The sequence below is a fragment of the Sphaerothrix gracilis Ecp01 genome, from assembly GCF_030405905.1.
Taxonomy (GTDB): domain Bacteria; phylum Cyanobacteriota; class Cyanobacteriia; order Phormidesmidales; family Phormidesmidaceae; genus Sphaerothrix; species Sphaerothrix gracilis.
The window spans coordinates 1-84,144 of sequence record NZ_JASATW010000026.1; the positions used below are offsets into that span (position 1 = coordinate 1).

General features: G+C 54.1%; 74 protein-coding genes, 3 tRNA genes and 1 pseudogene. 34 read left to right on the top strand and 44 right to left on the bottom strand.

From position 1 onward, the window contains the following. Both QJQ48_RS22125 and QJQ48_RS22130 read right to left on the bottom strand, forming a co-directional pair. A partial coding sequence (locus QJQ48_RS22125; protein ID WP_428843079.1) for an NACHT domain-containing protein occupies nt 1-835 on the bottom strand: 835 nt, incomplete at its 3' end. Nucleotides 836-885: 50 nt separating this feature from the next. Beyond that, nucleotides 886-1,386 (bottom strand): hypothetical protein, encoded by a 501-nt coding sequence (locus QJQ48_RS22130; RefSeq protein WP_346293424.1) that lies wholly within the window; start codon nt 1,384-1,386, stop codon nt 886-888. 302 nt (nt 1,387-1,688) lie between these two features. On the opposite strand from QJQ48_RS22130, the gene prfC reads away from it, so the two are divergent. Beyond that, nucleotides 1,689-3,326: a peptide chain release factor 3 gene (gene prfC, locus QJQ48_RS22135; protein ID WP_346293425.1), complete on the top strand. Its 1,638-nt coding sequence runs from the start codon at nt 1,689-1,691 to the stop codon at nt 3,324-3,326. A gap of 225 nt (nt 3,327-3,551) precedes the next feature. Here the strand turns inward: prfC and QJQ48_RS22140 are convergent. Continuing rightward, nucleotides 3,552-3,640 (bottom strand) — tRNA-Ser (locus QJQ48_RS22140). A gap of 234 nt (nt 3,641-3,874) precedes the next feature. On the opposite strand from QJQ48_RS22140, the gene QJQ48_RS22145 reads away from it, so the two are divergent. Genes QJQ48_RS22145 through QJQ48_RS22155 form a run of 3 tightly spaced genes read left to right on the top strand, consistent with a single transcriptional unit; the run spans nt 3,875 to nt 10,999 of the window. Then, nucleotides 3,875-6,376, top strand: coding sequence for a two-partner secretion domain-containing protein (locus tag QJQ48_RS22145; protein ID WP_346293426.1), 2,502 nt, complete (start codon nt 3,875-3,877; stop codon nt 6,374-6,376). Next, nucleotides 6,351-8,198: a ShlB/FhaC/HecB family hemolysin secretion/activation protein gene (locus QJQ48_RS22150; RefSeq protein WP_346293427.1), complete on the top strand. Its 1,848-nt coding sequence runs from the start codon at nt 6,351-6,353 to the stop codon at nt 8,196-8,198. Before QJQ48_RS22145 ends, QJQ48_RS22150 begins: the two co-directional genes overlap by 26 nt. A 14-nt stretch (nt 8,199-8,212) precedes the next feature. After that, the gene (locus QJQ48_RS22155) at nt 8,213-10,999 is read left to right on the top strand and encodes a CHAT domain-containing protein (RefSeq protein ID WP_346293428.1); all 2,787 of its coding nucleotides are present in this window, start codon (nt 8,213-8,215) and stop codon (nt 10,997-10,999) included. A 45-nt stretch (nt 11,000-11,044) separates the two neighbouring features. Here the strand turns inward: QJQ48_RS22155 and alr are convergent, their stop codons facing one another. Beyond that, nucleotides 11,045-12,253 (bottom strand): alanine racemase, encoded by a 1,209-nt coding sequence (gene alr / locus QJQ48_RS22160; protein WP_346293429.1) that lies wholly within the window; start codon nt 12,251-12,253, stop codon nt 11,045-11,047. Between the two features lie 149 nt (nt 12,254-12,402). Here alr and QJQ48_RS22165 point away from each other — a divergent pair, with 149 nt between their 5' ends. From QJQ48_RS22165 to QJQ48_RS22175, 3 genes are all read left to right on the top strand, one after another. Further along, the gene (locus QJQ48_RS22165) at nt 12,403-12,900 is read left to right on the top strand and encodes an HNH endonuclease (protein ID WP_346293430.1); all 498 of its coding nucleotides are present in this window, start codon (nt 12,403-12,405) and stop codon (nt 12,898-12,900) included. 231 nt (nt 12,901-13,131) lie between these two features. Then, nucleotides 13,132-14,307, top strand: a complete 1,176-nt coding sequence (locus QJQ48_RS22170) for a DHH family phosphoesterase (RefSeq protein WP_346293431.1) — start codon at nt 13,132-13,134, stop codon at nt 14,305-14,307. 425 nt (nt 14,308-14,732) lie between these two features. After that, nucleotides 14,733-15,920, top strand: a complete 1,188-nt coding sequence (locus QJQ48_RS22175) for a citrate synthase (RefSeq protein WP_346293432.1) — start codon at nt 14,733-14,735, stop codon at nt 15,918-15,920. A 137-nt stretch (nt 15,921-16,057) separates the two neighbouring features. Here the strand turns inward: QJQ48_RS22175 and QJQ48_RS22180 are convergent, their stop codons facing one another. Then, nucleotides 16,058-17,041: a 2-hydroxyacid dehydrogenase gene (locus QJQ48_RS22180; RefSeq protein ID WP_346293433.1), complete on the bottom strand. Its 984-nt coding sequence runs from the start codon at nt 17,039-17,041 to the stop codon at nt 16,058-16,060. A gap of 246 nt (nt 17,042-17,287) precedes the next feature. Here QJQ48_RS22180 and QJQ48_RS22185 point away from each other — a divergent pair, with 246 nt between their 5' ends. Then, entirely contained in the window at nt 17,288-18,181 is an 894-nt protein-coding gene (locus tag QJQ48_RS22185) for a PEP-CTERM sorting domain-containing protein (protein WP_346293434.1), read from the top strand. 222 nt (nt 18,182-18,403) lie between these two features. On the opposite strand, the gene QJQ48_RS22190 is transcribed toward QJQ48_RS22185, so the two are convergent. Together QJQ48_RS22190 and QJQ48_RS22195 are read right to left on the bottom strand one after the other, a co-directional pair. Continuing rightward, on the bottom strand, nt 18,404-18,751 hold the full coding sequence (locus tag QJQ48_RS22190; protein WP_346293435.1) for a HepT-like ribonuclease domain-containing protein: 348 nt from the start codon (nt 18,749-18,751) through the stop codon (nt 18,404-18,406). Beyond that, nucleotides 18,735-19,061 carry a nucleotidyltransferase family protein gene (locus QJQ48_RS22195; RefSeq protein WP_346293436.1) on the bottom strand — a complete coding sequence of 109 codons (327 nt, stop codon included), beginning with the start codon at nt 19,059-19,061 and terminating at the stop codon, nt 18,735-18,737. The genes QJQ48_RS22190 and QJQ48_RS22195 overlap by 17 nt, the downstream gene beginning before the upstream one ends. Before the next feature lie 163 nt (nt 19,062-19,224). On the opposite strand from QJQ48_RS22195, the gene QJQ48_RS22200 reads away from it, so the two are divergent. After that, nucleotides 19,225-20,535 carry a GTPase family protein gene (locus tag QJQ48_RS22200; protein WP_346293495.1) on the top strand — a complete coding sequence of 437 codons (1,311 nt, stop codon included), beginning with the start codon at nt 19,225-19,227 and terminating at the stop codon, nt 20,533-20,535. An 86-nt stretch (nt 20,536-20,621) separates the two neighbouring features. Here QJQ48_RS22200 and QJQ48_RS22205 read toward each other — a convergent pair whose 3' ends face one another. Next, on the bottom strand, nt 20,622-21,257 hold the full coding sequence (locus QJQ48_RS22205) for a glutathione S-transferase family protein (protein WP_346293437.1): 636 nt from the start codon (nt 21,255-21,257) through the stop codon (nt 20,622-20,624). A gap of 122 nt (nt 21,258-21,379) precedes the next feature. Between QJQ48_RS22205 and QJQ48_RS22210 the strand changes: the two genes are divergently transcribed. Next, nucleotides 21,380-21,991 carry a DUF421 domain-containing protein gene (locus QJQ48_RS22210; RefSeq protein WP_346293438.1) on the top strand — a complete coding sequence of 204 codons (612 nt, stop codon included), beginning with the start codon at nt 21,380-21,382 and terminating at the stop codon, nt 21,989-21,991. 31 nt (nt 21,992-22,022) lie between these two features. Here QJQ48_RS22210 and QJQ48_RS22215 read toward each other — a convergent pair whose 3' ends face one another. Then, complete coding sequence (locus QJQ48_RS22215; protein WP_346293439.1) at nt 22,023-22,208, bottom strand: hypothetical protein; 186 nt, start codon at nt 22,206-22,208, stop codon at nt 22,023-22,025. Nucleotides 22,209-22,221: 13 nt separating this feature from the next. Between QJQ48_RS22215 and QJQ48_RS22220 the strand changes: the two genes are divergently transcribed. Continuing rightward, the gene (locus tag QJQ48_RS22220; RefSeq protein ID WP_346293440.1) at nt 22,222-23,409 is read left to right on the top strand and encodes a family 10 glycosylhydrolase; all 1,188 of its coding nucleotides are present in this window, start codon (nt 22,222-22,224) and stop codon (nt 23,407-23,409) included. Between the two features lie 46 nt (nt 23,410-23,455). On the opposite strand, the gene QJQ48_RS22225 is transcribed toward QJQ48_RS22220, so the two are convergent. Further along, nucleotides 23,456-25,597 carry a substrate-binding domain-containing protein gene (locus QJQ48_RS22225; RefSeq protein ID WP_346293441.1) on the bottom strand — a complete coding sequence of 714 codons (2,142 nt, stop codon included), beginning with the start codon at nt 25,595-25,597 and terminating at the stop codon, nt 23,456-23,458. Between the two features lie 207 nt (nt 25,598-25,804). On the opposite strand from QJQ48_RS22225, the gene QJQ48_RS22230 reads away from it, so the two are divergent. Further along, nucleotides 25,805-26,014, top strand: coding sequence for a Nif11-like leader peptide family natural product precursor (locus tag QJQ48_RS22230; protein ID WP_346293442.1), 210 nt, complete (start codon nt 25,805-25,807; stop codon nt 26,012-26,014). Between the two features lie 32 nt (nt 26,015-26,046). On the opposite strand, the gene QJQ48_RS22235 is transcribed toward QJQ48_RS22230, so the two are convergent. Next, entirely contained in the window at nt 26,047-26,715 is a 669-nt protein-coding gene (locus tag QJQ48_RS22235; RefSeq protein ID WP_346293443.1) for a hypothetical protein, read from the bottom strand. A 175-nt stretch (nt 26,716-26,890) separates the two neighbouring features. On the opposite strand from QJQ48_RS22235, the gene QJQ48_RS22240 reads away from it, so the two are divergent. From QJQ48_RS22240 to QJQ48_RS22255, 4 genes are read left to right on the top strand one after another with little or no spacing between them, the layout of a single operon-like run. Continuing rightward, nucleotides 26,891-28,372, top strand: a complete 1,482-nt coding sequence (locus tag QJQ48_RS22240; protein ID WP_346293444.1) for a hypothetical protein — start codon at nt 26,891-26,893, stop codon at nt 28,370-28,372. After that, the gene (locus QJQ48_RS22245) at nt 28,369-29,691 is read left to right on the top strand and encodes a DUF1822 family protein (protein ID WP_346293445.1); all 1,323 of its coding nucleotides are present in this window, start codon (nt 28,369-28,371) and stop codon (nt 29,689-29,691) included. The genes QJQ48_RS22240 and QJQ48_RS22245 overlap by 4 nt, the downstream gene beginning before the upstream one ends. 15 nt (nt 29,692-29,706) lie before the next feature. Beyond that, nucleotides 29,707-32,100, top strand: a complete 2,394-nt coding sequence (locus tag QJQ48_RS22250) for a CHASE2 domain-containing protein (protein WP_346293446.1) — start codon at nt 29,707-29,709, stop codon at nt 32,098-32,100. 4 nt (nt 32,101-32,104) lie between these two features. Further along, complete coding sequence (locus QJQ48_RS22255; RefSeq protein ID WP_346293447.1) at nt 32,105-32,794, top strand: hypothetical protein; 690 nt, start codon at nt 32,105-32,107, stop codon at nt 32,792-32,794. Here QJQ48_RS22255 and gntK read toward each other — a convergent pair. Then, nucleotides 32,766-34,313 carry a gluconokinase gene (gntK, locus tag QJQ48_RS22260; RefSeq protein ID WP_346293448.1) on the bottom strand — a complete coding sequence of 516 codons (1,548 nt, stop codon included), beginning with the start codon at nt 34,311-34,313 and terminating at the stop codon, nt 32,766-32,768. The genes QJQ48_RS22255 and gntK overlap by 29 nt on opposite strands. Nucleotides 34,314-34,503: 190 nt before the next feature. Between gntK and QJQ48_RS22265 the strand changes: the two genes are divergently transcribed. Continuing rightward, entirely contained in the window at nt 34,504-35,682 is a 1,179-nt protein-coding gene (locus QJQ48_RS22265) for a tetratricopeptide repeat protein (protein WP_346293449.1), read from the top strand. Nucleotides 35,683-35,688: 6 nt separating this feature from the next. On the opposite strand, the gene leuC is transcribed toward QJQ48_RS22265, so the two are convergent. The 4 genes from leuC to QJQ48_RS22285 form a co-directional block, all read right to left on the bottom strand. Then, a complete protein-coding gene (leuC, locus tag QJQ48_RS22270) occupies nt 35,689-37,092 on the bottom strand; it encodes a 3-isopropylmalate dehydratase large subunit (protein ID WP_346293450.1) in 1,404 nt (467 codons plus the stop codon). 95 nt (nt 37,093-37,187) lie between these two features. Then, the gene (locus QJQ48_RS22275) at nt 37,188-37,760 is read right to left on the bottom strand and encodes an HD domain-containing protein (protein ID WP_346293451.1); all 573 of its coding nucleotides are present in this window, start codon (nt 37,758-37,760) and stop codon (nt 37,188-37,190) included. Between the two features lie 3 nt (nt 37,761-37,763). Then, nucleotides 37,764-38,210 carry a hypothetical protein gene (locus QJQ48_RS22280; protein ID WP_346293452.1) on the bottom strand — a complete coding sequence of 149 codons (447 nt, stop codon included), beginning with the start codon at nt 38,208-38,210 and terminating at the stop codon, nt 37,764-37,766. Nucleotides 38,211-38,318: 108 nt separating this feature from the next. Continuing rightward, nucleotides 38,319-38,837, bottom strand: coding sequence for a hypothetical protein (locus tag QJQ48_RS22285; RefSeq protein ID WP_346293453.1), 519 nt, complete (start codon nt 38,835-38,837; stop codon nt 38,319-38,321). Between the two features lie 602 nt (nt 38,838-39,439). Between QJQ48_RS22285 and QJQ48_RS22290 the strand changes: the two genes are divergently transcribed. Beyond that, entirely contained in the window at nt 39,440-40,603 is a 1,164-nt protein-coding gene (locus tag QJQ48_RS22290; RefSeq protein WP_346293454.1) for a histidine kinase, read from the top strand. On the opposite strand, the gene QJQ48_RS22295 is transcribed toward QJQ48_RS22290, so the two are convergent. Together QJQ48_RS22295 and QJQ48_RS22300 are read right to left on the bottom strand one after the other, a co-directional pair. After that, on the bottom strand, nt 40,591-41,304 hold the full coding sequence (locus QJQ48_RS22295) for a PspA/IM30 family protein (protein WP_346293455.1): 714 nt from the start codon (nt 41,302-41,304) through the stop codon (nt 40,591-40,593). The two genes, QJQ48_RS22290 and QJQ48_RS22295, sit on opposite strands and share 13 nt — an antisense overlap. Before the next feature lie 80 nt (nt 41,305-41,384). Further along, nucleotides 41,385-42,686, bottom strand: a complete 1,302-nt coding sequence (locus QJQ48_RS22300; protein WP_346293456.1) for an SPOR domain-containing protein — start codon at nt 42,684-42,686, stop codon at nt 41,385-41,387. Between the two features lie 224 nt (nt 42,687-42,910). On the opposite strand from QJQ48_RS22300, the gene QJQ48_RS22305 reads away from it, so the two are divergent. Further along, on the top strand, nt 42,911-43,465 hold the full coding sequence (locus tag QJQ48_RS22305; RefSeq protein ID WP_346293457.1) for a DciA family protein: 555 nt from the start codon (nt 42,911-42,913) through the stop codon (nt 43,463-43,465). 88 nt (nt 43,466-43,553) lie between these two features. Here QJQ48_RS22305 and cobN read toward each other — a convergent pair whose 3' ends face one another. Then, the gene (gene cobN / locus QJQ48_RS22310) at nt 43,554-47,510 is read right to left on the bottom strand and encodes a cobaltochelatase subunit CobN (protein ID WP_346293458.1); all 3,957 of its coding nucleotides are present in this window, start codon (nt 47,508-47,510) and stop codon (nt 43,554-43,556) included. A 283-nt stretch (nt 47,511-47,793) separates the two neighbouring features. Here cobN and QJQ48_RS22315 point away from each other — a divergent pair, with 283 nt between their 5' ends. Then, nucleotides 47,794-50,115, top strand: a complete 2,322-nt coding sequence (locus QJQ48_RS22315; protein WP_346293459.1) for a hybrid sensor histidine kinase/response regulator — start codon at nt 47,794-47,796, stop codon at nt 50,113-50,115. A gap of 108 nt (nt 50,116-50,223) precedes the next feature. Here QJQ48_RS22315 and QJQ48_RS22320 read toward each other — a convergent pair. The 6 genes from QJQ48_RS22320 to psbN form a co-directional block, all read right to left on the bottom strand. Next, nucleotides 50,224-50,295, bottom strand: a tRNA-Thr gene (locus QJQ48_RS22320). A 6-nt stretch (nt 50,296-50,301) separates the two neighbouring features. Beyond that, nucleotides 50,302-50,386, bottom strand: a tRNA-Tyr gene (locus tag QJQ48_RS22325). Nucleotides 50,387-50,499: 113 nt separating this feature from the next. Beyond that, complete coding sequence (locus QJQ48_RS22330; RefSeq protein WP_346293460.1) at nt 50,500-51,453, bottom strand: PhoH family protein; 954 nt, start codon at nt 51,451-51,453, stop codon at nt 50,500-50,502. 111 nt (nt 51,454-51,564) lie between these two features. Beyond that, nucleotides 51,565-51,951 carry a KH domain-containing protein gene (locus QJQ48_RS22335; RefSeq protein ID WP_346293461.1) on the bottom strand — a complete coding sequence of 129 codons (387 nt, stop codon included), beginning with the start codon at nt 51,949-51,951 and terminating at the stop codon, nt 51,565-51,567. Beyond that, nucleotides 51,926-52,174, bottom strand: a complete 249-nt coding sequence (gene rpsP / locus QJQ48_RS22340) for a 30S ribosomal protein S16 (RefSeq protein WP_346293462.1) — start codon at nt 52,172-52,174, stop codon at nt 51,926-51,928. Before rpsP ends, QJQ48_RS22335 begins: the two co-directional genes overlap by 26 nt. A 181-nt stretch (nt 52,175-52,355) precedes the next feature. Then, nucleotides 52,356-52,487 (bottom strand): photosystem II reaction center protein PsbN, encoded by a 132-nt coding sequence (psbN, locus tag QJQ48_RS22345; RefSeq protein WP_346293463.1) that lies wholly within the window; start codon nt 52,485-52,487, stop codon nt 52,356-52,358. Nucleotides 52,488-52,563: 76 nt separating this feature from the next. On the opposite strand from psbN, the gene psbH reads away from it, so the two are divergent. From psbH to pth, 3 genes are all read left to right on the top strand, one after another. Further along, nucleotides 52,564-52,767, top strand: a complete 204-nt coding sequence (gene psbH, locus QJQ48_RS22350; RefSeq protein WP_346293464.1) for a photosystem II reaction center phosphoprotein PsbH — start codon at nt 52,564-52,566, stop codon at nt 52,765-52,767. 230 nt (nt 52,768-52,997) lie between these two features. After that, complete coding sequence (locus tag QJQ48_RS22355) at nt 52,998-53,330, top strand: TatA/E family twin arginine-targeting protein translocase (RefSeq protein ID WP_346293465.1); 333 nt, start codon at nt 52,998-53,000, stop codon at nt 53,328-53,330. Between the two features lie 14 nt (nt 53,331-53,344). Next, nucleotides 53,345-53,983 (top strand): aminoacyl-tRNA hydrolase, encoded by a 639-nt coding sequence (gene pth, locus QJQ48_RS22360; protein WP_346293466.1) that lies wholly within the window; start codon nt 53,345-53,347, stop codon nt 53,981-53,983. Nucleotides 53,984-53,987: 4 nt separating this feature from the next. On the opposite strand, the gene QJQ48_RS22365 is transcribed toward pth, so the two are convergent. The 11 genes from QJQ48_RS22365 to QJQ48_RS22415 all read right to left on the bottom strand — a co-directional run bounded on the left by QJQ48_RS22365 (nt 53,988) and on the right by QJQ48_RS22415 (nt 63,475). Next, on the bottom strand, nt 53,988-56,639 hold the full coding sequence (locus QJQ48_RS22365) for a DEAD/DEAH box helicase (protein WP_346293467.1): 2,652 nt from the start codon (nt 56,637-56,639) through the stop codon (nt 53,988-53,990). A 168-nt stretch (nt 56,640-56,807) separates the two neighbouring features. Next, the gene (locus QJQ48_RS22370) at nt 56,808-56,972 is read right to left on the bottom strand and encodes a hypothetical protein (protein WP_346293468.1); all 165 of its coding nucleotides are present in this window, start codon (nt 56,970-56,972) and stop codon (nt 56,808-56,810) included. Nucleotides 56,973-57,116: 144 nt separating this feature from the next. Next, on the bottom strand, nt 57,117-57,605 hold the full coding sequence (locus QJQ48_RS22375) for an SH3 domain-containing protein (protein ID WP_346293469.1): 489 nt from the start codon (nt 57,603-57,605) through the stop codon (nt 57,117-57,119). Nucleotides 57,606-57,729: 124 nt separating this feature from the next. Continuing rightward, nucleotides 57,730-59,256, bottom strand: a complete 1,527-nt coding sequence (locus QJQ48_RS22380; RefSeq protein ID WP_346293470.1) for an AAA family ATPase — start codon at nt 59,254-59,256, stop codon at nt 57,730-57,732. A gap of 34 nt (nt 59,257-59,290) precedes the next feature. Beyond that, nucleotides 59,291-59,803, bottom strand: a complete 513-nt coding sequence (locus tag QJQ48_RS22385) for a YceD family protein (protein ID WP_346293471.1) — start codon at nt 59,801-59,803, stop codon at nt 59,291-59,293. Nucleotides 59,804-59,868: 65 nt separating this feature from the next. Next, on the bottom strand, nt 59,869-60,369 hold the full coding sequence (locus QJQ48_RS22390; protein ID WP_346293472.1) for a Jag family protein: 501 nt from the start codon (nt 60,367-60,369) through the stop codon (nt 59,869-59,871). A 16-nt stretch (nt 60,370-60,385) separates the two neighbouring features. Continuing rightward, on the bottom strand, nt 60,386-61,537 hold the full coding sequence (gene yidC / locus QJQ48_RS22395; RefSeq protein WP_346293473.1) for a membrane protein insertase YidC: 1,152 nt from the start codon (nt 61,535-61,537) through the stop codon (nt 60,386-60,388). A gap of 228 nt (nt 61,538-61,765) precedes the next feature. Continuing rightward, nucleotides 61,766-62,158: a PH domain-containing protein gene (locus tag QJQ48_RS22400; RefSeq protein ID WP_346293474.1), complete on the bottom strand. Its 393-nt coding sequence runs from the start codon at nt 62,156-62,158 to the stop codon at nt 61,766-61,768. Continuing rightward, nucleotides 62,158-62,517: a ribonuclease P protein component gene (rnpA, locus tag QJQ48_RS22405; protein WP_346293496.1), complete on the bottom strand. Its 360-nt coding sequence runs from the start codon at nt 62,515-62,517 to the stop codon at nt 62,158-62,160. The genes QJQ48_RS22400 and rnpA overlap by 1 nt, the downstream gene beginning before the upstream one ends. Before the next feature lie 171 nt (nt 62,518-62,688). Next, the gene (gene rpmH, locus QJQ48_RS22410) at nt 62,689-62,826 is read right to left on the bottom strand and encodes a 50S ribosomal protein L34 (protein WP_346293475.1); all 138 of its coding nucleotides are present in this window, start codon (nt 62,824-62,826) and stop codon (nt 62,689-62,691) included. A 40-nt stretch (nt 62,827-62,866) separates the two neighbouring features. Then, the gene (locus tag QJQ48_RS22415) at nt 62,867-63,475 is read right to left on the bottom strand and encodes a DUF2808 domain-containing protein (RefSeq protein WP_346293476.1); all 609 of its coding nucleotides are present in this window, start codon (nt 63,473-63,475) and stop codon (nt 62,867-62,869) included. Nucleotides 63,476-64,336: 861 nt separating this feature from the next. On the opposite strand from QJQ48_RS22415, the gene pntA reads away from it, so the two are divergent. Continuing rightward, the gene (pntA, locus tag QJQ48_RS22420) at nt 64,337-65,947 is read left to right on the top strand and encodes a Re/Si-specific NAD(P)(+) transhydrogenase subunit alpha (protein WP_346293477.1); all 1,611 of its coding nucleotides are present in this window, start codon (nt 64,337-64,339) and stop codon (nt 65,945-65,947) included. A gap of 60 nt (nt 65,948-66,007) precedes the next feature. Beyond that, nucleotides 66,008-67,444: a Re/Si-specific NAD(P)(+) transhydrogenase subunit beta gene (pntB, locus tag QJQ48_RS22425; protein ID WP_346293478.1), complete on the top strand. Its 1,437-nt coding sequence runs from the start codon at nt 66,008-66,010 to the stop codon at nt 67,442-67,444. A gap of 48 nt (nt 67,445-67,492) precedes the next feature. On the opposite strand, the gene QJQ48_RS22430 is transcribed toward pntB, so the two are convergent. Beyond that, complete coding sequence (locus QJQ48_RS22430; RefSeq protein ID WP_346293479.1) at nt 67,493-68,260, bottom strand: SDR family NAD(P)-dependent oxidoreductase; 768 nt, start codon at nt 68,258-68,260, stop codon at nt 67,493-67,495. Between the two features lie 89 nt (nt 68,261-68,349). Continuing rightward, nucleotides 68,350-70,509 (bottom strand): ATP-binding protein, encoded by a 2,160-nt coding sequence (locus QJQ48_RS22435; protein WP_346293480.1) that lies wholly within the window; start codon nt 70,507-70,509, stop codon nt 68,350-68,352. A gap of 425 nt (nt 70,510-70,934) precedes the next feature. Here QJQ48_RS22435 and QJQ48_RS22440 point away from each other — a divergent pair, with 425 nt between their 5' ends. Next, nucleotides 70,935-71,510, top strand: a complete 576-nt coding sequence (locus tag QJQ48_RS22440; protein ID WP_346293481.1) for a DUF3038 domain-containing protein — start codon at nt 70,935-70,937, stop codon at nt 71,508-71,510. A 13-nt stretch (nt 71,511-71,523) separates the two neighbouring features. Next, nucleotides 71,524-72,753, top strand: a complete 1,230-nt coding sequence (locus QJQ48_RS22445) for a DUF4335 domain-containing protein (RefSeq protein ID WP_346293482.1) — start codon at nt 71,524-71,526, stop codon at nt 72,751-72,753. Between the two features lie 87 nt (nt 72,754-72,840). On the opposite strand, the gene QJQ48_RS22450 is transcribed toward QJQ48_RS22445, so the two are convergent. The 3 genes from QJQ48_RS22450 to QJQ48_RS22460 are packed head-to-tail and all read right to left on the bottom strand — an operon-like array spanning nt 72,841 to nt 73,985. After that, on the bottom strand, nt 72,841-73,290 hold the full coding sequence (locus QJQ48_RS22450) for a ferredoxin (RefSeq protein ID WP_346293483.1): 450 nt from the start codon (nt 73,288-73,290) through the stop codon (nt 72,841-72,843). A 34-nt stretch (nt 73,291-73,324) separates the two neighbouring features. Beyond that, nucleotides 73,325-73,717: a DUF1257 domain-containing protein gene (locus tag QJQ48_RS22455; RefSeq protein ID WP_346293484.1), complete on the bottom strand. Its 393-nt coding sequence runs from the start codon at nt 73,715-73,717 to the stop codon at nt 73,325-73,327. Between the two features lie 52 nt (nt 73,718-73,769). After that, nucleotides 73,770-73,985, bottom strand: coding sequence for a DUF2997 domain-containing protein (locus tag QJQ48_RS22460; protein ID WP_346293485.1), 216 nt, complete (start codon nt 73,983-73,985; stop codon nt 73,770-73,772). A 523-nt stretch (nt 73,986-74,508) separates the two neighbouring features. Here QJQ48_RS22460 and QJQ48_RS22465 point away from each other — a divergent pair. Then, nucleotides 74,509-74,973 carry a nitrate reductase associated protein gene (locus QJQ48_RS22465; RefSeq protein ID WP_346293486.1) on the top strand — a complete coding sequence of 155 codons (465 nt, stop codon included), beginning with the start codon at nt 74,509-74,511 and terminating at the stop codon, nt 74,971-74,973. Between the two features lie 15 nt (nt 74,974-74,988). Here QJQ48_RS22465 and QJQ48_RS22470 read toward each other — a convergent pair whose 3' ends face one another. Further along, nucleotides 74,989-76,266, bottom strand: coding sequence for a cyclic nucleotide-binding domain-containing protein (locus QJQ48_RS22470; RefSeq protein ID WP_346293487.1), 1,278 nt, complete (start codon nt 76,264-76,266; stop codon nt 74,989-74,991). A 119-nt stretch (nt 76,267-76,385) separates the two neighbouring features. Between QJQ48_RS22470 and QJQ48_RS22475 the strand changes: the two genes are divergently transcribed. The 4 genes from QJQ48_RS22475 (at nt 76,386) to QJQ48_RS22490 (ending at nt 79,150) form a co-directional block, all read left to right on the top strand. Next, nucleotides 76,386-76,934, top strand: coding sequence for a hypothetical protein (locus QJQ48_RS22475; protein ID WP_346293488.1), 549 nt, complete (start codon nt 76,386-76,388; stop codon nt 76,932-76,934). 93 nt (nt 76,935-77,027) lie between these two features. Continuing rightward, nucleotides 77,028-77,816 (top strand): EI24 domain-containing protein, encoded by a 789-nt coding sequence (locus QJQ48_RS22480; protein WP_346293489.1) that lies wholly within the window; start codon nt 77,028-77,030, stop codon nt 77,814-77,816. A 74-nt stretch (nt 77,817-77,890) separates the two neighbouring features. Continuing rightward, entirely contained in the window at nt 77,891-78,661 is a 771-nt protein-coding gene (gene hisF / locus QJQ48_RS22485) for an imidazole glycerol phosphate synthase subunit HisF (protein ID WP_346293490.1), read from the top strand. A 207-nt stretch (nt 78,662-78,868) separates the two neighbouring features. Then, nucleotides 78,869-79,150, top strand: a complete 282-nt coding sequence (locus QJQ48_RS22490; RefSeq protein WP_346293491.1) for a hypothetical protein — start codon at nt 78,869-78,871, stop codon at nt 79,148-79,150. A gap of 53 nt (nt 79,151-79,203) precedes the next feature. Here QJQ48_RS22490 and QJQ48_RS22495 read toward each other — a convergent pair whose 3' ends face one another. Then, complete coding sequence (locus tag QJQ48_RS22495; protein ID WP_346293492.1) at nt 79,204-80,034, bottom strand: peptidoglycan-binding protein; 831 nt, start codon at nt 80,032-80,034, stop codon at nt 79,204-79,206. A 157-nt stretch (nt 80,035-80,191) separates the two neighbouring features. Between QJQ48_RS22495 and QJQ48_RS22500 the strand changes: the two genes are divergently transcribed. Together QJQ48_RS22500 and QJQ48_RS22505 are read left to right on the top strand one after the other, a co-directional pair. After that, complete coding sequence (locus tag QJQ48_RS22500; protein ID WP_346293493.1) at nt 80,192-81,085, top strand: ADP-ribosylglycohydrolase family protein; 894 nt, start codon at nt 80,192-80,194, stop codon at nt 81,083-81,085. A 261-nt stretch (nt 81,086-81,346) separates the two neighbouring features. After that, nucleotides 81,347-83,905, top strand: coding sequence for an HD family phosphohydrolase (locus tag QJQ48_RS22505; protein WP_346293494.1), 2,559 nt, complete (start codon nt 81,347-81,349; stop codon nt 83,903-83,905). Nucleotides 83,906-83,999: 94 nt separating this feature from the next. On the opposite strand, the pseudogene QJQ48_RS22510 reads toward QJQ48_RS22505, so the two are convergent. Then, nucleotides 84,000-84,144, bottom strand: a pseudogene (locus QJQ48_RS22510) (IS701 family transposase); the annotation flags it as partial.

The window sequence follows — 84,144 nt, forward strand, 5'->3', positions numbered from 1 at the left end:
CGCCTAAATTATTCGGCAGCGCCGCCGAGGTAAAAATAGAACACAGCATTGCTAACAGCAGCGGCGTCTGCCCCAGTTCCCGCAGCCGATCCTTAAGCTGCCCCAGCAGTTGCTCCCCCCGTTCCGGCCCTAAATAATTGCCCACAAACTGCCGCATCTGCGCCTCAGTTAGCGGCTGCATCTCCAGCTTCTTCTCTAGCCCCAGCTCACCCCCCAAACTCAGCTCGCGAGTGGTGAAAATCATCGGTGCATTGGCAAAATCCTTCTCAAACCGAGCTACATCCCGCCGCGCCTCCTCCGACGGCAGCTCATTCAAGCCATCCAGCAGCAGCAAAAATCGCCCCCGCCGCAGCCACCCCTTCAGCGTCTCCTCATCCAACACCAAGTCCGGATCATGCCGCTGCAGAAACGCCCCAACCCGCTCCACCACCGACCCCTGCCAGTAGCGCAGCTCCACCAACACCGGAATCCTCTCTATTTCCCCTCTCCCAAGGTTGGGAGAGAGGCTAGGGGAGAGGGTTGCCTCCTCCAGCAGCAGCCGAATCAGCGCCGTCGATTTCCCCGACCCTGGACGCCCTATCAGCAGCACATGGTTCTCCGCATACTTGCGAATTCCCGCCAGCACCGGCAATCGCTCCGTTTTTTCCTGTCGTTCCTGCCGCTCAATTGCGCCTGAGTCCGACTCCGGTTTTTCAGGTACCGTCTGCACCATCAGCCCAAAATCAAACGGCTGGCGATCGCCCCCCGCAATCTTCTTAACTGCCTGCTGCCCGATCGCCTCCGTCAGCGTGTACCGCTGCCACCACTCCTGATACGTTGCAGAGAGCGATCGCAAATAATTGCCAAAATCAATTGCCCCTGACTCCGTCTCAGAACCAAGGGCCGCTACTTTTTTGGATTACCAGGAGCCAGCGATCGCAGCCCCTCATACGCCTTTAAAAAAGTGGGAAACAGCCGCTTAATAACGCCTTCCGTATCCCCCTCTAGCTCATAACTCACCACATTCGGAATCAACGGAATCGCCACCTTCAGCTTGGCCGAGGCCGGCAGTTCCGGCTTTTGCAACTCCGCTAAGATTTGCTGCAGTAAGTCTTTGACCTCATCACGGCGCTCCTGCAGCGTCAGCACCTCCAGCTCATCCACCAGCTCCGCCGTCACCGTTTCCGCTACTGCTTCCGGCATCGCCTGCCGCCGAACTTGCTGACTTAGAGCGATCGTGTACTCCTGCTCTCGCTCATGAATTCTTTGACGAGTTAAGCGAACTTTCTGCTGAATCCGCGTCTTTTCAGCCTCTTCCGCCAGATCAAGCGCTCGTTCCTCACCTGCCAATTGTTCATAGAGCCGATCTAAACCATCTTGAACAGTTGCAAGGCGATCGAGTGTCATAGCCGCGTTGCTCCAGCCGCTAAGTTAAAAATTTCTCCTAAAGTCTAACACCGCCATCTATAAGGATTCCGGATAGTTTGAGGGATGTTCCGTAAGGTGGGCATTGCCCACCCTACCGATGGTGCTTGCTCGTGCCGTAATTCACTCGTGCTCTGATTCACAGCCAAAAACATACCCCACCCGCCCTCACCCTAACGCCCAGCGGTTATCTTTACCTGCCAAAGGCTATAATCAACCTCTACAATTTGAGGAGAGCTTGACTTCGTCACAGCCACCCCGCCGACCCCGACTTCTACGACCTTATGGTGACCTCCACTTCCCTATCCCAGGCTGAACTTGAAACCGCCGTTGAACAGCGGCGCAACTTCGCCATCATCTCCCACCCCGACGCCGGTAAAACCACCCTCACCGAAAAGCTCCTACTCTACGGCGGAGCCATTCACGAAGCCGGAGCCGTCAAAGCCCGCCGCGCCCAGCGTCACGCCACCTCAGACTGGATGGAAATGGAACAGCAGCGGGGTATCTCCATCACCTCCACCGTCCTCCAGTTCGACTATCAGGGCTGCCAGGTAAATTTGCTAGACACCCCCGGTCACCAAGACTTCAGCGAAGACACCTACCGCACCCTCGCCGCCGCCGACAACGCCGTCATGCTGGAAGACTCGGCCAAAGGCTTAGAGCCCCAGACCCGCAAGCTGTTTGAAGTCTGCCGCATGCGATCGCTGCCCATCTTCACCTTCTTCAACAAGATGGATCGGCCCGGACGCGAACCGCTGGAGCTGATGGATGAGATTGAGCAAGAGCTGGGACTGCAAACCTACGCCGTCAACTGGCCGATTGGGGCGGGCGATCGCTTTCGCGGCGTTTTTGATCGGCGCAAGCGTCAGTTTCACCTGTTTGAGCGGACGGCTCACGGCAGCCGGGAGGCCAAAGATACGGTGCTGGATCTGAGCGATCCGCGCATTGAAGAAGTGCTAGAGCAGGACCTCTACTACCAGTTCAAAGAAGAACTGGAGATGATTGAGGAGCTAGGCCCGCAGCTCGACCTAGAGAAAATCCACGCCGGCCAGATGACCCCCGTTTTCTTCGGCAGCGCCATGACCAACTTTGGCGTCCATCTGTTCTTAGAAGCCTTCATGGACTATGCCCTGCGGCCCAGTCCCCGCAACAGCAGCGAAGGAGAAATTCCGCCGACACACGAAGACTTTTCCGGCTTTGTCTTTAAGCTGCAGGCCAATATGGATCCGAAACACCGCGATCGCGTCGCCTTTATTCGGGTCTGTTCGGGTAAGTTTGAAAAAGACATGGTGGTGAATCATGCGCGGCTAGATAAAACCGTGCGCCTGTCCCACCCACAAAAGCTGTTTGCCCAGGGGCGGCAGTCTCTGGAAGAAGCCTATCCCGGCGACGTGATTGGCCTCAATAACCCCGGCGTCTTTGCCATTGGCGATACGATTTATCAGGGCAAGCGCCTAGAGTATGACGGTATTCCCTGCTTCTCACCAGAGCTGTTTGCCTACCTGAAGAATCCCAACCCCTCCAAGTTCAAGCAGTTTCGCAAGGGTGTGACTGAGCTGCGGGAAGAGGGGGCGGTGCAGATTATGTACTCAGCCGATGAGGCCAAGCGCGATCCGATTTTGGCGGCGGTGGGTCAGCTCCAGTTTGAGGTGGTGCAGTTCCGGCTGAAGAATGAGTACAACGTGGAGACGCTGCTGGAGCCGCTGGGCTTTAGTCTGGCTCGTTGGGTAGACGGCGGCTGGGAAGCGCTGGAAAAAGTGGGTCGTCTGTTCAACACGGCGACGGTGAAAGATAGCTGGGGTCGCCCGGTGCTGCTGTTCCGCAATGAGTGGAACTGTCAGCAGGTGGAAGGGGAGCACCCGGAGCTGAAGCTGAGCAAAACTGCTCCTGTAGTAGCCGGACAGCAGCCAGAAGAGATCTAGCTGTTTAGCGGCTAAAAGCGGCGGGACTAAAGAGCATCAGCGATCGCCAGTAGATCCGCGCATCGTCTCAGGTGGCTTATCCAGGCCGCGCTGCGATCGCTGATGCCGCTTAGAAATCTTGATGAAAGCATAACGGCAGCTATGTCGTCGCTTAGCGACTCAATTAATCGTGAAGACTTGCCTTGGGAAGCTCAAACGACCCTGTCGCAAGACTCAGCTAAAGAACGGAGAGGGAGGGATTCGAACCCTCGGTACGGTCTTAACCGTACAACAGATTAGCAATCTGCCGCTTTCGACCACTCAGCCACCTCTCCAAGTGACTCGATGAATAATCATAGCAGATTTTTTGCCGTAGATTGCAGGGCTGATGCCCCCAAAAAGCTTTTTGAATAAGAAATTAGAAAATGTTCGCGTAAGAACGCCGAGATTTCTAATAGTCAAGCTAGAATTTGCGGAAAACAGTCAGTGTTTTTGCTGAGACTAGGGGCGATCGCCGCATTGCCTCTTTCGTCTTGTCCCACTATCTGCACCGTGCATCTACTACTCTCATGCCCAACTATCCCTTTGCCTCTCTCTGGGTCAGCGTTTTGGCTGGCAGCGCGATCGCGCTGCTCTATCCCTTCAAAGCAATTGCTCAGGTTACGGCAGATAATAGTCTTGGAAACAACCGCAGCTTGACCAATGGTACCAGCAACCTTGTGATCGACGGTGGCCGTCCCATTGGTTCTAATACCTGGCTTCACAGTTTTAGTGAATTTTCGATTACTGGTCCCGTTACTTCAGTCACATTCTCCGATCCGGGAGTAGACAGTATCATTACTCGTGTAACAGGAAGCAATAGTTCAATAATAGATGGCTTATTAGCAGTCCAAGGCGATGCAGATTTTTTCCTAATCAATCCAAACGGAGTCACGTTTTTAAACGATGCTCGACTTGAGCTAAATGGTTCTTTTACAGCTTCAACCGCAGATCGTGTTCAATTTGAAAGTGGAACATTTGTGGATGCTTTAGTCGACTCGAATCAGATTGATGAAACGCTGCTCTCCATTGTGGGTGATCCGACTGGCTTTGCCTATACCCAAACTCCTAGGTCGATTCAGATGCTAGGAGCTGACGACTTTGCTACTGACAATACCAATAATCCTAGCGACATCACCCCTTTTTCAGGTCAAGGTGTGTTTTTTGTAGGCGGCAACGTTACTATCTCGCAAAGCAACCTAACAATTCCAGGAGGCCGAGTTGAAATAGTAGGATTATCTGAACCTGGTGAAATTCCATTTGATAAAAATGAAGCTGGAATGTTTGATGGCTTTGTAATTTTAGCTGACAACTTTCAAGGCTCAAATATAAATATTAGCGACTCTAGACTCTTTCTAACTTCGATTTCTCAAAATCCTGGCGAATTTTTTATTCAAGGAAGCAATGTTGTTATCAGCAGTGGAATTTTAGAGTCGGGAACCATTTCTGGCGATGCGAATGGAGTGTTTATTCAAGCAGATTTCCTTTCGATATTAAACAACTCCGCTATCAGCAGCAGTACTCTTAATGGAAGTGGCAATGCAGGAGAAATATTGTTTTTTGTTGATGATTTGCTAATTAGAGATTCTTCAGTCTTTACCATAATCAATTCGGGCGCGGAAGGGATTGCCGGTAATATTTTTATTCAAGCGACTGGCTTCGTAGAATTAGATAATGCAGTTGTTTCTACTGACATTGAAGCAGGTGGACGAAGCAATAATCAGACTCAGTTTAGTGGCGGACTCGCAGATGCAATACTTGGGCGAGATGTGGAGGTAAATGGCTCAGTTATAGTTTTTGCGGATAGCTTAAGACTTCAGAATAGTTCTGTTCTAGATGCAAATACTTTTGGTACTGGTAATGCTGGTGGTGTTCTTGTCTTGGCCCGCTATGTCAGTATTGAAAGTGGCTCTGCCGTGCGCAGTGGTGTAGCTAGCAGCGCTGTTGGGAATGCAGGTGGAGTCTATATGGTCGTTCTTGATGATTTGCGCATTTCAGGTAGTCAAACAGGAATTACAACTGAGACAGAAGGGCAAGGAGATGCTGGCCTTGTTGTTGTTGTTGCAAACGGTGATGTAGTTGTAGAGGGTTCTGGCAGCGGTATTTTTAGTATTGTAGATGGAGATGTTTCTGGACAAGGTGGTGTCATTTCGATCAATGCTGGGCGAGTAGGAGTTAGGAATGGAGCGGAGATTAGTGTCTCCCATCAAGGTACGGGTATTGCAGGTGCTATTGAAATAGAAGCTGGCTTGATCGCTGTTGATAATGGAAGTGCAATTTCTGCTGAAACTCGATCTGGTCAAAGAGGAGACATTACCTTAATAGGTAATTTTTTGTCTTTATCTAATAGCAGTAATGTGACAGCAAGCGCAGATACAGCAGCAACAACTGGGCAAGAAGATGCCAGTATTTTCTTAGATATTTCGGATATTGTTTTTGCTTTCCCATCCGCTGATAGCAACGTAACAGCTACAGCAAGATTAGGAAATGGAGGCAATATTAGTTTGCGTTCAGAGTCTTTCCTTAACGATATTGCAGTTCGTGATGAGGATTTTCCTGAGTCAAATGATATTACTGCTAATTCGTTATTTGGCGAGTCTGGAACTATTAGCGGTAATACGGTTGATATCAACCCGGTCCGTGAAACTATAGAGTTACCACTCGACTTGATAGACTCCGCCCGGCTGATTGCTCAGGGCTGTGCGGCGGGCAATCTGACCGCTGCTAGAGAAATTGGGGAGTTAACAATCACCGGGCGAGGCGGCCTAGATCCAACTCCCAGCGAACAAATTGGGGAAGCTTCTCTGGCCACTGACATTGGTGAACTACCCGGCGAACCCACCGCGATCGCCCCACATCCAACGCCTCCTCCGCCTCCCGTTACCGCTGCGGCTCCCGTCATAGAAGCGCAAAGCTGGCAGTACGGCCCCGATGGAGAAGTGATCCTCACCGCCGATGCCAGCAGCGTCCTGCCCTATTCACCCGCATTTACCACCCCCACCTGCAATGACTGGCAAACCTCCCGTTCTTAAAGCGTTGGGGCTGCTGCTGCTGTTGCCGCAGGTTGCTTACGGGGCCGTCCCCGTTGAGGCTGAGCTAGGCATTGAGAATATTGAGGATGAGGCTGTTTGGCCTGGGGAAGGTGAGGGCGATAGGAAAGCTGGGGAAGACAAAGACGAGCAAAGAGATGCCGGTTTGATGGCGCAGGTGCCGCCAGATCGGACAATTGTGCCGCTGGAGGATCTGCCGTCTGAGGAGGAGCCGGAGTTTGAGCGCCCGGAGCCCCTACCTGCACCGGAAGAGCTGCTGCCCTTTACGCAGCCTATCCCCGAAACGCCAACGCCCGTACCCGATCGCGTGCCGGAAAACATTGTGGTAGAGCGTTTTGAGTTTGTGGGTAATACGGCATTTACGGCTGAAGAACTGCAGGCAGTCACCGAGCCGTTTACGAATCGTCCCCTCGGCTTTAACGAGCTGTTTCAGGTACGTTCGGCTATTACTGAGCTATACGCCCGTGAAGGCTATGTCACCTCAGCCGCTATCATTCCGCCGCAGGTGCTTAGCGCAGGCGTCGTTACTATACAAGTTGTAGAAGGCACGCTGGAAAATATCCGCATTGCAGGCAACGATCGCCTCAAGCCCAGCTATGTGCGCAGCCGCATCGAGCAATACACCACGCCGCCGCTGGATGTCGATCGCCTGCTGGAAGGGCTGCAACTGCTGCAGCTTGATCCGCTAATCCGGCGAGTCTCGGCAGAGCTAGCTGCAGGCACTCAGCCGGGTACGAGCCTGCTGACACTGACCATAGATGAAGCCGATCCGCGAGTCTTGAACTTCGAGCTGAATAATCAGCGATCGCCTAGCGTCGGTAGCTTCCAGCAGATTCTAGAATTTGCCGACAACAACTTTACCGGACTGGGCGATCGCGCTCAATTGCGGCTGAGCCATAGTGAGGGCAGTCGTGCTCTCCGTCTGGGCTACCGCAGCTTCATCAATCCTCAGAACGGCACGCTAGATTTCAATGCCGGGATATCAGTGGGGAAAGTGGTAGAGGGCCGCTTTGAGCTGCTAGACATCAACTCGCGCGCCTTTTTCATAGAAACCACCTGGCGACAGCCCTTGCTGCGTACCCCCACCGAAGAATTTGCCGTTGGTCTGACCTTCAGCCGTCAGCAGACCGAGAGCGTCTTTCTGGGTAGCCTGTTCGGCGATTCTATTCCCTTTCCCGCCGTAGGGTCTAATGATGCTGGCATTACGGCGGTTTCAGCCCTGCGCTTTTTCCAAGAGTGGAACCAGCAGGGCGATCGCGAGGTGCTGGCCCTGCGATCGCAGTTCAACTGGGGCTTAGACGTGTTTGGGGCTACGGTTTCGGAGCGCGAACCCGATGCCAGCTTTCTCTCCTGGCAGGGACAGGCCCAGTGGGTGCGGCTAGTCGCACCGGAAACGCTGCTGTTGTTGAAAGCGGATGTCCAGCTTGCCACAGAATCGCTGGTGCCCTTGGAGCAGTTCGGCCTGGGGGGGCAGCTCAGCGTCCGGGGCTACCGTCAAGACTACCTGCTGACCGACAACGGCATACTGGCCTCGGCAGAGCTACGGCTACCGCTCTACCGCACTCCCACCAATGACCGTCTCTTGCAGATCGTGCCCTTTCTCGATTTGGGCTTGGGCTGGAACTCCGCTCAAGATACTCCGAGTTCTAACGTCTTGGCCTCCACTGGGGTGGGGCTGCTGTGGCAGCAAGCCAATCTGTTTGCCCGCTTAGATGTTGGCTTACCTCTGATTTCGCTGCCGTCTCTGGGCGATTCGCTGCAGGACGAAGGCATTTATTTTTCCATTCGCTATGACCTGTTTTGAGGCAGTTGCAGACAATGAAACCACGGTCAGACTCTCCGGCATTTTCCCAAAAACGACAGTGGCGACGCTGGCGGCGGCATCCTCTAGCTCTAGCCAGTTTGCTGCTGCTAACTTTGATCTTCAGCGTGAGCGGATTGCCAACAGCAGGGCTGCTAGGTTTAACCCAGGTGCCAGCGGCGATCGCCCAAACGCCTCAAACCGCCCAGCAGCTTGAACAGCAGGCCAAAACTGCCTACAGCGCCGGAGACTTTGCCACGGCGGCGGCGCAGTTTCAGCAGGCCGCGATCGCCTATGGTCAGAGCGGCAATCTGCCCCATCAAATGATGGCCCTCAGTAATGCTTCTTTGGCCTATCAGCAGCTTGGTGACTGGCCAGCCGCTACCCAGAGCGTTCAGCAGGCAGTAGCTCTGGTAGAGAGCTTGCCTGGCGATCGCCAAACCGTAGACTGGCTAGCAGCCGCGCAGACCTCCAATGCCCAGGGACGGCTGGCTTTTTCACGCGGACAGGCAGCTGAGGCAGCGGCGGCGTGGGAGCAGGCGGTGAGTGCTTATGAGCAGGCGGACGAGCTGGCCCTAGTGCGTCAAAGTCAGCTTAATCAAGCCCAGGCATTACAAACGGGTGGCTTTTACCTCCGGGCGGTTGAAATTCTGACTCAGCTAGTCGAGGCTACCTCCACGCCTGATCGAACTCAGCTCTTGGCCCTACGCAGTTTAGGCGATGCCCTGCGGCTCACAGGTGAACTCGATCAGAGCCGTGAGACGCTGCAGCAGGCTTTGGCCCTGACTCAGCAGCTAGCTCTGCCGGATGAAACTAGCGCTATTCATCTCAGTCTGGGCAACCTAACCCGTCTCAGCTCTGATGCTGCTGCTGCCACTGAGCAGATAGACGCCAGCTATCAGCAAGCCTGGGCGATCGCTCAGGCACCGCTCTCGCAGCTACAGGTGCGGCTGGCCCAGGTGGGCTGGCTAATCGATCAGGAGCAGTGGTATCAGGCGTATACGCTCTGGCCAGAAATGTGGGCGCTACAGGAGGCGCTATCGCCTGGTCGGGCCGCTCTTTATGCCCGCATCGATCTGAGCCGTCACCTTAATGAACTGCGGCGGATCACGATGCTGACGCTGAGCACTGACCCTGAGCCAGCCCCTTTTTGGGCTGTTCTCGACGAAGAACTGCCCGCCCCGCGCCAGATTGCGGATCTGCTGCGCGAAGCCTATCAGATGGCGCGATCGCTGTCAGATCCTGCCGCAGAAGCCTATGTTTTGGGCACCCTGGCTGAGGTCTATGAGCAAACTGAGCAGTGGGCATTTGCCGCCGATCTGACCCAGCAGGCACTGGCGATCGCCCAAAGCCATAACATTGGCGGCATTACCTATCGCCTCCAGGCGCAGCTAGGGCGAATTCAGCTCAATCAGGATGATAAATCGGGGGCGATCGCTGCTTTGAGTGCGGCGGTAGAGACTTTGCAGTCTGTACGCGGTGATTTGGTCGCAGTCAGTTCTGAGGCCCAGTTCTCTTTTCAAAAAAGCGTGGAGCCAATCTACCGCGACCTGGTTAAGCTGCTGCTGACGGCGGAAACCCCAGCCAACGGCGAAAAAGATAATCTGAAGCAGGCACGAAAAGTGCTGGAGTATTTGCAATTGGCTGAACTGGATAATTTCTTTCGTGAAGCCTGCCTGAATGCGGAATCAGTCGAAATTGATCAGCTTGATCCGAAAGCCGCAGTGATTTACTCGGTACTGCTAGACGATCGGATTGCGACAATTGTCAGCTTTCCAGACGGTCGCTTTCAAACCTATTCTGAAATGGTGGAGCGCTCTGGGGTTCAGGCGACCCTGGATGAGCTGTATGCAGCCATTAAAAACAAATTTTCTAAACAGCCGGAGGGGACGAGGGGCAACAATCGCGGGGATATAGACGTGATTGGCCCCAATTCCGGGGCAGCAGCGGCATCAGAGCGGGAAATTGGGCCTGCGGCGCAGCAGCTTTACCAGTGGATGATTAAGCCCCTAGAGGCAGATCTAGAGGCTAGCGATACGCAGACGCTCGTATTTGTTCTAGACGGTGAGCTACAGCAGGTGCCGATGTCGGTGCTTTATGACGAGGCGAATCAGAAATATCTAATTGAAAAATACGCGATCGCCCTCACTCCCGGTCTTAACCTTTTGGAATCGAAACCGATTGAGCATAAAGCCGCTAGCGTGATTGTGGCGGGGCTGACCCAGGAAAGACCCATTTTTCCTGAGTTTCCGGCTCTACCTTTTGTGGGTGATGAGGTGGAGGCGATTCAGAAACAGCTCCCCAGCCAGGTTTTGCTGGACGAAGACTTTAATATCAGCCGCTTTGAAACGGCAGTGGGCACCTCGCCCTCGCCGATTATTCATCTAGCTACTCACGGGCAGTTTGGCTCTAGTGCCGAAGACACCTTTATCCTCACCTGGGACGACAAGCTCAACGTCAATCGCTTCAGCAATCTGCTGCTCACCAGTGAACTCAGCCGCGAAGGGAGCATCGATCTGCTGGTGCTGAGCGCCTGTCAAACAGCGGCGGGAGATGCTAGAGCCACTTTAGGGTTAGCAGGCGTCGCCATGCGATCGGGCGCTCGCAGTACGCTGGCCACGCTTTGGCAGATTGATGATGAGGCTACGTCTGAGTTGATGACGAATTTTTATCAAACCCTGGGAGAAGCAGAATTGAGCAAAGCCGAAACCCTCAGGCAGGCTCAACTTAAGATGTTAGAGCGATCTGAGCGCGCCCATCCCTATTACTGGGCTCCCTTCGTCCTCATTGGCAACTGGCTTTAGAGTTGGACGTAAAGCTGCAGTACGTTTTAGCCTTGGGCAGAAGGCTTAAGAATCTTGGCGGCTAGCAGTGGGTTCAATTTCGCAGGCAGATTCCACCAAAATGCGGGGTAGACGATGTTTGAAGCTACAGAGGATTTCCCAAGAGATAGTGCCCAAGGTATTGGCCCAGTCTTCGGCAGTGATTTGTTCTTGGCGATCGCGCCCCAGCAGCGTCACAATATCGCCCTCCTGTAGATCCGGCAGATGGGTCACATCTAGCATGAGCTGATCCATCGTGATTGCTCCCACCTGCCGCACCGTTTTTCCTCGAATCAGAGCAGTTAAGCGATTTGAGAGCAGGCGCGGCACTCCATCTGCGTAGCCAATGCCGACCACGGCGATGCGCATGGGGCGATCGGCCACAAACTGATGGCCGTAGCTTACCCCAGTGCCAGGTTCGATCTGCTTTAGGTGAGTGATGCGGGCCTTCACCTGCATGACCGGCTGCAACGGCAAGACAGACTGCAAGTGGGGGGCAGGATAGAGTCCGTACAGGGCCAGTCCTACCCGCACCATGTCGTAATGCAGCGACTGGTCGGTCAGCGTGGCAGCGGCATTAGCCAGATGCAGGCGGGGCGGCTGGAACCCGTGGGAGTGCAGCTGGGCGATCGCCGCTTCAAAGCGCTGCTGCTGGGTTTGCATAAAAGTTGGATCGGGGTCGTCAGCAGTGGCGAGGTGAGAGTAGACGCTGGCAATTTGTAGCTGGGGGAGCTGCTGCACAAAGCGATAGAAATCAGCCGCCTGCTGCCAGGGATAGCCCAGCCGTGACATGCCCGTGTCTAGCTTGAGGTGAACCGGGAGGGGCGATCGCAGCTTGGGGTTACTGCCTAGAATATCTGAAAAGATCAGTGCCTGCTTAGGCGTAACGATGGTGGGCTGGAGCTGCCAGCGGGCCATCACCCGCACTTCTTCCGGTGTATTGACCGCCCCCATGACCAAAATCGGCGCTTTTAAGTTGGCCTGTCTCAGCTCAATGCCCTCCGGCACCGTCGCCACGCCTAGCCAGCTAGCCCCCGCCTGCAGCGCCGTTTTCGCCACCGTCACCGCGCCGTGTCCGTAGGCATCCGCCTTAACCACAGCCATCAAATCGGTTTTTGCCGAGAGACTGGCCTTGAGCTGCCGGACATTGTATTTCAGGGCTGCTAGGTCTATCTCTACCCAAGCCCGACAGTGCCGCATCGAAGCAATACTTGAAGTTGTTTCCCAGCTCAACATATGCAATTCCTCCTCACGCCAGGTTGCAGGTAGAGCCACGGCATGACCCTACTGCCCGCCACAATTTAAGAGATAGTCTAGCAGGGGTTATCAGACAGACAATAGATTAACTGTGCTAATATCGGGAAACACTCTGTTGACTAATCTCGATGAGCAAGGTTCTGGTACTCAACGCCTCCTATGAACCCCTCAACATCACCAGTTGGCGACGAGCGGTGGTCTTGATTATCAAAGGCAAGGCAGAGCGTATTGAACACAATGGCAAGCTGATTTACGCTGACCTGCCGCTGCCAACAGTCATTCGTCTCAGGCACTATGTGCGCGTACCCTATAAAGAAATTCCGCTAACCCGCCGCAACCTGCTGCATCGAGACGCCCATACCTGTCAGTACTGCGGCTACGCTGGCGACGGTCTGACGCTAGATCACGTGCTGCCGCGATCGCGCGGTGGCGGTGACACCTGGGAAAATATGGTAGCAGCCTGCGTACGCTGCAATGTCCGCAAGGGCAGCCGTACGCCGAAGGAAGCCAACATGCCGCTCCAAAATCCGCCCCGTCGGCCCTACAGTAGCCTCTACTTTGAAGTTACTCGTCAGGTCAAAAGTGGTATTCATCAAGAGTGGCGCAAATACGTCATTGGCACTTAGGCCGATCTGAACATACGCCCAGCGCGCTCGCTTCCGTCTATCTTTCGTTATAGATTTGCCAAAAGTCAGGATTTCCCCCTGGCAAATTTCGGTATGCACTGGATAATCAAAGTATAGAAGTACTAGCTGAAAGTCTAAGCATTCCAGGTTTTTCATCGCTCGCAACCGATACGGCCCAGGCCGCGATCGCTCTATACAAAATACTTAGCCGCTAACAATCACTTTTTATACATGGCAAATAATCAACTCATGGCCGATTCTCCCAAGACCGAAGCTGGGCTCTTGGAGCGACGCAGCAGCGAACAGCCGACACGGGCAATTGAGCGCATGTTGGAAGCTCATGCGGGCGATCGCCAAGTGATCTTGCTGCAGGACTTTCCCGATCCAGACGCGCTGTCTTCGGCTTGGGCTTATGAACTCATTGCCAAAGACTATGACATCACCTGCGACATTTTCTATGCCGGGATGCTTAGCCACCAGGAAAATGTGGCGCTGGTCAAACTGACGGGTCTGCCCGCCCGCCGCTGGAATCTGCAGAGCAACGATAATCCTGACTTTGGTAAATATCAGGGCTGCGTCCTGATTGACAATCAGGGCACTACCAGTCAGCTCACGCCCTTGGTGAAATCAGCAGGTGTTCCCGTCGTGCTGGTCGTCGATCACCATGCCCATCAGTCTAAGCTAGAGGCTGAAGTCCTAGATATTCGGCCCCATATTCGCGCCACGGCCACCATTCTGACCCAGTATTTACAGACTGGACTGCTCGAACTTGATCGCAGCAATAGCCGTCATGTGAAATGTGCCACCGCTCTCATGCACGGTCTGCGCTCTGACACTAACCACCTGATGCACGCCGCCGAAGACGACTTTTTAGCCGCAGCCTACCTCAGCCGCTACTATGACGCCCAGCTTTTAAGCGCCGTTCTGCAGGCGTCGCGCTCAAAGCGAGTGATGGACGTGATTGAGCGATCGCTGCGCAACCGCAAGATCGAAAACAGCGTTTCCATTGCAGGCGTGGGCTATCTGCGCTACGAAGATCGAGACGCCATTCCCCAAGCGGCTGACTTCTTAGTGACTGAGGAAAACGTGCATACTGCAGTGGTCTACGGCATTGTCCACGACGAGGATGAGGAGCGGGAAGTGGTGATCGGCTCTCTGCGTACCAGCAAAATTACCCTCGATCCGGACGAGTTTATCAAGGAAGCCTTTGGCCAAGACAACCAGGGCCGCTTCTTCGGGGGCGGGCGATCGATGGCGGGCGGCTTTGAAATTCCCATCGGCTTTTTATCTGGCTTTTACGAAAACAGCGACTACAATCGCCTCAAGTGGGAAGTCTTTGATACCCAAGTGAAGCAAAAGCTGCTGCGCCTGATCAATCCTGAAGATGGCGTTCTTAATACGGATTAAAGCTAGCGGTAGAATTATAGAATGACCGCCTAAATCAGAGCGTAACGGAGCGATCGCCAATGTCTGCCCGCTTCACTGCTTTTGGCAGCCGGATTTGGCTCCAGCTTTTTTAATCTGTCAGGGGCGGCTCTAGTCCAGCGCAGAGGTTTTTGGTAGGTTGGGTAAAACGCAGTGAAACCCAACGTCCGTAAGCTTTGGCTGGATTGACGCTAGCGCCTGATTCAGTCCATGTTTCCGCCGCCTTAGACGGCGTGTGCTGCTAAGCTCAAGGTTTTCAGGAGCAAGCACCTGACTCAGTTTTCTGAGAAACTAAGTGGGCCTAGCACTGCTAGCAAGGCGTTCTTATCAAGCATCTGTTGCAAAGGCCACAGATGTTTGATCGTCATTCACGGTGAATAAACTTAGCGCGTAGCAACGGTGAGATCATGACGGTATGTGACTATCGGCCCGGACTTGAGGGAATTCCGGCAACTCAGTCCAGCATCAGCCACGTTGATGGACAAAACGGCATCTTGGAATACCGGGGTATCCGAATTGAAGAACTGGCTCAAAAAAGCTCGTTTTTAGAAACGGCCTATTTGCTCATTTGGGGCGGCTTGCCTACTAAGCAAGAGCTGGAAACTTTTGAGCATGAAATTCAGTACCACCGCCGACTCAAGTTTCGGATTCGAGACATGATGAAGTGTTTTCCTGAAAGCGGTCACCCGATGGATGCGCTGCAGGCTTGTGCCGCAGCCTTAGGGCTGTTTTACTCCCGGCGGGCCTTAGACGATCCGGCCTATATTCAAGCCGCCGCCGTGCGTTTGTTAGCCAAAATTCCGACGATGGTGGCGGCTTTTCAACTTATTCGCAAAGGCAACGATCCGGTACAGCCCCGCGATGACCTAGACTATGCCGCCAACTTTCTCTACATGCTGAGCGAGCGCGAGCCAGATCCGCTAGCAGCCCGTATTTTTGATATTTGCCTAACGCTTCATGCTGAGCACACCATCAATGCTTCTACTTTCTCAGCGATGGTAACCGCGTCAACTCTGACCGATCCCTATGCGGTGGTAGCCTCTGCCGTAGGTACGCTGGCAGGCCCTCTACACGGCGGTGCTAATGAGGAAGTGATCGCCATGCTGGAGGAAATCGGCTCTATTGATAAGGTGCGGCCCTACATTGAAGATAGAATTCAGCGCAAAGCTAAAATTATGGGCTTTGGCCACCGGGTCTATAAGGTTAAAGACCCTAGAGCAATCATTCTGCAGCGCCTAGCAGAGCAGCTATTTGAGAAGTTTGGCCGCGATGAATACTACGACATTGCCTTGGAACTGGAGGCCGTTGTCACCGAGCGCTTAGGCGCCAAGGGGGTCTATCCCAATGTCGATTTTTATTCAGGGCTGGTCTATCGCAAGCTGGGTATTCCTACTGACCTGTTTACACCCCTATTTGCGATCGCCCGGACGGCGGGCTGGCTAGCCCACTGGAAAGAACAGCTCGGAGAAAACCGCATTTTCCGGCCCACCCAGCTTTACAACGGTCCTCACAACCAGCCCTATATCCCCGTCTCAGAGCGTCCCCATCTCTGGGATAAAAAGTCGATGACTCACAACGGACTGGTTCAGGGATAGCACTGATGGGCTAGACCCCTCTTCCCAATCCGTGAAATTCCCGGCATCATACGTCCAGTGACGATTTTCAGGAACTCCAGCCCCTCCAAACTTCGATTTGGAGGGCTTTTATTTGGAGCTGTCATCTTGCTTCAGATTTAATACACGTCAAGATTGACACAGTGGGGTAGGCGATCGCCCTTAAGCCCAGCCATCAGGTTAGCGATCGCCATATCCGCCATTTTTCGCCGCGTGGCCCGACTGGCACTGCCCAAATGGGGGGCAATCGTCAGATTGTCGAGCTGTAGCAAGGGGCTATCGGCTGCAATCGGCTCCGGCTCGGTCACGTCTAGGGCTGCTGCCGCAATCTCGCCGCTGGTCAATGCCTGATAGAGCGCTGCCGGATCGACAACGGCTCCCCGTGCCGTATTGATCAAAATCGCGGTAGATTTCATCTGCTGTAGCTCCGCTGTCCCAATCAGATGATGGGTGGCGGGGGTTAGCGGCGTGTGAATAGAGACGAAATCTGATTTTGCCAGCAGCTCTGACAGTTCCACATAGGTGGCATTGAGCGCAGTTTCAATCGCGGGTTCGCAGCGATGGCGACCCGTATAGAGCACCGACATGTCAAACCCCTGCGATCGCTTGGCAACCGCCTGACCAATGCGCCCCAGGCCGACAATGCCCAGCGTAGCCCCGGCGATATCTGGCCCTAGCAGCAAATCCGGTTCCCAAGTTTGCCACTGGCCCCGGCGCACAAAGCGATCGCTCTCGACGACCCGCCGCGCCGCCGCCATCAGCAGCGCCCAGGTAAAATCAGCCGTGGCATCCGTCAGCACCCCCGGCGTATTGCCCACCGGAATGCCCCGCGCGGTGGCCGCCGCCAGGTCAATATTGTCGAATCCCACCGCCATCTGACTGATTACCTTAAGCTGAGGCGCTGCCGCAATTAAAGCCTGATCGATCGGATCGGTGAGCAGGCACAGCAGCCCGTCTAGGTGGGGGAGCTTGGACTGCAGAACATCGCGAGGCGGTGGCTGCCGCTCAGGCCAGACTTCCACGGTAGCAATTTCTGCTAAAGCGGCTAATGAGGTGGGCAGACGGCGGGTCAGCCAAACCCTAAACTCAGTAGATTCAGGCATAAATAGTGATTAAACAGGGCGGGAACCTGGGCGGATAGGGAATTTTCGCGGGAATTTATGCGGTTTTAGGCAAACTTGAACGACATGGCAGTTCAGGGTAACTAACAATGCCATACTTTCATCGAAAATTTATAAATGATTAGGGAATGTAAACCATTCGGGTGCGGAGTAAATCTGCCAAGTATGTGAATTGACGAATTGAGACTGCTGTATTCGTCCTAACCAAGACTTGGAGCTTTTTGAATTATGAGGTATTCCTCACTGTGTCTAAGCAGCGCGATCGCGCTGTTGAGTAGTTTTGCGGCAGCGACCAGTCAAGCTGCCGTTATCAGTGCTATCAATGACGATGTGTCAAAGTTTTCGCCTAGTAGTAGCGAAGCGGACATTATTGCTAGCGGGGCCGCTTCGGTCACGTTTGGAGAGACGACTCTCTATATCGGCACTCGCCAGCCTACAGGTCAGAACCAAGATCCGATTATTGCTAGCTTCACCAACGGCTTCAAAAACTGGAGTCGCTCCAACTATGAAACCACAGGCGCAGACGGGCGCGGCATCGGCCTGCTGTGGGATGGGTTAGCTAATCTCTACGCGGCTTTCACCGTGGATGGCACCCAAGGTACGCCCAGTGAGGATTTTCGCCGGTTCACTGCCGATGGCTGGCTCCCCACCTACGGCGCTGGCGGCGGTGCTAAGGCCAGCGTTTTACTGAAGCTTGATCCCACAACGGGGGAGGCCATTCCGGGGGCAGGCACCTTTATTCGCTCGCAGCTTATGAGCGGCCAAACCAACACCGTCAACCCCACGGGCTTGGACCTGGTAGACAATCAGGTCGTCTTCTTTGGCGAGTCCTTCTTCTCACCCCTGCGCCGCGATCGCTCGCGGATGCAGCCCAACAGCCCCAACCAAGACAGCCCATTTGATTACCGCGTGGTCTTTAACAGCAATCTGACAGAAGCCCTGGATACTGAGGCAATTGGCTGGGATGGCGTGACGGAGTTCAGTTCGCTCACAGCGGGTAACGGCGGCGGCGTTGGAGAAACTCCCACTGAACCTGTCCCCGAACCCCTGACGATGCTCGGTACGGGAGCAGCCTTAGGCTTAGGCGTATTCATGCGTCGTCGCCAGCAGCAGGCGGCTTAGCGCCCAGCCTGGGCGAGGAAGCTACTGGGTTGACGCTGAATCGCTTCTAAAAAAATAGGCATCTTTGAGCAAAAGGCTGGGCGATCGCTCAGCCTTTTGATTCGAGCCAGTCTGGTGTTTTGATGAGAATTGCAGGTTGCGTAAACGGGGTGAGTGAAGCTGAAACCTGCCCCCCTGGCACTCTAAGCCGCGTCGTGAGGTGCAATCGGTACGACATCACCGTTAAAGAGCCTCTTCCTTCTCCAGCAATTCAGCAATTTGCGACTGCCACAGCGGTACCTTATTGACTACTACATCCCACACCAGGTCGTAGTCTACGCCGAAGTAGGCGTGAAGCAGACGATCGCTGAGGCCAATCAGCGATCGCCAGTCGATTTGAGCATGGGCTTGGCGATACGTTTGAGGCAGGCGCAGAGTGGCTTCCCCAATCACCTCAATGCTGCGGACAAAGGCGCGGCGCAGGGTGGCATCCTGCTTAAAGCTGGCCTTGTCTGTGGCGGGGCTGCTCTGAATCAGGTAGGCGGTTTCGTCCAGGATATGGCGCAGATAGTCGCTAGTCTGAAATGACATACTCAACTTCAGGAAGAATACGAGGGGCAATATGCGGACTGAGGGATTTAGCGGTGACAAGCTCTACTTTGCACAGCAGAATCTCGTCTAGCAGCAGGGATAGCTGAATAAAGTGATCAAAGGTTTTAGCGGCCAAGTCAAATTCGACCAAGACGTCTACGTCACCATTGGGACAGTCCTTATTTTCGACGTAGGAACCAAAGAGGCCCAGTTTTTTAACGCCTAAGGCGGCAAATTCATCCCGGTAGAGCAGCAGGCGCTCTACGATATTGTCTTTGGTGACGGTGGCTTTGGCAGGCGGTTTATCCATCAGCGAAGAGAGCGATCGCAATCGTTTGTACCATGCAAATGTACTGTAACAAGCATTACGTTTTAGCTGCCAAAACTTCACAGTTTTATAGGACTTGCGGAAGTTGGAGGGGAGCCACAATCCTCGCTAGGATTTGGGCAAGCCTTCTAAGCTGATTGAAGAGATGACTGAACCAGATAAAACCGACTCTCAGCCCGCTGTTCCCGAAACTCAGAAAGCGGAACACTCAACTTGGGGCGATCGCTTTACGGGCGCTTGGCAAACCGCCACCGGGCAGTTTAAAAAGCTGTTGCCAATCGAGCAGCTCAGTCGAACGGTGATGCAGTGGTTCAACGTGAGCGAGGCGGAGGTGGCCGAAATTTTAGCGACGGTGCGGGCCGAACTGCCCACCACCGAAGCGCTGCTGATCGGGAAGCCCCAAGCTGGTAAAAGCTCCATCGTACGTGGTCTGACCGGGGTTTCCACCGACATCATTGGCCAGGGATTTCGGCCCCACACCCAACACACTGAGCGCTATGCCTATCCCTCGGCAGATCTGCCGCTGCTAATTTTTACCGATACGGTGGGGCTAGGCGATGTCAATCAGGATACTCAAAGCCTGATTCAGGCGCTGACAGCGGAGTTGCAGCAGCAAAGCACTAACGCCAAAATTCTAATTTTGACGGTCAAAATCAACGACTTCGCCACCGATACCCTCCGTCAGGTGTCCGAACAACTCCGGCGTGAGTATCCTAAAGTACCTTGTCTGCTGGCTGTCACCTGCCTGCATGAGATTTACCCACCCCAGGTGGAGAATCATCCCGCCTATCCGCCCCGCTACGAGGACATTCAGCGGGCCTTTGCTACCCTGCAGGCAGATTTTGCCCATTTCTGCGATCGCGCCGTCATGATTGACTTCACTTTAGAGGAAGACGGTTATGAGCCGGTGTTTTACGGCCTTGAAGCCCTGCGCGATGCCTTGGCCGAACTGCTGCCTGAAGCTGAAGCTCAGGCTATCTACCAGCTTTTGGATGCTGAAAAAGCCGGAGAACAGATTGGCAATCTTTACCGGGATGTGGGCCGCCGCTATATTTTGGCTTTTTGTATTGCTGCCGCCACCCTAGCGGCAGTCCCCCTTCCCTTTGCCACTATGCCGGTTTTAACCGCGCTGCAGGGGTCAATGGTAGGCGTCTTGGGACAGCTTTACGGGCAAACCCTGACTCCTTCTCAAGCCGGAGGCGTGGTAAGCGCGATCGCGGGTGGCTTTTTTGCTCAGGCCATCGGGCGAGAGCTGATTAAGTTTATTCCGGGATTTGGCAGCGTGATTGCGGCGTCGTGGGCAGCAGCCTATACCTGGGCGCTGGGGGAGGGAGCCTGCGTTTATTTTGGGGATCTGATGGGGGGCAAAAAGCCTAATCCTGAGAAAATTCAGGCAGCTATGGAGACAGCCTTTGCCGAAGCTAAAGAGCGCTTTCGGGGCATCAATCGTCCATAGCTGGGAGTTGGCAAGACACGGCCCTAATAGGCTGTGCCCCTACCGCAACGATAAACAGGTTGCTTGCGGCTGCGGCTATTTGCCCTTTATGCGGCACACACCTTTTGAAAGCTAGGGAGTTCTTGAACTTTCTGCCACCAGGCTTTGAGCTTCGGAGCTTCAGCCATCACAGACTCAAATTCCGGCGTCTGAGACAGGTACTTAAAGATAGGCATGAGATAAAAGTCAGCCAGACTGAGGCGATCGCCTAGCACATAGGGATTGCCTACCGCGATCGCCTCAATCGCGTTTACAGCCTTCTGCGCTGGCTCAACGGCTGCTTTAACTTCAGCCTCATCGGCTTGGCCACCCTGCTGGGGCACAATCAGGCGCTGAATCACAATGGAGCCAACTGCTGGCGCGTAAAGATAGCTGTCTACAATCGATATGACCTGACGCATCCGGGCTTGGGCCACTGGCTCTGCTGGCGTAAACTGAGTGCTGGCAAAAACCGCATCCAGATAAGGCGCGATCGCAGCGGTTTCGTATAGCAGTTCGCCACCGATATCTAGGGTTGGCACCTTACCAAAGGGGTTTTTGGCTAAGTAGTCTGCCGTCTCGTTTTCACCATTGAAAATGCCGACGCTTTCGAGATCGTAATCAATCTCGGCTTCTTCCAGCAGCAGCCGCGTCGTGCGGACATAGGTGCTGTCTGGAGTACCGTAAAGGGTTAACTTTGCCATGCTTGAGAAAATGAGTGCTACCCGAACACCTTGCCATTCAAAGCCTCTATTTTCTTGCCCCGAAAGATACATTGTCAGGCGGAGCGCTTCGCGATCGCCACATTTCTATCTGCAGAGATGCGATGGCGCTGCCTAAATATCTCTATACTGGCGAGGTTGTTGGTGGAGAGGGTGTGATGACGTTCTTTGAAAACTGGTCCGAAATTCTGCGCATCTTTGTGACCAGCCTGATTACCTATCCCGTGGTAGTGCTGTTAATCCGGGCCTCGGGCAAGCGCTCTACCTCCAAAATGAATAATTTTGACTGGGTGGTGACAGTGGCAATGGGTTCGATGGTCGGCTCTACCATCCTGTTAAAAAATGTGCCTATTTTAGATGGTTTAGTAGGCATTGTTATGCTCTTGCTGCTGCAGTTTGCCGCTACTAAGTTGGCAGTTATTTGGCCGCCAAGTCGCCAGGTATTGCGGGCACAGCCCAGAATTCTCTTCTGGCAAGGCGAGTTCCTGCAGCAGAATATGCGCCATGAGCGCGTTACCCACAATGAAATTCTTTCGGCGGTGCGAGAAGCGGGATATCACAGCCTACAGGAAATCGCCGTCGTGATCTTAGAATCCAACGGCGATTTGAGCGTTTTAAGCCAGCGGCAGCAAGACTCAGACGGCATTCCGGTGCTAAGAGATGTCATGACAGAGCCGGATGTCACTCAGTCTGTCAGCGGCTCTATGCAAGACTGAGGTAAAGCTTAGCTTTTCGATCTGGCTGGTTTTAAACTGAGAATAAGCCAGCGATCGCGGGACAGAGAAACTGGCCGTCCCGCAAACAGCCATAGTTCAAGTAAGAAAAAGTCAGCGCTGCTGTCGATCGCTGCTCTTGTTTAGGGGGCTTGCCTGCTAGGGAAAAGTAGTTCCATACGGAACCTGCCAGGATTGGCGTGAAGTCATTTGATGTCATCCTGATTATCACTATGCCCTCTCAAAAAGAAAACACCGGCTGCGGCTGTGGCAGCATTCCCTTTTCTGTCATCCTGCTGTTCTTGGGAGTTGGCTATTGGGGCTTTAAAAATTTGGATAGCTTCAACCTGAAGTCGCGACTGCCCGATGCCATCGTTCAGTATCTTCCCGGTGAGCAGCCACCGGCGACCGCTAGCGAGCAGCCTAAGCTGAATCAGCCAGTATCAGTCGTTTCTCCGCCCTCCCAGACAGTGGCTACACAGACACCCGCTGCCCCTGCGCCTCCGGCGACTCAGCCCCAGCCTTCAACGAACTGGCAGCAAAAGCAGATTAGGGGCATCTACTTCAGCCGCTATCAGGTGACTAATAATGCGGATGAAAAAACGATTCGTGAGCGGGTTCGGTACCTGCGATCGCAGGGCATCAACACCATCATTCACGGTGTCTGGGGCAACGGCTGCACCATGTATCGCAGCGAGGTTATGCAGCAAACTTTGGGACTACAAAGCTGTCCCAATCAGTTTCAGGAGCCTTGGCTAGACTGGCTGATTGATGAGGCGCACAAGCAGGGAATGCAGGTACACGCCTATTTTGAGAAAGGCATCAAGCTCGACGAAAACAGCCCAATTTTTGAGACTGCGATCGCCAAACGCTGGATTGTTCCTGGCGTAGATAAGACCTACCCTGAAGTTGATCACTATTTGCTAGACGTGGAGGTGCCAGCAGTTGCTAACCTCTTCAAGCAGATTCTGGTGGAGTTCGTGCAAAAGTATCCAGACATTGACGCGGTGCAGTGGGACGACTATCTGGGCTACCACGCGGATCTGCCGGGGAAGATCGATCGCACCGCCCAGCTTACCCAGTTTGTGCAGCAGATGAAAGCTGAGATGAAAGCGGCAAACCCAAACGTCAGCTTTGACATCTGCCATCACAACCCTTACTGGGGGAAGCAGTATTTTGCGGCTGATTGGCAAAACTGGAACGTTGATCGAGCCTTCATCCAAATCTACAACGACGATAATTTTGCCGCAGAGATGCAGTACGCTGAGAAATACGCGGGCGTGGCGATTACGGAAAAACAGCTACATCGCTTAGCAGCTCTGGTCAACAACCCCAAAATTGAGAGTATTTTAATCTTTCCTTCTACTGGCAAGCCCAAGGAAGCTGCGGCTTTGGTCTCTAACGCTGCTAGCCAGCTTTAGACCGGTGCGAGCTGACACGGGGCGCTACGCAGCCCCTCCAAGGTCGCTACTGCAGCAGCTCTGTGGGCTCTACCAGAGGAACCAATCCGGCTTCAGCCAAAAACCGCTGACCTTCCTCAGTTCTCAGCATTTCAGCAAATTTTTCACCAATGGGCGGGATGCTATTGTCCTGCAGATATATCACCGCCACCGGATAGGCCAGCGGATATTCACCGCTGCGAAACGCCTCTAGATCGGGGTAGTAGTTGCCTTTGCGATCGCAGAGGTCGGTGCGCGGCGTCACGGTTTCGCCATTGCGCAACACGAGGGGCTGCACTGCACTGCCATCTGCTGCCAGGGCCAGCGGATAGACGGAGCATTGCCCAAAAATCTGACTTAGGGGGCTAAAGCCAACGCTGCCCACCGCCCCGCCTTCAAAATCCTGAATGATGGTACGCAGCATTTCCAGCGTTGGCAACTGGGTGATTTTGTCGCGGGGGGCATTCATCCAGCCCAGTTTCAAAATCTTGCGGGCAAAGAGATCTAGGGCTTCTGGATTTTGCGGTACATAGAGACGTATGGGCAAATCCGCTCCGCCAATTTCTTGCCAGCTATAGAGCTGGCCTAAATAGATCTGCTGCACCTGCTCTAAGGTCAGATCGCCTTCTAGGGTGCGGGGCAGGCTTTGATTGCGCTCAGCGTAGGAGAAAGCAACAAATACCGCTAGGCCATCATAGGCAATCTTTTGGGCACCGAGGCCAATAGGCAAGTCCTGCACTAAGGGCACAACGGCAAAATTGACCTGACGGTTTTCCACAGCGGCGATCGCCGCTTCGATAGATTCCGCTGGGCGATAGACCAGACGCAGATTGGGATAAGACTCGGCCAGTTCTAGGTTCAGCGTTGACTGGCGGGGCTGAGACTGCTGATTTTGCTGAACAATGCCGCTCCAAGTCCCATCTTGGACGGCGGTATAGACAAAGATGCCTTCCGGGACGGCGCTAACTTCATTGAGGCAGCAAAGACTCGGATCTTCCTCATCGCTGAGGACAGGCGATCGCGGCCAGAATACCCAGGCGATTGTACCCAAAGCGGCGATCGCAGATAGGCCAATGAGCCAGAGCCACCAGCGCGATCGCCGGCGTTTTTCAGCTTCCAGTTCGGCTTCTGAAGCTTTAGCCAATGGCGGCGGTAAGCTGGGCTGAGGCAGCAGCAGTAACTCTTGTCGGGCTAGCTCAGCGGTTTCAAACGGGGGGCCAAAAGCGAGTAAGCGCCGCAAAAAATCTTCTAAAAAAACGTCTTTACGCGGCCAAGACTCATCCTCGCGGGGATCTAGCGCCGGAGGATTGCCGGTGAGGAGCTGTAGGCCAATCAGGCCGACGGCTTCTAAGTCCTGCGCTACCGTTTTGGGCAAATGCTCTACTGTCGGCGGATCAAACAGTCGCTCCCACAGGGCTAAATCGCATAAATAGAGAAATGGCTGGCCGCCGTGATTCACCCACAGCAGCGTATCGAGATCTAAGTTGCCGTGAACTAGCCCTAGCTGCACTCGACCTGAAGGCAGCATGTATTTCTGCTGGTGCAGAAATTCTAGGCTTTGCAAAATCTGATTGAGCCAGATTCGTACCTGCTCTGGCGGCACGGGGCCGCTCTCAGCCAAATACTGGCGGAGGGTAGGACTGCGATCGCGGCTATCGGTAACTAAGTAGCAGCGGTTGACGCTTTGCTCGTCAGCGATCGCCTCGATGGGAGCAATCAGCCGAAAATCCTGCTCTCGACCGTCAGCCAGATTCAGTCCGGCCAGATTCACAAAGTTTTTCTGCCGCTGCTGGGCTTCTTCATCATTAAACAAGCGGGAGGGCAATAGGTACTCTTTAACAATGACCGCTGCTTTGGAACTGACCTGCGTAGCGGTGAACAAATGTCCCATGCCCCGCGCCCCCAGCCACTGCTCCACGTGATAAGTGCCTTTGCGCCCCCGGACAGACTCGTCTAAAAGCTGCAGAATTTCGTCGCTAGGCGGCTCGACTTCGGCAACAACTTCTTCAGCAGCAGCTTCTTCTTTGGCTGGAAATAGCTCTGGGCGTAGTTCCTCTAAAAGACTCTGCAGCCAGGCATAGCGATATAAGAAATTGAACTGCGTTAGCCGAAAACGGTTCGGGTTACGCCGCAGATAGAAGCCGAGCAGGATCTTGGGAATATTTTTCATGGGCTGACGAAATCGAGCTTCCCCTGCTGTCGTTATAGCGGCGTTGGCGAGGGCTGGGCATTAGCCGCCAGTCTAGTATCGCGCCTGATTTGGCAATTTTGCCGACATTTATAGTTTCATTGCAGAAGCCGGACGCTGCTGGGTGGCAGTGGCTATGTTAGCCAGAGAAAGCGAGATTGTCTTTTTAGGATTTGGGAGTTGAGGCTAGTGGCAAAAGAAGCGGTAGCTCGTTTGTTTAGAGCGGCTCAGAACGATCCGATCCTGCGTCAGGATCTCAGCACGGCGGCTGACCTAGAGGCGTTTGTGAAAAAGGCCAACACCCTAGGCTATGAGTTTACGGTGGAAGAGTGGCGAGAGATGACCCGCTTTTCGGTAGAAGAGCTAGAAGGTGAACTCTCAGAGATTCCGGGACTTTAAGCTAGCAGTGTGTCAGCGATCGCCCCTGAGTCCTAGCGAAAATCGTAGGGATTGTGAGCTTCGGGGCGGCGGGGATAGAGGGCAGGCGGCGGCAAAAACTCTTGCTCGTAATAGCGATAGGGCGGTGGTGGCGGAGTCACCGGATACATCATCTGAGCCGAGCGCGACTGGCGGCGCTGCGACTGTGACATCATAATCAACAGTACGATTAGCACTACGCCACCGCCTAAAATCAGGGCCAACAGAAAGCCTGCCCCCAGCCAGAGCACCAGCGTCTGCGTCTCGCTACGCTCCACAACGGGCGAACGGCTCTGACTCAGACTGAGTTCCTGCAGAGATTGCTGATAGTCCTGTAGCTGAGCCAGCGTCGTGCGAGTCTCTTGCTGCTGGTTGTCTAACTTCTCTTCTAAAGTGCGGATCAACAGCTCTTGCTGCTGCAGCTGGCCTTCTAAATCGGAGGTGGTGTCCTGCTGGCTTTCTAGCTCCCGGCGAAGCTGGTCTTCAAGATTGCTGTTGGCGGTTTGCGGCAGCGGCGGCGGCGGTACCTGCAGGGGCGGTGCCATTGCCTCTTCCGGAAAAGCATTGCTTTGATTGGGAGCTAGCGGACTCGTTTCATCAACGCTAGCCCTGGCTAAGACAAGCAGCAACGCCGCCACGCCCGTTGTCGCGCATCCAGCTAAAAATGCCGTCGTGTCACTCATCCGATGTACTGGCCTTAGACAGTATTACTCTAATCTATTTACGCAATTCTCGCGCCAGGGATCTGACCCCTTTTTCAGAGAAAATCACAGTTTCATGTTGACTTTGCATAGGTCTGATGTCCTCAGCAGTAAAGTCAATTGCAGGTCGATAGAGTGCCAATACACAGATAGGCCCGTGAACATCACGCAAATGCACCAAACCTATGTAACCTGGGAAACAACCGCTATCAGCCCCCATTGGCTCTCTATGATTGCCCCCGCTGAGTTGTCTCCTCGCTATTGGCGTCTTGTGCGAATTGATGCCGCTAGCCGACCGCGCCTGTTACCCCTACCAACCGTTAAATCTTTTCTCAAGCAAATTTTAGCTGACCTGACCGGGCGTTCAGACAGCGCCCTGCAGCAGCGGCTGTGGGATCATTTTCAGCAGGACTCTGCGCTCCAGGCGGCGACGCTGCCGCTAGCAGAAGGGAGCTTGCGCTGTCTCATCTCGCATCAGACTCAGTTTGTCTGTCGCCAGCTAGAGAGCCAGTTTGGCCGAGGGCACAGCTTCAGCCGCTATGATTTGTTTCCCTATGTGCTAGACGAGGTCTATCCTTTAGAACCGCTCGGCAGTCTCCCAGAGGCGGCCTATCGCTCTTTGGCAACCAAAATTCTGCAGACCTACGACCCTAAGAAGGCGAGCCTCAACACCTGGGTCACCCGCCGCGTCCGGCACCACCGGGAGCTAAACCAGTTTTTACTGCAGCAGGGTGTCTATTTAATTAGCGACTGGGCCATTTTGAACGACACTGCGCCCAAGCAGCTACAGCGAATTTTTAGTGAATTTCATCGGCTGACACCGCAGGAGATTTTTCAAGCGGGCGAGCTACTGCAGGTCTACCACCAAGTCTATCGCCAAGACCGCTTGGCCCAGCGGCAGCAAGGGGGGGCCATTACCTGTGTACCTCCCACCACGGAACAGCTAAATCGCATGGCGCAGCGATTGCCTCAGCGGCTGCAGGCTCCGCCAGATGATCTGTTTGCCCAACTGCAGGCGATCGCTACCTATCTACGCCAGTACCGAATTCATGTGCGCAGCGGCGCGATCGCCGCCGCTTCTCTAGATCAGCCAGAATTGGGCGCAGTGGTGGAAGGTTTGCAGACCCAGCCGCCTAGCGAGGCGACCGATGAGCTGCAGGCGTTTCTACAGTTCTACCGGCAGCAGTTGATCAGCTGTTTGGATCAGGCGATTGCTGAGGTGATTGAGCAGTGGGTAGCCCAGCTTAGCCGCCGCAAGCATAAGTCGCCGGAGCCGTTTTTACGAGCGCTGAGCCTGTTTCACTGTCAGGGGCAGGCAATGGGAGATATTGCTCCCCAGGTGGGACTGACCCAGCAGTATCAGGTAAGCCGCTTGCTGAAGCTAAAGCAGCTCCGGGCAGATATCCGCCATCGGCTGCTGCAGCTTTTGAGCGATCGCATTCGAGCAAAAATTCAGACCTATCTAACCCCGGAGCGGCTAAAAGACCTAGATGAGAGCATTGCCGCCGCCTTAGCCGAACAGATCGATGCGCTACTGCAGGAGGCTGAGGCAGAGGCCGCCACCGCTAGCGATTTGCCCCGCAGTTGCTTAAGTGAACACCTCTGCCGCTACCTGGACACTCGGAGAAACCTATCATGATCGCCTATCCTGAAAACTTAGCTGATTCCCTAGAGCACGAAGCTATAGACCCCGCCGCCGTCGATCTCAGTGCCCCTGACCTAGCCGAGTCGGCCCAGTTCAGCCAGGCGATCCTGCAGCCCGATATGCAGTGGCAAAATTATCTCAATGGGCTAGCTGTCGCGGGCTTTGAGGGCTGGCTGGCAGAGCGATCGCCGGACTTACAGCTCGATCAGCAGCACAGCACCCTGCAGCAGCCCGCCTATGCTAACCTGCTGCCCGCAGTTTGTAACCTGCAGGTCGGCGGCTTCAAGCTGTGTCTGCTGACGGTGGGCAGTCTCTGGGATGAAGTAGTCAGCATTCCTAGTGCTGCAGTTGACTTAGCCCAGTTTGTGCCTCATCTCTACGTGCTAATTCAGGTAGAAGAAGAGGCGGGACAGGTGATGGTACAGGGCTGTTTGCGGCAGGATCAGCTAGCGCAGCGGCGGCAATTTCTAGAAGCCGCAGAGGACTGGACTTACTCGGTGCCGCTGGGCTGGTTTGATCTCAATGCTGATAACCTGCTGCTCTATCTGCGCTGCTTAGATGCAGCCGCGATCGCCTTGCCTACCCCTCGCTCAGAGCCGTCGCGGCTGCCCGAACTGCAGCAGCGCCTGCAGTCACTCCAGCCGCTGCTGCAGGCAGATACCGCGCCTCTCTGGCAGCGTTTACCCTGGTCCCTGGGGGCAGAGCTACTGCGGCAGCCTGCCTGGGTCAACTGGCTCTATCAGTTTCAGCAAGGGCAAAATCTGCCTTTGCCTGCCATCGCGGTTCAACCTGATATAGCTCAGGCGGCCATCAATGCTGGGCAGTGGTTGCGCAATCGGCTTGATCAGACAGCCGCTCACCTCTCCTGGCAGCTACTACCACCGCTGCGTCCCGCTACTGCTATGCGCTCAAGCGCAACTGAAATAGAATCCGTGCTGAGCGAGCTAGAGCGCAACGGGGTGCAGTTGGTTTCTCAGGCGCGGGGAGCATACCGGGATATTAGCTGGGAAAATGGCGTCCTGCGGCTGTATGCGATCGCTTGGGCTTTGCCTGCCGATACAGCCGAGTGGTCGCTGCTGGTGGTGCTAGGGCCGCAGCCGGGCGATCGCCTCTCGCCGGGAACGGCGCTGCGCATCCGCGATGCCGAGCAGCTTTTGGTAGAACATACGCTGCAGCCCGGCAGTGCGGACAGCTATCTCTACGGGCAGATCATTGGAACGCTAGATGAGCAGTTTTGGGTATCTATCGCTTTGCCCTCAGGCACCGTGATCGCTCTGCCGGCGATCGCCTTTATCCCAGACCATGAATCATAGCCGCTTTGTTTGGTCATGACAGTTGCAGGATTTTATCGCCTTAAAATTCAGCAAGTTGGACAAATTTGCCTGTTTGAGCTGAGCTGGGATCAGGGGCTGCAGCTACAGGCGGAACTGCCTGCGCCTCAATATGTCTTGGACTGCTACAGCCAATGGCAGCGTGCCTATCTCAATTTTTATCAGACCTTGCCGCTGCCCCAAACCGCACCGCCCGCCACCCATGCTTTGCGGGGCCGGGTACAGGCCAGCGGCAGCGTAGCGCGAGCTACTGACTGGCAGGCACAGCTCGTTGAGGCGGAAGCTAAGCTGATTTATGAATTCAACCGCTGGCTCAGAGATGCCGACCTGCATGAAATTCGCTCACAGCTGGCCCAGGCAGCCCAAAATCATCCCGATCGCGGCCTGAATTTGTTTCTCACCTGTACGCCGCTAGCCCTAGCGCGTCTGCCTTGGGAGGCGTGGGAAGTCAATGCTGAATTTGCTGGGGCAGGGGCGGTGCAGATTGTCCGATCGCCCGCCAATATTCGCCGCCCCACGGTCAAGCCCACTACGCTGCGATCGCGGCCTCGTATCCTGGTAATTTTGGGGGATGACACGGGCCTAGATTTTGAGGCAGATCGCACCGCGATCGCAGCGCTAGACAAGCTGGCCGAAGTGAAATTTATTGGCTGGCAGCCGCAGCAGTCGGTCGCGGAACTGAAGCAAGCTATCGTCACGGCGCTGACGGCGCCCCTGGGCTGGGACGTGCTGCTGTTTGCCGGACACAGCAATGAAACGGCGCTGACGGGAGGTGAGCTAGCGATCGCCCCCGGCAGCTCTATCCGGCTGCAGGAGATTGCGCCCATGCTGGCGATCGCCCAGCAGCATGGTCTCCAGTTTGCCCTGTTTAACTCCTGTAGCGGCTTGAATATCGCGGAGTCTCTGATTGACTTGGGCCTCAGTCAGGTGGCCGTCATGCGAGAACCCATTCACAATCAGGTCGCTCAGGTCTTTCTGCTCCAGTTTTTACAAGCGCTGGGCCAGCACCAAGATGTGCAGGCGGCGCTGCTGCAGGCCAATCGGCATCTGCGTGACAAAAATCTGATTTATCCGGCGGCTCACCTGGTGCCCTCGCTGTTTCGGCATCCTAGCTCGCGCCTATTTCAAATCCCGGATCAAAGCTGGCGGCAGCGGCTACAACCCTGGCTGCCCAAGCGCTATGAGGCAGTAGCCCTAGCAAGTTGTTTAGCACTCAGCACCCTAGTTCCGCTGCAAAACTGGCTGCTGCAGCAGCGCCTACGGACGCAGGCAGTTTACCGCAGTCTGACCCAGCAGATTCCCACTGTGTCGCCAGAGATTTTGCTTATTCAGGTGGACAATGAATCCTTGATCAAAGGAGGAATCGGCGATCCGCGACCGATGGATCGCAGCTATTTGGCTCAGCTAGTAGATCAGTCCGCGTCAGTAGGGGCTGAGGTGATCGGTATCGACTATATTCTCGATCGCCCTTTGCCAGAACAGGACATGCAGCTACAGACCGCTTTGCAACGTGCCTATGAGCAGTCTCAGTCGCGTTTGGTGTTGGCAACCTACCGCGATGATAATGGCGTTTGGCTCAGCACGCTGCCAGATTTAGCTGAAGCTGCCCCTGCTTGGGAAGGAGACATTGCCCTCTTTTTTCAAGGACAGCGGCCCAGCTTGCCCGCAGCCAGTGCCGCTCGTCCCTTGCCTTTTAGCTATCTGTTGGCTTTGGCCGCAGATATTACCGATATTACCAGCAGCGCTCCGGCCTATGCCGTTGAGTCACCTCTGCGATCGCCTCGGACCGCAATCGGACCTTTGACCGCGTTTTCATTTCACTACGGTCAGAGCTGGCTTTACCCCATCGTGGACTTTTCGCTGCCGCCTGAAACTATCTATCAAAAGCTGCCCGCCTGGGAATTTCTGGCGCGATCGCCCGCCGATCTGCGTCAGGAATTTTCGCCGCCGGTGCTGTTGATTATGCCAGGGGGCTATGGTGATGCGGGCGTCAATGCCTTCAGCGCTGACAACTATTCCCTGACGCCAGCCCTGCGCTACTGGCAGCGGCAGACCGACGCAGAAGCCTTAAACACCATTGTTCCCGGGGGGGAACTGCACGCTTACCAGTTTCATCATTTCCGGCATCGCCACTGGGTCGTGCCCCTGCCCGATCTCTGGCTGGTGGCGCTAGCGGCGCTGCTGGCTAAGAGCCTAGCGCTGAGTGTCTCAGCGCCAGCTTCGCAACGCGGGCGATCCCTGGGGCTACTCACAGGCGCGATCGCCTTGTATGGCCTCGTGAGCCTCCAGGTTTATGTCTCTGGCTTAGTTTTGATTCCCTGGTGCTTGCCCAGTGCCTTGCTGCTGGCCTATTTAGTTCCCCCCTTATTTTCAGATAAGTCTCATAGTTGAACCCATGCTTAATCTAGCCGTCATCCCCGCTTATTTTGCTGCTCGCCCTGTACAGTGGTTATCACTAGGGCTATTAGCGCTTACCGGTCCTCTAGTTCAGGTAGCCCAAGCTCAAGGCGAGCCGCCCTTTCCCCGGTCTCCCGGTGGTTCGCGCGGCGATGTCTGCCCGCTAGCACCGCTGGCGGTGCCCCGCTCGGCTCTGACGCTTTGGAGCGATCGCCCCCTGTTTATCTGGCAGGGATCGCTGAGCCGCCTGCAGATTGTGGCCGCCGAGACAGATGAAGTGCTCTGGCAGGCTGATCCGGAGGCTGGTACCACCCAGATACAGTACGGAGCAGAAATGCCGCTGCAGCCTGGACAGGAGTATATTTGGAAAATCTACGGCGGGCCGTTTGCGGTTGAGCAACTACGGATTCCTTTCCGGATTATGGCTCTAGAGCGTCAGGCGGTGATTGCAGATGAGCTAAGGGTACTCAATACCCAACTGGCTCTAGAGCAGGCCGATCTGGAGGCGCAAGTGCTGAGACAGGTGACTTACTTCGCCGATCAGTACCTCTGGGCCGATGCCCTCCAGGTGGCGGCTACTGCCCCGGCTGGCACCGAAGCCGCTGAGAGCTATCTGCAGGCGGCGATCGCCCAAACCTGTGGCTCCGAAGATCCGGAAGCTATGACTGCTCCAGATCAGCCTGAATAGCCGCGATCGCGGCATATTCTGCTTTGAAGCGCTGCAGCAGGTGTTGATAAAGCGGCAGTATCTGGCGATACTTGCGGACATTTTCGGGAATGGGCTGGTGTCGGTGGGTTTCGCCAATCATGTCGGCTACGCCCTCAAGGCTAGAGATAATCCCTAGGGCGTACAGACCCAGCACGGCTGCGCCAAAGCAGGAACTTTCATAGGTTTCTGGAATGACCACCGTTCGGTCAAACACGTCAGCCAGTATCTGCCGCCAAACGGTGGAGCGGGCAAAGCCGCCCGTGGCCTGGATGCTCTTAGCGGGGCCAATGATTTCCTGCAGCGCTGCTAACACCATATAAAGGTTATAGACAATGCCCTCTAGCACCGCCCGCGTCAGGTGAGCCTTGGTGTGGTGCAGCGCCAGGCCAAAGAAGCTGCCCCGGGCATTGGCGTCCCATAGGGGCGATCGCTCGCCAGCTAGATAGGGATGGAAAATGAGACCCGCCGCGCCGGGCGGGACTGTATCTGCGATCGCTGTCAACAGGCTGTAGGGATCTCGTTTGAGCAGGCGGGCCGTGTCGCAGGTGTTATCTACTAGGTGATCGCGTGCCCAGCGCAGGATCAAGCCGCCGCTGTTAGCGGCGCCGCCAATGACCCAATGCTGTTCGGTCAGGACATAACAAAAGAGACGCTCTTGGGCGTCCGTTTGAGGGTGGTCAACCGTTGCCCGCACCGCGCCGCTAGTGCCAACTGTGACAGCAACGACACCAGGCGCGATTGCATTGATGCCTAAATTTGCCAGTACGCCATCGCTGGCCCCGACTACAACAGGTAAGTTAGTCGGTAATCCCAGCAGCTCCGTAATCTCATCTGGTAGGGGCGGTAAAACGTGGGTTGTCGGTACGAGCTGAGAAAGGCGATCGCGCGAAATCCCAGCTATCGCTAGCGCTTCGCTATCCCAGTCCAAGGACTGCATATTGAACAGCCCAGTAGCGTTGGCGACGGCATAGTCCACTACATATTGCTCAAACCAGTGATACAGCACGTACTCTTTGATGGAGATAAATTTAGCGGCCTGGTTGAAGAGTTGGGGCTGCTCATGCCGCAGCCAAGCCAGCTTGACCAGCGGCAGCATAGGATGAAGGGGCGTTCCTGTCCGCTGATAGAGCATATGAGCATTGCAGCTCTGGCGCACTTTGTCGGCCCAGGCCGCGCTACGGCGATCGGCCCAAGTAATGCTGTGGGTGAGAGGCTGTCCCTGAGCGTCTACGGCAATAAGGCTGTGCATTGCCGCACTAAAAGAAAGGGCAACCAGTCCACTTAGACACCTTGGGTTATTGGCAACAATGGCTTGAACCCCTTGCACAACAGCTCTCAGAATCTCATAGGGATCTTGCTCTTGAACTTCCGGTGTAGGCGAAAGGAGGGGATATTCAACTGTCTGCTGAGCAATAGGCCGACCCTGGGCAGAAAAGAGCATCACCTTGGTACTGGTTGTGCCGATGTCGATGCCGATGATGTAGGTTTCTGCTGTCATGCCTTCACTTTAAAGCAGATGGGATATAGGCGATAAAGACTGCGCTGCCAGTTTTGGATTTTGGGGTCGTTGACGCCTAGATTGGGCAATTATTGCTTTTTTGAACAAACTACAAAAATTGCGTAAAAAACTGCATAACTCTTTGAGCTGGAGAAGTAGATGCTTATAAGTCAAGACAGGAGATGTCGCTATGTGCCCCCAGGCTTTGCTCCAGTGCTTCGTTGCCGCTCCCATGCCCCTACTAGCCGTTTGCCTATACCGGGAAATGATTTTGGGTCAGATTCAGCCTGAGCTCAATATTGAAGCTGAGCAGCTTGACAGGTTGTTTGCTCAAAGCTGGCGATATTTCGATCAAGGCGACTTGGCCGCAGCCTTAGATACGTTTCAAACTCTGCTTGCTTGGCACCTACATCTCAACTGTCTCCACGGCCTAGAAGCTACGCTCAATTGTATTTATTTTGTTGGGCAGGAAATGGCCATTCAAAGCGATCGCCAAGCCCCCCAACCAGAGACTGAAGCGGCTGATGCCGCTCTAGAGAACAGCGACTCCTACCAGCAGGCCATGCAGCTAGCCACCCTAGCCGGACTGCACCGACAGTCGGGCAAGCTATCTGAGGCGATCGCCTGCTATCAGCAAGCCGTCAAGGCTTTTCGGCTGGCCGGAGATACGCATAAGGTGGGGCTAATGCTCAACAATTTGGGCGCTATCTATGCGCGCATCGGCCAGCATGAGCGCACCCAAAGCCTTTGCCTGACAGCGGTAAGCATTTTGGCTGATAGCGACGACCGGGCTAGCTATGCGACGGCTCTGCACAATCTAGGGGTTGCTTACTATCAGCTCGGCAACTATCACCAAGCGCTGAAGTATTTAGAGCAGGCTCTAACTTTAAGGGGACAGCTCAACGATCAGGCCGGGGAAGCTTCGACCCTGAGCTATATGGGTAAAACCTACCGACATCTGCGGCTGTTCATGTATGCCCTGAGCTGCTATGAAGCTGCCCTTGATCTATGCCGCACGCCGACGGCTAGCGTCCTGGCGCAGCAGCAGCGGGGCATGATTTTAGGCCACTTGGCTGCTCTCAGCCAGCAAACCGGCCATCCTCAGCTAGCGATTAGCTATTACGAGCAGGCACTGACAGTCTTCACCGCTATTGAAGACGAGAAAGGCGCTGGCCGTATCTTTAGCCAGCTAGGCAAACTCTATGAATATCTGGGCAAGACCACCGCTGCCCTAGACTGCTATCAGCAGGCTTTGGCTAAACTGCGTGACATGGGCGATCGCCTGGGGGAAATCGCCACCCTTGACCAGATTGAAGGACTTTATCAGCAGGTGAATCCCTGCAGCCTGATGGCTGACTTTGTCGTTTAGACAGGGTTAAACCAGCTCTCGCACGTCTGAGACGCAGCCATTGACTGCCGCCGAAACGACCATTGCCGGACTCATGAGCAAGGTTCTTCCCGCCGAAGAACCTTGACGGCCTTTAAAGTTACGGTTAGAGGAAGAGGCACTGATTTGGCGACCCTGCAGCTTATCAGGGTTCATCGCTAAACACATCGAACAGCCCGGTTCGCGCCACTCAAAACCAGCCGCCAAAAAGACCTGGTCTAGCCCTTCCGACTCGGCCTGCTGCTTCACCCGCTCTGAACCCGGTACGACAAAAGCCTTGATCCCTTTGGCTACGTGCCGCCCCTGGGCAAATTTGGCCGCTTCCCGCAGGTCGCTAATTCGCCCGTTAGTGCAGCTCCCGACAAAGCAGACATCTACGGGCGTACCTTTGATCGGCTGGCCGGGCTGCAGATCCATATAGCGGTAGGCTTCTTCTGCGATCGGGCGCTCATCCTGGGCTAGTTCCGCTAGCGTCGGTACCGACTCATCCACGGCGATGCCCTGCCCCGGCGTAATGCCCCAGGTAATAGTGGGGGCAATCTCAGCCGCGTCAAAAACGACCACGTCGTCATATTCGGCGTCGGCGTCACTGTGCAGACTGCGCCACCAGTCCACTGCCTGATCCCAGTCTTGACCTTTAGGCGCAAAGTCGCGGCCTTCTAGGTAGGCAAAAGTGGTGTCGTCAGGGTTGACGTAGCCGCAGCGGGCACCGCCTTCAATCGCCATATTGCAGACGGTCATCCGCTCTTCCATCGACATTTTTTCAAAGACCGTACCCGCGTATTCGTAGGCGTAGCCGACGCCGCCTTTCACCCCCAGCTTGCGAATAATGTGCAGTACCACGTCCTTGGCGTAAACCCCAGGGCGCAGCTCGCCGTTGACCTCCACCCGCCGCACCTTGAGCTTAGCCAAGGCTAGGGTCTGAGAGGCGAGAATGTCGCGCACCTGGCTGGTACCAATGCCAAACGCGATCGCCCCAAAAGCGCCGTGGGTTGAAGTATGGCTGTCGCCGCAGGCAATCGTCATGCCTGGCTGAGTCAGCCCTTGTTCGGGGGCAATCACATGCACGATGCCCTGATTCCCAGAACCGACGTTGTAAAACGTAATTTGGTTTTCCTGGCTGTTGCGCTCCAGGGCCACCATCATTTCTTCCGCCAGCGCATCGGCAAAGGGACGGGCCTGATTTTCTGTTGGCACAATGTGATCGACGGTAGCCACGGTGCGTTCTGGAAACAGCACCTTTAGCCCTCGCTCCCGCAGCATGGCAAAGGCTTGAGGGCTGGTCACTTCATGAATCAAATGTAGGCCAATAAATAGCTGAGTTTGCCCAGAGGGAAGCTGAGCGACGGTATGCAAGTCCCAAACCTTGTCGAAGAGAGTGCCTTTGCTCATAGTGAAATGGTGAGAGCGGTAACCTGTGCTACTTTGCAAATTTTAATTGTAGCCCAAAGGTTTATGCCCGTATGGGCTAAATCAAACCGTGCGCTCTATTTCATCTGCTGCCTGCCCCGTTCATACCAGTGATCGAATAGTTGTTCTAGTGGGAGGTGAGTTCCTCGTAGCTGATCGACCACCTGTTTAGCCCAGTCAAAGTAAGCAAGCTGGCGATCGCGCGACCAGTCCGGCGGTGGTGAGGTGGCCAAGTCTCGAATGTTGGCAATTTTGTCGGCCAGTTTGACCAGCTTGCCGCGATCGCTAATAGCGGCGGCGTGATCGATCTGCTGCTGTTTGCGGACAGCCTTGGGCAAAGATTTGTCGTCAGTCACTTCAGCCACGGTCTGCCGGACGAGGGGGCCAAACAGCTGCTCAATTTCGCTCAGCGTCGTCTCTGTGTCTTCAACCGTATCGTGTAGCAAAGCCGCTACAATCACGACTGGATCAAAGATCTGCGCCTGACACCATAGCAGCTGGGCTAAGGCCAGCGGGTGGTTGATGTAGGGCGTTTGCTCAGGATCTTTGCGGCGCTGATCCCGGTGCCTGCGAGCCGCAAACTCAGCGGCCTGCAAAATAGACGAAACTGTCTGAGCCGACAGAGCTGGGGTATCTGGCTGATCGAGCACTGCCTATGGCCCCTGAACATTACGGGATTCACCAGACTTGAAGAGGTCAAAAATTTGCTGACAGCACTGCTTAAGCTGCTGTCCTGTCGCGGCCTCTGGGCAATTGTCGCCGACAAACTCCCATCGCTCAACCGTAGACAAAGCCCACTGCTTGCCCTGATGTCCGAAGCCAGCCACGTCAATGCCAATCACCTGATGACTGGCCTCTACTGGATCTTGATAAAAGCGAATCTGCACCAGCAGGCTACGGCACTTGAACAAACGACTCACCCCTGGAAAATGAAATCCCAAATCAATCGAGTCGGGATCGACCCAGGCTTGAGTGTCCTGGTCGGTGGTCCAAGGCTGCAAGTCTGCCCTCAGATCAGGAAAATGGGCTTTAAAGATACGAACTGCCGTGGCAATTTTGCTGGCAAATTCAACACTAGTGGCTTGTTCGGCTGCGTTCACGCGCTATCGTCTCTAGCATTCAACAGTTATGATAAAACAGTCCCCAGAGGCGGGCCGTTAACTAGATAACCTACAGTTTATCTGACTGCTTTGAATACTCGGCGAGAATTATTGCCACACTTGTGCTTGATGATCGGCCTGGCAAGTGGCTAGAATTTCGCGATCGAGATCGCTGAGCTCATCAAGCTGCTGAAACCCTTCAATGCTGAACTGCATCGGTGCCGCTCCATCCGCGCCAGCGATCGCCTCTTCCTGCTGTAGCGCTAGGCTATAGTCGAAGGTTTCCTGGCTGTAGCTATCAACAACGGTAAGCGCTGCCTGATCTGTCTGCAAGGGACCGTAGAAGCAGTCAAAAGAAGAGTTGGGCATGTAGAAGGCCCCAATGGTCATACCGCTGCGAGCTTCAAAAACCATGTAGGCCGATCCGGGTTGATCTGGCTGGGCAGACTGGCCGTAGAGGTAGACCCCGTCAACGGATAGACGAGAGTCGTCTGCAGTCTCGTTCGCCGATTGAGCGAGGGCACTGTTCTGAATCGTCAGTGTCGGCTCCACTGCTTTGGCCGTCACCGCCTGAGTCGCGACAAAAAGACTTCCTATTAGCGCCGACAGCATCAATGACTTAGCCAAAAAACCAGATTGCCCTACTCTGACTATCCGGGCAGCAGCTGTTTCTGAGCGGGAGGCGGACTTCTTCAACCAGTTTGAGGCAAACACTTTAATCTTTTTCCTATAGATTGTTTTTCTCTTCTAAATAAGAGCTATACAGACTTATGCATATAGCTTTACTGTAGTTGACTAACTTTCCGGGACAGAGCATAATCATTAATCCCGTAATATCTCTTTGCCTAGGGCCAGCATAAGAACGTCGGACTGCTGCTGAACCGTGTCAAGCTGAGCAGGTCACCGGGCCTAGACATTCTCGATCTTTTAGTAGATACAGCTTACGAAGATTGTATTTCGCATAAGAGAGTCATCTTTGGTTTAGAACTCTCTCACTTACTGCATTACATCATTTAGTCTCTCAGACTGTCTTCTACAGAAAGTCATAGACTGTGCCAGAAAACAAACTGTGCCAGAGATCGTTAAGGCTAAATCAACTTTTTATACGGCATTGGCCTGATGCGCCTCCTCAGAATGCGTCGTTGGGAGGACGTCACAAACAGGATAGGCTAGTAGAAGATGGGCGCTGTGTAGGGATCGATGAGCTTAAAAACTCTGACAAAAAGTTTATGTCACATCCGGTAAGTCAAACTAAAGCTCCAATTAAATTTCTGCTCTTTACCGATAAGCGACCCAATTCAGGAGAACAAGTTCGTCAAATTCGCGCCCATTTGCAACAGCTCCGAGGCAAACACGCCCATCATCTCGAAGTTGCAGACGTCTCTGAACAGCCTTATTTAGCCGAGCATTTCAAGCTGGTTGCCACGCCAGCTCTGATCAAAATCGCACCGCTACCACAGCAGACTCTAACAGGCAGCGATATCGTGTCACAGCTAGATTACTGGTGGCCCCAGTGGCAGCAAGAGGTAGATCAGCAGGTGCAAATATCAGCGATCGCTGAGCGCAACGGCGATCGCCCTGCGATAGAACCAGCCTTTAGCTCCGTTAGCCATTCGGCCAAACTGATTGAGCTATCGGACGAAATCTTTCGCCTCAAGCAGAACAGTGATGCCCTCTCAGCCCAGCTCCAGTTTAAAGATCGCATCATTGCCATGATGGCTCACGATTTGCGCAATCCTTTGACAGCCGCTTCCATTGCCATTGAGACATTGGAACTGGGCTATGGCAATCCCGAACGGGCTTCTCAGCTCACGCCTAAGCTAACGACGCAGCTTTTGTGTCACGCTAAGACGCAAATTCGAGCGATCGATCGCATGATTACGGATATTTTGCAGGCAGCTAAGGGCGCTTCCGCAGAACTGCAAATGCAGCCACAGCCTTTGCAGCTCAAGGGGCTATGCTTGGAGGTGCTGGATTCTCTGAGCAATAAGCTAGACGCCAAGCAGCAAAGGATTACCACTGATATTCCTCAGGATTTGCCCCGGGTCTATGCCGATCGGCTGCAAATCCGTCGGGTAATTACCAACCTTATCGATAACGCTATCAAGTACACCCCCGCAGGCGGGCGGATTGATGTGTCGGCGCTGCACCGCACTACGCAAAAAGTACAGGTCAGCGTTCACGATACTGGTCCAGGTATTCCCAATGAAAATCGGGAGCGAATTTTTGAAGAAAGCTTTCGGCTACAGCGCGACCATGAGCAAGATGGCTATGGTCTGGGGCTGGCGCTTTGCCAGCGGATTATTCGGGCTCACTACGGTCAAATTTGGGTAGACGCGCTGTCAAACCAGGGCAGCTATTTTCACTTCACCCTGCCCGTCTACCGCGAATAGCGATCATCACCCTCTGCCGGAGGCAGGTTAGCCTGCTCGCTGCCTGAGATCATCTGAGACTTCATGGCCGCTAGCTCAGCTTCGACATCACTGCCGCCTTCTAAAGCCGCAAACTGAGCTTCTAAACTATCCGTATTTAGCTCAGCGATCGCCTCTGACTGGGCTTCTAACTGATGTACCCGATCCTCCATGCGCTCAAAGGCCGCGATCGCCCCGGTGGGTGCATTCTGTCCCAACATTTCGTTGATCTTCTGAGACGCCTGCGCCGATCGCGCTCTAGCAATATACATGTCTTTTTTAGTGCGCGCTTCGGCCAGCTTGGATTCCAGCGTCCGCATATTGTCTTTGAGCTGGGTGACGATACCCGCCTGCTGCTCTAGCTGCGCCTTCATGGAGCTAGCGGTCTCCAGGTAGGCTTTGCGCCGTGTGAGGGCTTCGCGTGCAAGTCCTTCTTCGCCTTTTTGCAAGGCTAGCTGCGCCCGGTTGTACCACTCACGCGCTGTTGAGTCGGCCTGCACCTGCTGCCGTTCGGTGCGCTTTTGCGTGGCGATCGCCTGCGCCACTGCCTGCCGAAGCTGAATCAGGTCTTCCTGCATGTCAGCTACAGCCTGTTCCAGCATTTTTTCTGGATCTTCTGCACCGCCGATCCAGCTATTGACGTTGGCGCGAAATAATCGGCTAATGCGATCCAGCAAACCCATTATTCTTTTCTCCACAAACTGAAAGCCCCTACTGCTTAGAAGCATAGCAAGCAGGCTTCAGACTTAACAGCTTCCTAGGGTCAATCTTCCCTGACGCTAGCCGAGATTCCCTGTGACTGTAAATTCTCCGCCAAACTCTCAGCCGCTTCAGCACTGTTAAATGCGCCCATTTGAATCCGGGCCCCCTCAGAGAAGTTGCGCACATAGGCATCTTCGACCGCAGTTCGAGCTGTAGAAAGCGACTGATCGCCGGTGTAGTCTGTCACCACATAATAATTGACTGGAGCTGGTGTGCTGCTGGGCGCGGGAGCAGCGGCTGCCGTAGCGGCAGACTGGGGAGCAGGCGGCCGTGCGGGGGCGGTGGGGGCAGGCTGAGGAGCCGGTCGGGCCGGAGCCGCAGGTCGGGCTGGTGGCGGTGGAGCAGGCCGCGCCGTAGCTGCCCTGGGAGCTGGACTGGTTGGAGGAGCAGCCGCAGTAGCCGGAGCAGTTGCAGTTGCCGCTGCTGATGGTGGCTGAGCGGCTGGAGCTGTCGCAGTAGGGGTGGATGCTGGCTGGGTCGCAGTTGTTGAGGCGGGACTGAGCGGCACAGCGGCGTTCGTCTCTAAAGTACTGAGCGTATTTAAATTAAGCTCAACAAACTCTTGCGACGATAGATCTGGTCCTAGGGAGTGGAACGTAGCGTCAGAAGCCTCTAGATTGTCAGTGTTTGTCAGCTCAGCGTCAACGTCTCCTGCCGTAGATGTCGCTGATAGCCGTTTGAGCAACGGTATGTGGCTAATGGCAGTGGGGTTAGTCAACACGTAGCCTAGTCCAGCACTGCCCACCAGCAGAAGCGCCAGAGAACCTACCCCCAAAGGGGTAGCCCAGTTATCCAGCCAAGTGCTGTCAGACGGGGCTGCTGCTGACTCATCTGCCGTACCGTCTGCGGCTAAGCTCTGTAAGAGTGCTTCAGAAGAGGCTAGATAGCCTTCCGGGCTGAGATCGTGCTGAGAGGCTAAGGCTGTAACGGATTCGTCCCCTTCTATGTCGCTGGGCGCAGCGATCGCTGGAGAAGTTGCTTCAGCCTCGGTTTCTGCCGCTGCCGGGTTCGGTATCCGTGGTGGTGGCGGAGGCGGAATATTAACAGCCCCCGAAATAGTCGGTGTAGCCTGGGAAGGACTGCTTTCTGTCGGCTTGACGGTGATCAAATCCAAAGGTCTTTGACTTTTGACCTTTAATCGCCGGGGCAGCGGTGCGGGATGGCCCTGACGCTGCCGCCGGTAGCGGGTGAGTTCTTCATCCAAGGTAATATTAAGGCTACCCAAAGCACTCTGCAGCGGTGCTTTGAGTTCAGTCGCTGATCCCTTAAGCTCTGACTGACTGGCTGGGGAACGTTTTGGCATAGTGTGTGAACCTCCCGTGATTAGCCTCACTCGCAGACTACAGCCTAAATGCGCAAGTAAAGTGTTTCAAATTACAGCTAGCACCCGGATACAGCATAGGCTACATCACTTTATTTCACATATCTCAAATTTGCTATGAATAAACTAAGCAATTCCTTTAAATCTGCTAAATCTGCTGATCTGAAAGTGGAACCGGATTTAGCTTTCCTTACAGGGCCGTGGCTATGACGTTCCAATCCCTCGACCAGCTAGTCAATCAGCTACAGCGGCAAAAAAATTGGCGCGTCCAGCAGCAGTTTAGACGCCTCACCGAAGTTTGGCCCGACATTGTCGGTGTTGCAGTCGCCCGCCAGACTCGCCCTGTCGGCATTACCCGCTATCAGGTTCTGCGCGTGGCCACTGCTACCCCTGCCTGGTCACAGACGCTGATTTTCGAGCGCCATCGTATTTTACAAAAGTTGAACCAACAACTGGCCCTGAAGCTAACCGATATCCGATTTTCTGTTGCCCAATGGCATACTGACCAAAAACTAGAGGCGATCGCCCCGGCTGCCCAGGCCTTGCAACAGCATCCCAGCTTTATTAAAACGAATATTGACCCCTCTCATGTTCCCAATGCCGCTAGCCAAGAACCTACCGCTGCTTTCGAGCGCTGGGCCGGGTTGCGGCAGCAGCAGACCCGTCACTGTCCCCTTTGCCCGCAGTGTCAGTGTCCTACGCCGCCTGGAGAACTGGAACGCTGGTCAGCCTGCGCTCTCTGCGCCGCTAAGCAATGGTAATGTTTGCTTAAACAAGAGTTGGCATAATTCAGCTTGAATCTGTTAAGAGCTACGTTGGCCCATAGAATGCGAGGGCCAAAAGTAACGCTTAGCTGGATTCGATAATTTCTTCGGCCTGGTGGGCGATCGCTCGAAGCTGATCTAGCGTATTGGCGTCTGGCTGCTGCCACAGTCCTCGCTGATGAGCTTCCACTAGCCGTTCAGCCATATCTCGTAGCGCCCAGGGATTTTTTTGCGCCACAAACGTCTGCACCTCAGAGTCAAGCACATACGCTTGCGCTACTCCCTGGTACATGTAGTCCTCAACGCAGCGGGCCGTTGCGTCATAGGCAAATAGATAGTCCACCGTTGCCGCCATCTCAAACGCGCCCTTATAGCCGTGTCGCATCACCCCGGCAATCCACTTGGGATTGACCACCCGGGAGCGATAGACGCGGGCAATTTCAGCCCGGAGCGATCGCACTTTGGGATTTTCCGGCAGGGCGTGATCGCCAAAGTAAACCTGGGGATTTTGGCCCTGGGCTACGCGCACCGCTGCCGTTAGTCCGCCCTGAAACTGATAGTAATCATCAGAATCAAGCAGATCGTGTTCGCGGTTGTCTTGATTATGTAGCACCACCTGCATTTGCCCTAGGCGCTGCTGAAAAGCATCCGGGGCCGATCGCCCTTCGGCTTGGCGGCTATAGGCGTAGCTGCTCCAGTTGATATAGGCACGGGCCAGATCAGCGTCTGTCGTCCAGTTTTGAGCCTCAATGAGTCCCTGCAGTCCCGCCCCGTAGGCCCCCGGCTTGGAGCCAAAAATGCGGTAGCGCGATCGCGCCTCGGCCTGCGACAAATCAAGTCCTTGCTGCTGCCAAAACTGGGTTTCTTGGGCTGTCTGCGCCGCCAGTGGGTTTTGGTCGGCGGGTTCATCTAGGGAGGCGATGGCGCTGACGGCCTGATCGAACAGGTCAATTAAATTGGGAAAAGCATCGCGGAAAAAGCCAGAAATTCGCAGCGTCACATCGACTCTGGGCCGTCCCAGCAGCGACAGCGGTAAAATCTCAAAATCCACCACGCGGCGAGAGGGGCCATCCCAGACCGGGCGCACTCCCATCAGCGCCAGAGCCTCAGCGATGTCATCGCCGCCGGTGCGCATGGTAGCCGTACCCCAAACGGAAAGACCGAGCGTTTGCGGATATTCGCCGTTGGTTTGGACATAGTCCTCAACTAGCACCTCAGCGGCCTTGCGGCCCACATCCCAGGCGCTTTCAGTTGGAATGGCCCGAATATCTACCGAGTAGAAATTGCGCCCGGTCGGCAGGACATCAGGGCGGTTGCGGGTGGGCGCGCCAGCAGGGCCGCTTGGAACGTAGCCGCCGCTGAGGCCGTGCAGCAGGTGGGTGATCTCCTGCGGGGTTTGCTGCAGGCGGGGTAGGAGCTGGGTTTGAATCCAGGCGAGTTCGGTTTCGAGGGCAGAAGCGGGCTGGCCGTCAGCGGAGTCGAATGGGGAAGAGAAAGGAGATGCTAAGAGAGCGTCGATGAGATGGGCTGCCTGGTGTTCGATCTGTTCGATGAGATCGGCGTAGGTGCGGCAGTTTTTAAGCAGAGGAGAGGGCGCGATCGCGGCTGGCTCAGGCGTATAGGGCGTGGCGGGATCAGCGGTGAGGGGATCGAGATCGATCTGCCAAGACTGGGCGATCGCTCTGGTGAGTCCTAGGCGATCGTGGCTAGGATGACGGGCGATGGCAATAATCAGGTCACGGAGCTGCCGCGCCTGGGGGCACTGGCCGAAAATATGCAGGCCGTCGCGGATCTGGGCTTCTTTGAGGTTGCAGAGATAGGTGTCAAGCTGGGGTAGAAGTTGGGGAAGGGCGGTAGATGCCGACATAGGCGGAGAGGGCCTATCGCGAGCGGCGTCAGCCGGAGCGGTGGGAGAAGTGGGTTGAAAAATAGCAAGATTGGGATCTTGGAGCAGGTGAGTGGTTTGGAGCAGCTTGAGCAGGCGATCGCTAATGATGGGAAGGCGATTCGGATCGAGGGATTGAGCTTCGTAATATTCGTCTACTAAGGCTTCGAGCTGCTGCAGCGGGCCGTAAAGTTCGGCGCGGGTCATGGGGGGCGTCAGATGATCGAGAATCACCGCTTGAGCGCGGCGCTTGGCCTGGGCGCCTTCGCCGGGATCGTTGACAATGAAAGGATAGAGGTGTGGCAGGGGACCAAAAGCAGCTTCAGGGTAGCAGTTGCAAGTCAGGCCAACGCCCTTACCGGGGAGCCACTCCAAGTTGCCATGCTTGCCCACATGTACCATTGCCTGTGCCCCAAACTGATGTCGCAGCCAAAAGTAAAAGGCTAAATAGTCGTGGGTAGGGGCTAAATCGGGGGCGTGATAGTTGAGCGATGGATCCTGGTCATAGCCCCGACTGGGCTGAATCCCAATGAAGACATGGCCAAGCTGTAGGCCGGGGATGGGGTAGACGGACGCAGCCGCGGAGACAAGTTTGCCCCCGTTCGCTGTGGTTTTCTGGTTCTGGTCAGCCTGAGCCACGCGATCGCCCCAGGCAGCTAAATGCTTGTTCCTGCTGCCTTCGTCTTTCTTGCCCTCCTCTTCTCCATTTCCCCATTGTTCACCTACCCCCTGTCGTACAGCCGCCGATAACTGCTGGAAATATTGCCCATAGGTTTCGACCGTCAGAGACTGCGGCACCGGGCGTAGGTGATGGCCTTCGGGATCATTGGTGACGGCGGTGGTAAGCCACTGGATCAGCTCATCGCCGGATTGGGGTAGGCGAGGAATGGCGTATCCGGCTGTTTGCAGGGCTTTCAGAATTTCAACGCAGCTTTGGGGGGTGTCGAGGCCGACGCCGTTGGCAAGGCGACCGTCTCGGGTGGGATAGTTGGCCAGGATGAGGGCGATACGGCGCTGGGCTGGGGGTGTGGTGCGCAGGGCGATCCAGTTGACGGCAAGAGCGGCGAGGAAGTCAATGCGATCGCCCACAGGCTCATAGGCCACAACATCGGTTTCTAGTCCTGTATGGCGCTGCTGCACGGCCTTAAAGGAGGCAGTACGGGTGATGATGCGGCCATCCACTTCCGGGAGGGCCACGTTCATGGCAATGTCGCGGGGAGATAGCCCCTGTGGGTTGGCCTGCCAGCGCTCGTAGGTGCCGCCGCTGAGAATCACCTGCAGAACGGGAACGTCAAGCTGCTGCCAGAGGTGGAGATTGGGTAAAGCCGCAGTGAGTTTAGCCACAGAAAAGCTGGTGGTGTTTAATAGAAGATCAATGCCGGGAGCGGCTTCAGGCTGGAGCAGGCTGAGCAGTTCGGCCTGGACATCAGGATCTTGGAGCGAAGAGATATAGACAGGTTGGGGCTGAATTTGGCGATCGCTGAGCGCCTGACAGAGCGCCTCAATCGGGGCCAGGTTTCCGGCTAAATAATGAGAGCGATAGAATAAAATGGCGGCTCGCGGCCAGTCTTTTTGTTTGTCCTGCAGGTCGGCAGGAATGCTAGAACGCCAGTTGTAAAGGCCGACTTTGGCGATGGCTTGCGGCGATGGCGGTTTATAGTCAGTGCCAAAATAGCGATCGCTCAAAGACTGCAAGCCCCACTGCCAGTTATCGCTGCCACCTTCGGTGAAATACTGCCAAAGCTGATTGACTACGGCTAGAGGCGCAGTAGAGTGGCTCATTAAATCGATATCGGGGCGATCGTCGCCGGGAATGACAATCAGCGCTGCTCCTGACTGCTGCACCGTCTGCTTGACCACTTCTAGGCCGTAAGACCAGTAGGCCCGTCCCCCCAGCAGGCGTAGAATGACGACCTTAGCTGCAGCAATCACGGTGTCAGCATAGGTATCAATTGAGAGCTGCTGCTGAAGCTGCAGCAGATTGGCAATCCGCAGAGCCGGGAAACTTGCTGGCAGGCGCGGTAGGACGTTGGCTAGGGTCTGAATATCGGTGTCGGCGGCGCTAAGGAGCACTACCGGGGCCGGGGTCTGCTCGACAAAAATGACGCCTTCTGCAGTGGGATCCCAGCCGCCAGGGGTCGTCGCTAAACGGTGCATTGAGTCAAATCTGAAGGAACTATTGTCTTCACGCAGGTTTGTGAAAATAGAAAGCTAGGATGATCCCTAAGCCCCAACTTACTCTAGCTTGAACAGTCAGTTCACCATTGGCTAAAACCTCAGCAACCTAGCACGTAAGCTTTGGGGGATTGCAGAACCTTGATGCCTGGGCTTAAGTCTGTGCTCAACAGAGCTGCCTCAAGCGGATAAGTTAGCTCTCTTCAATCGACAATCATCTTGAACATTTCTGTTTTCGCAGCCACCTATCTTTGTTTGGCACCTCATGCCTAGCTTTTTAGATCCGCTTCCCTGCTACAAACTTCCCCTAGCCGTTTTCAGTGAACTGCACCGCCTAATTTTAGACAAGGGAACCCAGACTGAGGCTTTTGTCATCACCGATGCTAGAGTCGTGGCTGCCAAATTGGCCCAGACCGACGTACAGCGATTCGTTTTGAGCATCTCCTCAAGTATGCAGGTGCTGTTAGTGGGGCAATTGCCGCAGACCTCTAGTTTGTCAGGCGATTGCCGCTGCCAAGTTGGGCTAACTTTTGAGCCAGTGGCGATCGCTAATTTTCTCAATCAGCTAGGGGAGCTTGTGCCTGACGATGAGGCGCTGCAGGAAAGATTGCGCCTAGCTCGACCGCTGCTGCAGAGCGGCCTGAATCAAGACTACGGCGATCTAGCTTTGCAGCTCTTACAGCAGGCAGTGGCGATCGCCCCGTCAATAGACACACCGACGGCACAACCCCACGTTTGTCAGCCCGTACAGGCCGCCCTTGACCAGCAGCTCGAAAAAAGTTTGCTGCTCAATCAGGTAGTGAATAAAATTCGGCAGTCGCTAGAGCTGCCAGTGATTTTGGAAACAACCGTAGCTCAGGTGCGGCGGTTTCTTCAAAGCGATCGCCTGGTAATTTATCAGTTTGAAAATGCAGCGAGCGAAGCTGTTGAAAATCTGACCCTGATGCCAGCCGCGTCGTCAGCAGCCGCGTCTACTAGCGAGGCGCGTCGTTCAGGACTGGTCACTTACGAGTCTCGCATTTCAGAGCAGCTACCTTCTGTCATCAATCAGTCGGAAGCAGACTGCTTCCACGATTGGCCCAGCAGCAGTCACCAACAATACGAGCAGGGTATTCCTACGGTTGTTAACGATGTGCAAAAGACCTATCAGGCGTCGCCCTGCCTTTTAGCTTTTTTAGAAAAGATACAGGTTAAGTCAAAGCTAATTGCGCCAATTTTGGTCAGAGGCAAACTTTGGGGGCTACTCATCGCTCACCAGTGCCGCGAGACTCGCTACTGGCAGCCCTGGGAGGTTGAGTTTCTGCAACACATCGCTGCGCACCTAGCCGTTGCTATCTCTCAGGCCCAGCTCTACCAGCAGCTCCAGCAGCAAAAACGAACCTTAGAAGCCAGGGTAGTCGAGCGCACCCAAAATCTTCATGATGCCCTGATTGCCGCTCAGTCTGCTAGCCGAGCTAAAAGTGAGTTCCTAGCAACGATGAGCCATGAGTTACGAACACCGCTGACCTGCATTATTGGCATGTCTGCTACCTTGCTGCGCTGGTCTATTGGCGACTTGAGTCCACGACAGCGCAGCTATCTAGACACTATCCATGCCAGTGGGGCTCACTTGCTCAGCGTCATCAACGATATTTTAGAAGTCTCTAAGATTGAGTCTGGGCGCATGGCCTTAGATATCAGCGAGTTTTCCCTTTCGAGCTTAGTGCGTCAAAGCCTAGAAGGGTTTCAAGAACAGGCTCAGCAAAAGCAAATTCAGCTGATCAGCGATTTAAAGATTCCGGCCAGTCAGGATCTATTTATGGCCGATCCGCGACGGCTGAAGCAGATTTTGCAGAACTTACTCAGCAATGCCATCAAATTTACGCCCGTAGAGGGCAGTGTCAAGCTGCGGCTGCGCTTTGAACAACAAGCGGCTGTTTTTCAAGTCGAAGACACGGGCATTGGCATTCCCGATTCGCAACATGCCCTGCTGTTTGAAAAATTTCAGCAGCTCGAAAATACGCGCCACCGTCAGTATCAGGGAACTGGCCTTGGACTAGCGCTCACTAAACAGCTCGTAGACTTACATGGTGGCTCAATCAGCGTCCAGTCACGAGTAGGCAGCGGCTCTATCTTTACCGTGCGTTTGCCGCGCCAGGTGCCAAGATCGTCTAAAGCGGAACTAGCCCAGCAGCTTAGTCACTCTTCTGAGCCAGTGACGGGCCGGGTTGTTTTGGTCGAAGAGCAGGAAGAAGTGGCTAGCGTCATTTGCGATATGCTCACAGCCGCAGACTATCAGGTGATTTGGCTAGTTGATGGGTCGCAGGTAGTTGAGCAGATAGATTTGCTCCAGCCTAGAGCCGTCATCATCAACCTGCAGCTCACCAGCGCTAACGGCCAGCAAATTATTAACAGTCTGCGGCGCTACACGGCAGCCCATCACACCCGAATTCTGGCGATAACTGCTGATCCCGGTTCAGAAACCACTGTTATGCCGCAAACCGGAATTGATCAGATGATTGTTCAACCTATTGACCCTGAGAAGCTGTTGGCTACTGTCAATGCTCTGATGAGCCAAACGACTGCCAAGCCGCTTACGGATGCCTGAAAATCTTATCCCTACAAGCAAAGCAAATTTGCCTTAGTTCAAACGGGCTCTAAGTTCACCTGTTATTTAGGCAATACTCAAAAACCTTTTGAATTTAGCCAAGCACAAAGCCCATGATGAGAGTCGAACTCATGACCTCACCCTTACCAAGGGTGTGCTCTACCACTGAGCTACATGGGCCTACCGTGGTGGGCCGGGCTGGATTCGAACCAGCGTAGGCGTAGCCAGCGGATTTACAGTCCGCCCCCATTAACCACTCGGGCACCGACCCGCCCATCCACGGATATTGATAGTAACATAAAGCCTCCCCCGCATGTAAACCAAAATTTCAATTTTGCCTCTATTTTGGGCGAGAGGGCTGCTGCCTGGAAAGGGGCCAGCTTTTTAGGCTTCGTATTTTTCGTAGGCCGCTACAATCCGCTGCACTAGGGGGTGACGTACCACGTCCGCCTTGGTCAGTTGGCAAAAGGAGATGCCTTCAACCCCCGCTAAGATCTTGTGGGCGATCGCCAAGCCGGACTGCTGATTTTGGCCCAGGTCGGTTTGTGTAACATCGCCAGTCACGGCCATGCGGGAGCCAAAGCCTAGGCGAGTCAGCACCATTTTCATCTGAGCTGGCGTGGTATTTTGAGCTTCGTCTAAGATGACAAAGGCATTGTTAAGGGTGCGGCCACGCATATAGGCCAGCGGGGCCACCTCAATCACGCCGCGCTCCATGAGGGAGGGAATCTTTTCTGGATCAAGCAGCTCGTGCAGGGCATCATAGAGCGGGCGCAGATAAGGATTCACCTTCTGCTGCAAATCACCGGGTAGAAACCCTAGCCGTTCTCCGGCTTCCACCGCCGGCCGCGTCAAAATCAGGCGCTCGTATTCGTTATTCATTAGCGCCTGCACGGCTACCATCGCCGCCAGAAAGGTTTTGCCGGTGCCGGCTGGCCCAACGCAAAAAACTAAGTCGCGCGATCGCAGGGCTTCAATATACTGGCGCTGGCGAAAGGTTTTGGCCCGAATGACTTCGCCCCGGCGGGTACGGGCGATCGCATCTCGGTAGAGCGAAGACAGTTCGTCTGTCCGCTGGGTGTTGAGGGCTTGCTTGGCCGTAAGAATATCGGTCGAGGTGACGCTTTGATCACTGCCCCACAGGGGTTCCAAGGCACTCACCAGCCGCCGACAAAGATCGACGGTTTTCTCAGTGCCGGCAATAAGCAAGTCTTGGCCCCTCAGAATAAGCGTTGCCCCCGTCTGCCGGGCCAAAAGTTTGAGGTTCTCTTCCTGCGGCCCTGCTAAAGCGATCGCGCTTTCGGCAGTTGGCAGCGTGAGCGTGAAGGTGTGTGCCATAAGCGGGCTAGAGCCAGGTTTCCGAATAGAAAGCAACAGCCCCGACAGAATCGAGGCTGTATCAGTGCTTTTAAAAGTTTTTGAGAAATATTGAAGGTCTTTAGGGCAGCTTTATTTTTTAGGGCGAGGGGGACGCGATCGCGATGAACGCTGGGGACGCGGCGAGCTGCTGCCCTCCCGCTCTGAGCGATCGCCGCCCTCACCGTAAATTTCTAAGTGAGCCTGTAGCCCAGAAAGCTGAGCCATCGCCTTGATCACAGTCCGAATAGCCTGAATATTACGGCCCCCACGACCAAAAACGCGCCCGCGATCGGCCCCATCAAACGCAATCCGAATCCATAGGCGAGAACGATTAGCGCGGTACTCACAGTCCACGCTCAAATCAGTGGACGCCTCTAAGAAAGGAGAAACTAAGAACCGAACGACTTCCGCAAAATCAGGCTCGTTCTGAGCTGCCACAGATGACTCTAAATTAGGCGCGGACTTGCTCGAAGACATTGGCTTTTTCCAAGAGATGCTTCACTGTCCGGGTAGGCTGTGCCCCTTCCTGGAGATACTTAACAATAGTGGGGACATCCAACCGGGTTTCGTCGGTACGAGGGTTGTAGAAGCCTACTTCTGCTAGCGGACGCCCATCCCGGCGATCCGTATTTTTCATCGCAACGATACGATAACTGACTTCTCTTTTCTTTCCAAAACGCTTTAGTCGCAGCTTGATCATAGGTTCCTAGTTTCTGCGGTATACGGCTCCAGAGGTTCTGGAGCAAGAAATTGACACAATAAGCTGAGCCATGACCGTTTTACGACAAGCGTACGGCCATAAGCTACTACGGAGTTTCCAATTTTATCATTAACAAGGCAAAATTGGCGCAGGAAAATAATTTTTGGGCGCTCAGAACGCTCTAGTCCTCGTGATCTTCAAACGGATCGCTGAGCTGCTTGGCCGGGGGGCCAAAAGAAGTGTAAATAGCAAAGCCAGTGACGCCAAGCAGGATGGCACCCACGGAAATGATAAGAACTGTTGCAGGCTGCATAGGTTTTTTCTAATGAATGATTCCCTAAACCCTATAATATTACAGATTATTAAAGTGAATTTATTGAAGGTTACCTATGGCACAAAGGACTTGGTTGGGAAATCTTTTGCGGCCCCTCAACTCTGAATACGGTAAAGTCTCCCCTGGCTGGGGTACGACGCCGCTGATGGCTGTTTTTATGCTGCTGTTTTTTGTTTTCCTCTTAATTATTCTGCAGCTCTATAATTCCAGCCTGCTGCTTCAGAATGTAGACGTAGATTGGAGAAGTCTAGGAAGCTAGCTACGGCTTTTTGCAAAAATGGCTGTTGGGGCATAGAAACTGTAGGAAACTGCTGCAGATTTCTCTATGCCCCTTTGTTATAAGGGTTATTGAAATTATTCAGTTAGCTAAGCGCCTAGACCTGTCTTCAGCCGAGGAAGAGATCGCGCTATAGTGTTGGCGGTGCCTTTGGCGGCATATAGCTCGTTAGCACAGACGACTCACGAACGAACACTGGGAGGAGAGACGCCATGAATATCTTTGGCATTGGTCTGCCGGAGATGGCGCTGATTTTTATTGTGGCGCTATTGGTCTTCGGGCCTAAAAAACTTCCTGAAATTGGGCGCAGCTTGGGCAAGGCGATTCGCGGCTTTCAAGAAGCTTCGCGTGAATTTGAGACTGAATTCAAGCGGGAAGCCGAGCGGATTGAAAAGACCGTAACAGAGCCAATGAAGGCAACGCTGGAAACTCCTCAGAAAAAGGCACTTTCGCCGCAGCCAGAGGCAGCCGAGTCGTCTGAAGACGTAGACAGCGAGAATGCGGCTGAACCGGCCGAAACCGCTAAAGACGAGCAGACGGTTTAAGGGCAGCAGCGAAATTGACTACAACCGACGCCGTGATTCCCCAGCTAATCGTGGGTTTGGGGAATCCGGGAGACAAATATTACCGCACCCGCCACAACATCGGTTTCGACATTGTGGATGCTTTGGCTAAGCTCTGGCAGGTTTCTCTAGCTGAAAATCGTAAGTTTCAGGGAGCCTGCGGCGAAGCTAGGCTATTTGGCGGCAACAAAGTTCTGCTTTTAAAGCCCTCTACCTACATGAACCGCTCTGGTCAGTCAGTACGGGCCGTGATGGATTGGTTCAAGCTGCCGCCTGCCAGCGTACTGGTGATCTATGACGACATGGATTTGCCAGTGGGTAAGCTGCGTTTGCGCCCTGCTGGCTCAGCCGGAGGACATAACGGCATGAAGTCAATGATTGCCCATCTAGGAACGCAGGAGTTTCCGCGACTGCGCATCGGCATTGGCGCTACGGAAAAAGCTGGCGATCGCGAAGGGGCGGTGATTTCCCATGTGCTAGGCAAATTTTCACCCACAGAGCAAACTCAGATTAACGGTATCGTTGACTTGGCCGTGAGTACGGTTGAAGCCAGCCTTAAGCGAGGCGTAGAGTCGGCTATGAGTCTTTACAATGGTCGCTCAGTTCCTGCGGCTAGCGAAAGCGAATCGGTTTAGGGCTTCAGGTCAGGCTCTCGTTGATAGGAAAGCGATTGAGCAGCGCGATCGCCTCGCGGGCATTGCCCACAATCTGCGGGCTGAGGTGGGGGATGTGAGGAATCTGGGAGAGAAAGTCGAGGGTGCGGCGTAGAATGCGCACAATATCGCCTTCATCCAGGCTGGTCTGGTCGCAAAGCTCGTTCCAATCCGTCTGGTGTGCCCACTGCTCGACTAGAGCGGTCAGCTCGTATTCTAGCCAAACAGGCAGCATCATTTGATGGCGACGCTGCTGCTTAAAAATATCACGCCGCAGACTGCGCAGCCCGCCCAGAGCCTCTTCCACCACGGGTGAAAGCTGGTAGCGCACCCAGCTATCAGGACGGCTATTTTCCGTCACCAGAGCGGCGCAGGCGGCAGCTAGGTAAGGCGCTTCTAGCTGATCGAATTCTCCGGTCGCTAAGGCTAAGCCTAGCCAAAGCTCATTGTCGCCGCGCACAGCCGCTGCGATTTCGCCTAAGAGCATGGGCTGCACGCCCTGCAAGCAGCCAAAATGCTGCAGAATGCTCATCAGGTCAAGAAATTCTTGCCAGTAGCGATGGGAAAGCGTAGACAGCTTCGCCCGCCGATCGCTCAGCTCAGCTTCCAGTCGCTGTAGCTGCTTTTGCCGCTTCAGCAACGCCGTCGGATTTTGCCAGCTTTGAGCCGGATGATTTTTTAGCATGGCTTCTACCGCTGCCACCTGCGATCGCTGAGCCTGCACTTCTGGTGCAGCCGCTTCCCAATCGGGCGGCTGTGGAATCTGCTGGGCGAGAGCCGCCGTCTGCTCATCACCGCTGCGGCTTTGCCCCGGCTTAAGCGGTAGATCCGCAGGCGGACTGAGGGTTTCTACCGCTGTCAGACGGTCAAACTGATCGTGCAGGTCTATGACGTCGGCTACGGCAACCACATACCAGCGGTTGTCCTGCCCCAGGCAGATGAGGTGGGGAAACTGACCTGGCCCAGGAATTTTGCTGACCAAAACGGCAGGAAGCGGCGCGGAAACTTTGACGTTTTTACCCTTGAGGCTGAGAACGGTGCCAGAGAGTGCAAATGACAAAGCCATCACTGCCCCGCCAGCGAGCGCCTCTTCTGCCTGCTGCTGCAAAATTTTGAGTAAGCGGCGTTCTTCTTTGAGCCGCCCCCGCAGCTTTTCATAGTCTGCCAAAATCGCCGGGTCAAAAGCGGCTAGCTGCGCCTGATGGTGCTCAATATGGGCCTCTAGATCGGCGATCGCCTGCTGCTGGGGCACCAAATGCAGGGTGGCTAGATACTGGCCAAAACTGCGCTCAATCAGTTCTTTGGCTTCTTCTAGGGTATGGGTTTGTAACAGGTTCAGCACCATGCCATAGCTAGGCGTAAACTGGCTGACCAGCGGATCGGGGCCGACGGTGGCCAGATAAGCCGCTTCCTTAGCATCCTCAAAAGGCGTCTCGACCGTAACTACGTACCCACGGGTATCCATGCCGCGCCGCCCGGCCCGCCCGGCCATCTGTAAAAATTCTGAGGCGGTCAGCAGTCGGTGACCGCGATCGGTTCGTTTAGACAGGCTGGAAATGACCGTTGTGCGGGCGGGCATGTTGATCCCCGCCGCCAGCGTTTCAGTGGCAAACACAGCTTTGATCAGTCCGGCCTGAAACAGTTCTTCAACCAGGCTTTTCCAAGTCGGTAAAATACCCGCATGGTGAGCAGCAATACCGCGATAGAGCGGCTCTACCTGCCCAGCCCTAGCGGCGTCCGGGTTCCAGGCCAAAAACTCATCTACTTTTTGCTTTAGCAGTTCGGCTTCTGCTTCCCCAACTAGGGACAGGTGGCCTAGCTCGTTCACCGCTTTGTCACAGCCTCGGCGGCTGAAAATAAAGTAGATAGCCGGTAGCAGATCTTTTTGATGTAGCTGGCTGACGACAAAAGCCGGACTGATGTGATGACGATTGCGGCGGCCCTTTTGTCCTTTCTGGGCGCGAGACTGTCGCCGCTGCCGCAGACGCGGATTAATCTTGGTTTGCTGCTCATTCAGCAACGGAAAAATTCCCTTAGGATGGCAATACTGAAACTCCAAGGGCACAGGCCGAAAGTCGGAGTAGATCAGATCCGTCGGGCCATGAACGCGGCTAATCCAGTCGGTGAGCTGATCGCCATTGGCAATTGTGGCCGAGAGAGCGACAAGCTGAATATTAGGCGGACAGTAGATGATTGATTCTTCCCAAACGGTTCCGCGCTGGCGGTCATTCATGTAGTGGCATTCATCAAGCACCACTGCTTCAACCCCCTGCAGCGACGTGCCCACTTCCCCAATCGGGGTGCCATAGAGCATGTTGCGAAAGATCTCGGTGGTCATCACCAAGACAGGCGCATCCCGGTTAATCGAGAGATCTCCAGTGACTAAGCCAACCTGTTCCGGGCCGAACTGCTGCCGAAAATCTCGTAGCTTTTGATTAGAAAGGGCTTTTAGGGGCGTGGTGTAAAAAACTCGCTTGTTTCGCGCTAAGGCGCGGTAAATCGCATATTCACCAATGAGAGTCTTCCCCGATCCGGTGGGGGCACAGACGACGACCGATTTGCCTCCGTTTAAAGCGGCGATCGCCTGCTGTTGAAAGTCATCTAGCTGAAACGGAAAAAGCTGCTCTGTAGCCAGCACAAATTCAATTACCTCAGGCGTTCTTTCCCATTGTGCCGGAAGATAGAGATTCTGCGGTAACTTTGCCTAACGGGTGTGCCACGAAAAAAGGCCAGCACCGGAGAGCTGACCTTTATTTAGATGGAGCAATTTCAGCAGTAATGAACGCAGTTTTGCCTTTCATTCGAGCTAGGCAAAGCGATCAAATACGACGGCTAGCCCTGCCGCAAATAGAGTTATTGCAACAGCTACGCCAGGATTTTGGCCTTGACTGACGGCAAAAGTCGTGACAATGCCTGCGCCCAAAGCGGCGATCGCGGCAGAAGTCAGCCAATCTCTTCTAGACTCGTACATACGCTTTACCGGGAAAGTGAATTAATCAGCAAATACTGAAAGTCAGGCTATCATCCTAACCCCGGTAAGTAGCGTAGAACACGCTCAGACTGTAACTAAGTTTTATGTTGAGTTAGCTTTCTTTACAACCTGAGCAATCGCCTGCTAATTGAGCGCCTCTTCAGCCGGGGAATCTGTCTCAACCTGTCGCGTATTACCGGCTTTGACCCAGCCTTCCTGACCGTTGCGGGGTAGCCGCACCTGCAGCCAGCCCTGATCGTCACTCGTAGCTAGAACAATGACTTCCTCGTTGTATTCCACCCCGCCCAGGCGAGCATAGCTGATACTAGGTCCTTCTCGCAGGACTAGGCCGTCCCGATAGACTACAACGGCTTTATAGCTATCAGGTGGCAGTTCTTCCTCCGGCAGCGTTTCTGCAGGCGGCGTGGCTGCTGTTGCGGGGGTAGAGGCCGTTTCAGTGTTGGCGGCAGGAACCGCTAGACTCGTATCGTTTTCATAGAGGGGTTTGTCGGGCAGATCGGCAAGGCGACTCATAAAATAGCGAGCAGTGGCTACGCCCGCCAGAGACAGCAGGACTAAAGCCAAAGCAATGCCAATAATGAGCTTGGTTAGACTGAGTAAAAAGCCCCGCATGGAACTGTCTCCCCGGATCACACTTAAGATTTGACGCTGTTGAAAATGATTATTTCTAACAGGGTTTGCAGCCCATTTATAGCACTTTTACAGAGCGACAGCGGAGAAACCGTTTGGGGACTGGCTACTCCGAATTGCGCAACTGCTGTCTCAGCTGGCTGTTCATGCTGACTTCGCTGGCCCGCGAGGCTAATCGAGCTTTGCCCGACTTGGCCCAGGCCAGTAAATTTTCAACCTGTTCCTGCGCCGATCGCGCTAGGGGAACAATTTCGCTGGCGGCCTCCAGGATATCCTCGGTAGTAAAGTCACGGTTTTGGCTAAAACCGATGTGCATCGCTTCAACAATAGCCTGCTCAATTTCAGCCCCGGAAAAATCGGGGGTTTCGTAAGCCAGACGCTCTAAGTCATAACGCTCCAGGCTTTGAGGCCGCAAACGCGACAGGTGGACTGAGAAAATAGCCTGACGCTCCGGCTGGCTGGGCAGGCCGACAAAGAAAATTTCGTCAAAGCGACCCCGCCTTAGCACCTCCGGCGGCAAGGACTGAATGTTGTTAGCGGTGGCGACGACGAACACTGGCGATGTTTTTTCCGCCAGCCAGGTGATGAAAGTACCAAAAACGCGGCTAGTTGTCCCCGCATCACCGCGACCGTCTACCCCCGCAAAGGCTTTATCAATTTCATCAATCCACAGAACACAGGGAGCAAGGGCCTCTGCCAGCTGAATCATCTGCCGCGTGCGAGATTCAGACTCGCCCACCAGTCCAGCAAATAAACGACCTACATCCAGCCGCAACAAAGGTAGGTGCCAGTGATGGGCGATCGCCTTGGCGGTCAAGGACTTGCCCGTCCCCTGAATACCTGCCAGCAGCAGCCCCCTGGGATGGGGCAGGCCGTACTGTCTGGCCTTTTCGGAAAAAGCATGGCCCCGCTTTAGCAGCCAGTCTTTGAGGTTATCTAGGCCACCAATATCGGAAATGTCCTCACGGGCCGGATAAAAATCCAAAATTTGGGTCTGGCGAATCGTCTGCTGCTTTTCCTCTAAGATGAGGTCAATATCGCTGGGCTGAAACTCTCCGTGGGCCGCAATACCGCGCGCCAGTACCCGGCGAATCCGCTCAATTGAAAGTCCCTGGCAAGAGCGCACTAGCTCATCAATCACGCGATCGCTCAGCACTGTTCCCATCGCCGCTAGCAGCCGCTGCACCTCAACTCGAATCTCTTCTACGGTCGGTAAGGGAAACTCCTGAACCGTAATCACATCCCCTAGATCTTCTGGAATAGAAAGCTGTGGCGACAAAATAATAATGTTTTTGGGCTGCGATTTGAACCGTCGCGCCAAATTTCGCAGCTTCCGCGAGATGGCAACATCGTCTAAAAAGCGATGATAGTCTCGCAGCAGACAAATGGCCGCAGCGGTAGGGGATAGCTTTTCGAGAAATTCCAGTGCCTGCAGTGGATTGCGGCGACCAAACCCGGCATCGTTGGGATTGCCCTGATAGCCATCAACAAAATCCCAGGTATAAACGCTGCGTCCTTCCTGCTGGGCGCAGTCGGCGATCGCAGCTTCCGCTCTTTCTTCTTCTTTCGTCGGCACGTAAATGAGCGCGTAGCGGGCGCGCAGCAGCAGGCTCAGTTCCTCACGAAAGCTCATATCGCTTAGCCGACTCTGTATCGGAGAATAAAAGTCATTCAGATGTTGAGTGGGGCAACTGTTGCTTCAGGGCTGCTAGAGCCGCCCAGCGGTGGTCGCTAGAGGCAGCTTCAGATAAGCCAGGAGAGAGGACAATGCCTTCACAGGCGCGATCGCAAAGCTGCCGCTGGGGCATTGCCAGGCAAAGCTGCTGATACAGCCATTCGCTGGGATAGAAATAGCCATGAGGAGACAGGGTTTCTACTAGATCTTCTAGGGGAACTTCTCGCTCTACAGCCCAGACTTCATCAGCCGTTTCTTCTAGCCACACCAGCTCAGAAGCCTCTACCTCCAGCCGATGATTATAGTTTTGCAAACAGCGGTGGCAGGTTAGCGTTTTGATGGCCTCTGCCTGGGCCTGCACTTCCAAGAAGTTGCCGTGGTGGGTGACCTGTAGCTCTCCTTTCACAGGCGTCAGTGTCTCTAACTCCTCGAAGTGTTCTCGAAATGACAGGGTCAGTGTCCTATCAGGAGCCTTGGTTAACTGAGGAATATAGATAGCTTCCATCGGTGAATATCTTCCGAACTGCCTGGATACTCTGTGCTGAAAGCAGTAACGTCCAGTACAAGAGGCTATGCCTCTTCAGTACTGACTAGGCGCACTACTAAACGGCGATCGGGTTCTTTACCCCGACTAAAAGTTTCAAGCCCCTCATGGGTTTTGAGGAAGTTGTGCATTTGGCGGCGCTCTGCCGAAGACAGGGCAGCGATCTCATACTCCTCCTGGGTTGCTTGCACCTGTGCAACGGCCTCAGCCGCCATCGCTCTAAGCTCATCCTGCCGTTGTGCCCGGTAGCCCGCCAGCTCGACGGTATAAGCCTGCTGCTCTGGCTGAGGCACACCCAAATTCAGCGTCGTGTTTGCCAAATACTGAATCGAATCTAAAACGGCTCCCTGGGGGCCGATAAGCTGCTCTACCTGTTCTGCCGATAGAGCCTCATCGTCCATAATCAGCCAGTAGCTGATGCCAGCTTCATCGGTGATAATTTCTTCTTTCACCGATATTGTCTGACCAGAGAGGTTGAGCAGCGTTTGCAGCCACTCAGCACCTGCTTTACTTTTTGACTCAGTCATAGGAGCTAACCGCAAATTATGAGGAGGCTTTCTTTTTAGAGCGCTTCGGCTCAAAGGGGAGTGTCTGACGATCTTCATCAGCCGTTGCCTTGGCAGATTCAGCATCTACAATCTTTTGTAGATTTTCTGGCAAAGGCTCGCGGGACAAAATGAAGGTCTGTAGGGTTTGGAACAGGTTGGCAATCACCATATACATCAAAACGCCTGCAGGTAGGGGGAAAAACAGGAACATGCCGGAGAAAATCAGCGGCGTGAACTTGTTGACTGCGTTTTGCTGGGGATTAGCCGCATCGGAGCCTTGGCCAGAAAGTACTTGGTTCAGGTATAAGCTGATGCCAAAGAACAGCACCATGCCCAGAATATCCCAGTGAATTTCGCCGTCATCTCCGGTAACCCCTACCCGGCCCAGAGCCTCAATGAACAAAAAGCCCCGGTTAGCGGCTAGGCCCGGTACCGTCACCTGCAAAGTTGCTTCACCGGGCTGTAGTGCTTCAATATTGCCGTCCTGATCGATGTTTATGAGCTCAGAACCTTTAGTGATTTCCCAGTTGGGCGTCACGTCTTGACCGTCATCAAATTCGTTGATTAACGACTGTAGTGACTTGCCATCGGTGGTCTGAAGGCGAATAGCTGTCTTTTCTCCCTCAACTAGCTTATTGCCGCCGGGAACAACCGCCGCTACCGGAAAGTGAGTGCCATCTGCGATGTAGATGTTTTTCGGTGAAGTCGCAAAAGCTTGGGGCTGAATCTGCTCAATCTTCTCTTGGGGAAAAATTTGCAGATTCACGCTATAGCTAATATCGGCAAATGGTGATCCCCGCAGGGTGGCAAATAACGCAAATAAGATGGGCATTTGCAAGAGGACTGGAAAACACCCGGCTAGAGGATTGCCAAATTCTTTATAAACCTGGCTCATTTCCTCCTGCATTTTGGTGGGGTTATCTTTGTAGCGCTCCTGAATTTCCTTAACCCGCTTCTGCATCAAAGGCTGGGCTACCTTCATGCGACGCATATTGCGGATAGAGCCTGCGTTTAGCGGATAAAGCGCAAAGCGAATGACTAGGGTTAGCGCCACAATCGCTAAACCATAGCTCGGCACAATCCCGTAAAAAAAGTCCAGGATTGGCAACATGATGTTGTTAGAGAGAAAGCCAATGCCAAAGTCCATGCGCTCTGTGCCTAAATGTCTGGGCTGTAAAAACGATCCTTTCAGATTATCTATGTTAAACCATTAGCCCGCCTGCTTTGGGTCGCAAGCGACTGCAGCTAACAGCTCCTATAGAACTAGCCTACTAAGAGCTTTTTCATCTTATCAGCTCAGTCTGCTTTCCAGCGGCAGCGGTGCTTTCTCTCATAGGCGGTATTATTTTGACTAGATTGCCGCAGCTACGCTGGACTAGCTGCCAATGCCGCCGCTGACTGCCCGCGCCTTATCAGAAATTTTGCTGCTGATGTAATCGTAAAGCTCCCGGAATTTGGGAACGGCTCTAAGTTCGAGGCGGCTGCCATCTTTCAGGGTTACAACCATGTCGCCCCAGGCACCGAACCCTCGCGGCACAGTGACGACTTTGGCGACTTCGGAGTAAACAATGTCAGAGCGCTCGCGGCCCATCCAGCCGCCAATGACTGAAATGCGGCGGTTAGTAATGCGATAGCGCAGCCAGAGGGCTCGCACAATGGCTCCAACCGTCAGCGGAATACAGATCACCGTAAAGCCCAGCAGAATGTTGATAATCAAATCGCCTATGTGGGGGCCGCCTTCATAAAAGACGTCTTCTTTAATAGCCATTAGTGAGTTACCTCAAGCTTTTTTAACGTATCCTCTAATTCTCTCAAAAATTGACTATATTCGCATTCCACTGCGCTAGAACGAGCGGTAATCACAATCCACCAGCCGTCTGAGATCTGGGGGATAAGCTGCTGTAGCGCCGCTGCGATCTGGCGCTTGATGCGGTTACGAATGACGGCCCGCTTGCTGACCTTCTGGCTAATTGAGATGCCGATGCGAGTAGGAGCCGCAGCCACGTCGCCGCGCTCAAGCTTGAGTCCCCGCACAGACAGATGGGGCGAAAAACAGCGATCGCCGTGGCGGTAAACCGCCTGAAATTCTTTGCGGTGCTTGAGTCGATGCTGCTTGGGCAAAGCCACGGGCAGAGATGAACGTAAAGATGACGGGGGAGAAATTGAAAACCGCGATCGCTGGAGACGCGGCCTAAGCAAAATGGGGTCAGGCAGACTGCCAAACCCCACTTTCACTGCTGCAGGAAACTTTCAGGCCGTAGAGCGCGTGGTCGATTGCTCTTTGCAAAAGCAGTCGGACTAAACGGCCAGTCGCGCCCGCCCTCGTCGCCGCCGCGCTTTGATAACCTGCTGTCCGGTTTTGGTCCGCATTCTGGCTCGAAAGCCAGAAGTCCGCTTGCGCTTACGATTAGTGCCACCCAGAGTGCGCTTGGTCATAGCCTATATTCCTTGAAAAATTCAGCAGTTTTCTATCTTATCATCTCTGCCAGGGGCGATCGGCAGCAGCCTCAACTTGCCAAGTGCCAATATAGCGACGCACAACGTCTCCCTGATACAGCACTCTTAGATTGAAGCGATGCATTCCATAGCGACGAGGGTTGCGCACGTCTAGCAGCGCCACGACAAACTCGGTATCGGCTGGAATAATCTCCTGCGTGTAGATCTCCAACCGATGACTTTCCTCATCCCAGACTACGCTGTCTAAGGGAATGACTTCACCCTGACGTCCGCCACGAGAGCTGTCAATCCGAATTTCAATATTTTCTGGATTTAGGGTGGCCCCATTTGGGCTGCGGGTAAATGCTTCTGGATAGCTAATTTCAATTTCGCTGATGCCGCGCTCTACTTTGTTGCTATCTACCTGCAGGTAGTAGCGGGCATCGCGATTGCGTGGGGTATTGTTATCGATGACGTAGCCCAGACGAAAATCTGGGTCAACTCCGCCGAAAATAGTAAAACCGGGTAGCGTACTGCTGCTTTGGGCCTGACCTGAAGGGGTGAAAATTCCAGACCAAGCTCCGGCGATCGCCAGCCCAGAACACATCAGACCGGCAAAGAAACGAGCTTTAGAACGGTTGAAAGCCATAACAATTGCACTCCTCGTATGTGCGTATCTGAAACCTGATCGGGTCAGCAGGCTGTTGGCAGTTACAAAACTTCAACATTATACATTGACTCTTACAGGTTTCCAGACAGTTGCGTATAAACACCAAACCTGTGTGACGCAGCCTGGTGACTAAAAGTGCCAAGCCACTATTCTCTATCATACTCATCCCTCATTGTCTCTCCCGGGTGAGATCCAGCTTTAGAAGCTTCAGCTCAGATTTTTTTGCTCAATAGGGTCGCTGCCTCAAAGATATGTCGCCGCTTGGGATAGATGTTTTGTTAATTTTGGTATCAAAAACTTTCGGCTCTTAATGTTCAAGGCCGCTGATTTATATTTTCTGAAATGTTCTGAAATATATAGAAAACATATTGCTGGTTTGTGACATGACTATATATAGTTTTTTCTCGTTTGAGCGTAGTTGAACCGCTTTCGTAGATTAAGGTTTAGACTACGTTTGATAGAGTGAAAACACAGCCGGAAATATGAACTCGGATATAAAGCAAGGCTAAAGAAGCCCGCTATCTTCAAAAGGGTGCTTTAGTATGCGAAAGAGCAAAGCGCAAAGCAGGTGTTTTGAGGAATCTCTATCGAAAACGGCTACGGTTGTGTCTGATTAGAATCGCTGGCTTTTTTGAGTTGGAGAAAGCTTCTGACGCATTTTAGCTATTGCCCACAGGCTGTTGACTAGGTTTCTTTTAGCCAGTTCTTGGCGGAAGTGGCTGAAGGAATTGATATCTGCTAACCCCGTGTATTTGTCTCCAGATGGAGGCTGGGCACAGGTTGTTTTAGAGGCTGCACGAATTCGCGGTGGCTGTTCATTTCTTGAGATAGGAAATATTCATGACGATTGCTATAGACAAAGAAACTCAGTCTGCAAAAGAACAGGCAACCGCCCCTAGAAAAGTCGGGGTGCCTAAAGAGGTGTTTCCCGGCGAAGCTCGGGTGGCGGTAACGCCTGAAACGGCTAAAAAACTGCAGAAATTGGGCTTTGAGGTCATCGTGCAGACCGGTGCGGGTGCAGCCGCAAGCTTTAGTGATGCGGCTTATCAGCAGGCAGGCTGTCAGATCTACTCAGATGTGCGATCGCTCTGGACGGACGCTGAAATCGTACTCAAAGTGCGCCCGCCGGAAGCCCATCCGGATCTAGGCGTTCACGAAGCCGAGCTGCTGCATGAAGGAAGCACTCTAATCAGTTTTCTGTGGCCAGCGCAAAATACAGCGCTGGTAGAGCAGCTAGCAGCCCGTAAAGCAACCGCTTTGGCGATGGACTCTGTGCCGCGAATCACGCGGGCTCAAAAGATGGATGCTCTCAGCTCAATGGCAAACATTGCGGGCTATCGGGCTGTCATTGAAGCGGCTAACCATTTCGATCGCTTTTTTACCGGCCAAATTACGGCTGCGGGTAAAGTGCCGCCCTGCAAGGTATTGGTGATTGGTGCAGGCGTTGCGGGTCTTTCAGCCTTGGGTACTGCGCGGGGCTTAGGGGCCGTCGTTAGAGCCTTTGATACGCGCCCGGTGGTGAAGGAGCAGGTGCAGAGCATGGGCGCTGAGTTTCTAGAGCTAGATTTTGAGGAAGATGGTTCTGGCTCTGGCGGCTATGCCAAGGTGATGAGCAAAGAGTTTATTGAGGCCGAGATGGCGCTGTTTGCCCAGCAGGCCCAAGAAGTAGACATCATCATTACCACGGCCCTGATCCCCGGTAAAAAAGCGCCGCTGCTGATCACTCAGGCGATGGTGGAGAGCATGAAGCCGGGGTCAGTGGTAGTAGACATGGCGGCGGAACAGGGAGGCAACTGCGAAGTGACTCGCCCCGGTGAAGTCTATCAGTACCACGGTGTCACAATTGTCGGCCTCACCGATTTTCCCAGCCGCATGGCCAGCCAGTCGAGCCAGCTATACGGCACGAACCTGTATCATCTGCTCAGCGACATGGGCGGCTCTGAAAACTATCAGGTGGACTTTGATGATGAAGTGGTGCGCGGTGCGCTGGTTACCCACGAGGGGGAAGTTACCTGGCCTGCTCCGCGTCCAGCTGCGCCTGCTCCCCAGCCTGCCGCGCCTCCCAAAGAAACCGCCGCTACCGTAGAAGTAGATAAGCCTGCGCCCAAGCGATCGCTGGCTTGGCTCTGGCCTACCCTAGCGGGCCTAGCCCTGCTGGGGGTAGGGGTGGGAGCGCCTTCTTCCTTCTTGTCTCACTTCACCGTATTCGTGCTGGCCTGCTTCGTTGGCTGGCAGATCATTTGGAACGTGGCCCCAGCGCTGCACACTCCTTTGATGAGCGTTACCAATGCCATCAGCGGCATCATCATTATTGGCGGTATGCTGCAAATTTCTGGCGAACTCAGTTCTCCCACGACAATTTTGGGCGCGATCGCCATTTTAGTTGGCACCATCAACATTGCCGGTGGTTTCTTGGTCACCCAGCGGATGCTCAAGATGTTCCGCAAGTAGGCTCCTGACCGCTTTTAGCCTTACGTTTCCATTCATTTGCTGATTCGGACTTAATTGAAAATGTCTCAGAACTTAGTAACGGTCGCCTACGTGGCGGCAAGTGCCCTGTTTATTTTGAGCCTGGGCGGACTTTCTAACCAGGAAACCGCCCGTCGGGGTAATCTCTACGGTATTGCAGGCATGGCGATCGCCTTTGTGGCTACAGCCCTGAGCGCTCAGGTGACAGGCTATGTCACCCTCAGCGCCATGATTGTCCCCGGCGTCATAATCGGCGCGGTTTTGGCCTCTCGCGTGGCTATGACCTCCATGCCCGAACTAGTCGCTATCCTGCACAGCTTTGTGGGTCTAGCCGCAGTCCTGGTGGGGATCGCCAACTACCTACAGCCTGATCCAACCCTGCTAGGGGTAGAAGAAACCATCCACAAAATTGAGATTTACATCGGCGTCTTTATTGGCGCGATCACCTTTACGGGATCAATTGTGGCCTTTGGAAAGCTGCGGGCTATTCTCAGCAGCAAGCCGCTGGCTCTGCCGGGTCGCCACCTGTTGAATATTGCCATGCTGGTGGCGGTAATTGGTCTGGGTATTCCCTTCATGCAGGCAGAGGGGGCGGCTGGGCTAACGCCGCTACTGATCACGACGGCGATCGCGGCGGTACTGGGGTTGCATCTAGTCCTGGCAATTGGCGGGGCCGATATGCCCGTGGTGATCTCCATGCTGAACAGCTATTCGGGCTGGGCAGCGGCGGCAGCGGGCTTCATGCTCTCCAATGATTTGCTAATCATCACCGGGGCGCTGGTGGGCAGCAGCGGTGCCATTCTGAGCTACATCATGTGCAAAGCCATGAACCGCTCTTTCTTCAGCGTTATTTTGGGTGGATTTGGGGCTGGCAGCAGCAGCAAAGGGGCAGTTGCTCAGGCTCCCGGTGGTAAGGCTACTTCCATTGATGTAGAAGAAACAGTCGAGCTGCTAGATCAAGCCAGCAGCGTCATCATTGTGCCGGGCTATGGCATGGCGGTGGCTCAGGCCCAGCACGCGGTTTCTGAGATTACGCAGCTCTTGCGCAAGCAGGGCAAACAGGTGCGCTTTGGTATTCACCCGGTAGCGGGACGTCTGCCAGGTCACATGAATGTGTTACTGGCTGAGGCCAATGTGCCCTATGACATTGTGTTGGAGATGGACGAGATTAACGAAGATTTTCCTGAAACCGATGTCGTGCTGGTAATTGGCGCAAATGACACGGTGAACCCTAGCGCGGCTGAAGATCCGGCTAGCCCCATTGCTGGGATGCCCGTCCTCGAAGTTTGGAAGGCGCGGCATGTTGTCGTCATGAAGCGGAGCCTTTCTAGCGGCTATGCCGGGGTAGATAATCCGCTGTTCTACAAAGAGAATACGCAGATGCTCTTTGGCGATGCTAAAACCAACGTCAATGCGGTGCTAGGCAAGCTAGTTGAAACGGAAACGCCTGCGTCAGCTAAGGTGTTAGCAACGGCTTAGACCACAGGCTTCAAGAGGGTAGGAGCTATGGGCTAGTGCGATTAGCTCCTACCAGGGCAGACGGCTGCCATCCCAAGAAAAGAATTCGCCGCTGTCAGCTTCATCAAGCTGCATCATCACGCTGATTAGCTGCGTCACTGTCCGCTCGACGGAAAATAGTTTGTCCGGTGGCACGTTATTTTGAAAAGGCTGAGATAGCTTCGTGTCTGTGGTACCGGGATGCAGCACGGACAAAATTGTTTTGGGGCTTTTGCGGCTATATTCAATAGCCGCAGTTTTCATAAACATGTTGAGAGCTGCTTTAGACGCCCGGTAGCCGTACCAGCCGCCGAGCCGATTATCACCAATACTGCCGATCTTGGCTGAGATGGCCGCAAATAGGCTGCGATCGCCATGTTGAAGCAGAGGCAGCAGTTGCTTAGCGAGCAAAATAGTGGGCAGGCTATTGACCTGAAAATAACGCAGAAGCTGGTCAGGATCAATTTGTCGCAGCGCTTTTTCTGGCTTCAAATCGCCTTCGTGCAAAATCCCGACGCAGTTGATCACCCAGTGTAGCTTTGGCGTCTGCTGCTGTATGTGTTGGATCCCCGCAATAATTTGTTCTTCTTGGGTAACGTCAACCTGCAGCAGTTTGAGGCGATCGCTCTTGGCGGCCAAAGCCATCAGACCCGCTGCCGTTTCTGAGCGACGATAGGTAGCGTAGAGGGTTTGCACTTTTGTCTGCGCGAGAAGCTGATTGACAAAGCCCAGCCCAATCCCCTGACTGGCCCCGACGACGAGCGCATTAACTGACCCTAGCGGCTCAAAAAGTTCCACAAACTCTTTCCCGAACGATAGTTAATTGTAACTAATTGTAAAGATAACCTAAGTTCGAGAGTAGATTGTTGGTGGTCAAAACTGTATTTTTAGCCAAGCTTGGCCAGCGGGCTAGAAGGCAATTTTTTCAGGGGGATTTGAACAAAAAAGGTTGTCCCTTCGCCCAAAACTGACTCGAAATAAAGCTGTCCCTGGTGGTGTTGGGTCACAATCTGATGGCTGATGGCCAGGCCGAGTCCGGTGCCTTCCCCTACCTCCTTAGTCGTGAAGAAGGGATCAAACAGCTTATCGCCAATGTCAGCCTTGATGCCTGAACCATTGTCTGAAATCGAAATCAGGACTTTATCGGAGGCCGTGATTGCCGTCGTGATTGTAATCGTAGGCTGAGCATTGTCTTGGCAGCGTCGCTGGTCTAAAGCATCAATAGCGTTGCCGAGCAGATTCATAAACACCTGGTTGAGCTGCCCTGCATAGCATTCCACTAATGGAATCTGACCGTATTGCTTGATGACCTGAATCTTCGGCTGGGAGGGCTTAGCCCGCAGGCGATTTTGCAGCAGTTTTAGCGTGCTGTCAATGCCCTGATGAATATCAATTGCTTTGACGGCTGATTTATCTAAGTGGGAAAAGGTGCGGAGCGACTGAATAATTTCATAAATGCGCTCTGAGCCTACCTGCATGGAATCTAGCAGGCGGTGAATGTCCTCGACCAGAAAAGGCAAATCAATTGACTCGGTCTTGGCCTGAATAGAGGTTTCTGGCTGGGGATAAATTTGCTGATATAGAGTGAGCAGAGCAAGCAGATCGTTAACGTATTCTCTGGCATAAGGAATATTGCCGTAGATAAAGCTGACGGGATTGTTAATTTCATGAGCGAGTCCCGCCACCATCTGGCCCAGGCTAGACATCTTCTCAGTTTGGATCAGCTGAGTTTGAGTTTCGCGTAAATGACTGAGTGCCTGAGAAAGTTCTTTAGTCCGCCGCCGCACCCGATTTTCTAGCTCGGCGTTGCTCAGTTCTAATTCTTGGTTTGCTTTCTCCAAGGCAATAAAAGAGTCTTGAAGCTGCTGTCCCATTTGATTAAAAGAAGCGGCCAGGGTGTTGAGTTCGGCCACGGCTGAATTTTCGGCAACTGTCTGCTTCAGATTGCCCGAAGCGATCGCCTGAGATGCCTGATTGAGCCGTAAAATAGGCCGGACAATCCAGCGAGAAGTGACAATTCCCAATAGCGTAGCGACCCCCAAAGCTGCCAAGCATAGCAAAATGGTGGTCTGAGTGTTGCGCCGAATCTGGCCCATAAAGTCGGCTTCTGGCACTGTCACCACCACCAGCCAATCAAGTCCCTGATCGCTGCGCCAGGGAGAGATTTGCACAAACTGCTTTTTGCCTTCAATGTCAAAGCTGATTTGCTGGACTGTCTGAATTTGACCTAGATCAGCAAAGCTTGCGGTCAGGTATTGGGCTGTAGCTTGAATTAAGGGATTTTGGCTGCGCGCCGCCGATAGGCGCTGGGGCGTTCCGTCAATCACTTCATAAGGCATTTCGTCAGCAGAGCTGCCAATCAGCAGACCGTCGCGCTCGATGATGAATACCTGCCCGGAGGGGCTGACACGCAGATTTTGTAAAAAATTGCTGACATGGGCTAGATGCTGCTCGGCTGCCAGAACGGCAATGCGATTGTTAGCGTCATCGTAGATGGGATGAGCATAGGCGATCGCTAAGTTGTAGGGTTCCACCAGCCAGTTATAGACCGGACTCCAAGTGGCTCCCTCTTTCTGAATGGCTGCAACATACCAGTCTTCATCTTTGGGATCGAAGGGGCCACCGTCGGCGATAATTTCAGTTCGATTTCCCTGCTGGTTAGTTTCCCAAAACAAGACGTGATTGCTACCGTCTTGAGTTTGAGGAGAGACAAGGTCAAAGGTAATGGGATTGTTGTCAAAAGAGCCTGCTGCCGTATAGTTGCCGTTCTCGAATCCCACCAGGATGTAGTTAATATTAAATGCCTGTAACTGCTGCCACAGGAATTGCTCTAGCTGACTTTGATTTTGTAAACTGACGCCATCAACTTGAATAGCGTTGACGCTGGTTTGCGTCACCACATAGGGAATATCCAAATAGCTATCAAGATGCTGGTCAATGCGATCGCCCACCTCTTTGCGTAGCTGTGAGGCCAGCTCATTAACCGCCTGACGGCCATTGCGCAGGGACAAGTAGCCTGTCAAACCGACGGCTGCAAATATCTGCATCACAAAGGGAACTACCAGGATTAAGCTTAAAGGAATGTGCCGCAACTGCCTTTTAGTCTGCTTTGCAAATCGGTTAGACTTTGAACGACTTAGGGACACAGGCGGTGACACAGCTTTACCACTCATAGAATTCAGAAAAATCCAGCTAACATTAGCTTGCCCGGATGGCGACAGGATGTATTCCTACTGGCTGAATTGTAGTGTAGATATTGATGGGGAGCCGAAAACGACTATGTACACTATTCATGCCGCTACGGCTACAGCCGCAAGATTTAAGGACTAATTTGTTAATAGGTCTGTAGGTCAAATGTCCGTTGGGGGTTCAGTGCGGCTTAATCAAGCTACACCCAAAGGGAGTTTCAGAAATGGTAACTGTTCGTGTCAGGCTAAGATCAATCACCTAAGCTAAGGGTGTGGTGTGAATTGTGGATGCTTCGGCTGCTGACAATACATTATTTTCTCAGTCGTCTGCTTTAGCTCAGCTAGATGACATTAAAGCCCAGCTTGATTTGATTTTGCTGGCTTTAGAAGCGCTGTCTGGCTTAGGCTCTGAAGCCGTCTTAGCGGCGGCTCAGTCGCTGGGCTTTGCCTCGCTAATATCTGATCGGGTAAATCTCTGGCGTCTGCGACAGTCAAGCCCTTTGCGTAAAGGCCAAGGTCGCAAAAAGCTAGATATTGAGGAAGCTAAAGCCCTAGTAATGGTGATTTGCCATCTTGCCCAGCAGCAGCAGCAGGCAATTCGTCAGGCGATCGCCAAGCTGGAGGAATCAACTGAGAAGAAACAGCCGCCTTATCAGGTGGCTATTCTAGGTAATTATCTTGATGCCTTTAGCAACAGCTATCAGGAGCGGATGGAGATGGACCCGGCGTTGCCGATGTCGGCACTGGAACAGCTAGCTCTAAGGCTTTTGGTTGATCTTTTGTTCTATAGCTCCCCCAAGGGCGATCGCCGCCTTTGGCTAGCGCTACTGGAGCGATCGCAGCGACAGGAACAAATATAGTCAAGTTGTAGTTATGACACTTTCCTCTCAGGCTATCAGTCGGCGCTATGTCTCTGAAACCTGGGTTTTAGAGATCGCAGGCAAAACGTCGGCGCTTTCCACCTGGAGCGATCGCCTAACCGTTGAAAAATTGCGCTTTCGGCTCATCCGACAGTCCTGGGCCCCCTCTGCTCAAGCACAAATTAAAGGCAGCCAGTCTCAGCTTGTAGCCCTAGCGGCGGCAGTCGAGAGCTACGTGCAGTCGCGGCTGACAATGGTAGCCGCTGTGACGCCAGCAGCCGAGGCCGAAACGTTGAGTCCCAGAGAGCCACCTCAGGAAAACATCTCCTTGGTAAGCCAAGGGCTAACCCAGCATCGCCTGCAGCTTAACCCGCTGCCAGGGCAGCCTATAGATTGGATCCTCAGCACCCTAGAACTGGCTGATTTGGCTACGGTGTTGGAGCACTTTGCCACCGAGATAGCGATTGTTCCTGCGGTTGCCCACCCGCCTTCCCGACGACGACGATTTAGCTACATGGGAATAGCTGCCGCTAGCACAATTGCCGCTGTCGGTGTCGCTGCCCTACTGCACCAGTCGCAGCCTGCCTTCCAAACGGCCCAGACCTCTGGGGACGAAGCGGCTGAAATTATGTCAGAGCCAAATTTAGAAAACCTGGAGTCGGCGGTGCCGGAGACGGCTCAAGCAGGCGATCGCGCACCTATTAGACCGCTGCCCGCCGATCCGACCGTCAGCCCTACCGTACCGTCTGCCACAGGTGCTGCTCCGGTACCTGCCCCAAATAATGCCGCTCCTCCCGTCTCGCCAAGACAGGCAAAGCAGCCTCCTAGTTCCCCCTCAGCAACTCCCCCCAGTGCAGCCTCAGACCCGGCAGGGACGAGTCCCTCAATAGCAGCGGATGAGGCGGCTGAAGCACCCGCAGCCAGCGCTCCAGCGGAGCTTTCCCGCAGTCGCCCTAGCCCAGAAGCGATCGCTGCGCCGCCGCAGCTAGGGGAGGTACAGCAGTATCTAGAAACTATTTGGCAGCCGCCCGACAATTTGACCGAGACTTTAGTTTACGACTGGGTGCTAGCCGCTGATGGCACCGTGAGCGAAATCAATCCGGTGGATGAAGCTGCCGCTGCTTACCGCGATCGCCTGGTGCCGCAGCGGGATTATCCTGTCTTTTCGCCGCTGAATCAGGAAAGTCTGACTATCCGGGTCACGCTGACGCCTTCAGGCGAGGTAACCACTGCGCTGCCCTAAACCTAAAATCAGGCCACAAAAATAGGAGCGTCATAGCGGCGCTCCTAGCTAAAATAATTCTGCTTTAACCAAAAGGATGGCTGGGCCTTAAGGCGACTGTTTACGCCGCCGGCTTTTTTCCTTCAGCCGTCGCCGCCGCGCGGCTGAAACGGCTTTATCTGCCGGAAAGCCAACGACGGGCATGACCTGATAGCGGCGATCGGCTTCCAACTGCTGCACTTCGGTATAGTCCATCCAGTGGATGCAGTCTACCGGACAGGTATCAATCGCTTCCTGAACTAGCTCGTCTGGATCACCATCTTGGCGAACCACACGGGCCCGGCCATAGTCCGGTTCGATATAAAAAGTATTACGAGCAACGTGGGCACAGTTTTTACAGCCAATGCAGGTTAACTCATCGACATAAACGCCCCTTTGCCGCACCGCACCGCCCAGTTCTGGTTCCAAACCGGAGCGTACGGCGCGATCGCGCAAAGGACCCCCTAGTTCTGGCTCCAGTCCTGTTTGATTATCCTGAGACTGATTGAACTGATTCACAAGCAAGGCTGCTATGACGACAGCTTGAACGACCTTATGCGCTCCAGCGCTGCAGGACTAAGCGAATAGAACCGTCCGCCTGCTCCTGCTGCTCAGCAACTTGAAACCCTTGCTGATTGGTTTCGGTCAGCACTGTATGGTAGGCGTAGCGCTGGGTTACCTGATTGAGGAAACCATCTACAGACAGGGGTTGCTGCCAATACTGCAGGTCAGCCACCAGTTCGTAGTCGCTGGTTTCAGGATTGCGGCGAAAGCCGATGTCATAGCCGTTGTCCTGCTCAATCACGACTTCTGCCGTCTGCGTTTGACCCTGATAGCCTCGGACGGGTTGAGGACCAGTTTTCCAAGAGGCTCCTACATCAGAGAGAGCTGCCTGTAAAGAAGTCAGGTTACGGATCTTCGTTTTGATTTGGCTAAAGTGAGACATGATGGTTAATACGCAAAAACTAAACAGACTACTTTCTATAGAGAGTGTCGAGTTACCACTGGCTGAAAGAAACTTGGGCTTCAGACGCAGCTTCAACGGTTTGCCGCTGGGCCTGAGCGTAATATTCAGAGGTTTGCTGCTGACTGAGTACTTGACCTAACTTTTCCTCAATTGCGGCTGTAACTTCAGCACAAGAGGAGCCTACGATGCCGGTGACCATTTCCTTGACCCGACCATCAGGATAGATGACAAATTCCAGCGTTTCCATCAAGCCCTAACCTCTGAATTCTTTAGATGAAACTATCAATGCCTGCGAGCAGAATCTCGACGCTTTATCGCCCAGGATGAGCCCGAATTTGAGTAAAGTACTGCTAACTTTTCTTCAAACTTTGTCTTGAAAATGGTTAAAAAAGTTATGGATTTTATTATCCTAATGAGCGATCGCTTTAATCGTTCGTTTAGTTTCGCGCAACTTTTCTTCCTAGTCAAGAATAGTAAACTTTGTAAACTTCTTTGCTCTACCGCTGGTTAGATTTGGTAGGCTGCCTTCTCTATAGGCGTTTGAGCGCTTCCCCTTTTCCTGAAGAACTCCGAGTGACTCTCAATATTATTAGTCCCTCAGCTCTCACTAGTAATATAACTTAATCTTTCCTGCTCAAAGTGATCGTATTGGCCATAGCTAATCTGTGGCTGAGTTATGAAACTCAGCAGACCTGGTTTGACTGCGATCGCCGTTGAAGTTTCCTGCCTCCAAACACTTGCCTAATCAAACAGTTTTGTCAGAGATGCGTATGCCCGTGGAAGAATCTGCCTTTTTTGCCTTTGAGTCTGATTTTGTTGAATCGCTGCGCTGTATTCCCATGCAGGTGCGCATGAAGCTGGATATGTGCGGTGTCAAGCTGAAGCTGACCCACTGGCACCAGTTCAGCGCTGCCGAGCGGCGATCGCTGACGCAGCAGCCCTGCTCTACCCCCATTGAGATTGCCGACTATCGGCAGCAGCTCCAGCAGCTCGTTACTCACTACAACGGTGCGCCTGCCAAAGATTTGCCAATAGATCCCCAGCCCGCCTGGCTAGCGGCGCAGGTTCCAGAGTCGGTTCAGGCTCAGGCTGCTAGCGTTAAAGCAGAAATCTCGGCGCAGCAGTGGCAGGATCTCAGCCCATCCCAGCGCTTTGCTCTGATCAAGCTCAGCCGCCCCAGCCATGAAAACCGCAACTTTGTACCCGCCCTCAAAGAGTTTGGCTTGGTGCCGTAGCTTGAACGCCATAGCTTACAGGGAAGGGGAAGCTACCCAAACGCCCATCAGAAATCCGGTAATCGTAGAGAAGGTGACCGAGCCACCGCCTAGCTCATAGGCTTCTGGCATCATGGTGCTGGCTAGCATCGCTAGGATAGCTCCACCCGCAATAGACTGAGCGATGGCAATCACCAGGTTAGAAGCAACGCTGCTAAGCAAGCTGCCCAACAGGGCCATGAGGCCGCTTAGCACGACTGCCCCAATCCACAGCGTTAAAATCCGGCCTACTGAGGTTCCGGCCTGTCGCATCCCCGTCGAGCTAGAGAGCGCTTCTGGAATATTAGAAATAAAGACGGCCATCAAGAACGAACCGCCCATTTCGTAGCTATTTGCCGTTAGCCCCAGCACCGCTGACTCTGGAATATTGTCAATCAAAGTGCCCACCAAAATGGCGAGGGGGGCAGTGTTTTTGGTGAGCTGCAGCAGCATGGCCTGCTGCTCTGGCAGGGGCAGGTCAATCTCAACGCTGTCTAAGACCTGTCGCCGCCAGGTGCCATCTGTTTCGAGGCTGCGCAGCGTAGTCTGTGTCGTATCTCGCAGTCGCCTCGCTAAAATGCGGCTGAGACCACTGGCTAGCTGAGGCGATCGCTCCAGCATGGCGTCAAAATCGACCTTGTCTAGCTCATATAGCTCCATTGACGTTCCAGCAACGACGCTGGCCGATCGCTCCTCGCCGGTCAGCAGCGCCATCTCACCGAACATCTCGCCGGGACCAAGCAGCGCTAAAAGCTGCTGACCTTTAATAATCTGCGCCTCGCCCGTGACAATCAAAAACAGCGCATCTCCCGGTGCTCCCTCTTGACAGATGAGGGTGCCGGCTTCTACTGAAAGCGGTTTGAGCAGCGGAATAATTGCCTGCATCTCTGCTGGAGAGAGGGTATGCAAAATTTCTACGTGGGAAATGCGATCGAGAATTTCTGAGGTTTCTTCTTGCCGCTGATGGTATAGAAAGCGACGAGAGGAGGAAGGATGGCGCAGAAAGCCGCCCTGCTGGTCGATGTAGCTGATGACGGCGGTGAAGAGAGTGCCCCCAATCAAAAAGCCCACCAGCAGGGGCCAAAAACCGCTGAGTTGGTAAACTGGCAGCGAAATGTCGAAGGCGATCGCCGATAGCAGCGTGCCGCTGCCAAAGGCCATAATGGCTGCCGAAAATACCCGGCTAGGCTGCCAGTAGGCTCCAAGCAGGCCGCCGATCAGTAGGCTAGAAGCGCCTAGTAGCCCCTGTAGCAGAGCGTTGAATGCAACTGGCATGAAAGCTCCTATTCTCCCCCTTATTTTCTCACGGAAGCGCAGCCCTCGGTATACTCAAACCAGGATTGCTGCTGACAGTTTTCTCTATCTCCTATCCCATTACGAAGATGCGACCTGCCATGAAAGGATCTTCCCGTCGCCGCCGCACTCGTCTGCCTCAAGCGACCCTCAAAAAACAGATTCCTTGGGGATTACTTATTCTGTGCGGCTTGCTCTATGGCTTTGTCGGTTTATTTTTGGCGGCGTTTCCAGCGCCCTACTGGATTTGGATTTTGGCCTTGGTGGGTACCCTGCTGCAGGCGATCGCCTTAGCCGGGCCGATGTCTTTGGGGCAGTTTCGCTGGTGGCCTGCTAATTCGCTGGCGGGGCTGGCTATTTTGGGGATGGGTTTGGTGGTAGTGGCTTTAGCAATTGCGATGAACTATGGCGGCACCATTGATTTAGAAAGAATAACGCCTGCGGGGGAAGCCCTCAATGTCTTTAAAGTTGGGATAGTAGCAGTGGTGACCGCAGCTCTCAGCTCCATCATGACGACTCTTTTAGGCGATCGCCTGCTGCAGCTCTTTAAGCGGGGCGCTACGATGCTGATTGTTGCTGGTGTTTCAGTGTTGGGGCTTGGCATTGGCGGTCTGATTGGTTTAGCCTTTATTGCTAGTCAAACTGCCTAAAAAATTGGGGTTTATGGCGTCGCTTTCACCGAATGGAGCCGGACTTTGGTTTAGCCTTTATTGCTAGTCAAACTGCCTAAAAAATTGGGGTTTATGGCGTCGCTTTCACCGAATGGAGCCGGACTGGGGGGATTGTTCATTGGGGCTGCTTATCCTTTGCGGGCGCTGCGGCTGCTGCAGCGACACCCTGAACTGCGCCCTTATGTCATTTGGCCGATTGTCATTAATTTGCTGCTGGGCATTTCTTTGTACGCCAGCCTATTTTGGTTTGGCCTACGGCGGCTCGATGCCTACATAGAGAGCTACTTGGCAACCTTGCCTAGCTGGCTGGCCTTGATTGAGTACGGCATTCAAGCTTTGCTGTTGCTGCTGTTGCTTGTCGTAACGGGGCTGGTGCTGCTGCAGTTTGGCAGTCTGCTGGGCTCCCCTTTCTATGGCAAGCTTTCTGAAGAATTAGAAGTGCTGAAGACCGGGCAGCGACCGACGGAGCTGCCATTGACGCCGCTGGGCATTCTCCGCGATCTGGGCCGAGCCGTTATGTTTGAGCTGAAGAAAATTCTGCTGGCGATCGCGGTTGGCGGTGTCTTACTGCTCTGCAATTTGGCTCCGGGACTGGGAACCCTAGTCGCCAGTTTAGGAGGAATTACCCTAGCCGTTGTCCTGGTCTGTCTAGACTTTTTAGATCCGCCTTTAGAGCGGCGACGGCTGGGCTTCCGCGTCAAGCTGAGGCTGATTCTGCAAACGCTGCCTGCTAGCGCTAGCTTTGGCCTGCTCTGTCTGGGCTTAGTCAGTCTGCCACTAATAAATCTGCTGGCGATTCCCCTCTGTATCACCGCGGGCACGCTATTTTTTTGCGATCGCATCTACTCTAGACAGCACTAATCTGCAAAAGTGCGGCTATTCTTGGTCAGGAAGTAGCCCATAATAGAGCGTGTGCAAGTGGGACTGAAGAGAGTATGCTGGCAAAACGGATTTTGCCCTGCCTAGATGTGAAGGCAGGCCGCGTAGTGAAGGGGGTTAACTTCGTCAACCTGAAAGACGCAGGAGATCCGGTAGAGCTAGCTAAAATTTACGATCAGGCCGGAGCCGATGAGCTGGTCTTTCTCGACATCACGGCGACCCATGAAGATCGAGATATCATTTTTGACGTGGTTTACCAGACGGCGGAGCAGGTGTTCATTCCGCTGACCGTCGGCGGCGGTATCCAAAACTTAGAAACGATTAAAAAATTGTTAAGGGCAGGGGCCGATAAGGTAAGCCTCAATTCGGCAGCAGTACGCAATCCTGATTTGATTAATCAGGCCAGCGATCGCTTTGGTGCCCAGTGTATCGTCATTGCCATTGATGCCCGCCGTCGCCCTGATTCTCAGCCGCCCGGGTGGGATGTATATGTCCGGGGAGGACGCGAAAATACGGGATTAGATGCGGTGGCCTGGGCGCAGGAAGTGGTGCGGCGGGGAGCTGGGGAACTGCTGATCACCAGTATGGATGCTGATGGCACCCAAGCAGGCTATGACCTGACCCTTACCCAGGCGATCGCCTCGACCGTTGATGTCCCTGTCATTGCCTCAGGCGGTGCCGGCACCTGTCAGCACATTTATGAAGCATTGACTACGGGTAAAGCTGAGGCGGCTCTTCTCGCATCCCTGCTACATTACGGCCAGCTCAGCGTGTCTGAAATCAAAGCCTATCTGGCTGAGCATCAGATTCCGACCCGGTTGATTTAGGCGCTATTAGCGGCAGCTCTCACTTTTGTAAGAAGTTTATATCCAGCGAAAAATTAAGCCCCTGGGCTGGCTTAAAACGGTGTTCCAAACTGGACGACAACTTTACTTTTCTTAGGTTTTCTTAAGCATTGAGGCAGCAGTTTTCTTAAAAACTGTTAAGATATTTAATGTAGAAACGCTTTCGGAAGCGTCTAATCATAGCTGCTTATGCTGCTTCTTATTTTGGCTATTGTGATAGGGCTGGTAGCCTGGGCGCTACAGCTCATGGAAAAGGCAATTGAAGGCCAAGAATTTTCCTTAATGTTGGCTGGCTTTTTGGTAGCCTCTACTGCCGCTGCTATGATGGGCGTCTACTTTTTGATGGGCAACTACGTCCTATTTGTAACGCAGGCAGCCCATGCTTCCGATCGGGTGGAAATTTCTCAGGTGGATAGTTCCAGCTCAATTCCTTCCTGGCTAGTTGAGGCCGAGTGGAAGTCGCTGCCCTGAGCGTCAGCCTGATGAGAGTTCGTTAAAGCATTTCAAAAGCATTAAAGCCTTTCTCAGCGCAGCAAAGCGCTCCAAGTGGCTGCACCCACAATGCCATCTGGGGTAAGCCGGTACTGCCGCTGGGCCTGCTGGACAGCCTGCTCCGTTGCTGGGCCGAAGATGCCATCAATAGCTCCCCTGTAGAATCCCAATGCCTGTAGCCGCTGCTGTAGTCTGGCCACAGCAGGCCCATACATGCCCTGCTTCAGGACGGGCAGTTCAACAGGGGGATTGGTATTGGTTCTAGCTGGCGTAGGCTCAGCGGGGGCTGGCGAGTCTGAAGCTGACTCTGAAGTGGCAGGCGGCTCAGATGATGTCTCTGCGGCGGCTGTTGGTGAAGCTGCGGTTGTGGCAACAGGGGAAGCTTCAGCGGGGCCAGTCGCAGGGGTATCGGTGGGGTTAGTAGCGACAGGGGTAGCTTCTGCTGTTGCTCCCACGGCTTGATCTGAGCTGGTAGCAGGGGGATTGTCAGCGCTGGGTGGGCTAGGCAGCAATCGATTCCAGGTTGCGGGTCCCACAATGCCATCAACAGAGAGATCTGCTGCCTGTTGAAACTGAGCTACAGCTGTCTGAGTCTCTTCGCCATAGCGACCGCTCACCTCGCCACTGTAATAGCCCAAAAGCTTCAGCAGTGCCTGTAGCTCAGTGACGGGGGTGCCCTCGCTGTTGAGTCGCAGCGTGGGTCTAGCGGCGCGCTGCTGGGTCGCAGAAATTGGCTCAGTGGGGGGACTGGCTGTCTCTGTCTGCTCCGGCGACTGGGCCATAGCTGGCGCTATGATTACGCCCAGGGCGATCGCACTGCCAGAGAGCAGCCGCACCCACTGCAGGCGGAATCGAGTAGACATAGCCGAATAGCTTCTAGAATTCAAAGGACGATTTGCTGAAATCATGGATCAAGCGTCTTTAAACCTATCAAAACACAGCCGTTAGGATGAACAACGCCTTGCATCCCGCTGACGTCTAGGCCAATACTGAAGAAGATGCTGAAGCTAAGCATACTCTATGAAATCTGCGTTATTAAACCAATTTCGGGGAGTTCTTTGGGGACTGGCGCTGGCAGACTGGCGTCGGCTCAAAAGTAATGGTGCTCAGTCATCGCTGCCATTGACCGTTTCACCTTGGCTGCAGCAGCTAACAGCATTGGCCTCAGCAGAAACCAGCCAAGCCCTAGCTGATGCTCTAGAGAGCGATTGTATCAACATATCGACCGCTCCATTGGCGATCGCCCTAGCCCAAATGCCTAGACTGCTGCTCCTACACCAGCACTCAGCCAGGCTTCAGTCTCTAGCTCAGTCGCTAACGGCTGTCAGACAGCCAGTGACAAACGAGACTTTAACCCTTTGCTGGCTGACGTCTGCAGTTTTAGATCTGGCCCTGCAGGATCAGCTGAGCTCAGCTGCTTCCCTGCAGCTCGACTTGGCCTCGCTTCAACCTCCGGATTTTCCCCTGGTCGCCTCAGGCCAGCAGCCAGTCTGGCAGGGACTTTTATCCAGACTAGAGCCAGCCTGCCAGCAGCCTACCGGACTTCAGGCTTGGCAGAGCCAGTTAGAAACGCTGGAGACGCCGCTTCAGTTCCAGCCTTTCTGGTTAGCGCTGTACATTGTGCTGACTACGCCCCATGACTATGGGCTAGCCATTGAGCGCAGCTTACGGGCGATCGCCCAGCCTGACTTAACGGCGGCGCTGGTTGGGGCGTGGTTGGGGGCTAAATTAGGTCAGTCAGGACTACCGTTGGCCTGGCAGTCTGATTTCAGTCGGGCCGCTGGCTCCGGTAGTGTCCCCCTATCGGCGCTACAGATACAGACTCTAGCCGATCGCCTGTTTGCTCGCTGGTGCGGTATCAGCGGCTGGCGGGTCGGCAACGGGGGGCCACTCCCTGCGATCGCCCTGCCATAGTTTCCCTTATGTTGAGAGCGATGGCCGGATTCCCGTGCCCAAGCGCGTGAGAACGCAAACTAAACTAGAGTTAGGCTAAAGTTGCTGATGGGTTTTTCCCTTAAGCTTTCAGTAGGGATCGTGATGATTCCCCCATTTCTGGAACGATGCCGGATAAATTTCTAGTAAATCTTGATACCTCTAGCGGGGAGCAGACAGTGACTACCCTTAAAGTTGGGTGGCAAAGATCAGCGTTAAACTAGCGAGAGCCTTGGTGGAGTCATGAAATTGCTCCGACAGCTAATTAATCAAGTTGATCGACAGTGGCAGTTGGCCCTTGGAAAGACGCCTAAGCAATCGCTTTCCGGATTTCTGAAACAAACGCCTCAAGCTGCCAAAAACTACGGTCAGGTGCTCAAGCTGCTGACGGCCCCCAATGCCACTGCTGCTGACGTTGTTTCTAGAACAGCGGCTCGCCGCATTGCCGCGCGGCGACGCTATAAGCGCAAACAAGGCGGCCATCCTCGCGTAGCTTTCGCCCTAGCCGTTATTTCACTAACGGTTGTGTTTGGACAAAGGTTTTACGATCAGCCACAGCTCCAGGTAGGTACGCAGTCGCCGCAGACTTTTATCGCCCCCAGCGCTGCTAACGTTATCAACGAGCAGGCTACTGCCGAAAGAGAGCGAGATGCTCGTAATGGTGCCCTGCCGGTCTTGATGATCAACCAGGATGCCACGACGGCAGCCCTCAAAACGCTGGATGGTTTGCTCGCTACAGGCAGTCAGCTACGAGAACAGACTGGCCGACTTCCCTTTGTGCCTACCCACATTTTATCTACGGCTACTCAGCGCTATATTCGCCGGGCTGATAGGGCAGAGTGGCAAGCTTTTTGGCGGCTATTTCAGCAAACTAATTCACTCCCGTCAGCTAGTACGGCTATCACCGCACCCAATCTGCAGCCTCTAGAGACTCAAAGCGATCGCCTATCGCCGATACAGCAGCAGGCATTCCGGGAACTGCTTACTTACAAACAGCGGGCCACCGTTCCGGAAGTAAGTGCTTTAGAAACCACGATTGAACGGGCCAGAGAGAGCTATCAGCAGGTTCTAGCCGACTTGCAAAATCGTTCAAAGCAGGAAGCAGCACCAGAATCGGCATTCGCCTTTTCCGAAAATTTGCTAGATCTCTCAGACCCAGAGTGGCGATCGCTGCAGCGCTTAGTTCGCCAGGTAGGAGAGCGAATGCTGAGGCAGGGTATTGCTCCAGGACTACCGGATGAGCTGATAGAAAATGCGATTCGTCTTCAGGTCGGCAATAGTTTGCCCTTAGAGACAGAAACAATAGCGACGCAAATTTTAATGGCTTCTTTGTCACCTAATCTGGTCACTGACTTAGAGCAAACGCGGATTCAGGCCGAGCAGGTGGCGCAGAATGTGGATCCGGTGACGGTGCCTATTGATGCGGGTGAAGTGATTGTGCGCGAGGGCGAACCGATTACTCAGGACGACTTCGTTTTACTAGATCATTTTCAGCTTAGCCGTCGTCGCTTCAACTGGCTGGGCCTGATTGGCTTCGGCCTTCTGGTCGGGGGAGGCGTTTCCGTTTTTGTCTTGGTTGAACGCTTCTCTTCTTCGGGACTGCGGCGGCGAGACTATGGCCTGATTATGTTAGTGTCCGTAAGTTCGGCTGGGCTGATTGCCGTTGGGTTCCCGGCGGTTAGCTTGCCCGCTGTTGGCTTACTGATTGGCAGCTTTTATGGTGCCGCCCTGGGGGGGACTGTTGTGGGTTTAATTGCCGTTATGCTGCCTATTGGCACGGGGTTAGGCAATATCCCACTGGTAGCTAGCGCTGCAGGGGCTTTAGTGGGTGCGCTGGTGGCGGCCCGCCTGCGATCGCGCGAAGAGCTGGCTCTGCTAGGCGGCGTGGTTGGCATAACCCAGGGCCTTGTCTTCTTAGTGCTAACCCTAATGCTCAGCCCCGTTTCCAGCGTAGTTTGGATTAATATCCTCTCGGCTTCAGGGCTACAGGCGCTCTACGGCATTGCCTGGAGTATTGTTGCGATTGGCCTCAGTCCCTACCTAGAGCACCTATTCGATTTAGTAACGCCCATTCGCCTGGCCGAGCTAGCGAATCCCAACCGTCCTCTGCTCAAGCGCCTGGCTGCCAACGCTCCCGGCACGTTTCAGCACACCGTATTTGTGGCTTCGCTAGCAGAGGCGGCGGCGCGAGCGTTGGGCTGTAACGTTGAGCTAGTGAGAGCGGGCACTCTCTATCACGATATTGGCAAGATGCACGACCCCCAGGGCTTTATTGAAAATCAGATGGGCGGCGTCAATAAGCATGATGAAATTGACGATCCTTGGCAAAGCGTCGATATCATCAGAAAACATGTCACCAAGGGGATTGAAATGGCCCGCAAGCACCGCTTACCCCAGGCGATTGAAGCCTTTATTCCCGAACATCAGGGGACGATGCTAATTAGCTATTTTTATCACCAGGCTAAAGAGCGGGCCCAGACTAATGCCGCCGCTGAGCCGCCAGAATCGGACTTTCGCTATGTTGGGCCGATTCCCCAGTCGCCAGAAACGGGCATTGTCATGCTGGCCGATTCCTGTGAGGCGGCGCTGCGATCGCTGAAAGAGGCCACGCCAGAAGAAGCCTTGTCTATGGTCAACAAAATTCTCCGCGCCCGCTGGCGAGACGGTCAGCTGGTAGACTCTTGCCTCAGCCGCGAGAATATGGCGGTAATTGCCGATATTTTTGTGCAGGTGTGGCAGCAGTATAATCACAAGCGAATTGCCTATCCGAAAGGAGCGCTCAATCTGGCTCCCGGCAAGTAAGCAAAGCTCTGCTCCTAAACTGGCTGCTAGCGCTGCGGACGAGCGCCTAATTTTTACAGGACTTACGCATTGACAAAATCGACAAAACTAAGATTCAAGCGGTCCTACCCATCAGAGGTGCTTGAAGTATGAACTGGCGAGCGACGTCCTGATAGAGATGACGTTGGAGCTCATACCAATTGCCTAACTGCTGGTGCCAGACTTGCAACTCCAACTCGACAAAGGCCCGTAGGGCGCAG

Excerpts from the sequence above, each read along its gene's own strand:
- QJQ48_RS22130 (WP_346293424.1), bottom strand. The coding sequence starts at position 1,386 with ATGACACTCGATCGCCTTGCAACTGTTCAAGATGGTTTAGATCGGCTC.
- prfC (WP_346293425.1), top strand. The coding sequence starts at position 1,689 with ATGGTGACCTCCACTTCCCTATCCCAGGCTGAACTTGAAACCGCCGTT.
- QJQ48_RS22145 (WP_346293426.1), top strand. The coding sequence starts at position 3,875 with ATGCCCAACTATCCCTTTGCCTCTCTCTGGGTCAGCGTTTTGGCTGGC.
- QJQ48_RS22150 (WP_346293427.1), top strand. The coding sequence starts at position 6,351 with ATGACTGGCAAACCTCCCGTTCTTAAAGCGTTGGGGCTGCTGCTGCTG.
- QJQ48_RS22155 (WP_346293428.1), top strand. The coding sequence starts at position 8,213 with ATGAAACCACGGTCAGACTCTCCGGCATTTTCCCAAAAACGACAGTGG.
- alr (WP_346293429.1), bottom strand. The coding sequence starts at position 12,253 with ATGTTGAGCTGGGAAACAACTTCAAGTATTGCTTCGATGCGGCACTGT.
- QJQ48_RS22165 (WP_346293430.1), top strand. The coding sequence starts at position 12,403 with ATGAGCAAGGTTCTGGTACTCAACGCCTCCTATGAACCCCTCAACATC.
- QJQ48_RS22170 (WP_346293431.1), top strand. The coding sequence starts at position 13,132 with ATGGCAAATAATCAACTCATGGCCGATTCTCCCAAGACCGAAGCTGGG.
- QJQ48_RS22175 (WP_346293432.1), top strand. The coding sequence starts at position 14,733 with ATGACGGTATGTGACTATCGGCCCGGACTTGAGGGAATTCCGGCAACT.
- QJQ48_RS22180 (WP_346293433.1), bottom strand. The coding sequence starts at position 17,041 with ATGCCTGAATCTACTGAGTTTAGGGTTTGGCTGACCCGCCGTCTGCCC.
- QJQ48_RS22185 (WP_346293434.1), top strand. The coding sequence starts at position 17,288 with ATGAGGTATTCCTCACTGTGTCTAAGCAGCGCGATCGCGCTGTTGAGT.
- QJQ48_RS22190 (WP_346293435.1), bottom strand. The coding sequence starts at position 18,751 with ATGTCATTTCAGACTAGCGACTATCTGCGCCATATCCTGGACGAAACC.
- QJQ48_RS22195 (WP_346293436.1), bottom strand. The coding sequence starts at position 19,061 with ATGGATAAACCGCCTGCCAAAGCCACCGTCACCAAAGACAATATCGTA.
- QJQ48_RS22200 (WP_346293495.1), top strand. The coding sequence starts at position 19,225 with ATGACTGAACCAGATAAAACCGACTCTCAGCCCGCTGTTCCCGAAACT.
- QJQ48_RS22205 (WP_346293437.1), bottom strand. The coding sequence starts at position 21,257 with ATGGCAAAGTTAACCCTTTACGGTACTCCAGACAGCACCTATGTCCGC.
- QJQ48_RS22210 (WP_346293438.1), top strand. The coding sequence starts at position 21,380 with ATGGCGCTGCCTAAATATCTCTATACTGGCGAGGTTGTTGGTGGAGAG.
- QJQ48_RS22215 (WP_346293439.1), bottom strand. The coding sequence starts at position 22,208 with ATGACATCAAATGACTTCACGCCAATCCTGGCAGGTTCCGTATGGAAC.
- QJQ48_RS22220 (WP_346293440.1), top strand. The coding sequence starts at position 22,222 with ATGCCCTCTCAAAAAGAAAACACCGGCTGCGGCTGTGGCAGCATTCCC.
- QJQ48_RS22225 (WP_346293441.1), bottom strand. The coding sequence starts at position 25,597 with ATGAAAAATATTCCCAAGATCCTGCTCGGCTTCTATCTGCGGCGTAAC.
- QJQ48_RS22235 (WP_346293443.1), bottom strand. The coding sequence starts at position 26,715 with ATGAGTGACACGACGGCATTTTTAGCTGGATGCGCGACAACGGGCGTG.
- QJQ48_RS22245 (WP_346293445.1), top strand. The coding sequence starts at position 28,369 with ATGATCGCCTATCCTGAAAACTTAGCTGATTCCCTAGAGCACGAAGCT.
- QJQ48_RS22250 (WP_346293446.1), top strand. The coding sequence starts at position 29,707 with ATGACAGTTGCAGGATTTTATCGCCTTAAAATTCAGCAAGTTGGACAA.
- QJQ48_RS22255 (WP_346293447.1), top strand. The coding sequence starts at position 32,105 with ATGCTTAATCTAGCCGTCATCCCCGCTTATTTTGCTGCTCGCCCTGTA.
- gntK (WP_346293448.1), bottom strand. The coding sequence starts at position 34,313 with ATGACAGCAGAAACCTACATCATCGGCATCGACATCGGCACAACCAGT.
- QJQ48_RS22265 (WP_346293449.1), top strand. The coding sequence starts at position 34,504 with ATGTGCCCCCAGGCTTTGCTCCAGTGCTTCGTTGCCGCTCCCATGCCC.
- leuC (WP_346293450.1), bottom strand. The coding sequence starts at position 37,092 with ATGAGCAAAGGCACTCTCTTCGACAAGGTTTGGGACTTGCATACCGTC.
- QJQ48_RS22290 (WP_346293454.1), top strand. The coding sequence starts at position 39,440 with ATGTCACATCCGGTAAGTCAAACTAAAGCTCCAATTAAATTTCTGCTC.
- QJQ48_RS22295 (WP_346293455.1), bottom strand. The coding sequence starts at position 41,304 with ATGGGTTTGCTGGATCGCATTAGCCGATTATTTCGCGCCAACGTCAAT.
- QJQ48_RS22300 (WP_346293456.1), bottom strand. The coding sequence starts at position 42,686 with ATGCCAAAACGTTCCCCAGCCAGTCAGTCAGAGCTTAAGGGATCAGCG.
- QJQ48_RS22305 (WP_346293457.1), top strand. The coding sequence starts at position 42,911 with ATGACGTTCCAATCCCTCGACCAGCTAGTCAATCAGCTACAGCGGCAA.
- cobN (WP_346293458.1), bottom strand. The coding sequence starts at position 47,510 with ATGCACCGTTTAGCGACGACCCCTGGCGGCTGGGATCCCACTGCAGAA.
- QJQ48_RS22315 (WP_346293459.1), top strand. The coding sequence starts at position 47,794 with ATGCCTAGCTTTTTAGATCCGCTTCCCTGCTACAAACTTCCCCTAGCC.
- QJQ48_RS22330 (WP_346293460.1), bottom strand. The coding sequence starts at position 51,453 with ATGGCACACACCTTCACGCTCACGCTGCCAACTGCCGAAAGCGCGATC.
- QJQ48_RS22335 (WP_346293461.1), bottom strand. The coding sequence starts at position 51,951 with ATGTCTTCGAGCAAGTCCGCGCCTAATTTAGAGTCATCTGTGGCAGCT.
- rpsP (WP_346293462.1), bottom strand. The coding sequence starts at position 52,174 with ATGATCAAGCTGCGACTAAAGCGTTTTGGAAAGAAAAGAGAAGTCAGT.
- psbN (WP_346293463.1), bottom strand. The coding sequence starts at position 52,487 with ATGCAGCCTGCAACAGTTCTTATCATTTCCGTGGGTGCCATCCTGCTT.
- psbH (WP_346293464.1), top strand. The coding sequence starts at position 52,564 with ATGGCACAAAGGACTTGGTTGGGAAATCTTTTGCGGCCCCTCAACTCT.
- QJQ48_RS22355 (WP_346293465.1), top strand. The coding sequence starts at position 52,998 with ATGAATATCTTTGGCATTGGTCTGCCGGAGATGGCGCTGATTTTTATT.
- QJQ48_RS22370 (WP_346293468.1), bottom strand. The coding sequence starts at position 56,972 with ATGTACGAGTCTAGAAGAGATTGGCTGACTTCTGCCGCGATCGCCGCT.
- QJQ48_RS22375 (WP_346293469.1), bottom strand. The coding sequence starts at position 57,605 with ATGCGGGGCTTTTTACTCAGTCTAACCAAGCTCATTATTGGCATTGCT.
- QJQ48_RS22380 (WP_346293470.1), bottom strand. The coding sequence starts at position 59,256 with ATGAGCTTTCGTGAGGAACTGAGCCTGCTGCTGCGCGCCCGCTACGCG.
- QJQ48_RS22385 (WP_346293471.1), bottom strand. The coding sequence starts at position 59,803 with ATGGAAGCTATCTATATTCCTCAGTTAACCAAGGCTCCTGATAGGACA.
- QJQ48_RS22390 (WP_346293472.1), bottom strand. The coding sequence starts at position 60,369 with ATGACTGAGTCAAAAAGTAAAGCAGGTGCTGAGTGGCTGCAAACGCTG.
- yidC (WP_346293473.1), bottom strand. The coding sequence starts at position 61,537 with ATGGACTTTGGCATTGGCTTTCTCTCTAACAACATCATGTTGCCAATC.
- QJQ48_RS22400 (WP_346293474.1), bottom strand. The coding sequence starts at position 62,158 with ATGGCTATTAAAGAAGACGTCTTTTATGAAGGCGGCCCCCACATAGGC.
- rpmH (WP_346293475.1), bottom strand. The coding sequence starts at position 62,826 with ATGACCAAGCGCACTCTGGGTGGCACTAATCGTAAGCGCAAGCGGACT.
- QJQ48_RS22415 (WP_346293476.1), bottom strand. The coding sequence starts at position 63,475 with ATGGCTTTCAACCGTTCTAAAGCTCGTTTCTTTGCCGGTCTGATGTGT.
- pntA (WP_346293477.1), top strand. The coding sequence starts at position 64,337 with ATGACGATTGCTATAGACAAAGAAACTCAGTCTGCAAAAGAACAGGCA.
- pntB (WP_346293478.1), top strand. The coding sequence starts at position 66,008 with ATGTCTCAGAACTTAGTAACGGTCGCCTACGTGGCGGCAAGTGCCCTG.
- QJQ48_RS22435 (WP_346293480.1), bottom strand. The coding sequence starts at position 70,509 with ATGCAGATATTTGCAGCCGTCGGTTTGACAGGCTACTTGTCCCTGCGC.
- QJQ48_RS22445 (WP_346293482.1), top strand. The coding sequence starts at position 71,524 with ATGACACTTTCCTCTCAGGCTATCAGTCGGCGCTATGTCTCTGAAACC.
- QJQ48_RS22455 (WP_346293484.1), bottom strand. The coding sequence starts at position 73,717 with ATGTCTCACTTTAGCCAAATCAAAACGAAGATCCGTAACCTGACTTCT.
- QJQ48_RS22460 (WP_346293485.1), bottom strand. The coding sequence starts at position 73,985 with ATGGAAACGCTGGAATTTGTCATCTATCCTGATGGTCGGGTCAAGGAA.
- QJQ48_RS22465 (WP_346293486.1), top strand. The coding sequence starts at position 74,509 with ATGCCCGTGGAAGAATCTGCCTTTTTTGCCTTTGAGTCTGATTTTGTT.
- QJQ48_RS22470 (WP_346293487.1), bottom strand. The coding sequence starts at position 76,266 with ATGCCAGTTGCATTCAACGCTCTGCTACAGGGGCTACTAGGCGCTTCT.
- QJQ48_RS22475 (WP_346293488.1), top strand. The coding sequence starts at position 76,386 with ATGAAAGGATCTTCCCGTCGCCGCCGCACTCGTCTGCCTCAAGCGACC.
- QJQ48_RS22480 (WP_346293489.1), top strand. The coding sequence starts at position 77,028 with ATGGCGTCGCTTTCACCGAATGGAGCCGGACTGGGGGGATTGTTCATT.
- hisF (WP_346293490.1), top strand. The coding sequence starts at position 77,891 with ATGCTGGCAAAACGGATTTTGCCCTGCCTAGATGTGAAGGCAGGCCGC.
- QJQ48_RS22490 (WP_346293491.1), top strand. The coding sequence starts at position 78,869 with ATGCTGCTTCTTATTTTGGCTATTGTGATAGGGCTGGTAGCCTGGGCG.
- QJQ48_RS22495 (WP_346293492.1), bottom strand. The coding sequence starts at position 80,034 with ATGTCTACTCGATTCCGCCTGCAGTGGGTGCGGCTGCTCTCTGGCAGT.
- QJQ48_RS22500 (WP_346293493.1), top strand. The coding sequence starts at position 80,192 with ATGAAATCTGCGTTATTAAACCAATTTCGGGGAGTTCTTTGGGGACTG.
- QJQ48_RS22505 (WP_346293494.1), top strand. The coding sequence starts at position 81,347 with ATGAAATTGCTCCGACAGCTAATTAATCAAGTTGATCGACAGTGGCAG.